Here is an 82,306-nt window from a genome sequence, read left to right on the forward strand (position 1 = left end):
GGGAGGACGCAGAAAACCCAGGAGCGCCCTCCGGGGGGGCGGGGGCCGGCGCCCCCCTCCTCTTTGGTCGCCTTGCCCGGAAAAGTCCCGGTCAGCCGGGCGCGCTCGGGGTCGACGACCCCGAGCGCGCCGTACCGCGCCGAGCACAGCTCGGCGGCCGAGTCCACGATGTGCTGGAGGGTGGCGCGCAGTTCCAGCTCGGAGCCGACGCTGAGGACGGCCTCCAGCAGCACCGGGAGGCTCGCCCCTTCCTCGTCCCCGTCGGGCTCCCCGTCGGGCTTTTCTCGGGATTCCCCTTCGGGTTCCGCGCCCGGCCTCCCGCCGGGACCTTCCTCGGGCTCCTGCCCGGAGCGCGTCATTCGGCCAGCGGGTTGAGGACCATGGGGGCGATCTTCCCTTCGAGCATCGCGCCGAGACCGAGTACGGCGCACACGTCCGGCCGTTCCGCGATGGCGACGGGCATTCCGGTGGCGTCCCGCAGCATCTGGTCCAGGCCCGGCAGCAGGGCGCTGCCGCCCACCATCATGATCCCCCGGTCCGTCAGGTCCGCGACCAGGTCCGGCGGGCAGTCCCGCAGCACCTTGCCGATGCCGTCGAGCACGGCGGTCAGCGGCGTGTGGATGGCGTCCCGTACGGCCGCGGTGTCCACGTGGACGGAGCGGGCCAGTCCGGTGGCCACGTCGCGGCCGTGGATGAGGGTGGAGGCGGGTCCCTCGGCGGTGATGCCGTTGCCGTGCAGGGCCAGTTGGAGCGGCCGGACGGCCTGGCTGGGCAGCATCAGCTCGTGCGCGTGCCGCAGGTGCTGGACGACCGCGTGGTCGATGGCCTCGCCGCCGACCGGGATCCGCTCGGCGGTCACGATCGAGCCGAGGGAGAGGACGGCGACCTGGGTGGCTGCGGCCCCGCACACCATGATCATCGTCGCGGTCGGCTGCTCCACGGGCAGTCCGCAGCCGACGGCCGCCGCGATCAGGGTGTCGACCAGTTCGACGCGGCGGGCGCCGAGCCCGACGAGGGTCTCCACGGTGGCCCGCTGGGCCAGCGGGTCCGCGTCGTGCGGGGTGCAGGCGGCGGCCCGCAGCCGGGGCTTGCGGCGCAGGGCGCGCCGCAGCTTCTCGCCGAGGAGGTGACGCAGCATCCGCTGGGCCATCTCGATGTCGACGACGGTGCCGCCGGAGACGGGGCGCACGACCCGGATGTAGTCGGGCGTGCGGCCGGTCATCCGCTCGGCGAAGGTTCCGACGGCGATGAGTGCGCCGGTGCGCGTGTTGACCGCGGCGACGCTGGGCTCGTCGACCACGAGGCCGGCGCCCTTGACGTACACGCGGGTCCTTGCCGCCCCCAGGTCGACGGCGACGTGGCAGCGGCGCAACTGCTCAAGACTGACGGTCACGGCAGATCCTCCGAGAGCGCTGACGCAAGAGGACCGGCGGAAATGCCGGTCACTTTTCATATCATCTCGGACATTTGGGTCTAACCGCCCGTTGGGCTGCTCCGGCCGGGGGTGTGCCGCGCCTGCATGGGGGTGGATTTCTGTACCGACAGGCAGCACCATGCCCGCACCGCACGCGCTACTCACGCGTAACAAGGTAAAGGGGACTCGATGCTGACGGCCCGACAGAGATTGCTGGCACTCCTGACGCTCTGCCTGGCCCTGCTGGCGTCCTTCCCGGCCCATGCCGCCGACCGGGTCCCGGCCTCCGCCTCTGACCGGGCGTCATCGCGCAATCCGGTGATCTTCGTGCACGGCTACAACGCCGATCCGGGCGTCTGGGGAGCCCTGCGCGGGGACCTGCGCGCCGCCGGGTACGCCGACTCCGAGCTCTTCTCCTGGGGCTACGACACCCACCAGTCCGTCAACGAGGTCCTCGCCGGCCGGCTCGGCGCGTACGTCGACCAGGTCCGCCGGGACACCGGGGCCGCCCGCGTCGACGTCGTCGCACACTCCTTCGGCTCGCTCGTGAGCCGCTGGTACGTGAAGTTCGGCGGCGGCACCGCCACCGTGGACCACTGGGTCTCGCTGGCCGGCCCCAACCGGGGCACCTCCACCGCGTGGGCCTGCGCCCTGTGGGACCAGGCCTGCAGGGACATGGCCCCCGGGTCGTACGTGGTGAAGAACCTGAACGGCGGGGACGAGACCCCGGGCACGGTGAGGTACGCGACCTTCTGGTCCCACTGCGACGAAGTGGTCAACCCGGACGACAGCGTTCCGCTGACCGGAGCCGCCAACACCACGGTCGGCTGCCTCAAGCACAACGACCTGCTCGGCGACGACGGCACCTCGGCGGGCGTCCGCGCCTTCCTCGCCTCCTAGGTCCCGTCCGGGCCTACGCGCCGTCCACCGCGACCCGCTGGAGCAGGCCGTACGTGAACTCGGCCACGCACGGCCTGCCCCGCGCGGCGAAGGCGAGGCGCCAGCGGGTCGGGGCGGTGCCCTCCATCGGCCGGACCGGGGCGAAGGCCCGCGCCACCTCGTCCACCGTCGCCGACCAGGGCAGCAGGTCGTCGGCCGACTCCAGTACGGGGCCCCGCGCGCCCGGGGCACGTACCAGCCACTCGTTCCACACCGCCCCGTCCGGCGCGGCCAGCACCTCGAAGCGCAGGTCGGGCCAGAGCGCCAGCGGCCACAGCAGGGCCTCGCACTCCAGATCGCCGATCGTGCGGCGCTCGGCGGTCTCCGGCGGGCCGAGCACCGAGCGGTACCGGGCCAGGGCGCCGCGGGAGCGGGACGACCTGACCATCGCCTGCCAGTGCTTGTTGGCCTCCCGCTGGTCCGCGAGCGAGGCGCCGAGCCGGCGGCGGGCCTCGTCGGCGAGTTCCGGCTGGAAATCCGACATTTGCTGCAACAGCACCAACTGGAAGGCGGTGGGACCGAAGGAAGTCATGGAAGGAACGATTCCACACAGGATCCTTACGTTCTCGGGATACGGATGTTGCCGCCGACCACGTAGCCTGCGGGCGCCATGAACTACTGCCACGCATGCCGGAGGCACCTCAACGGCGCACTTGCGTGCGCCGGATGCGGAACCCCCGCCGAGTACCTGGTACCCGCCGCGCCCGTAGCCGTGCCCGCCCCCGCGGCGCCGGCCCCGGAGCCGCCGCCGGTCCTTGCCGACGTGTTCGCGGACTCGCTGGTCGTGCTGTCCGCCCCGAACGAGCGCAGGCAGGGCGCGCGCCGCCGGGTCACGCACCGCAGACGCCGCCGCACCGTGCTGACCATCGGGCTCAGCCTGGCGATCGCGCTCGGCGGCTCGCTGATGGTGGCCCACCTCGCCACCGACGGGCAGCGCACCGACCGGGCCGCCACCGTGGTGCTGACCGACGACGGCCCGCAGCAGCCCGCGCCCCTGCCGGAAGGCCCGACGGCCGGGGCGCCCACGGGGCCCGGGAAGGCCACCGCCAAGGCCCCCGCGGGCACGAAGAAGTCCGGGTCCGGAGCCCCCTCCGGGGGCGCCGCCCAGCCGGGTCCGAGCTCGTCCGCCCCCGAGCCCGCGCCCGTGACGTCGGGGCCGCCCACCGGCACCCCCGGCCCGGTGGGATCCGTACGGCCCACCGCGTCGGGCAAGCCCTCCCAGAGCATCACCGGCTCCGCGCAGACGCCGACCCCGACCCCGCCGACGCCCAGCCCCACGCCGCCCAAGGACTGCGGCTTCCTCGGCATCCTCTGCTGGGGCGACTGACCGGGGAGCGCCTCGCCGGTCAGGCCGGGCTCGCCGGCCCGGCCGACACGCCGGCCCCTACCCGCCCCCTACCCGCCGAGCATCCGCTTCAGCAGGTCCCGCAGCACCGCCCGCTCCGCCGGCGACAGCCCGGCCAGCGGTTCGCGGGCGAAGTCCAGCGACTCCCGCAGCCGCTCCGCGGTCTGCAGTCCCTCCTCGGTGGGGGCGGCCAGCTTGACCCGGCGGTCGGCCGGGTCCGGGCGCCGCTCGACCAGGCCTCGGGTCTCCAGCCGGTCGACTATCCCGGTCACGTTCGAGGGCTCGCACCTCAGCTTCTGCGCGATGCGGCGCATCGGCGTCGGCTCCAGGGAGAGCATGTTGAGCACCCTGGCCTGCGCACCGGTCAGCTGGTGGCTGGCGGCCGCGTGCTCGTACTCCATGTGGTAGCGGGCCACGACGTCGCCGATGAGTTCGACGACCTCGACGGTCACTGGGTCTACGCGACGACTGGGCATGGATCCAGCTTACCCATTTACTTGACAACATGAAATATCCAGGCGCATGGTTGTTTCACCTAGTGAACCAATTTCGTTCTTACCAGGAGCGCCCCATGTCTGAGATCCCCGCCGTGAGCCGCGAGTGGCACCTCGTCCGTCGCCCGCAGGGCTGGCCCGTAGCCGAGGACTTCGCCCTGCGCGAGGTCCCCGTGTCCGCCGAGCCCGCCGCCGGCCGGATCCTCGTGCGCAACCTCCACATGTCCGTGGACCCCTACATGCGCGGCCGGATGAACGACGTGAAGTCCTACGTCCCGCCCTTCCAGCTGGACGAGCCGATGCAGGGCGGCGCGGTCGGCGAGGTCGTCGCCTCCGCCGCCGAGGGCTTCGCCGTCGGTGACCACGTGCTGCACCACCTGGGCTGGCGCGAGTACGCCGAGCTCGACGCGAAGTTCGCCACCAAGGTGGACGCCTCGCTCGCCCCGCTCTCCGCCTACCTCGGCGTGCTCGGCATGCCGGGCCTGACCGCCTACGCCGGCCTCTTCGAGGTCGCCTCCTTCAAGGAGGGCGACGCGGTCTTCGTCTCCGGCGCCGCCGGTGCCGTCGGCAGCCTCGTGGGCCAGTTCGCCAAGATCAAGGGCGCCTCCCGGGTCGTCGGCTCAGCCGGCTCGGACGACAAGGTGACGCTGCTCACGGAGAAGTACGGCTTCGACGCCGCCTTCAACTACAAGAACGGCCCCGTCGCCGAGCAGCTGCCGGCCGCGGCCCCCGAGGGCATCGACGTCTACTTCGACAACGTCGGCGGTGACCACCTGGAGGCCGCCATCTCCTCCATGAAGCTGAACGGCCGCGCCACCCTGTGCGGAGCGATCGCCGGCTACAACGACACCGAGGCCGCCCCGGGCCCGCGCAACCTCATGCAGGTCATCGGCAAGCGGCTGCGCCTGCAGGGCATCCTCGTCAACGACCACGCCGGACTGCAGCAGCAGTTCGTCCAGGACGTCGCCGGATGGCTGCGCTCCGGTGAGCTCCGGTACGACGAGACGGTCGTCGAGGGCGTCGAGAACGCGACGTCCGCCTTCCTCGGCATGCTGCGCGGCGAGAACACCGGAAAGATGATCGTTTCCTTCACCGGTTAGGCTCACTGCACACCGTCGTGACCGTGGGCGCGAGTCGCGGCGATTACCAGGAGGATTTCCTTACATGTCCATCCAGCAGTCCGACGTCGCGTACACCGCCGTAGCCACCGCCGAGAACGGCCGTGACGGTCGCGTCGCCACCCACGACGGCCAGCTCGACGTCGTCGTGAACCCGCCGAAGGAGCTCGGCGGCAGCGGCGCCGGCACCAACCCGGAGCAGCTGTTCGCCGCCGGCTACAGCGCCTGCTTCCAGGGCGCCCTGGGTGTCGTCGCCAAGAACGTGAACGCCGACATCTCCGGCTCCACGGTCACCGCCGAGGTCGGCATCGGCAAGAACGACGAGGGCTTCGGTCTGATCGTCAAGATCTCCGCCGTGATCCCGAACGTGGACGCCGCCACCGCCAAGGACCTCATCGAGAAGGCCCACGAGGTCTGCCCGTACTCCAAGGCGACCCGCGGCAACATCACCGTCGAGCTCGCCGTCTGATCCGGCACCGCTCAGCGAAGGCCGCCCCCCGGTCCGGGGGCGGCCTTCGCCGTGGACGGCAGCCTTAAACTGGTCCCATGCGTGATCTTGCGGGGGGTTTCCGGTATCTGCTGGCCGGCCAGCGATGGGTGTTCCGGCACGGACGGTGGCTGGGCTTCGGGCTGCTGCCCGGGCTCGTCTCACTGGTCCTCTACGCCGGCGCGCTGATCGGCCTCGGCTACGGGGCCGACGACCTGACCGCCTGGGCCACCCCCTTCGCCGACGACTGGTCCACGCCGTGGACCGGGCTCCTGCGCGGCTTCCTGACCGCGCTGGTCTTCGGCCTCGGGCTCTTCCTCGCGGTGATCACCTTCACCGCCGTGACCCTGCTGATCGGCCAGCCCTTCTACGAGTCCCTCTCGGAGCAGGTCGACCGCAGCGAGGGCGGCGAGGTCCCGCAGTCCGGGCTCCCGCTCTGGCGGGAGCTGTGGATCTCGGCCCGAGACAGCGTGAAGGTGCTCGGACGGGTCCTGCTGTACGGGATCCTGCTCTTCGCCCTCGGCTTCGTCCCGGTGGTCGGGCAGACCGTGGTCCCCGCGCTCGGGTTCTGCGTCTCCGGGTACTTCCTGACCCAGGAGCTCACCGCCGTGGCCCTGCAGCGGCGCAAGGTGGACCTGACCGAGCGGCTGGCGCTGCTGCGCTCGCGGCGGATGCTGGTGCTCGGCTTCGGCGTGCCGCTCGTGCTGGCGTTCCTGGTGCCGCTGGTCGCGGTGTTCCTGATGCCGGGCGCGGTGGCCGGGGCCACGCTGATGGCGCGCGACCTCATGGCCGTCGACGAGGCCCCGTCCGCCGAGGCCGCGCCGGGTGGCCCGGCCGCACCGCAGGACCCGTCCGCCCCGGCCGGCTTCGGACCGCCGCCGCCCGCGTACTCGTGACCGCGCCGCCCGCCCCGCTACCGCTTCAGCAGCAGGAGGGCCCCGACGGTGTCCTCCCCGCCGTGGGCGGCCGGGTCCGCGGCCAGCCGGCGCCGCAGCAGGTCCACGTACGGGGAGACCAGCTCGGTGCTGACGCCCTGCTCATCGGCGGTCCGCAGCATGGTGCCGCTGCCCGCGACCTGCATGGCCAGGTTGGACACCACCCCCGAGGTGAAGTCCCGCGAGGTCAGCCGCTCGGCGGCGTTGCCGACGAAGAAGCCCATCGCGCCGAGCCACTCGGACAGCAGCGGAGCCAGGTCCTTCGGGGCGATGTCCTCGCCCTCGATCAGGGCGTAGGCGTGCGAGATGCCGGCGAACATCCCCCACATCGCGCTGAGCAGGGCCACGTCGTGCAGGGCGGCGTGACCGGCGTCCTCACCGACGAAGCGGGCCCCGGCCGGGACCTCCAGGACCGCCCGGTGGGTGTCGAAGAGGGCGCGCGAGCCGCTGTAGAAGACGTACCCGCCGGCCTCGGGCACGCCGATCATCGTCGGCGTGGCCATGATCCCGCCGTCGACGAACCGGGCCCCGCGCTCCTCGGCCCAGGCGGCCCGCGCCCGGCCCTCGGCCGGGGTGCCGGTGGTCAGGTTCACCACGTCCTTGCCGGTCAGGTCGATGCCGTCCAGGGCGGATCCGACGGAGGCGTCGTCCAGCAGGCAGACCACGACGAGCCCGTTCGCGGCGACGGCCTCGGCGGGGCTCGCCGCGACGAGGGCCCCTTCGGCGGCCAGTGGTCCGGCCTTGGCGGCGGTGCGGTTCCAGACGGTGAGGCGGTGCCCGGCGGCGAGCCAGGTCCGGGCGAGGGCGGTGCCCATGTCGCCGAGTCCGAGCAGGGTGAGCGAGTGCTGAGGTGTGTTGTCAGTCATGGCGTTTAGCCTGCTGGCAGGCTGTGAGGCGCTCAAGTACGCACTTTGGAGTGGGTGGTTACCCCAAGGTGAGCGAACAGGTGGGGAGGGGTGCGCGATGGCGGTGACACGAAGGCCCGGTGCCGATCACTGCGGGATCGCCGCGGCGATGTCGGTGATCGACGGCAAATGGAAGGTGTCGCTCCTGTGGGAGCTGGAGCGGAGCCCGCGACGCCGATTCGGTGAACTGCGCCGGCTCGTCCCCGGCGTCTCCGAGAAGGTGCTCGCCGCGCAGCTGCGCGAGCTGGAGCAGGACGGCATCGTCCACCGCGAGGTCCACGAGGAGGTCCCGCCGCGCGTCGAGTACTCCCTGACCCCGCTGGGACAGGGACTGAACGAGGCACTGGAGTCCCTGGGGGAGTGGGGTGCAAAACATCTGCTTGCGGACTCCGCGTAGCCGACTCGTGATCGGCCGGCGGCCTCCGGCACCCCCCGGTGGGCCCGTAGTATGCAGGGCGGCAGCACGTGCCGAGGCCGTCTCTCACTGCCTTTGAGTCCGCCCTCGCCGGGCCCCGGGAGAACCCCGGAGCCGGGCAGCGGCTTGCCGAGCCACGACCGGCCGCCGGGCCGAGGACCGACCAGCAGTAGGGACACAGCAGTGACAGTCAGTACCGAGGGCACGGTCGCCGTGCTGCCCCCGGGCGGACCGGCCGCGCCCGCCCGCCCGATACCCGCCGTCCGGCGCGGTCTCGGTTCGCGCGGCACGCTGCTGCTCCTCGAAGCCGTCGTCGCGTTCGGCGCGGCGCTCGTGCTCCCGCTGCTGGCCGTCCGCTTCAAACTCGACCCGCTGGACCGGATCGCGCAGGTCAGCGGCCTCGCCGCGATCCAGCTGCGGTTCGCGCTCGTCGGTCTGCTCTTCATCGCCGCGGTGGCGCTGGCCATGCGGCTGCGGGGAGGCCGGCACTTCGACCTGGCCGCCCGGATCGCCGCCGCCGCCCTCGCGGGCCTGGCCAGCGGCTTCGTCGCCGCCGGCGCGGTCGTCGCCCTCCACGGGACGCCCTGGCCGATGTTCGGCCTCAACGGCGACAGCGGCCGCATCGTCGAGTGGGCCCACGCGGTGGCCAACGGCCGCCCCTCGGGCTCGCCGGTCTACCCGCCGGCCCCCCTCTACACCCTCGGGTACTACGCCGAATGGTTCCGCGGCGGCAACACCGCGTACGCGTTCAAGGACCTCCAGATCCTCGGCGCCGCCGCGTTCGGACCGCTGGTCTACCTCTGCTGGCGCATGCTGCTCGGCCCGGTCCGCGCCCTCGCCTTCGGCGTGGCCCCGGCCTTCGCGCTGATCGACGCGTACAAGCCGTACAGCCAGACCGTGCTCGTGGTCCTCGTACCGGTCCTCGTGGCGATGGTGGTGTCGCTCAGCCGCACCGGCACGCGGGCCTGGCGGCCGCTCCTGCTCAAGGGCGCCGGATTCGGCGCGCTGCTCGGCGTGCTGTTCCTCACCTACTCGGGCTGGTTCCTGTGGAGCGCGGCGGGCGTGCTGTTCGCCGCGCTGCTGTACTTCCCGTGGCGGACCGGCCGGCTCGGCCGGCTCAAGGGCGCGGCCTTCCTCGGCGCGTCCCTGGCGGCCTTCCTCGTGGTCGCCGGGCGCTACCTCGTGGTCATGCTGACCGAGGGGCAGACCACCAAGGACTACAACTTCCGGTTCGACAACTTCACCGACCCGGCGTACTACCTCATGTGGCGCACGGACATGCCGGGCAAGGTCGGCGAGTGGCCGCCGCCCGGCGAGTACGGCGGGGTCGGCCTGTTCGCCCTGGTCACCTTCGTCTGCCTGGGCGCCGCGATCTGGCTGGGCATCCGCAGGCCGATGGTGGTCACCGTCGCCGCGATGTTCATCAGCGCGTGGGTGATGCGCATGTACATCGCCTCGCACATGTACGAGACGCAGACCGTGCAGCTCTACACCCGCACGAACAACCAGCTCCTCTACTGCGGGCTGCTGCTGTGCGCACTGGTCGTCCACCTGGTCTCGCAGCGCATGGCCGCGCGCCGGGCCGAGTCAGCGAGCACCACGGAGGGCACCGGCTTCCCGGCCCGCGAAGGCGCGGTGATCGGGACCCTGTGCGCCCTGCTGCTGCTCCTCGGCACCGTCTCCTCCTCGATGGCCGACCGCTACATGCCGGCCAAGGAGAACACCTACCGGATCCTGCCGTGGGTCTCGCACACCATCACGGAGCAGGACGGCAGCTGCCCGAAGTACGCGCCCGGCGGTACCTGTTCCAAAGACGGCGACCAGAGCTGGCTGAGCTTCATCCGATGACCCGGGGGAACCGATGATCTCCGCACTGACGCGGCTGGCCGACTGGTCCGCCGGCACACCCAGGCGGCTCTGGCTGATCTCGTTCGCGCTGTTCTTCGCGCTCGCGGGTTCCTGGTCCGCCGCCAGCCCCATCGGCGGCTCTCCCGACGAGCACGCGCACTTCGTCCGCGCCGCGGCCGCCGCCCGGGGCCAGATCAGCGGCCCCCTGGTGATGGTCCCGCACCGGGTGGCGGGCATCGACGGACAGTTCGCCGAGGCCGGGATGCAGCTCCCGGAGTGGTACGGCAACCTCGCCGCGGTGCACGAGTGCTACGCGTGGCGCCAGTCCCAGCCCGCGTCCTGCGCGCCCTCGCTCGGCGACTCCGAGAAGATCGTCCAGGTGCCCACGGCGGCCGGCCGCTACCACCCGGCCTACTACCTGGCGACCGGCTGGCCGAGCCTGCTGGTCGACGGCCCCAAGGGGCTGTACCTCATGCGTTTCGTGTCGGCGCTGCTCTGCTCGGCCCTGCTGGCGAGCGCGGTGGTCACGGCCGGCGAGTGGCGTCGGCGCTCACTGGCGGTGCTCGGCGTGCTCGCCGCGGCCACGCCGATGACGCTCTACATGTCCGGCATGCTCAACCCCAGCGGCGGCGAGATCGCCGCCGGGATCCTGGTGTGGACGGCCCTGCTGTCGATCGTCCTGTCACCCGACCCGGTGCTGCTGAACCGCCGGCTGGCCCGACTGGGCGTAGGCGGCCTGGTGCTGATCAACATCCGGCCGCTCGGACTGATCTGGTTCGGCGGCGCGGTGGTCTTCTGCCTGCTGCTGACGCAGCGGAGCGGAGTGCTGGGACAGGCGCTGCGCCGCAAGGCCCTGTGGCTCTGGACGGCCCTGCTGGGCCTGGCGACGGCCGGTGCGCTGCTCTGGGCGGCCAAGCACCCGGACCGTTCGCAGATAGACATCCCCGACTCGCTCACCGCGGCCGTGGCCGCCAAGCGCACCCTCGGCAACACCGACTGGTACATCAAGCAGATGGTCGGCTTCTTCGGCTGGCTGGACACCCCGGGCCCGGCCCTGCTGTACCTGGTGTGGATGGGGGTGCTCGCGACGCTCGTCGCGCTGGCGCTGGTCTACGGCCGGCGGCGCGACGTGGTGGCGGTGGCCGGCATGCTGGTGGCCATCGTGATGGTGCCGGTGGCCGCGCAGGCCTCGGAGGCGGAGCGGATCGGCATGGTGTGGCAGGGCCGCTACCTGCTGCCCTTCGCCGTCGGCCTGCCGCTGATGGCGGTGCTGATCTGCGCCACCCGCGTTCCCGAGCGCGGTTTCCCCCTGCGGCGGCTGGTCGGCCTCTCCGCCGGCGGCTTCGCGGTGGCCAACGTGGCGGCCTTCTACTGGACGCTGCGCCGGTTCGCCGTCGGCAACAAGGCCTCGTGGGTGCCGACCTCGGCGCACTGGGCCCCGCCCGGCGGCTGGGTCTTCTGGACCGGCGTGTACACGCTGGCGGCGCTCGTCATCGTGGTGCCCGCCCTGGTCTCGGACCGCAAGGCCGCCGCGCCGCGGCTCCCGGACCTCGACACCCCGCAGGCGGACCGGCCCGTGCGGGTGCCCGAGCCCGCCTGACGCACCACCTCAGAGGGACGGGCCGATCTCGGCGGTCACCACCGACGGCGTACGGTCGTCCGCCTCGGCGAGCAGGGTGCCGCCCGGGGCCCACACGGCCGCCCCGCCGCAGCCGGTCCACGGGCCCGCCGGGCCGACGTGGTTGGCGAGGACGACGTACAGGCCGTGGTCCTTCGCGATGCCCGGGTACACGGCGGCGCGCTCGCCGATCCCGTCGCCCGTCCCGTACAGGGAGCTCGCCAGGTGCACCCGGCAGCCGTCGGCGGCGGCCCGGCCGGGCGGTCCGGGGAAGTGGTTGTCGTAGCAGACGCCCAAGGAGAAGCGGATCCCGCCGAGTTCGAAGCGCCCGTCGCCCGTGCCGGGTGCGAAGAGGTCCTGCTCGTGCCGGAAGAGGTGCTGCTTCGCGTACGTCGTCACGTGCGCGCCGTCCGCGTCGTGGACCAGCGTCGCGATGGCGGGGCGCGGACCGGCGGTGGGCAGGGCGACGTTGACGGCGGTGGCGATCCCGGCGGAGCGCAGCGGGTCCAGGCGCGGGTCGTCGGCGGCGGTCCACAGGCCGGGATCGGCCGCGAGGGCGTCCAGTTCGTAACCGGTGAGCGTGAACTCGGGGAACACCACCAGCCCGGCGCCCTGTTCGCGGGCCGCGGCGGCGAGCGCGGCGGCCCGCTCGACGTTGGCATGGACATCGGCGGGGAGGCAGGTCATCTGGGCTGCGGCGATCTTCACTTGGCCGAGGATGCCGGACCCGGTGGAGTCCGGGGCCTCCGGGGGGTCGACGGACCGGCGGGACTGCTGTGGCTGATGTGGGACGAGGGGCCACCGTGGGCGGTGCCGGCCGTCATCACGGTCTCCCTGGTGGCCGCGGTGGTCAACACCGTCGCCGCGGCCCGGACCGCCCTCGAACGCGTCGAGCGCGTGGACACCGCCCGCTTCCGCGAGCTCGTGGAGCACGTGGCGAGCTCCGACGGGCCCCAGGTCCTGGGCGTGTGCGTGACCTACACCGGTGCGCTGGTCCTCACCGCCTTCGGCAGCGACGCCCGGCCGGAGGGCCGGCAGTTCCACCTGCCGCCGGGCCCCGACTGCCCGTTCTGCCTGGTGGAGGATCAGGTACGGGGGTTCCTCGGGGAGATGGACCCGCTGCTGGGCGAGTACCGCAGGCACTGCGGGCGGGCAGCAGCCGCCACCTCCTCGTCAGACGGTCGTCCACCACGCAGCCCTGGACGGGCCGGCTCCGCGACCGGGCGTACTACCGGCTGCCCCGCCGGCGGCCCTCCTGCCCGGTCCACGACCCGCTGCTCGGCACGCCGTAGCCGGCCTAGGGCTGCGCGGGGCCCCGTAGCAGGGTCAGGAAGGAGCGGAAGGCGGCGGGCATGTCCACCGACTCCGGGGCGAGCAGCCACTGGTACTGGAGGCCGTCCATGACGGCCGTCAGCAGGGGGGCCGCCTGTTCCGGGGTGAGGCCCGAGGGCAGGCGGTCGCCGAACTCGGCGCGGAGCACCGCCGCCATCTCCGCGCGGACCTGGGCGTAGCGCTCGGTGAAGAACTCCCGCGCGGGGTGCCCGTCGGTGACGCTCTCGCCCAGCAGCGCCGAGAAGGTCTGCACGATGCCCGGGCGCATCGCGTTGTACTCCACCAGCGAGGCCAGCAGGTCCAGGCGCCAGGTCTCGGCCGAGGCGCGCGAGCCGCCGCCGGTGTCCCAGCGGTCGCGCTCCTCCAGCACCGCGACCAGCAGCGCCTCCTTGGTCGGGAAGTAGTGCAGCAGCCCCTGCTGGGTCAGGCCCACGCGTTCGGCGACCGTGCCCAGGGACGCGCCCCGGTAGCCGCGCTCCGCGATCACCTCGACGGCCGCGCGCACGATCTCCCCGCGGCGTTCCTCGCTCCTCGCCCTGACCATCGCCGTGCGCCCCTTCCCGTCCGACTCCTGCCAGCAGGACCGTACGGCATCCTGAGATTACGAACAGATTACGAACCCTACCGCTCACCAGGTAACAGGTCCACGATGAGGACACCGCACCGCACCGCACTCAATGAGGAGGCACGGCCGTGACCGATGCCGAGCAGGTCCGCACCAGCGTCGTCGAGGTGGCCCTCGGGAAGCTCGATCTCGACACCAAGACCCGACTGCTGGCCGGGCAGGACATGTGGTCGCTGCCCGCGATCCCCGAGATCGGGCTGCAGTCCCTGGTCATGTCCGACGGCCCCGTCGGGGTCCGCGGCGTGCGCTGGACCGCCGACGACCCGTCCATCGCCCTGCCCTCCCCGACCGCGCTCGCCGCCGCCTGGGACCCCGGGCTCGCCCGCCGCGCCGGCCGGCTCCTCGCCCAGGAGGCCCGCCGCAAGGGCGTCCACGTCCTCCTCGCGCCCACCGTCAACCTGCACCGCTCCCCGCTCGGCGGCCGGCACTTCGAGTGCTACTCCGAGGACCCGTACCTCACCGGCGTCATCGGCAGCGGCTACGTGAACGGCGTCCAGGACGGCGGGGTCGGCACCACCGTCAAGCACTTCGTCGGCAACGACGCCGAGACCGAACGCTTCACCGTCGACTCCGTCATCGCCCCGCGCCCGCTGCGCGAGCTGTACCTGGCGCCCTTCGAGGCCATCGTCGCGAGCGCCCGCCCGTGGGGCATCATGACCGCCTACAACCAGGTCAACGGCACGACGATGACCGAGCACCGGTACCTGGTGAACGAGGTCCTGCGCGGCGAATGGGGCTTCGACGGCTGCAACGTCTCCGACTGGATGGCCGCCCGCTCCACCGCCGGCGACATCGAGGGCGGCATGGACGTGGCCATGCCCGGCCCCACCACCGTCTACGGGCCCGCCCTCGCCGAGGCCGTCCGCGCGGGTGAGGTCCCCGAGGCCGCCGTCGACGACGCCGTGCGCAACGTCCTGCGCCTCGCCGCCCGCGTCGGCGCCCTGGAGGGCGCCCCCGCCGTCGTCGAGACCGCCCCGGACCCCGTCGACGGCCAGGCGCTGGCCCGCGAGCTCGCCGCCCGCGGCTTCGTCCTCGCGCGCAACGAGGCCGGGCCCGACGGAAAGGCGGTCCTGCCCCTCGACGCCTCCGCCGGCCGCACCGTCGCCCTCTCCGGCGCCGCGGCCCGCGACGCCCGCGTCCTCGGCGGCGGCAGCGCCACCGTCTTCCCCGAGCGGATCGTCTCCCCGCTCGACGGCCTCACCGCCGCCCTCCCGGAAGGGGCCCTGACCTTCACCCTCGGCGCCGACCCCTCCGACGAACTGGTCCCCGCCGACAAGGGCTTCGAGCTCCGCGCGGTCTGCCGCGACGCCTCCGGCGCCGTCATCGGCGACGGCAGCCTGCCGACCGGCCAGGTCCAGTGGATCGGCGACGACCTGCCCGCCGGCGCCACGTACGAGACCATGGCGAGCATCGAGGTCCGCGGCACGTTCCTCCCGCGGGAGAGCGGCGAGCACGCCTTCGGCACCCGGGGGCTGGGCGCCTTCAGCCTCGCGGTCGACGGGCGGACCCTGTGGGAGGGCGTCCAGGAGATGGGCAACGAGGCCGACCCCTTCGAGGCCTTCTTCGGCGCCCCCAACGAGCGCGCCCGCGTCGCCGTCACCGAGGGCCGGCCCGTCGAGGTGTCGCTGACCTACCAGGTCCCCGACGTGACCGCGCTGCCGCTCAAGGCGATCATGTTCTCGCTGCTCCACCTCGGCCCGCGGCGCGACGCCGACGAGCTGATCGCCGAGGCCGTGGCGGCCGCCCGCGCCGCCGACACCGCCGTCGTGGTCGTCGCCACCACCGAGCGCGTGGAGTCCGAGGGCTTCGACCGGCAGGACCTCGCCCTCCCGGGCCGCCAGGACGACCTGGTGCGGGCCGTCGCCGCCGTCAACCCGAACACCGTGGTCGTCGTCAACGCCGGCTCCCCGGTGGAGCTCCCGTGGCGCGAGGAGGTCGCCGCCGTGCTGCTGGCCTGGTTCCCCGGGCAGGAGGGCGGGGCCGCGCTGGCCGACGTGCTCCTCGGCGACGCGGAGCCCGGCGGGCGGCTGCCCACCACGTGGCCCGCCCGGTTCGCGGACGCGCCCGTCACCGAGGTGGTCCCCACCGAGGGGCGCCTGGAGTACGGCGAGGGGCTGTTCATCGGCTACCGGGCCTACGAGAAGCACGGCGTGGCCCCGGCGTTCCCCTTCGGGCACGGCCTCGGCTACACCGACTGGACGTACGAGTCCCTGGAGGCCACCCCCGACACGGTCCGGGTCCGCCTCACCAACACCGGTGCCCGGCCCGGCCGCGAGGTCGTCCAGGTCTACCTCGCCCCCCTCGGCGACGACACCGTCGAGCGCCCGGCGAGCTGGCTGGCGGCCTTCACGGGCGTCACGGCCGGCCCCGGCGAGACCGTCGAGGCCGTGATCGCCCTGCCCGCCCGGGCCTTCGAGATCTGGGACCAGGAGACCTCCGGCTGGCAGCGGATCGGCGGCGCCTACGAGGTCCGCGCGAGCCACGCGCACGGTGACGCGCGGCTGACGGCCACGCTCGACATCGCGTAACACACCGTAACCATCGGAAATGGCCGGAAATCACCCCTGAAACACCCCTGAAAGCCGGTCCGGGGGCGAGACCTGACTCTCGCCCCCGGACCCTCCGTGCACACCGGCGTCAACGCGGCGGTTCGGCGGCCGTCACCTGGCGGTGCGCCAGTTCCGCCAGCCGTGCCTGCCCGTCCTTGCCCGGATGGAACCAGTCCCAGCGGCTCAACTGGTCCGCCGCGAAGGGGTACTGGAACACCGCCCCGCCGTCGTAGCGGCACAGGTCGTCCTTCGCGCAGACCTCGCGCAGCACCTCGTTGTACTCGACCACCCGCGCCCGCACCTGCTCGCGCCGGGCCGTCGCCCCCGTCGCCGCCGACAGCGGATCGGCGAGCATCGACTGGCAGATCCCCAGCTTCCAGACCTGCCGCACCATCGGGAGGTCCTTGCCCTGTTCCCACAGCCGTTGGAGGTCCGGCACGCTGGAGACGTACACCTGGGAGGTGGGGGACGCGGCTCGGAGCCCCGCGAGGGCCTTCTCGAATCCGTCCCGGAACTCCGCCACCGGCGTCATCGACGAAGCCGTGGGCCGGCAGGCGTCGTTCGAGCCCACCATGACCGTGACCAGGCCGGGCTTGTGCGCGGCGGCCCCCGCCAGCTGCCCCGGCAGGTCCGCCATCCGGGCTCCGGTCACCGCGTAGTTCCAGCTGCGGGTGGGCACCTCGGCGTCCCCGAGCAGCCGGGCGGCGAGGGAGCGGACCGCGGGGTCGTTCCCGGTGGCCCAGGACACCTCGGGGCAGTCGGCCAGCACCGAACAGGCGTCGAAACCACGTGTGATGGAGTCGCCCACGGCCGCGACCGAGGCCGGTGCCGTGTTCCAGCGGGGAGCGGCCTGCCCGCCGCGCTCGCCCTCGTCGCCCGACCCGCCCGAACTGCACCCCGTCGCCGCGCCGGCCAGCAGCACGGTCGCCGCGCCCGCCCCGGCGAGGATCCGGCGCGCGCGGGGGCGCGGAACGGTGGTGCGCATGGGAAGGGCTCCTCCTTGTCGTCCCCGCGTCGTTCGGGGGGTCCTGCTGAGTGAAAGCTCTGTGTTTACGGGTCTCGGAGCGACCGTACGTCACACCATGACCCCCGGCGCACGGTAGCTTTTTCCCGTGGCGTTTCGGCCGCAGGTCCCGTTGCGCAATGTCAAATAATTTCCGTTACATTACATCACGTCACATACTGTCCGTTTTCTGGAGTTTATTCCCGACCTCGTCCACCACTGGAGGTCCCGGTGACGACACGTGGAGTTCTGTACGTGCATTCCGCACCGCGCGCGCTCTGCCCGCATGTGGAATGGGCTGTTGCGGGCGTGCTCGGGGTGCGGGTGAACCTCGACTGGATCAGGCAGCCCGCCTCCCCGGGCACCTGGAGAGCCGAGTTCTCCTGGCAGGCCGAAGCGGGCACCGCCTCGAAACTCGCCTCCGCGCTGCGCGGCTGGCGCCTGCTGCGCTTCGAGGTGACCGCGGAGCCCTGTCCGAACGCCGAGGGCGAGCGCTACAGCTCCACCCCGGAGCTCGGCATCTTCCACGCCGTCACCGGCATCCACGGCGACATCCTGATCCCGGAGGACCGGCTGCGCGCCGCCCTCGCCCGGTCCGCGCGCGGTGAGACCGACCTGGAAGCGGAGATCGCCAAACTGCTCGGCAAGCCCTGGGACGACGAACTGGAGCCCTTCCGCTACGCCGGCGAGGGCGCACCCGTCCGCTGGCTCCACCAGGTGGTCTGAGCCCCCTTTTGCGCCTCAACCGGCGCCGCTCTCGCGGAGCCGGCTGCTCGCCGTCGGGGTTCCTCAATTGATGGTTGCGGTGTTCGTGGGTTCGGACACCGCAACCGATACGCGGAAGGCCCACCCGGAGCCGGGTGGGCCTTCCGCGCGGAGCGGGGATCAGACAGAGCGGAACGCGAGCGTCACGTTGTGGCCGCCGAAGCCGAAGGAGTTGTTGATCGCGGAGATCGGGCCGTCGGCCGGCAGCTTGCGGGGCTCGCCGCGCACGATGTCCGCGTCGATGTCCTCGTCGAGCTCGTCGACGTTGATCGTCGGCGGGGCCAGCCGGTTGTAGAGCGCCAGCACGGTCGCGACGGTCTCGATGCCGCCCGCGCCACCCAGCAGGTGACCGGTCATCGACTTCGTCGCGGAGATCGCGATGTGGTCGAGGTCGTCGCCCAGCACCTTGCGCAGGGCCTTCAGCTCGGCCGTGTCGCCCTGCGGGGTCGACGTGGCGTGCGCGTTCAGGTGGACCAGCTCGGCCGGGTCGAGACCCGTGTTGTCGAGCAGGTTCTGCACCGCGGCCGCGACACCGCGGCCGGTCGGCTCCGGCTGCGCGATGTGGTGGCTGTCCGCGGACAGACCCTGGCCCAGCACCTCGCAGTAGACCCGGGCGCCGCGCGCGGCGGCGTGCTCGGCGGACTCCAGGATGACGACGCCCGCGCCCTCGCCCAGTACGAAGCCGTCGCGGCCCTTGTCGTACGGACGGGAGGCCTGCTCGGGGTTCTCGTTGTTCTTGGACATCGCCATCATGTTGGCGAACGCGGCGATCGGCAGCGGGTGGATCGCCGCCTCGGTGCCGCCCGCGACGACCACGTCGGCCCGGCCGGTACGGATCATCTCGACGGCGTAGCCGATGGCCTCGGCCCCGGAGGCGCAGGCGCTGACCGGAGTGTGCACGCCCGCCTGGGCGTTGACCTCCAGGCCGACGTTGGCCGACGGGCCGTTCGGCATGAGCATGGGGACGGTGTGCGGGGAGACCCGGCGCACACCCCTTTCCTTCAGTACGTCGTACTGGTCGAGCAGCGTGGTGACACCGCCGATACCGGAGGCGATCACGGTGCCCAGGCGCTCGGGCGCGATCTGGGCGTCGTCGCCGGCCGGGGCGGTGTAGCCGGCGTCGGCCCACGCCTCGCGCGCCGCGATGACGGCGAACTGCGCCGAGCGGTCGAGCTTGCGGGCCAGCGGCCGGGGCAGGACCTCGCTCGGGTCCACGGCGGCACGGGCGGCGATGCGTACCGGGAGTTCGGCGAAGCGCTCGCCCTCCAGGGGCGTCACGCCGGAACGGCCGGCAAGCAGACCTTCCCAGGTCGAAGCGCTGTCGCCACCCAGCGGAGTGGTTGCGCCGATACCGGTGACGACCACGGTGCGATTGGTCGGGCTCACAGGAATTCTTTCTCCACGTCTCAGGGGGTGCTGAATTGTCACGGCGCCACCGCCAGGTGGCGACAAACGCTCGTCAGGCTCAGGCCTGGTTCTTCAGGATGTAGCTCGCGGCGTCGCCGACGGTCTTGAGGTTCTTGACGTCCTCGTCCGGGATCTTGACCTCGAAGCGCTCTTCGGCGGCGACGACGACCTCGACCATGGACAGCGAGTCGACGTCCAGGTCGTCGGTGAAGGACTTGTCGATCTCGACGTCCTCGACCGGGATGCCCGCGATCTCGTTGACGATCTCCGCGAGACCCGCGACGATCTCTTCCTGCGTGGCGGCCATGTGGCGCTCCTTCTCTGGGTAACCGGGTAAAAACAGACCGGGATGTGGATCCCGGCCCTAGGGGAGGGTAACGACCGTCGCGGCGTAGACGAGTCCCGCCCCGAAGCCGATGACGAGCGCGGTGTCGCCGCTCTTCGCCGCTCCGGTCGCCAGGAGCCGCTCCATAGCGAGCGGAATCGAGGCGGCCGAGGTGTTGCCGGTGGTCTCCACGTCACGGGCGACCGTGACGTGCTCCGGCAGCTTCAGAGTCTTCACCATCGAGTCGATGATCCGCATGTTCGCCTGGTGCGGAATGAAGACGTCCAGGTCGTCGGCGGTGATCCCGGCGGCGTCGAGCGCCTGCTGGGCCACCTTGGCCATCTCGAAGACGGCCCAGCGGAAGACCGCCTGACCCTCCTGCGTGATGGCCGGGAACTTCTCGGCGGTGTCCTTGGTGCGGAACTCGTCCCACGGCACGGTCTGCTTGATCGTTTCGGACTTGTCGCCCTCCGAACCCCACACCGTGGGGCCGATGGCCGGCTCGGCCGAGGGGCCGACGACCACGGCGCCGGCGCCGTCGCCGAACAGGAAGGCCGTCGCGCGGTCCTCCAGGTCCGTCAGGTCCGAGAGCCGCTCCACGCCGATGACGAGGACGTACTCCGCCGACCCCTCCACCACCATGCCCTTGGCCAGGGTCAGGCCGTAGCCGAAACCGGCACAGCCCGCGGAGATGTCGAAGGCGGCGGGCTTGACCGCGCCGATCCGGTGCGCGATCTCGGTCGCGACGGCCGGAGTCTGCTTGAAGTGCGAGACCGTCGAGACGATCACGGCACCGATCTGCTCGGGGGCGACACCGGCATCGGCCAGCGCCTTCCCCGAGGCCTCCACCGACATCGCGGCGACCGTCTCCTCGGGCGAGGCCCAGTGGCGGGTCGCGATGCCCGAGCGGGAGCGGATCCACTCGTCGGAGGAGTCGATGGTCTCGAGGATGACCTCGTTGGGCACCACGCGGATCGGGCGGTAGCCGCCGACCCCGAGGATGCGGGCGTACGGGGAGCCCTTGGCCGGCTTGATCTTGGACATGCTGTGTGGGCTCCTTCTCTCAGGCCGTCAGGTCGGCGACGAGCGCCGCGGCCTTGTCGAGATCGTCCGGGGTCTTCAGCGCCACGCTGGGTACGCCCTTCAGCGCGCGCTTGGCCAGACCCGTCAGGGTGCCACCGGGGCAGAGCTCGATGATCCCCGTGACGCCCAGTTCGGCGAACGTCTCCATGCACAGGTCCCAGCGGACCGGGTTCGCGACCTGGCCGACCAGGCGGGCGACGACGTCGGCGCCCGTGGTGACGACAAGGCCGTCCTTGTTCGAGACGTACTTCAGCACCGGGTCAGCCGGGGAGAGGGCCTCGGCGGCCTTCTCCAGCGTGGCCACCGCGGGGGCCATGTGGTGCGTGTGGAAGGCGCCCGCGACCTTGAGGGCGACGACCTTCATGGAGCCTTCGGGCTTCTCGGCCTGCAGGGCTTCGATCTGCTCCATCGTGCCGGCGGCCACGATCTGGCCCGCACCGTTGATGTTGGCCGGGGTCAGACCCAGCTTCTCCAGGTGCGCGACGACCACGTCGAGCTCACCGCCGAGGACGGCGGCCATGCCGGTCTCGGTGACGGCGGCGGCCTCGGCCATGCCGAGACCGCGGGTCCGGACGAACGACAGCGCGTCGGCCTCGGACAGGACGCCGGCGTAGGCGGCGGCGGTGATCTCACCGACGCTGTGGCCCGCGACGGCACCGAAGGTCAGGGAAGCGGGCAGCGCCGAGGCGGACAGCAGGCCCGCGGCGACCAGCAGGGGCTGGGCCACGGCCGTGTCGCGGATCTCTTCGGCGTCAGCGTTCGTGCCGTAGTGGGCAAGGTCCAGCCCGATGGCGTCCGACCAGGCGGCGACGCGGTCAGCGGCACCGGGGAGGTCGAGCCAGGGAGTCAGGAAGCCGGGCGTCTGAGCGCCTTGGCCGGGAGCGACGAGTACGAGCACCCTCACACTCTCTCTTGTGGATGGTCCCTGCCGCCCGTGGGGACAGGGACGAAGAACCGTCGGGGTAATTGTTGATGTCCGACAAAAGTCTAGGACTGGAGATCGCCGTCGGCCAGACGCCCCAGAATCAGGGCGATTCGCAGGGTGAACGCGGAGCGGACATCCGAAGGCGACCACCCGGTGACGTCGGTCACACGTCGCAGCCGGTAGCGCACCGTATTGGGGTGCACGAACAGCATCCGCGCCGCCCCTTCGAGGCTGCTCGCCTGCTCCAGGTAGACGCTCAGCGTCTCCAGCAGCGCCGACCCGGCCTCCTCCAGCGGTCTGTAGATCTCCTCCACCAGCTGTTCCCTGGCAGCGGGATCGGAGGCGATCGCGCGTTCCGGCAGGAGATCGTCCGCCAGGACCGGCCGCGGAGCATCCTGCCACGCCGTACAGGCCTTCAGCCCGGCCGCCGCGGCCTGCGCCGACTTCGTCGCGTTCAGCAGGTCGGACACCACGGGGCCGGCCACCACCGGACCGGCCGCGAACGGCCCGATCAGCGACTTCGCCACCTGCATCGGGTTGTCGCTGCCGCCCGCGATGACGACCAGCCGGTCACCGAGCACCCCGGTGAGGACCTGCAGCTTGTGGTGGCGGGCCGCGCGACGGATCGCCTCCACCGTCAGCTCGCTGTCCCCCTCCGGCGCGGTGCCGAGCACCACGCACACGTGCTCGGGGGAGTTCCAGCCCAGCGCCGCGGCCCGGGACAGCGCACCCTCGTCGGCCTCGCCGGACAGCACCGCGTTGACGACCAGGGACTCCAGCCGGGCGTCCCACGCCCCCCGCGCCTCGGCGGCCTGCGCGTACACCTGGGCCGTCGCGAAGGCGATCTCCCGGGCGTACACGAGCAGCGCCTCGCGCAGGATCTGCTCGTCGCCCGGCGCCGCCACCTCCTCGATCGCGGTCTCCATGACCTCGATCGTGGTGCGGACCATCTCGACGGTCTGGCGCAGGGTGATCGCCCGGGTCAGCTCGCGCGGAGCCGTCCCGAACACGTCGGTCGAGATCGCCTGTGGGGTCTCCGGGTGCCGGAACCACTCGGTGAACGCGGCGATGCCGGCCTGCGCGACCAGGCCGATCCACGACCGGTTCTCGGGTGGCATCGCCCGGTACCACGGCAGGGTCTCGTCCATGCGCGCGATCGCGTTGGCGGCGAGCCGGCCGGAGGACTTCTCCAGCCGGCGCAGCGTCGCGGTGTGCGGATGGGCGGGAGCGGGATGCGCGGCGTGTGTGGCGGGCGAATGCTCACGTTCGGGTTGAGGCACGTGACAAGACTGCCTTATCGGGACGGGTGCGCGGAGTCCGGTCCCGTCCCGTGGCCACGGCCCCGCCCGTGATCGGGTCTACCGTGGCCCCCATGATTGATGTACGCCGCGGCGCCGACCGGTACGAGGGCGGGGACCCGGCCGCCGGGATCACCACCCGACACGCCTTCTCCTTCGGCTCGTTCTACGACCCGGACAACCTGCGCTTCGGCCCCGTCCTGGCCTGCAACGAGGAGGTCCTCGCGGCGGGCGCCGGATTCGACGAGCACCCGCACAGTCACACCGAGATCGTGACCTGGGTCGTCGAGGGCGAGCTCACCCACCAGGACAGCACCGGCGAGAAGGGCCTGGTCCGGGCCGGGGACGTACAGCGGCTCAGCGCCGGATCCGGCGCGCGGCACGTGGAGCGCAACGACGGCGACGGGCGGCTGCGCTTCGTGCAGATGTGGCTCGCCCCCCTCGCCGCGGGCGGCGAACCCTCGTACGAGGTGGTCCGCGGCATCGCCGACGGGACGCCCTACGAGGTCCCCGCGGCCGGCGCCGTACTGCACGTGCGGCGGCCCGGCGCGGGCGAGCGGGTGGCCGTACCGGCGGCGGAACGGGTGTACCTGCACGTGGTGCGCGGGGACCTGCGCCTGGACGGGGAGGAGCTGGGCCCCGGGGACTCGGTGCGGATCACCGCCGAGCGGGACCTGGAGATCACCGCCGGGTCCCCGGGGGAACTGCTGATCTGGGAACTGCCCTAGTTCGAGCGCAGTTCGGCCAGGACCGCGTCCGTGAACGGGGTCCAGGCGGCCACGGCCCACGGGCCGAAGGCGCGGTCCGCCAGCGCCACGCACGCGGCGCGCGCGTCCGGGTCCACCCACAGGAAGGTGCCGGCCTGACCGAAATGGCCGAACGTGCGGGGCGAGGAGGTCAGGCCCGTCCAGTGCGGGGACTTGCTGTCGCGGATCTCCATGCCGAGGCCCCAGTCGTTGGGGGACTGGTGTCCGTAACCCGGCAGGACGCCCTTGAGCCCGGGGTGCACGACGGAGGTGGCCGCGGCGACCGTACGCACGTCGAGCAGCCGGGGCGCCTGCAGCTCGGCGGCGAAGCGCACCAGGTCGGACACGGTGGAGACGCCGTCCTTGGCCGGCGAGCCCTCCAGGGTGGTCCGCGTCATGCCCAGCGGCTCGAAGACCGCCTGGTGCACGTACTCCGCGAAGGGGATGCCGGTGGCCTTGGCGATGTGGTCGCCGAGCACCTCGAAACCGGCGTTGGAGTACAGCCGGCGCTCGCCGGGCGGGGCCGACACCCGGTGCTCGTCGAAGGCCAGGCCGCTGGTGTGCGCGAGCAGGTGACGGACCGTCGACCCCTCGGGGCCGGCCGGCTCGTCCAGCTCGATCGCGCCCTCCTCGTGCGCGACGAGGGCGGCGTACGCGGCGAGCGGTTTGGTCACGGAGGCCAGCGCGAAACGGTGGTCGACGGGCCCGTGGGCGCCGGCGAGGCTCCCGTCGGCGCGTACGACGGCCGCCGCGGCCGTGTCCACCGGCCAGGTGTCGATGATCCGCAGGCTTTCCATGCCGTTGACGGCCTCCATGCTCTCCATGCGGCCGAGCCTACTTGCTTGGAGTGCACTCCAGGGTTTTAGCGTGGAGCCATGAGCCAGAGCCTGACGCAGACGCGGTACACGATCAGCGAGGTCGAGGCGCGGACCGGTCTGACCCAGCACACCCTGCGCTGGTACGAGCGGATCGGCCTCATGCCGCACGTGGACCGCTCCCACTCGGGACAGCGGCGCTTCACCGACAAGGACCTCGACTGGCTGGCCTTCGTGGGCAAGCTGCGGACCACGGGGATGTCGGTGGCGGACATGGTCCGGTACGCCGAACTGGTCCGCGAGGGCGGGCACACCGTCGGGGAGCGCCGCGAGCTGCTGGAGCGGACCCGGCACGAGGTGCGGGCACGCATCTCGGAGCTCACGGACGCGCTGGCCGTACTGGACTACAAGATCGGCATCTACTCGGGGAAGGCACAGCCATGACGGAAGCCACGAAGATCGACCAGGCCGAGCTCGGCAAGGGCGGCCCGCTGGTCGGCGTCCAGGGCCTCGGCTGCATGGGCATGAGCGAGTTCTACGGGGACACCGACGAGGTGGCCGCCCGCGAGACCCTCGACGCGGCGCTGGCCGCCGGGGTCACCCTCTTCGACACCGCGGACGTGTACGGGCGGGGGCGCAACGAGGAGTTCCTCGCCCCGTTCGTGGCCGCGCACCGCGAGGAGATCACCCTGGCGACGAAGTTCGCCATAGAGCGCACCGACGACCCCGCCTACCGGGGCGTGCGCAACGACCGCGCGTACATCCGCCGGGCCGTCGAGGACAGCCTGCGCCGCCTCGGCACGGACGTCATCGACCTCTACTACATGCACCGGCGCGACCCCGCCGTGCCGTTCGCCGAGTCGGTCGGCGCCATGGCGGAGCTGGTGCGGGAGGGGAAGGTGCGCCACCTCGGGCTCAGCGAGGTCACCGGCGCCGAACTGCGCGAGGCGCACGCCGTGCACCCGGTCACGGCGCTCCAGTCGGAGTGGTCGCTGTTCAGCCGGGGCGTGGAGCGCAGTGCGGTGGGCGCGGCGGCGGAGCTGGGTGTGGCGCTGGTGCCGTACTCCCCGCTGGGCCGGGGCTTCCTGACCGGGTCCTTCGCGGACGCCACCGCGGAGCTGTCGCAGGACGACTTCCGCCGCCACCAGCCGCGGTTCACCGGCGAGAACGCGAAGACGAACGCGGCGCTGCTGGCCCCGGTCCGGGAGATCGCCGAGGAGCTGGGGGCGACCCCGGCGCAGATCGCCCTGGCCTGGGTGCAGCAGCGGGCGGCGGTGCACGCGTTGACCGTGGTCCCCATCCCGGGCACCCGCAAGCCGGGCCGCCTGCGCGAGAACACCGCCGCCACCCGGATCACGCTCACGCCGGCGCAGCTGGCCCGCCTGGAGCCCATCGCCGCCCAGGTCGCGGGCGACCGCTACCCGGACATGAGCGCGACCTCGGAAGCCCGCGAGGCCTAGCCGCCCCCGGCCGCCGCCCGCGGTCAGCGGTGCCGGGTGCGCAGGACAGCGAAGGCGGCCCAGAGGGCGAGGGCGGCCAGGACCAGGACCACCGCCGACCACCGGCGTGGCGGGGGTGCGCACGGGCAGTCCCCGCTGTCCGGCGCGTTGGAGCGGCAGGTTCCTACGCCCGGAAGCGGTCCAGCAGGGCCACGTACTCGGCGTCCGTGAGGAGTCCGGCGCTGTGCAGTTCGTCCAGGTGCCGCAGGCGCTCGCCGCCGGTGCGCGCCGCCGGGACGGAGCTCACGGCGGCGACCCGGGCGCGGCCGCGCACCGCGGCCAGGACGGCGGCCGCGAACGGCAGCGACTCGTGCACCGCCCCGTAGCCCACGCCGAAGACGACCGCCGTCAGGTCGTGGTCCGGGCGCGGATCGCAGGGCGTGTCCCGTACGAGGAGCCGCAGGTGGCCGCCCGGACCCTCCGGGGAGCACCACTCGACGCCGGTGAGGGAGGACAGCGGGACGTGCTGGTCGCCCGCCTTCCACTTGGTGCTGGTGGCACCCGTGCGGGACCAGTGGAAGGTGACCGCCGAGCCGTCGAAGCCCACCCGGGCGTCGAACGCCTTCAGATGGACCGGCGGCGGCGGTACGTCGACCAGGAAGCGGTCGGCCGGCTCGCCGGCGTCCGGCCCCAGGCGGGAGCGCAGGGCCTCCGCGAACGCGGCAGCGTGCGGCGCCCGGTCGCCCGGCAGCACCAGCCGGTACGGGTCGCAGTTCTCCTTCAGCTGCCCGGCTGCGGCCTCCATCAGCGGATCCGCGCCCGGCCGCGGCACGGCGCGCAGCACCACCGTGTCCCGCTTCCCGGCGCTCACGGTCACCTCGGAGACCGCTTCGAGGGGGATCCGGCGCGCGCCGAGGGCGTGCAGGAGTCTCGGCACTCTCGGCGTTCTGATCCCCCGTGCGAAGCGGATGAGCACCGAGTCCGAGTCGAACTCCCAGACGGCATGATTTCCGGCCAGTACGTCACCCATGCGGCACATCGTAAAGGGCGGCGCCCCCGCGCGTCCCCCCTCGGTGCGGAGCCCGTTTTCCGCCCCTCTACGCGCGTCAGTCCGTCTCTGTCCCGGAAATTCCACGCCTGCAGGCGTCGTCCCCGCTCGCGCAGACAACGGAACCGAACGCGCCGGTTCCGATCTTGGCGAAGTTCTCCACCGAGTCCGTTCCTGGCGCGAAATAGCCGGTGTGGGTCTTGGCCCGCGCCGAGGACAGCAGTCGCGCCCCGAACTCCGGGGACACCGGATCGGCGCCGTGACCCACCCCGCCCACCTCCAGGTGCGGCACGTCCGCGATCCAGTCGCCCTCGTCCCGCGTCGCCCAGACCCGCGCCGAGGTGCGCAGCCCCTCGACGTTTTCCGCGCGCATCCCGGGGCTGCCCGCCACCACCACGTCCGTCACCCGCTCCGGCAGCTCGTGCGCGGCGACCCCGCACACCACCGATCCGTAGCTGTGGCAGAACAGCGCCACGCCCGAGTCCCCGGGCAGGGAGGTGGTCAGCGCCTTCAGCCGGACCGCGCCGTCGACGGCCATGCGGCCCGTCGCGGCGTCCATGCCGACCCCGGTGGGCGCGGTGTAGCCGGCCCAGGCGATGACCGCCGTCCGGCCGCCCGGCGCGGCCGCGCGCTGGCTCGCGTACAGGGACTCGGCCATGCCGACGGGGGAGGTCAGGCGGCGCTGGGTGCGCTCGAAGGTGAGGGCGTCGGTGTCCACACCGGGCACGATCACCGAGACCCGGCGGGCCCGGTCGAGGTCACCGAAGACCTCGGCCACGCGCCCGCCGCCGCTGGGATCGAAGGTGAGGATCTGCCGGCCGGGGCCGGCGAGCGAGGCGAAGCGGTGGGAGCGGCGGCCGGCCTCCGCCCGGTCGGCCGGGGTCAGGGCCACGTCGCGGCTGCGGGCCTCCTCGACCCGGCGGGCCTGCTCCAGGCCGTGCAGGTTCGCCCGGTAGCGGGTGGCGGCGGGGGCCCCGTCGAGATTGCCCACGACGAAGGGGTAGCCGTCGGCGAGCCGGGCCCGCTGGGCCCCGTCCAGGCCGGCGAAGAAGCGGGCCACCGTCCGCACGGGGGCGTCGGCGGGCGGCACCGGACGGCCGTCGATCCTGGCCTTGGCCCAGGCCTGGAGCGCGGCGGCCCGCAGCGGGGTGCCCCCCTCCGGCCGGTGAACGGCTGTCCAGCCGGTGGTCGCCAGCATGATGAAGACCACCGCCAGCGCGAGCAGGGCGCGCAGGGCGGCAGGGCGCGGGTCGGCGCCGGGAACGGGGGAGTGGGCGAGGCCGGACAGATTCACTGGGACCAGCGTAGGAGACCCCCACCGGCCGTGGCGCCCCGGGTGACAGGACTCACGGCCAAGCGTGGGACCCCTTACGGAACGCGGGTGATCCGCTACAACTCCCCGGAGTGTCCTGCCGATCAGGCCTCCGCCGTGTGCATGCGCCAGCTCGCCGCCAGGGACGGGCCGATGCGGTCGAGGTAGGTCTCCGTCAGCCGCCGGATCGCGGCCACGCTGGTGTCCTCGCCCTGCCCCCAGAGCCGTCCGGTGACCCGCAGCACACCGCAGAACGCAGCGACGGCCACCCGCGGCCGCGGATCGGCGTCCACGTCCAGGCCCTCGCGGGCGGCGATCAGCCGGGAGATCCGTTCCTCCAGCTCGGTGGAGCGCCGCAGGTGCACGGCGAGCAGGGCCGGGGTGCACTCGATCAGCCGATAACTGCGCATGTAGAGGTCGACGGGGACCACGTCGGCAAGGGCCTCCTCGACGGTGTCCCAGGCGGCGAGCGCCGCGCCGCGCATGGCCTCGAGGGGGCCCTCGGCGGCCGGCCGGGCGTGCAGGGAGGCGACGAAGTGCGCCTCCGTCAGATCCTGGACGGCGAAGACGACCTCTTCCTTGTTGGCGAAGTAGCGGAAGAAGGTGCGCTGGGACACGTTCACGGCGTCGGTGATCTCGTCGACGGTGGTGCGCTCGTACCCCTGCGAGAGGAAGAGCAGGAGCGCGGCGCGCAGCAGGGCGTCCCGGGTGCGGCGCTTCTTGCGCTCGCGCAGTCCGGGCACCGGCGCGGCCGGCGCCGACCGCTCGTCGATCATCACTCCGGGGCTCCCTTCCGACGCCGAGTGGGCGGTCAGAGTACCTGTGACGGGCGGGGCGGCGGCCGTCGCGTTAAGCCGTTTGCGAAGGGCCTGCCGCCCTCCCGGGCCGGGCTGCGCGAGCGGCCGCGCATGACACGTTCGGGTCGGCCGCCGCCGGGGTGCCCGACCGCGCAGAGGCGGGCGCGGGCCCGCGCCGACGGCCTCCGGAAGTGTCAACTCCGTACGTACGAAGGCCCCACCGGACGGTTCCGGCGAGGCCGTCGCCTATCCGGGTGGACCCGCCCGCGGCCCCTTCCGCCCGCCCGTCACCGCAGGTCAGCGTGGTGTCGTCGAGGCCCCGGAAACGGTCCGGGCGCCCGCCGTCAACAAGGAGTTGACCCGTCATGCGTACGTGTGGAACCACGCGCGTCACCACCGTCCTCGCCGCGACCGTCCTGGCCCTGACCGCCCTCATCCCGAGTACGGCCACCACGGCCCAGGCCGCGGGCCCGCCGGCCCTCGGGGCCTGCGCGACGGGGCAGCTGTGCCTGTGGGCGAAACCGGAGTTCAAGGGCACCAAGCGGACCCACGAGCTGAGCACCCTGGACGTCAACAGCTGCACCGCGCTGCCCGCCGGCACCAGCGCCCAGTCGCTCACCAACCGCACCGGGCGGCCGGTGACCACGTACCAGTCGGCGGAGTGCGCGGAGACCGGCGAGTTCCAGACCTACCCGGGCGACGGGGTCTGGCTGCCCCAGTCGCCTTACCAGGTGCGGGCGTTCAAGGTGTGGGAGAGGTAGCTTCCCGCGGCGCCGGGGCGTTCGGCAGGCCGGGGCCGGGGCCGGGGCCGGGGCCGGGGCCAGGTCCGGGTCAGGGCGCGGGTGCGGCTGCGGCTGCGTCCTCGGGTGCGGCCGCGTGCGCGGGCAGGGCCGTGTCCCCGGCCGCGACCCCGCTCGCGGCCGCCGCGCCGCCCAGCCGGGCGACCTCGCCGCGCAGCGCCCGTACCTCCTCGCGCAGTTCCCGCAGGGCCGCCAGCTGCAGCCGCTCCGCCTGGTCGTCGCGCTCGAAACGGGAGATGAACCAGGCGGCGATGTTGGCGGTCACCACACCGAGCAGGGCGATCCCCGACAGCATCAGGCCCACGGCCAGGACCCGGCCCAGGCCGGTGGTGGGCGAGTGGTCCCCGTACCCGACCGTCGTCATCGTGGTGAAGGACCACCACACGGCGTCGCCCAGGTTCTTGATGTTCCCGTCCGGGGCGTCCCGCTCCACGCTCAGCACCGCGAGCGAGCCGAACATCAGCAGCCCCACGACCGCCCCGGCCACGTACGTCGTCAGCTGGATCTGCGGGGCCATCCGGGCCCGCCGGCCCACCAGCATCAACGTGGCGACCAGCCGCAGCAGCCGCAGCGGCTGTACGAGCGGCAGCACCACCGCGGCCAGGTCCAGCCAGTGCGTCCGGACGAAGTGCCGCCGGGACGCCGAGAGGCCCAGCCGCACCACGTAGTCCAGGGCGAAGGCGCCCCACACCAGCCACTCCACGGAGGTGCAGGCCCGGTGCACCTCCGCGGTCGCGTCGGGGGCCACGATCGGCACGGCGTACGCCACGGCGAAGGCCAGGGCGAGCACGAGCAGCGGGGTCTGGCTCCGCCGCTCCCACACCTGCTGACGGGAGGGTTCCTTCATACGGAGCATCGTAGGCAACGCATAAAGAAGCGCGGGCCCCAGTCGGGGCCGGGACCCGCGCCGATCCGCACGCTGTGCGCAGGAGGCGGGGCGGACCGGGCACAGCCCGCCCGCCCTCACCCCGCCGAGCCCGCCGCGGGCGTCAGGCGTCCCCGCCCGCCGCGCCCGGGTCGGCCGCCGCCACGTCCAGCAGCTGGTACCGGTCCACGGCCTGCTTCAGCACCGAACGGTCGACCTGACCGGTCTTCGCGAGCTCGGTGAGCGTCGCCAGGACCACCGACTGCGCGTCGATGTGGAAGAAGCGCCGGGCCGCACCGCGCGTGTCCGCGAAGCCGAAACCGTCAGCGCCCAGCGAGGTGTACGGGCCGGGCACCCACCGCGAGATCTGGTCCGGGACCGACCGCATCCAGTCCGAGACCGCCACGAACGGCCCCTCCGCACCCGACAGCTTCCGCGTCACGTACGGAACGCGCTGCTCCTCCTCCGGGTGGAGCAGATTGTGCTCCTCCACCTCGACGGCCTCGCGGCGCAGCTCGTTCCAGGAGGTCGCCGACCAGACGTCCGCCCGGACGTTCCACTCCGCGGCCAGGATCCGCTGCGCCTCCAGCGCCCACGGCACCGCCACGCCCGAGGCCATGAGCTGCGCCCCGACGATGCCCGACGTGCCCCGGGACACCCGGTGGATGCCCTTGAGGATGCCGTCCACGTCGACGTCCGCCGGCTCGGCCGGGTGCTGGATCGGCTCGTTGTAGACGGTCAGGTAGTAGAAGACGTCCTCCGCCTCCGGCCCGTACATGCGCCGCAGACCGTCCTTGACGATGTGCGCGATCTCGTAGCCGTACGCCGGGTCGTACGCCACGCAGCCCGGGTTCGTCGAGGCCAGCAGCTGGGAGTGGCCGTCGGCGTGCTGGAGGCCCTCACCCGTCAGAGTGGTCCGTCCGGCGGTCGCGCCGAGGACGAAACCGCGCGCCAGCTGGTCGGCCATCTGCCAGAACTGGTCACCGGTGCGCTGGAAACCGAACATCGAGTAGAAGACGTAGACCGGGATCAGCGGCTCGCCGTGCGTCGCGTACGCCGAACCCGCGGCGATCAGCGAGGCCGTGCAGCCCGCCTCCGAGATGCCGTCGTGCAGCATCTGCCCGGTCGGCGACTCCTTGTAAGCGAGCAGCAGGTCGCGGTCGACCGCCTCGTACTGCTGGCCCAGCGGGTTGTAGATCTTGGCGCTCGGGAAGAAGGCGTCCATGCCGAAGGTGCGGTACTCGTCGGGCGCGATCAGCACGAACCGCTTGCCGATCTCCTTGTCCCGCATCAGGTCCTTCAGGATGCGGACGAACGCCATCGTGGTCGCGATCGACTGCTGGCCCGAACCCTTCCTGGCGGCCGCGTACGTCGCGTCGCCCGGCAGCTGCAGCGGCTTGGCGCGCACCACACGGGTCGGCACGTAGCCGCCCAGCGAGCTGCGCTGGTCGTGCATGTACTGGATCTCGGGGGAGTTGCGGCCCGGGTGGTAGTACGGCGGCGCCCCGCCCTCCAGCTGCTGGTCGGTGATCGGGATGCGCAGGCGGTCGCGGAAGCGCTTGAGGTCGTCGACCGTCAGCTTCTTCATCTGGTGCGTCGCGTTGCGGCCCTCGAAGTTCGGACCGAGCGTCCAGCCCTTGACCGTCTGCGCCAGGATCACCGTCGGCTGGCCCTTGTGCGCCTTGGCCGCCGCGTACGCCGCGTACACCTTCTTGTGGTCGTGCCCACCGCGGCCCAGGTGCTGGATCTGATAATCGGTCATGTTCTCGACCATCGCGCGCAGCCGCTGGTCGCCGCCGAAGAAATGCTCGCGGATGTACGCGCCCGACTCCGTGGCGTACGTCTGGAACTGCCCGTCCGGCGTCGAGTTCATCTTGTTGACCAGGATGCCGTCGCGGTCCTGGGCCAGCAGCGGGTCCCAGGAACGGTCCCAGATCAGCTTGATGACGTTCCAGCCGGCCCCGCGGAACTGCGACTCCAGCTCCTGGATGATCTTGCCGTTGCCGCGCACCGGGCCGTCGAGCCGCTGCAGGTTGCAGTTGACGACGAACGTCAGGTTGTCCAGGCCCTCGCGGGCGGCGATCGACAGCTGGCCGAGCGACTCCGGCTCGTCCATCTCGCCGTCGCCGAGATACGCCCAAACGTGGGACTTGGAGGTGTCCGCGATCCCGCGCGCCTCCATGTACCGGTTCATGCGGGCCTGGTAGATCGCACCGAGCGGGCCGAGGCCCATCGAGACGGTCGGGAACTCCCAGAAGTCCGGCATCAGCCGCGGGTGCGGGTAGCTGGACAGGCCGTACGGTGCCTTCGACTTCTCCTGCCGGAACGCGTCGAGCTGCTGCTCGGAGAGCCGGTCCAGGAGGTAGGCGCGGGCGTAGATGCCGGGGGAGGCGTGCCCCTGGAAGAAGATCTGGTCGCCGCCGTCACCCTCGTCCTTGCCCCGGAAGAAGTGGTTGAAGCCCACGTCGTAGAGGGAGGCGGAAGAGGCGAAGGTGGCGATGTGGCCGCCCACACCGATCCCGGGACGCTGGGCGCGCGAGACCATCACGGCCGCGTTCCACCGGGTGGCGTTGAGGACCTTGCGCTCGATCTCCTCGTTGCCGGGGAAGAACGGCTCGTCCTTGGTGGCGATCGTGTTGACGTAGTCCGTGCTGCGCATCTCGGGCACGGCCACGCGCTTCTCGCGGGCTCGCTCGATCAGCCGCAGCATCAGGTAGCGGGCACGCTCACGGCCCCGCTCGTCGACCGCTGCGTCCAGGGAGTCGAGCCACTCCTGCGTCTCCTCCGGATCGAAGTCCGGGACCTGACTCGGCAGGCCGCCAATGATGATCGGATTGCGATCGGATGCGGAAGCCACGCTGTTCCTTCGCTGTCGGGGGAGTCGTGCTGAAGCCGTATCTGGGGGGCGCCGCCTCCCATGGTCTTACGCTCGACCGAAATCGTCATCTTTACCACCGGGTAATGGCCGGAAGATCGGTCGCGGGTCCGGACAAACCGCGATCTTACGCCCGAGCCGGGCACGCGCTTCGTGTGGCCGTCCGTCGCTCAAACAGGTAGGAAAGCCGTCGAGGGCCGCCGATGATGCCGAATGAGCTGGAATGGTGTGGGATGAATCACCAGAGGTGCACACGGGAAGGCTGAAAGTTGCGGCGAGACGGCCGTAATCGTCACCGTTTCGACGGTCTCGGCGGCCGGGTACTTGCGCGATCCGCCGCGCCCGTGTGGACTACGCCCAATGCTGCGCGTACGCGCGCCGCCGAAGACATTCACCGAACATGAGCAGGAGGCACCCCGTGAGCGCGACCGCGGACCACGCGGAGAGCCTGGCCGCCCGGCTGGGTTTCCAGTCCGAACAGGTGGTCCAGGAGATCGGCTACGACGACGACGTCGATCAGGAATTCCGTGAGTCCATTCAGGACCACATCAGCAACGACCTCGTCGACGAGGAGTACGACGACGTTGCCGATGCGGTGCTGCTGTGGTTCCGGGAGGAAGACGGCGATCTGACCGACACGCTGGTCGACGCCACAGAGCTGGTCGAGGACGGCGCACTGATCCTGCTGCTGACCCCCAAGACGGGCCGCCCCGGCTACGTCGAGGCCAGCGACATCAGCGAGGCCGCCGAGACCGCCGGCCTTTCGCAGACCAGGAGCATCAGTGTCGGTAAGGAGTGGGCCGCCACCAAGCTGGTGACGCCCAAGACCGCCGCCAAGTCCAAGCGCTGAGCCGCGCCCGCTGCCGAGCGGACACGCTTCCACACCCCGCCCACCAGGTGACCCCGGTCGGCGGGGTGTGTGCGTTCACGGCCCGGGGCCACCGGAGGCCCTAGGCTTTGCCTCACCCGAACAGCCCAATGCAGGGATGCGGGAACGAAGGGATGCGAGAGATGGCGATCGAGGTCGGCGACAAGGCCCCGGACTTCGAGCTCAAGGACAACCACGGCGCCACCGTGCGGCTTTCCGACTTCCGCGGGGAGAAGGCCGTGGTGCTGCTCTTCTACCCGTTCGCCTTCACCGGCGTCTGCACCGGCGAGCTCTGCGAGCTGCGCGACCAGCTGCCGCGCTTCCAGAACGACGACGTCCAGCTCCTCGCCGTCTCCAACGACTCCGTGCCGACCCTGCGGGTCTTCGGGGAGCAGGAGGGCCTGGAGTACCCGCTGCTGTCGGACTTCTGGCCGCACGGGGAAACCTCCCGCGCGTACGGCGTCTTCGACGAGGCGAAGGGCTGCGCGGTCCGCGGCACCTTCGTCATCGACAAGGACGGCGTGGTGCGCTGGAGCGTGGTCAACGGACTGCCCGACGCGCGTGACCTGAACGAGTACATCAAGGCGCTCGACAGCCTCTGAGCGAGTCTGCCAGGGCCGTATGCGCAGTTCCCTGCGAAAACCGCTTACGGGCGGGAACCCGTCACTAGGATCGAAACGTTGATCCGGTAGCAACCGCACGACGGGGCACCGCCCCACACAGAACCCAATGGAGGACCCGTGGGAGTCAGCCTCAGCAAGGGCGGCAACGTCTCGCTGACCAAGGCCGCGCCTAACCTGACGGCGGTCATCGTCGGTCTGGGCTGGGATGCTCGCACCACCACCGGTGTCGACTTCGACCTCGACGCCAGCGCGATCCTGACCAGCGACCAGGGCAAGGTCACCAGCGACGCGAACTTCGTCTTCTTCAACAACCTGAAGAGCCCCGACGGCTCGGTGGAGCACACCGGTGACAACACCACCGGTGAGGGCGAAGGCGACGACGAGGCGATCAAGGTCAACCTCGCCGGCGTCCCGGCCGACGTGGCCAAGATCGTCTTCCCGGTCTCGATCTACGAGGCCGAGAGCCGCCAGCAGAGCTTCGGCCAGGTCCGCAACGCGTACATCCGCGTCGTGAACCAGGCCGACAACACCGAGCTCGCCCGCTACGACCTCTCCGAGGACGCCTCGACCGAGACCGCCATGGTCTTCGGCGAGCTCTACCGCAACGGCGCGGAGTGGAAGTTCCGTGCCATCGGCCAGGGTTACGCCTCCGGCCTGCGCGGCATCGCGCAGGACTTCGGCGTCAACGTCTGACCCCGAGCAGTTCATCCGTCCGGCGCCGTGCACTGTGTGTACGGCGCCGGACGCGGTTCACCGCACCACCGCACATCGCACCACCGCCGCATCGCACCACCGCACCGCCGCCACATCGCAGCACCGCTTCACCGCCGCATCGCACGGCCGCTTCACCACACCGGCACACCGCCACACCGTCGTCCGGGGAGGACCACAACATGGGCGTCACACTCGCCAAGGGGGGCAATGTCTCCCTGTCCAAGGCCGCACCGAACCTCACCAGGGTGCTGATCGGTCTCGGATGGGACGCGCGCTCGACCACGGGAGCCGACTTCGACCTCGACGCCAGCGCGCTGCTGTGCAACAGCGGCCGGGTGTTGGGGGACGAGTACTTCGTCTTCTACAACAACCTGACGAGCCCCGACGGCTCCGTCGAACACACGGGCGACAATCTCACCGGCGAGGGTGACGGTGACGACGAGTCGATCCTCATCGACCTCACCAAGGTGCCGGCCCAGGTGGACAAGATCGTCTTCCCGGTCTCCATCCACGACGCGGACAGCCGCCGACAGAGCTTCGGCCAGGTCAGCAACGCCTTCATCCGCGTGGTGAACCAGGCCGACGGACAGGAACTGGCCCGCTACGACCTCTCCGAGGACGCCTCCAGCGAAACCGCGATGATCTTCGGTGAGGTCTACCGGTACGGGGGCGAATGGAAGTTCCGTGCGGTGGGGCAGGGGTACGCGTCGGGGCTCAGGGGCATCGCTCTAGACTTCGGGGTCAACGTTTCGTAAAGCCGTACAAGACGATGGGGTGCCAGTGGTTCTCAAAACCTTCGGCTGGTCGTTCGCAATCACTGCGCTCGGTCTGGTCGCAGCGGTGTTCTACGGGGGGTGGCAAGCCTTCGGGATCGTGGCGATCCTGTCGGTCCTCGAGATCTCGCTGTCTTTCGACAACGCGGTGGTCAACGCCGGAATCCTGAAGAAGATGAATGCCTTCTGGCAGAAGATCTTCCTCACCATCGGCGTACTCATCGCGGTCTTCGGCATGCGACTGGTCTTCCCCGTTGTGATCGTCGCGATCAGCGCCAAGATCGGGCCCATCGAGGCCGTGGAACTGGCCCTCAACGACAAGGAGATGTACGAGCAGCTCGTCACGGACGCTCACCCGTCCATCGCCGCGTTCGGTGGCATGTTCCTGCTGATGATCTTCCTCGACTTCATCTTCGAGGACCGTGACATCAAGTGGCTCGCCTGGCTGGAGCGTCCGCTCGCCAAGCTCGGCAAGGTCGACATGCTGTCCGCCTGCATCGCGCTGATCGTCCTGGTCGTCGCCTCGATGACCGTCGGGGCCAACGCCCACCAGCACGGTGGCATCCATGTGGACAAGGCGCAGACCGTCCTGATCTCCGGCATCCTCGGCCTGATCACCTACATGGTGGTTGGTGGCCTCTCCGGCTACTTCGAGAACAAACTGGAGGAAGAGGAGGAGGCCGAGCACGAGGCGGAGGAAGAGGCCAAGCGGACCGGCAAGCCCGTCTCGGCCGTCGCCATGGCCGGCAAGGCCGCCTTCTTCATGTTCCTCTACCTCGAGGTCCTCGACGCCTCCTTCTCCTTCGACGGGGTCATCGGCGCCTTCGCCATCACCAACGACATCGTGCTCATGGCCCTCGGCCTCGGCATCGGTGCCATGTACGTCCGTTCGCTGACGGTCTACCTGGTCCGCCAGGGCACCCTCGACGACTACGTCTACCTGGAGCACGGCGCGCACTACGCCATCGGCGCCCTCGCCGTGATCCTGCTCGTCACCATCCAGTACGAGATCAACGAGATCATCACCGGTCTCGTCGGCGTGCTGCTCATCGGATGGTCCTTCTGGTCCTCGGTGCGCCGCAACAAGCGCCTGGAACTGGAGGGTTCCACCGCCGAGGCATGACCGCGGCGGTAATGCGGAACGCTCAACTGCGGGGCGGTCCACCGGGTCCACGGACCCGGCGGGCCGCCCCGCTTGCGCACGCGCACAGGGATCAGGGGACCAGGGGATCAGGGGGGTAGGGGATGGGCTTCTTCGACGGCATCATGGGCAGCCGCGCCGTGCAGTTCCAGTCGGGCAGCGCCTCGTCGAACGCGATCGAGCTGACCAAGCGGCATCCGACGGTGTCGCTCACCAAGCAGGGGGCCGTGCACGGCAATCTGCGCGTCAATCTGTCCTGGCGCATGCGCACCTCGGACATCGGCGGCCGCTCGGGCCAGAGCGGCCAGCTCTTCCGGCACCCGTTCAAGCTGTTCAAGCCGGACATGGTGCAGGCGCACACCCAGGGCATGGTCAACGTCGACCTCGACATGGGCTGCCTGTACGAGCTGACCGACGGCACCCGCGGCGCCGTACAGCCGCTGGGGAACCTGCTGGGCGACCTCAACGACCCGCCGTACGTCAAGCTCAGCGGGGACGACCGGTTCGGTTCGGCGTCGGGGGAGACCCTCTACGTCAATCTCGACCACGCCGACGAGATCAAGCGGCTGCTGGTCTTCGTCTACATCTACGACCAGACCCCGGCCTTCGACCGGACGCACGCCATGGTGACCCTCTTCCCCGTGACGGGGCCGCGGATCGAGATCCCGCTGGACGAGCGGCACCCGCAGGCCCGCTCCTGCGCGGTGGTCTCCCTGGAGAAGGTCAAGGGCGAGCTGGTCGTACGGCGCGAGGTGAAGTTCGTGTACGGGTTCCAGGCCGAGCTGGACCGGCTGTACGGCTGGGGGCTCCAGTGGGGGCGGGGCTACAAGAGCACCAAGAGCTGACCGGAGCCCCGGCGGCGTCACCGCCGGGGCGGTACCGGCTCAGCGCCGGATGAACTGCGGGCCCTGCACCGGCAGCCGGAAGGACGGATCGCCGCCCGGCCCCGGCACCGGGGACACCGGCTGCGGGTACCCGTAGGCGGGCTGGGCGGCCGGCGGGGCCTGGGTGAGCGGGGCCGGCGGGGCCATCGCCGTCGTCTGCTCGGAGGTGGGGCCGGCCGTCGGGCTCGCGGCGGGCTCGGCGGCGTTCTCGTCGACCGAGATCCCGTGGTCGGTGGCCAGGCCCACCAGCCCGTCGGAGTAGCCCTCGCCCAGCGCGCGGAACTTCCACCCCTCGCCCCGGCGGTACAGCTCCCCGCAGATCAGCGCCGTCTCGGCGCCGGTCTCGGGCCGTACGTCGAAGTAGGCCAGCGGTTCGGAGCCGCCGGTCGCGGTGGCGTCGTAGAGGAGGATCCGCAGGTCGTGGACCCGCTCGAAGGGGACGTCCTCGGCGGAGGCGACCACCAGGATCCGGTCCACCGTCGGAGTCACCGTCCGCAGGTCCGCCTGGACGGCGTCGGTGATCGCGTCGCCGAGCTGCTTCTTGCCCAGCCGCCACACGGCCCCCGAGGGGTGCCGGGGCTGGTTGTAGAAGACGAAGTCCTCATCCGAACGCACCCGGCCGTCCGGGCCCACGAGCAGCGCGGAGGCGTCCACGTCCGGCACCTCGGGGCCGCTGGTCCAGCGCAGCACCGCCCGGACCGCCACGGCGGCCACCGGGATGTTCGAGCCCTTCTGCATCGCGTGCGTCATGCACGTCATCCTGCCCTCCCGGAGTGGAGCGGGACAATGCGGCCCCCCGTAGGGCCTTGTCTCGAACGCGAGACCTGGGCATGGTGCAAGAGGGTTACCTGAACTTCATGTGCTTGAGGAACTCTTGACTCACGTTCGTACGTACTATTACCGGCCATGCCAGTTGGGCCGCCGAGGCAGTACGGGGGAAGCACATGCGTCACTTTGGGCACATATCGCCCACCGTCCGTAAGGACCTCTTCCACCAGGAACCGGCTGAATTCACCGGAGCCTCGCCCTCCCGTGTCCTCGCCGCCGCGCTCGGAGCCACGCTCTACAGCCCGGCCACCCGCCCCGCACTCGCCGCGGACATCCGCAAGCAGGCCGGCCGCGGAGTCGTCTCCATGGTCCTCTGCCTGGAGGATTCCATCAGCGACGCCGACGTCTGCGAAGCCGAGGAGAACCTCGTCCGGCAGTTCGCCGAGCTCGACGCCGACGAAGCGGAGCTCCCGCTCCTCTTCATCCGCGTCCGCACGCCCGAGCAGATACCCGACCTGGTGCGCCGCCTGGGCGGCTCCGTACGCCGCCTGGCCGGATTCGTACTCCCCAAGTTCGACGAGAGCCGGGGCATCGCCTTCCTCGAAGCCGTGGCCCAGGCGGAGGCCGCCGGCGGAGCGCCCCGCCTGTATGCCATGCCCGTCCTGGAGACCCCGGACCTCCTGCACCTGGAAACCCGCGTCGAAGCCCTCGCCGGCATCTCCCGCACGGTCAACAGCCACCGCGAGCGGGTCCTGGCGCTGCGGCTCGGCGTGACCGACTTCTGCTCGGCCTACGGCCTGCGCCGCACCCCCGACATGACCGCTTACGACGTCCAGATCGTCGCCGGCGTGATCGCGGACGTCGTGAACGTCCTCAGCCGCGCCGACGGCACCGGCTTCACCGTCACCGGCCCCGTCTGGGAGTACTTCCGCAGCCAGCAGCGCCTCTTCAAGCCCCAGCTGCGCCGCAGCCCCTTCCTGGAGGAGGGCGTGGAGGAACTGCGCACCGCCCTCATCGAGCACGACCTGGACGGGCTGCTGCGCGAGATCGAACTCGACCGGGCCAACGGACTGCTCGGCAAGACCTGCATCCACCCCGCCCACGTCACCCCCGTGCACGCACTGTCCGTGGTCTCGCACGAGGAGTTCTGCGACGCACAGGACATCCTGCGCCCGGAGCGCGGCGGCGGCGGAGTCATGCGTTCCACCTACACGAACAAGATGAACGAGGTGAAGCCCCACCGGGCCTGGGCCGAGCGCACCATGCTGCGCGCCGAGGTCTTCGGCGTGGCGAAGGAGGAGGTCGGCTTCGTCGACCTCCTCACGGCCGGACTCCAGGTGTGAGCAGGCCCTTGGAACGGCGGAACCGGACAGAGAGGGACGCGCGGCCGCCGACGGACGCGCGGACGACGAGGAAAGGCAAGACGATAGAAGCAGTGTGGTCGGGTACCTGGGTCGCGGAGCGGCTGGGCGTCAGCCTGGAGGACTCCGAAGGCGGTCCGCGGCTGACGGAGCTGCTCGGACTGGCCCTGCGCCGCAACCCCAAGCGGGCGCACCTGCTGGTCTCGCAGGTGCTGGGCAAGCACGTCCCGCAGTCCCCGCGGACGGTGTACGCCGCCGGGTACGGGCTCGGCGAACGCGTCCGGGCCCTGCTCGGCGAGGACGGGGCCGCCGCGGCCGTGGTCCTCGGCTACGCCGAGACCGCCACCGGGCTCGGCCACTGCGTGGCCGACGGCCTGGGCAGCGCCCCCTACCTGCACTCCACCCGCCGGCCCGTGCCGGGCGTGGAACCCGCGGGCGGCTTCGAGGAGGCGCACTCGCACGCCACCTCGCACCTGCTGCTGCCCGAGGACCCGGAGCTGCTCGCGGGCAACGGCCCCCTCGTCCTCGTCGACGACGAGTTCTCCACCGGCAACACGGTCCTGAACACCATCCGCGACCTGCACGCCCGCCATCCCCGCCCGCACTACGTGGTCGTCGCCCTCGTCGACATGCGCTCCCCGGCCGACCGCGACCGGCTCACCGCCTTCGCCGCCGAGCTGGGCGCGCGGGTGGACCTCATGGCCCTCGCCTCGGGCACGGTCTCCCTCCCGGCCGACGTCCTGGCCAAGGGCCGGGCCCTGGTCGAGGAGTACGAGGCGGCCGGGCGCAATCAGCCCGCGCCCCCGGCAAAACCGGAGCCCGCACCTCCGGGCGTGGACGTCCCCGCAACCGGGCACATCCAGCCCCACCGGCGTGTGCGGAGCGGAGTCAGGGCCGGAGCCCCGGCAGACGGCCCGCGGCCCGTCACGCGCGTCGAGCTGAACTGGCCCTCCGGGCTCCCCGACGGCGGCCGCCACGGCTTCACCCCCACGCACCGCGCCCGCCTGGAAACCGCCCTGCCGGACATCGCCGCCCGGCTCAGCGCAGCGCTCGGCACCGAACCCGGCCGGATCCTCGTACTCGGCAACGAAGAGCTGATGTACGCGCCGCTGCGCCTCGCGAAGGCCCTGGAGGAGGCGGGCGCGGCCCGCGAGGTCCGCTTCTCCACCACCACCCGCTCGCCGGTGCTCGCCGTGGACGACCCCGGCTACGCCATCCGCACCAGGCTGGTCTTCCCGGCCCACGACGCCCCCGCCGACGGCCCGGGCGACCGCTACGCCTACAACGTCGCGGGCGCCGGCTTCGACGCCGTCGTCGCCGTCGTCGACTCGGCCGGCGACACCCCCGAACTCCACGCCGGGCTGCTCGCGGCCCTCGCCCCGCACACCGGCCGCGTCGTGCTGGCCGTCGTCCCCTCGTACGCACCCGACTCGCACGTACCCGACTCGCACGTACCCGACTCGCACGTACCCGATGCACCGGACACACCCCACCGGCAGGAGCCGATCATGCCCGAGCCCCTGCGCGGCCCCGCCTTCTCCTCGTACGCCCCCGAGGACGTCGGCTGGCTGCTCCAGGACTTCTCCGACGTCGAGCTGGAGGCCCCGACCGAGGAGCGCGAGGAGGCCATCCAGGCCGGCGGCGCCCACTACGCCGAATCCCTGCCCGTCGAGTACCAGCCGTCCCCCCAGTACCAGGAGCTCTACCAGAGCGCCCTCACGGCCTCCGCCGCCCGCATCGCCCGCGCCGTCGGCACCGTCACCGAGACCGTCCTCGCCGAGCGCTCCCCCTCCCCGGTCCTGGTCTCCCTGGCCCGCGCCGGCACCCCCGTGGGCGTACTGATGCGCCGCTGGGCCCAGACCCGGCACGGCCTCGACCTGCCGCACTACGCCGTCTCCATCGTCCGCGGCCGCGGCATCGACGCCAACGCCCTGCGCTGGCTCGCCGCCCACCACGACCCCGCCGACATCGTCTTCGTCGACGGCTGGACGGGCAAGGGCGCCATCACCCGCGAGCTGCGCGACGCCCTCGCCGAGTACGAGGGCTTCAACCCGGAGATCGTCGTCCTCGCCGACCCGGGCTCCTGCGTGGACACGTACGGCACCCGCGAGGACTTCCTGATCCCCTCCGCCTGTCTCAATTCCACCGTCTCCGGTCTCATCTCGCGTACGGTTCTGAGGTCCGACCTGGTCGGTCCCGCGGACTTCCACGGCGCGAAGTACTACCGCGAGCTCGCCGGAGCCGACGTCTCCGTCGCCTTCGTCGACACCGTCGCCGCCCACTTCGACGAGGTGGCCGACGCCGTCGACGAGGAGGTCAAGGAGCTGCTCGCGGCCGACCGCACCCCCACCTGGGAAGGCTGGGCGGCGGTCGAGCGGATCAGCGAGGAGTACGGCATCCACGACGTGAACCTCGTCAAGCCCGGCGTCGGCGAGACCACCCGCGTGCTCCTGCGCCGGGTCCCGTGGAAGATCCTGGCGCAGCGCGGCGCCGGGCCCGACCTGGACCACGTACGGCTGCTCGCAGAGCAGCGCGGGGTCCCGGTGGAAGAGGTCGACGGGCTGCCCTACACGTGCGTAGGACTCATCCACCCCCGATTCACGCGCGGCGCCACCGGCGCCGACGGAAAGGCTGTGGCCTCGAAGTGACTGTCCTCGTAGCCAGTGATCTCGACCGTACGCTCATCTACTCGACGGCCGCCCTCGGCCTGACCATGCCCGACCCGGTGGCCCCGCGGCTGCTGTGCGTCGAGGTCCACGAGAGCAAGCCGCTGTCCTACATGACGGAGACGGCGGCGGGACTGCTGACGGAGCTGACGGCCGACCCTTCGGTGGTCTTCGTGCCGACGACGACGCGCACCCGCAAGCAGTACCAGCGCATCCGCTTCCCCGGCCGCCCGGCCGCCTACGCGATCTGCGCCAACGGCGGACAGCTGCTCGTCGACGGGGTGCCGGACCGCGACTGGCGCCGGCAGGTCGCGGCGCGCCTGGCACGCGAGTGCGCCCCGCTGGAGGAGGTCCACCAGCACCTGCTGGCCACGGCCGACCCGGCATGGCTGCGCAAGACGCGCGTGGCGGAGGACCTCTTCGCGTACCTCGTCGTCGAGCGGGCCCTGGTCCCGGACGAGTGGGTGAAGGCCCTGTCGGAGTGGGCCGACGCGCGCGGCTGGTCGGTCTCCCTCCAGGGCCGGAAGATCTACGCCGTCCCGCGCCCGCTCACGAAGAGCGCCGCGATGCACGAGGTCGCCCGCCGGACCGGAGCCACCACCACCCTCGCCGCCGGCGACTCGCTGCTCGACGCGGACCTGCTGCTCGCGGCGGACGCGGGCTGGCGCCCGGGCCACGGCGAACTGGCCGACGCGGCCTGGACGGCTCCGTCGGTGACGGCCCTGACCACGGTGGGCGTCCAGGCCGGTGAGGAAATACTGCGCGCGTTCACCCGTGAGGCGGGCCGGCTCGGCAGACTGGGCGCATGACCAAGGGCAACAGCACAAAGATCACGGACGAGCTCTACCAGTACGTGCTCCGCCACAACCCCCCGCTGGACGCCGTCCAGCGGGGGCTGGTGGCGACGACCTACGCGAAGTTCCCCGACGTCGCCGGCATGCAGTCGGCGGAGGAGCAGGGGCCGCTGCTGGCCTTCCTCGTCCGGCTGACGGGCGCCCGCCACATCGTCGAGGTCGGCACCTTCACCGGCTTCTCGGCCCTGTCGATGGCCCAGGCACTGCCCGCCGACGGCCGCCTCATCGCCTGCGACGTCTCCGAGGAGTGGACGGCGTACGGCAGGGAGGCCTGGGAGGAGGCGGGCGTCGCGGACCGCATCGAGCTGCGGATCGCACCCGCGCTGGAGACCCTGCGGGCCATGCCCACCGAACCCCACATCGACATGGCCTACGTGGACGCGGACAAGGAGAGCCAGATCGACTACTGGGAGGAACTGGTGCCGCGGCTGCGCCCGGGCGGCCTGATCGTCACGGACAACACGCTCTACCACGGCACGGTCCTCGACGAGTCGGCCAGCGGCGCGGCCGCGGGCGTCCGCGCCTACAACGAGCACGTCGCGGCCGACCCGCGCATGGAGTCCGTCCTGCTGGCGATCTCGGACGGCCTCACGCTCTCGCGCAAGCGCTGACGCTCCTGCGGTTGCGCACGCTCCTGCGGTTGCGCACGCCCCTGACGCTGCGGACGCTCCCGGCTGGGGGCTCAGCCGCAGCCGCCGCCACCGCAGCAGCCTCCGCCGCCCGCCGCCCGGGCGGGCGCGGGGGCACTGCTCGTCCCGCCGACGGCGACGGCCGACAGCAGCTTGACGGTGTCGGCGTGCCCGGCCGGGCAGTCGGCGGGCGCGGAGGACTCCGCCATGGGCCGGCTGACCTCAAAGGTGTCGTCGCAGGTCCGGCAGCGGTATTCGTATCGAGGCATGCGCACAGGCTAAGCGCGCCCGGCGCCCGGGCGCTACGTACGGCGCGGCGGCGTACCGCACCGCCGCGTAGCACCGCCCCGTACCGCGCCGCTCAGGCCACGGCTACGGGCAGCGGCCGTGCACCACGGGGGCCCGTCCCCGTCCCCGCCCCTGAACCTGCCGCGCCCGGTCCTCCCGCGCCGCCTGCTCGGGGTGGCGGGCACGCCAGTACGGATTGTCGTGCGGCAGCGCGCCGCCCACCCGCCCGTACATCCCGAACCACATCAGCATCACGCCGACGACGAAGCTGAACAGCACGTTCTGGATCCGGAAGGCCAGGAAGTTCAGCCCCGTGTCGAGCAGCGCCAGATTCACGAACCCGCTCGCGATGAACAGCACGCCCAGCACGATGTTCAGGGTCGAGGCGAAGGTGCCGCCCACCACCATCCCGAAGCACAGCAGCGCACCGATGCAGATCGACAGGACGCTCAGCGCCCCGTTGGTGTTGAGCGCGAGCACCGTGTCCCCGCCGGTGTCGAAGAACCCGATCTGATCGATCAGCCCCAGGATCCCGAACACCACCAGGAGCAGTCCCGTCAGCCCCGCCCCGACCCGGTACACCTGGCTCAGCTTGTGGTCCGTGGGGAGATGATCGTCGAGCCGCGCGTTGACCGGATGCAGCGCGCGCCCCACGTGCCGGGACAGCCTGTCGGCGACGTGCGGTGGAGCGGGGGCATCAGGATCGGGCTCGTGGGCCACGTAGGGCGCGTAGTGCTCATGCGGCTCGGTGCACCCGTACGCCGCGTGAGCGACGTACGGCCCCGGCTCCTCGGTCACCGCCGCAGGAGGCTTGCGAAAGGTGCGGGCAGCCATGGTGCCCTCCTCTGGTCCGTTCCCGGCACCTCCCAGCATCCGCCGCCGCACGCCACGAAACAAACGGGACCGGCTCCGGCACCGCCCGCGGTCTCTTTCGCAGACCTGGCCTACCCCTGCCCGAGCTCCGCCCGGATCCCGCTCACCACCCGGTTCACGGCGGTCCGTACGTCCTCCATCTCGTGGAGGAACGCCCAGTAGTCGGGGTGCCGGCCCTCCAGCCCCTCCACCGCCCGGCCGACCCGTGCCACCGCATCGTCCAGCGGCCCCGCATGCCGGGGATCCGGCACGCTGCGGCCCGCCATCGCCAGCCGCTGCGCGTCCCGGATCGCGAACCGCGTCCGATCCACCTCCGCCTGCGGATCCCGCGCCACCGCCTCCAACCGCGTCAACCGGTCCTGCGCCGCCGACACCGCCTCGTCCGTCGCGTCCAGCGAGCCGCGGACCGCCTCGATCAGCGCCCCCACGTCCGCCCAGCGCTGCTCGTCCCGCGCCCGGCCGGCCTCCTTCAGCCGGTCCTCCGCCTCCGCGACGTCCCGTACCGCCTGATCCGGCACGTGCTGCAGGTCCTGCCAGCACGCGGCACTGAACCGCCGGCGCAACTCGCTCAGCACCGGATCCACCCGGTCCGCCCGGTTGCGCAGGGCCTGCGCCCGCGTCCGCAGGCTCACCAGCCGCCGGTCGATCTCCGCCGCCCGCTCCGGCAGCCGCGCCACCTCGGCCCGTATCGCCTCCGCGTCACGCAGGATCCGGTCCGCGCGCTGCACCGTCTCCTGCACCCCGTGCTGCGCCGCGCCCTGGTTCAGCTTGGTCAGCTCCGGTCCGAGCGCAGCCAGCCGCGCCGCCAGATCATCGGCCCGCATGCCCTTGGCCCGTACGGCGTCCAGCGCGTCGCTCGCCCCGATCAGCGCGGCCCGGGCCCGCTCCCGCGCCGGCGCGACCCGCGCGAGCTGCGTCTCGGCCTTGTCCAGCAGCGGCTGCAACCCCTGCGCGAACCGCTCCAGCTCGCCCTTGACCCGTACCAGCTCGTCGCGCGCCCGCGTCAGCTCCTCCCGGGCCCGCGTCGCCACGGAACCCTCCAGCTCGGGCCGGTCCAGGTCGTGCGCGTCGACCGCCTCGATGTAGACATGACTGACCTGGTCGATCCGCTGCCCGAGCGCGGCGAAGCCCTCGGTCGCCTGCCGCGCGGCGGGCGACCCGTCCGCCGCGGCGATCGTCTCGATCGAGATCCGCAGATCCCGCTGTGCCGTATCCAGCTCGTAGAACGCGGCGGCGGCGGCATCCTTCGCCGCCTGCGCATCCGCCCGCCGACTCTCGTCCCGCCCACCGAACCACCGCCGGGATGCCGTCGTCACAATCCCTCTCCCGTACCGCGTCCGCCATGCCCCGATCCATTCTCCCCCACGGCAACGGGTTTGCGTGGGGGGCGTGCACGCCATGTAGGCTGTCCACTCATCCACGGGTGCGTAGCTCAGGGGTAGAGCGCTGCTCTTACAAAGCAGATGTCGGCGGTTCGAAACCGTCCGCGCCCACCAGCAAAAAGGCCCCCGACCAGCAATGGTCGGGGGCCTTTTGCATCCACCTCTGACATCAACGGGAGCGGTCAGGCACGGCCGGGGCGCTGCCTCAGCAGCCGGTCCATATGCCCGATCGCCTCGCGCTGCGTGTCCTGCACGACGTGCGCGTAGACGTTCATCGTCACGGCGATCTGCGAGTGCCCGAGGATCTCCATCACGACCCGGGGCGGCACGCCGGCGGCGGTCAACAACGTGGCCGTCCCATGCCGCGCGTCGTGCAGGCGAATCACCCTCAGCCCGGCGTCCTTGGCCACGCGGGTGAAGGACCGGTAGACGTTCCGCGGCTCGATGGGCCGCCCGGTCCGGGTGGTGAACACGTACCCGGTGTCCTGCCAGGTGTCCCCGGCCTTGGCCCGCGCCTCGGCCTGCTTCATCCGCTGCCACCGCAGGGGAGCGACGCAGATTCCGGGCAGGGGGAGGGTCTGCCGACGGCGCTTGCCCTTGGGTCCGTCTTCGTAGGCTTCACCGCCGACGCGCTGCCGCTGTGTCCGTACCCGGATCTCCCGCCTCTCCAGGTCCACGTTCTCCCACCGCAGGCCGACGATTTCACCCCGCCGGAAGCCGAGCGCGATGGCCAGCACGAAGGCGGCGAAGAGCGGATCCTTGCGGCCGGCGGCGAGGAAATCCAACGTCTCCTGGAGGGTCCACGGCGTCAGTTCCCGATCCTCAACCTTCGGAGGCTCCACCAGCGTCGCCACGTTCCGAGTGACCAGCTCCTCCCGAACGGCCGCGGCGAGAGCGGTCCGCAGCACCCGATGAGACTCCTTGGCGGTCGCGGCGCTGGTCTTCTTCTGGAGCTGCACGAGGACCCGCCGAACGTCGCCCACGCTCAGAGATTCGAGTCGCTTCGACCCGAGCAGGGGCACGAGGTAGAGGCGGACGTGCACCTCGTACTTGGCGTGGGTCGTCCGCTTGCGGTGGGGCTTGACGATGTTGTCGAGCCAGTACGGCAGCCACTCGGAGAGCTTGGCGGACCGCGTCGGCACGGGCACGCCCTGGTCGACCTTGGCGAGCAGGTCCCGACGCTTCACGTCGCACTCAGCCCAGGTCTTGCCGTAGGCGAACTTCCGGGCCCGGGTCCCGTCAGGCTGGAGGACGTACACGGCAGCCTGAAAACGGCCGTCCTTGCGCTGGGTGATGGTGCCCGCGCCGTTCGGATTGCGCTTGCGCTGGCTGGCCATCAGGCAGCCTCTCCGATCTCGTGGTCGATGAACTCGCGGACGGCGTCGGCCGGGATGCGCCGAGCCCGGCCGATGGTGATGGAGACGAGCCGCCGGGACCGGATGAGGTCGTAGACGGTCGAGCGCCCGAGCTTGAGCCGCTCCATGACCTCAGGCACGGTAAGCAGTTCGGCGCTGGCGGTGGTCATGACGCGGTTCCTTCCTGGGCGAGTTGGTCGTACAGGGCTTCGCGGGCGGTCTGGCGGTTGAGCTTGATGTCGCGGGCGATGGTGGCGGCGAGGACGGATTCGCCGGGGGTGTGGCCGTGGCCGGCGTACTGCCAGGAGGTGAGTACGAGCACGGTGTCCGGTTCGGTGTCGGTGAGGCCGCGGGCTTCGCGTTCCTGGGCGGCGCGGTAGTCGGCGCGGGTCTGGCGGAGGGCGCCGAGGGTGGTGGAGTACTGGCGGGACTTGGTGGAGAAGTGGCCGCGGAAGCCGAGCATGTGAGACCAGGCGGCGAGGCGTCGGTCGGAATAGAGCGGGTCGAGGTCGAGGCATGCCCCGATCAGGCGGGCGGTGTGGTCGGGTACGTCGAGGAGGACCAGGGCTTCGCGGTTGCCGATGCGGTGGTCGAGGGTGCCGGTGTTCTCGGCCGCCTTGGTGGCGTACTTGGCGACGTAGGAGGCGACGGCCTGCTCGGTGATGTCGGAGCCGTCGCCGAAGGCCTTGATAGGGCGTACGTCAAGCTGGGTACCCCAGCGGAAGGTTCGGGCGGGCTGGTCGCCGGCGGGCGGGAGGCTGACCGAGGAGTACGAGTGCGCGACGGCCGCCCGGATGGCTTCGGTGAGCAGGAGGGTGGTGGCCCAGGCGGGTGGCGGGCTGTCGGGGCCGTCTGGTCCGTCGAGGCGGATGACGGCGTGGAAGTGGATGGCTCCGCGTTTCTGGAATTCGGCGACCTTGCCGAAGGAGACGCGGCACAGGTCGGCGAGTTCGCGGCGGGGGAGTCCGGCCCTGATGGCGATCTCTCGGCGGAGGCGGTTGGTGAAGCGGGACCAGAGCTGTCCGGCGAGGTTGTTGAAGAGGACGGCGCCCGCGTAGTCGTAGGTGGCGGGGTCGAGGGCGGTGCCGAGTTCGGTGGCGTCTTCCTGGTGGTGCGTGCCGCAGCGGCAGGCTCGTCCGGCGGGGCGGTTGTGGACCGGGCCGAAGGAGGGTGCGGTGAGGGTGGCGAAGACGCGGGGGTGTTCGCGGACGGTGGCGGGGATGTCGCGGCGGTCATCTCCGGCGAGCCCGGCCCGGATGAGGTGGTAGGTGTCTCCGGCGTAGGTCCAGGCACAGGCCGGGCAGCGGGAGGCGCGGCGGTTGCCGCAGGCGATGCGGAGGCGGGCTCCGGGCTCGTTCTCGGTGGAGTATCGGTGGAGGATCTCGCCCGAGGTCTTGTCCTTGGCGACGGTCCAGCCGGTGATGTGGATCGGGTCGGAGCAACCGCCCGTGCGGCGGATCTGGTCTTCCCAGCGGGCGTAACCGGGAGCCCCGGCCACCTTCAGCATGTCGCCGAGGAGGCCGGGGTCCAGGTCCGCGAGGGTCGCGGAGTCGCTCACCAGCGCCGCCGCGGTCGAGGGGTGTTGGCCGTGTCGCAGGACGGGCCGGAGGTCGGCTGTCCGCTCTTGGTCGGCCGGGCGGTCTCCTTCTCGTTGTGGAACTCGCGCACTCGGCGGTAGTGGGCAGCGTCTTCCTTGATCTGGTCCCAGACCTCGCCCTCGTCGCGCGCGAAGCGGTCATCTTCGTTGCTCTTGCGGCTGAAGAGGCCCATCAGACCTGCACCTCCAACGTGGTGGTCTGCGGCCGGCGGGTGCCGGTGCCGTGGCAGGTCGGGCAGTGGGCGGTGATGGTGCGCCGGGCGCCGGTGCGGTCGCGGCCGCCGAGGGTGACGGCGACGGAGGCGTGGCCGTCGCAGTTCGGGCAGACCTGCCGCGGGGTGTGGGTGGGCTGGGCCATGATGGTGCTTCCTTCCGGGTCGTTTGGTTCGGGCAGGAGCGCGGCGCCGGGACGGCGACTTCTTGGCGGTTGACGACCGTCCCGGGGCCGGTTAGCGGTGGTTCTGGTTGAGCAGGGAGCGCAGGACAACGGCGCAGACCGCGACGGAGACGCCGGTGATGGCGACGGCCAGGAGCATGGAGACCAGGACCGCGCCGACGACGAGGACGAGTCCGGCGCCACCGGCGACGACGGCGACGAGGCCTGTCGGGGTGAGGCGGACAGCCGGGATCTGGACGCGGGGCTGAGCCGGGGCCGGGGTGTGGTCGCAGCCGCAGGCCGGGGCCGTGCCGTGGTGGGGCTTAACCGTGGTGTTGGTGGTCGGCTGGTCGAGGGGGATGAGGAGGCCGGTCGGGAGCGGGTTGACCGGGATCTTGGGGCGGATCATCAGCGGTTCTCCTTCCTGGGCGGGTTACTTGGTGATGGCGGTGTCGATGACGGGGGCGAGGAGGCTGTCCGCGAGGAGGTAGCCGCCGAGGAGGATCACGGCGACGAGCCACCAGGGCGGGCGGATGAGCTTGATGCCGAGGGCGCCGACGACGATCAGGGCGAGCCAGAGCGGGACGTCCATGACAGGTGGCCTTTCGGGGTCAGCTGATGCGGCAGCGGTGGGAGCGGGCGGCGAGCTGGGCGGCGGTGCTGGTCGTGTAGTTCGTAACGGACCAGCCGCATCCGTCCGTGGTGCAGACCGCGGCGTGCTTGGTGCGTCCGTAGCGGTCGCGGTAGGTGCCGATTTGGACGGGCCCTATCTGCATGAGCGAGTGGAAGCGGTCCAGGGCGGGCATACGGGGTCTCCTGTCAGGCGAGTTGAGCGGTGATGGCAGCGGCCATGGCGGCCGGGACGCCTAGGCGGGCGCGCAGGGTGTCGGTGTCGAGCGGGGTGCCGGTGCGGGCCAGGTGATCGGCGGCGAGCTTGCGGGCGTGCTCGACCAGCGGGGCCGGAACGGGCACCGACTCAGGCACGGGTGGGGGGAGGGCAGGTACCGGCTCCAGCTCCGGCTCGGCGACAGGCTCAGGTGCGGTGTCGCGCTCGATGACTGCGCGTTCGATCTCTTCCACAGGCGCGGGATCGAGGACTGGGCCGGGGTCGGAGGCCGGGGCGGGGTGGACGAGGAGGGTTCCGCCGAGGAAGGCCAGGGCGGGCCATCCGGCGACCAGGATCCGCAGCCAGTCGGGGACGTGGCCGAGGTCGAGGAGTCCCGCGGTGGCGACGTTCGCCCCGAGCGAGGCGGCGAGGGCCACGGTGAACCAGGTCCAGGCCGAGCGGACCGGTTCCCCGGCATCACGCAGGAGCCGGAGGCGGCGCCAGGCGGCGACGAGGAGCAGGTCCACCGAGACCGGGTAGGCCCACGCCTTCCAACCGTCCTGGCCCGCTGCTTCGGCGAGGTCGTGGAGGTGGGCGAAGGACAGGGCCCCAGCGATCACGGCCTGTACGAGAACGGCGTCCGGGCGGGCTTTGGGGAGCATCGGGGTTCCTCCTTCCTTGGGGTTGGAGCCAGGGCCGGGCGGGGTGTTTGGCCGGCCGCCCGGTCCCGGCCGATCAGGTGGTCGGGACTTCGCCGGTGCCGAAGCAGGTCAGGCACAGGGCGGCCTGTCGGTCGGCGGTCTCGCGGATCTTGCGGCTCCCGACCCGGACGCTCTCGGCGGTCTCGCCCTTGCCGTCGCACTCGGCGCACTTCTTCGGCTTGCGGGCGGTGGTCTTCCTCGCGGCGGCCATGAGGTTCACTCCTGGTTCGTGGCATGGGAGGGGTAGGGACCTGGCGTGATGCGGTCACGCCGACCGATGGAGCAAGGAGGGGTTTAGACGCTTGCCGCGGTGGGCTTCGGCATGACGTTGCCAGCCAGCGCAGGCGCCGGGAGCACGGGCCGGAAGGGGGCGAGTTCGCCGATGTCCGGGGTGCGGTGGGCGTTCGCATTGCAGACGTTGACGGCCTGGCGGAGCGAGGTGTGAGGGGTGCGGATGCGGACCCAGCCGCCGGAGGAGTCGCCGAGCACGGCGGTGCCAGGGCGGTCGGTGGGAATCTGGACCGTGGCCAGGACGGCGTCGGGGGAGATGTCCCCGAAGGCCATGTTCGCCGAGGTCTCATCGTTGACACGGTGGGCGGTACGGCCGGTGAGCTGGGCACGGAGCATGGTGATCCCTTTACCAAGCTCAGAGCCGAAGCGCTGCCCGCAGATCTCCAGATAGATCCCGGCGGCCCGGCCAAGCTGGGCGAGACGTACCAGGTCGGTGATGATCTGGTCGCGGCGCTGTTCCTCAGCCTTGGTGACGTAGAGGGCGAGTTCGGCCACCTCGTCGACCAGGAGCACGACCGGGACCGGGCGCAAGTGCTTGGGCAGGTCCCAGATATTCGCCGTGATCTCCGCATCCGGGATGTCGGCGCTGATGCGCTGCTCGCGCCGGATGATCTCGTAGACGCGGGCCATGTAGCGGACGAGTGCGGCCAGCAGATCAGCCGCGGTGTCGGGGTTGTCGGCGAGCGCGGTGAACCGGCGGGCCAGTGGGGCGAGTTCCACGCCGTTCTTGCAGTCGATCCCGGCAAGGGCGACATGCTCGGTGGCGAGGCCGGCCACCAGGTTGCGGAGGTAGACGGACTTCCCGGACTGGGTGGCCCCCACGTTCAGGGCATGCGGGACCTGGAGATAGTCCCGGCGGAACACCTCGCCGTCCTCCCGCAGCGCGACCGGGATGGCCATGGGTTCGCGGTCGTCGCGGGCGGGCATCTGCACGCGCTTGAGGACGTCGTAGCCGGTCATCCGCAGCTCGATCACCGAGGACTTGATCTCGCGGGCACTCACGTTGTGGAGGGCGAACGAGTGCCGCAGGCGATCGGTGGCGGCGGCGACGTCGTAGGCGTCCTGTCCGGGTCGGAGCTTGAGCCTCAGGACCAGACCCGTCCGGGTCGGGCGGATTCGCAAGATCCGAGGGGCCCGGGATTCGGGGACCGGGCGGTCGGACCAGCGAGCCAGGGCCAGGCGCCACCGCGAGGGCGGGACGGTGAGCCCACAGGCTTCCATCACCGACCGGTAGCGCAGCAGGACCCGCAGCGCGGCGAAGGTGACCCCGAAGGTCAGCCAGTACCAGGCCGGGCGCCGCCACCGAAGCAGGAGCGCGACGGCAGCGACCAGCAGCAGTGTGACCGTTAACCAGTTCACGGTCAGGCCGCCTTGGCCTTGGGCGCGTCCCCGGCCAGCGAAGTGACCGCGACGGCGCGGAAGCTGATCCCGTGACGCTTCTGACCGTTGAACTCGTTCTCCCACGGACGGGCGACCAGACCGGTCAGCGCCACCGGCGTACCCATCACCAGCTCACCCGAGATACCAGGCCCGGGGACGACCACCGACAGGACCTCGGCCTCGCCGTACGCGGCGAACAGGACGTCCACGCTCATCATCTGGGCCCCGGTCTCCGGGTCGGTCGCGATCTCACCGGTACGCCGGTCCTTGACCTTCGGGGCCGGGGGCTGGGCCACCATCACCATGGCGGCGGAGGTGTCGACAGGAATCTGACGCATGGTCTCTTCTCCTCTGAGGAGCGGGATTTGCTGTTCAATCCGACACTTAGAGGAAACCGCGAAGGGTCATGGACGCATCACGGCCGGTATGGACGTTTAGGGACGTCTGAGGTACCGTCAAAACGTCCCGGCGTCCGATTGAAGGGCTGCGTCATGGCGAACGAGCGTCTCCGCGCATCGATTTCCGCACACGGCGAGACCATCCAGTCAGTGGCATCCCACGTGGGAGTAGACCCCAAGACAGTGGAACGGTGGATCACGCTGGACCGCACGCCGCACCGAGGGCACCGGTGGAAGACGGCAGCGTTCCTCGGAGCGGATGAGGTCTATCTCTGGCCGACCGTTGCGCAGCAGGCCGAGACGGCGAGCACGTCCGAGCTGATCACGTACTACCCTCACCGCGGCGCGGTCCCCGCACACCTCTGGTCCTCGCTGATCGACAAGGCCAACAGCCACGTCGAGATCCTCGTCTACGCGGGCTTGTTCCTCTTCGACGGGCACCCGGACTTGGCAGAACAGCTATCCCAGAAGGCAAAGGCCGGCGCTCAGGTGCGAGTCCTGCTTGGCGATCCGGACTCGGAGATGGTTCGCCAAAGGGGGGACGAGGAGGGTATCGGCGGCGACCTGGCTGCCCGAGCCCGCATCACTCGGCGATACCTCGAACCCGCGCTGGCGACCCCCGGCGTCGAGCTCCGGCTGCACGACACGATCCTCTACAACTCGATCTACCGCTTTGACGACGACGTGCTCGTGAACCCTCACGTGCTCGGAGCGCCCGCGGGCCAGAACCCCGTGATGCACTTCCGGTACATCCCAGGAGCCCGGACGTTCCGTCACTACATGAAGAGCTTCGACTATGCATGGGAGCGGGGCTCGACCAGCTAGATCCGTCGCAGGACGTGCGACTCTGGACACATGGCCCGAGTCGACTACTTCAACGATCCAAACGCACCGGCAGCAAACAGCATCGTCCCGTCCGTGACTGTGGTCGCGGTCAACGAGGCCGGCGCTGTCCTGCTGATCCACAAGACGGATAACGACCTGTGGGCGCTGCCCGGCGGTGGCGTAGACGTCGGCGAATCAGTGGCCGACGCAGCTGTGCGGGAGACGAAGGAAGAGACAGGGTTCGACGTCGAGGTCGCGGGTCTGATCGGGCTCTACACGAACCCGCATCACGTCATGGCTTACGACGATGGCGAGGTCCGACAGCAGTTCTCGATCTGTTTCTCGGCACGCATCGTCGGCGGCGAGCTCCGGACGAGCAGCGAGAGCAAGGAAGTCTCCTTCATTGCCCCCGAGCAGCTCGACGATGTGAACATCCACCCGTCTATGAGGATGAGGATCGATCACGGGCTGAGCAGCAGAAGCCACCCCTACATCGGCTGATCACTCAAGCGCTCAAGGGTCCGCTGGACAGCACCGGCCAGGTAGGGCCGCGCGGTGCTGATCGCCGTGTGGACTTCGCTGCCGTGTTCATAGCGAACGAGGATCTCGTCGATGCGACGATCGAACGCGAACCGTTGGCCCGCGGGACCTGTCGTCATGTCCGAGTAGATCAGCGCGTCCAGCAGCGCGGAGTCCTCACGGTCGTACGCCGAGAGCTCTGCCGACAGCCCTCGTTGTTCCGCCTCGTAGACGGCTCCCGAATGGTGCGCGACCAGGCGCACCAGACGGGAGGACGCACCAAGCCTCTCCAGATGTCGAGCGCCGTCAAGCGGATGAAATCCGGTGTCGCGGAGCTCAGGCGCATAGCCGATGTCATGGAGCCATGCAGCTGAGACGAGAAGGTCCCTCTCCGCCTCGGGAACTGCCGGCGCTGCCTCCCTCGCACGCTCCGCTACTGCCTGCGTGTGAAGCCAGCGGTTACCGAGCGGCGGCAACAGCGACTCGGCCAGCTTGGCGGCACCTTCGGGAGTCTCCAGTGAGGGTGAGGACATAGCTGGCACCGTAACCCAGCAGAAGGATGGCCGACACCTCCGAACCGAACCCAGGGTGATCTCATGGCTGCTGGACCTTTGCATTCCGTGTCGGTAGCCGGAGCGGTGGTGCGCGACGATGGCCGACTGCTGGCGATCTGCCGGGCCGACAACGGGGCTTGGGAGCTTCCGGGTGGGGTGCTGGAGCTTTCCGAGTCACCTCAGCACGGTGTCCAGCGTGAGGTACTGGAGGAAACCGGGATCCACGTCGAGGTGGACGAGCTCACGGGGGTCTACAAGAACACGACGCGAGGCATCGTCGCCCTGGTCTTCCGATGCAAGCCATCCGGCGGGACCGAGCGCACATCGGAGGAGTCGACCGCGGTTGCCTGGCTCACGCCCGAGGAGGTGTCGGAACGGATGACCGAGGTCTTTGCGGTGCGTCTGCTGGATGCCTTGGACGGGATGGGTCCTCACATCCGGAGCCACGATGGACGCCAGTTGATCTGAGCCCGGCGGGGTGGGGTCAAAGTTTCACTACTTCATCAAGGCTCGCTTCGCTCGCGGTAGGCCGCTCATCCAGCACGGAAGCGCAACACACACTCTGACGACACGGGTCGTCATCATTCCCGGCCTCCTGAACTGCAAGAGCAGTCTGAAGCTGCGCTCAGAGGTGCCGCGCAAGCGCGGCGGCGCCGGTCGGGCGCCGGCCGCGCTGCCCCTCCTTGTCTCCGCCACCGGGGCCGCACGTCCGTCACCCGCCCGCGTCCACAAAGGGGGCGAAAACCAGGCCGAGGTGGGGGAGAGGTCAGCTCCAAAGCTCCATCGACCCACCGGCCCGACGCGAGCAGCGAACGCAACCTGATCGGTTGGCTATACGCCAAGGCTTATGCCTCCGGCGGGGGCGCTCCGACTCCGGGATGCACGGGGCCCGTCTTGCGACTGCCGGCCGGTTCGTGGTTCAGGTGGGGAGCTGTCATCCCGTCTGCCGTCGACCCAGGCAAGCCATAGCAGACCAGGCTTCTGGGGCCCAGGTCGTTCGTCCAGTGGGGCGCTCCACCTGGGCCCCAGAAGCCTGCCCCGCTATCACTCCGTGTGGGTCGACGGCAGACGGGATGACAGCGGGGCGGCGCTTATGCTGCGGGCCGTTCAGGCCTCTCGCCCTCTTTCCACAAGAGACAGAGTCAGCCCGGCCCCACTCACCAACAGGCCGACCACTCCGGCAACGCCTGAAGAGAGAGTAAGACTGGTCACCACCAAACCACCCTCTTTACCTACATCCACCCCGAGCCCAACTGTGGCCGTGACCAAAATCGTCATCAGCATTACTGCGGTAGAAAGCAGAATTTTGCTAATGCCTGTCCGAGCCTCAGCCAGATCTGTCTCACGCCGGCGGTCCTCTGGACTTTGCGTCACACGTCGACCGAAGGCAGCCAGGATAGCTACGGCGGCCAAGGTGAACCCCAAAAGGCCGCTAGACGACCCCGTCAGCGACGTGTAAATCTCTTTCCTCTTGTCTGTAGATACAGCTTCCAAGAGAAACGCGCTCGACATGCAAACGTGCACAACTATAAGCGCCGCCTCCAGCAAGACGAAGACGAGCATCGGAATTACCCATAGATGTTTGTCCAGCCACCTAAAAAGCACCATAGCTCCCCCCGAGCTTGCAGCACTCAACCACCACGCATCTTCTCTCCGCGCACCGCAGAGGCAATCTTCCCGTCCCGAAGGAATCCCTTATAGGCCTGATCAAGCTCTAGGAACACATCGGACGGTTCCGGCATGGACGAGACCGCGGCACTCTGGCGGACCTCAACAGGGACCTGAAGCCTCTCTTGGAGGAGGTTGATCGACTCCACTTGCCCAGTAACCCGACTTCGACCTCGGATGATCATGTTGCTGACGAAGTCATCTGCCTGCTCCGCCAGCGAGAAGATCTGCTCCTCGGTCTCGCCATCAAGATAACGATCTCGGGGGCCATACCTTCCCATTCCGAGAGTGAAACGAACAGAGGGAGCCTTCTCGCCAAAACTTGCCGGGATCAGGGTTCCGAAAGTTCCACCGCCCGAAGCGACGCCCCCACGCCTGGTCATCGCAACCTCAACGGAGCGCATCTGCCCTTCCATCGCCTTGAGCTTCTCCAGCATGTCTTCCCTGTAGAGGGCATCAAACTTCACATGCGAGTTGAGCTTGCGGCGCAAAAATACGGAGAGGCGTGAAATTCGAGGCACATTCTTCGCGTAGTCGTGTGCGCATGTTCCATCCGGCCAGATTGAAACATGGCTAACGTCTGCGGGATATTCGCTATCCCCCAGAGAAATTGGACTAACGCTACCCTGGCTGTCCCATTTGAAGGGTCGATCGTCCGCACCGCGGAGCGCGAAAATCCTCAGGTTTGTGGGTTCGGAGCCAACTCCGATATTCATGACTTCGACCGCAGTAACAGCGTCTCCCGTGTCCAGGATCGCAAAATCACTGTCAGTCGAGATCGCAGCCACCAAGGAAGCGGCAACTTGGCTCGGAACAAAATCCGGCTTGCCCGCGAGGGAACCCCAGCGGTGGAATATCAGACTACGCTTCAACATGGCGTCATGCTAGCCCCCCGGTGATCTCGCGACTACCGACTGTTGGACCTACCAGCCCCTGTCCAACCTCCAGTATGGGCTGGGGGTATGACAATGGATCGTTCACTGCCAGCTGGTCCGCGTGGATGCGGGGACGCGATCTTCCTAACTTGCGGCGTAGGCCGGGGCGGGGACCGGATGGTAGCGAGACTGTTCAGCTGCGCAACGGTTCGTGGTGGTGCCAGACAAGGTAGCGATCTTCCCGCCGTAGCTCAGCGGATCCCCATTCGAGCCTCATGACGCCCCGGTCCATCGAGCAGGCATAGGCGACGAGGACGAGACCGGCCTCCGGAGGTAGTTGCCCTAAATCGCGGTGGACGTCTGGCTCGCCCTCTTCGAGGCCCAGGTCAAGTTCCTGCTGGCGAGGTTCGGGACCGTGGCGGCGGATGAGCTCAGCTCGCAAGCCAACCGCCTTCTTGAGGCGCGCTGCAGTGACGGGCACGTCCTGCTTGGCGTATCGGATGGGGTAGATCACCTGGTCGGCGACGATCATCACGGTGCGCGCCTGAAGTCGCACCGCGGTTGAGTCGGGCAGCGCCGAGAGGCCGGCCGCTAGCTCCTCGTATTGAACTGCGTGGAGCCCGTGTCCATAGGCTTCAAGTGTCTGGGTGTGCACGCCCTGATGGCCGTTCCTCGCGCGGTCGTGAGCACGGGCGAGACATGCCGGGATGATCTCAGCCAGCGGCTCGGCCGCATCTCCGAACGTCGCCCGCGCCCAAGGTGTTTGCGCCCCCACCACGTACCGCCCTTCCCCCAGGTGGCGCCGAGGCGCCGAGCAGCAACTTTCCCAAAAGGTGGCTGTCGCAAGTGAGTTCTGCAAGGGCGCACAGGGGGCGCGATCAGCGCACCGCGGCTCGGGCATGGCAGAACGTCCCACGCAGATGCTCCAACATCGAGATCGGATAAACGATTTCGGCATCCGATTCTGATCTGGCATCCTCAGTAGCACCCCCGTTGAGGGGGTCTTGTCAAAGGAGGCTCGTGAACGAGATGGCTACGCCGGCCGCGCAGTGGACGCTCAAGCCCGGCGACACGATCAAGCGCCAGGAGCTGCACAGCATCTTCGGGGGACGGACGCAGGGCGGCATCGGCCCCTCCGCGAAGACCCCCAACGTGTTCGTCTTCACCGACCCCGTCGCTGGCGAGAAGCACGGCTACTACGACGACTGGATGCCAGACGGCCGCTTCCACTACAGCGGAGAAGGCCAGTACGGAGACCAGCGCATGCTCTCCGGCAACGCCAGCATCCTCAACCACCACGCCGAGGGACGTGCGCTGCGCGTGTTCCAGGGCGCCCGCGGAACCGTCACCTACCGCGGCGAGTTCGTCGTCGACCAGGAGAACCCCTGGTACGAGGCTGACGCGCCCGAGACCAACGACGGCCCGCTCCGCAAGGTCATCATCTTCCGCCTCAAGCCGGTCGACACCGAGCCGAAGAACCCCGCCACCAAGCTGGGACGCCTCCTCAGCGACGACCCGAGCAAGGTGGACGAGCTCCCGCTGGAGCGCAATGAGACGGAGAAGTCGTTCGTCAACCCGAACGGTGAAACCTACGAGGCGGAGCGCCGGGAAGCCAAGCTGGTCAAGGCCTTCGCCGACTACCTCACCGACAAGGGCCACGAGTCCTGCCGGCACAGGATGCTGCCCCCGGGTGAGAGCCGCCCGCTGTTCACCGACCTGTACTCCAAGCAGCTCGGGCTCCTCGTGGAGGCCAAGGGCAGTGTCACCCGCGAGAATGTCCGCATGGCCATCGGCCAGCTCGCGGACTACAGCAGGTTCGTGGACCACTCCGCCCGCGCCATCCTCCTGCCCTCCCAGCCCCGCAAGGACCTGATCGACCTCGCCCAGAGCCAGGGATGTGTCGTGATCTGGCCCGAGGGCAAGAGCTACGGCGGCACCGAGCCGGACCTCATCCCGTAAGCGCTCCCTCAGATCGCCGGTCCGCGGCCTATTCGTGGACCGGCGAGAGATCCGCCGGAGTCTGTAACGCGCTGACCTGGTGAAATGGGTGAGACGCGCGGGGTCACCGGAGCCGTGTGCGCTGGGCGGCATGATGGCTTCATGACCTCTGATTCCAGCAACGCCCCCGTTGAGAGCACCCGACTTACGGCCGTGACCGATGGTGTCGCGCAAGTCTTCACTTGGGAGGCGGACGCGCGGATCGAGGTGCGGGGCATAGGGGGAGAGATCGTGATCGAGGCGAACGCCGCAGGTCTCAGGACGCTCGCTGGACATTTGCTGGTGCTTGCCGCGGAGGGTGTTCCCGATGGGAGTCACCTGCACCTCGAAGACAGCAACGGGCTGGAGGAGGGTTCCCTCAGCCTGGTCCTGGAACGGTGCGATGAGGAGTGAGGACGGCCGGCGGTCGTAGCGCAGCTGGGGGCGGAGCTGACATCCACAGCTGACATCAACGATGGCGGATAGCAGTAGTCGTCTGCGCCTCCCCAGGGGGTGGCTGGCCGTGGGAACTCAGGGCAGGGTGAGTGTCCGGGCGAGCTTACAAAGCAGATGTCGGCGGTTCGAAACCGTCCGCGCCCACCAGCGAAAGGGCCCCCAGCCGCATGCGGCTGGGGGCCTTCTGCATCCCGATCCGACGGCAACGAGGGCATGCAGGGTGGCCGGGTGCGGCGGTCTTGGGCGCGGTGGTTACGGTCCCGGCGTGTCGGCTCGTTTTCCCGAGATCACCTCCGTCGAGGAGTTCATACGCCTGCGCCTCAGCGAGGATCATGCGGAGCGCGACCGTTCGGCGGGGGCGAGTATGCCGCTGAGCGTGTGGTGGCAACTGGTGCAGGGGCATCCGGAGATGCGGTTCTGGGCGGCCCGCAACCGTGATCCTGATGTGCACCGGGAGCTATCCGAGGGGGCTGTTCGAATTCCTGATGGGCCTGGTGCGGTGGACGGCGCGTGCTCGTGGTACATGTCCCTGATGACCGACAAGTACCCGCCGTTCCGGCTGGACATGGGAGGAAGCGAGCCCGTGGCAGGAGTCGTGGAGCCGGCCGGCAGCGGATAACCGTTCGCGCTCACGTGTGCGGAGCCTCCCACCGCTTTCGCGGTCGGGGGCTCTCGTCGTGCCTGCCGTGCGGGGCTGTCGCGGGGCGCTGAGCGTGTGCGTGTGCTCCTCCTCGTGGCTGGTCGATGGCTGTTTCGAGGGCGCAGCTGGGTGCCGGCGGCGCCAGGGAACGGGCCGGGCGAGGGCGGCCACGTCGGCCATGACGGTGGCGGCTGCGCCGAGCGACTGTGCAGGGCCCCGCTGCCGCACGCCGGCTGCCGGGTACCGGTGGTCGACGGTGATGGTCGATGGTGGCCCGAGCCCGAGCCCATCACAGGGGAAGGCCCCCGACCATGAGTGGTCGGGGCCTTCGCCTGGGTAGCCGGTACTAGTGCAGGACCTCGGCCGGTCCCATGCCCGTGTCCGTGGCGGGAGGAGTATGCGTGTCAGGCGGAGTCTCCGTGCCGGGGGCCGGAGGGGTTTCCGTGCCTGGAGCCGGCGGGGTTTCCGTTCCCGGTGCGGGCGGAGTCTCCGTGCCGGGGGCGGGCGGGGTTTCCGTTCCCGGGGCCGGTGGAGTCTCGGTGCCGTGGGTCGGCGGGGTGCCCGGGGCCGGGTTGGGTTCCGGGGCCGGGTTGGGCTCGGGCTTGTGCTCGCAGTACACCTTGTTCTTGAAGAACTTGCAGCCCGGCATGTTCTCCACGTCGCGGGGCCTGTTGCCCTTGCCCTTGTTCTTCTTTTTCCCTTGCTTGTTCTTGCCCTTGCCTTTGCCGCCGTGGTCACCCTTTGCGTAGTCGACATGGCTGGCCACGGCGCTGGTCGCCTCGGTGGTGTGCGCTGCCGGGGCGGCGAATGCGCTGGTGGGCAGCAGGGCGCCTCCTCCGACGAGCGCGGCCGAAACGGCGAGAATAGTGAGACGGTGCTTTCGAGAAGTGCGGATCATGAGAGTGCTCCTTCGGTGAGAAAGGTCGAGCGGGGAAATTCCAGTAGGGCCGCTGAGCACGTGGTACGTCATGTCACCGGATTTCGGGACTTGACAGGCCCCCGATGGCCCTCGCGGCTCGTGTGGCGCGGCTGTCATGGTGTGGTGGCGGTCTTGGTGACCTTGGAAGACCGCCACGCCGGCCTGAGCGGGCGCGGGCCCGTACGTGCGAAGACCCCCGGCCGGTGCTGGTCGGGGGTCTTTCGGTCGAGCGGTTTCAGGCGTTGGGGCGCTTGCCGTGATTGGCCTTCTTCTTCTTGCGGGCCCGACGCTTGTTCCCTCGTTTGGCCATGGTGCGAGTCTCCCTCAATTGGTGACTTTTCATGACTTCGTCAGTCTAGATTCGGCCCCGAACCTCCGCATCAGCTCTGCCCCATCCGGGGTCGAGCTGCCCCGACAGCGGGATAGTGGATGTATGTGCCGTTCCATTAAGACCCTGCGCCCGCCCGCCATCCCCGACAAGGCCACCGAGGAGGAGATCCGGGCCGCCGCCCTGCAGTACGTACGGAAGGTGTCCGGCTTCCGGGTGCCGGCCGCGCACAACCGCGAGGTGTTCGAGGCGGCCGTGGACGCCGTCGCCGAGGCGACAGCGGCGCTGCTCGACGGTGTGCACGTACGGGGACAGGCCGCCGCCCCGGCGTAAGCCGGACCGGCCATGCCCGCCTTCCCGGCCTATGTCGTCTACGCGGCCCCGGTGCCCGCGGCGCGGCGGCGCAGCACCCAGATCCCGGCGCCGAGCGCGCCCGCGGCGAGCGCGCCTCCGACGGCGATCTGCCCCGGGCTCATCGAGCCGATGCTGCCGCCCGTACCGCCGCGGGCCGCGCCCGAGGCGACCTGCAGCGAGACGGTGACGCGCTCGCCGCCGGGGCCGCCGCACTCGAAGGTGACGCGGTGCGTGCCCGGGTTGGCGTCGCGGAAGACGGTGGCGCTGCCGTAGAGGTTGGTGGCCTCCAGATTGCCGGGGGTCAGTCGGACCTCGCTGAACGCGGTCGACGTGGCCCGGCCGGTCCTGGTCCCGCAGCCGTCGACATTGAGGGCGACCCGGCCGCCCGGGGCGACGGTGGTGGGGGAGACGCCGGCGGAGGGAGCGGCGTACGCGAACGTGGCGGGAGCGGCGGCGGCGATGAGGGTCGCGGCCGCGATGGCCATCAGGCGTCGGGATGTGACGGGTGACGTGGCAGGCTGCTTGGCGGGCATGGAGAGAACTCCTCGGCTCCTCGAAACGGCGCGGCCAGGGCACGGATGTGACGCGGATTCGGTTGCGCACCGTGCTGTGGACGCTAGGAGCCCGGGCCGGGGGCGGCGATCGGGGCCGGGTGAACGGGTGAGCCACTGCTCCGCCCGGGGGAGCAGACAGACGCCTGCCTGGGGGTGGCGTGGCCGCGGACGGCGGGCTGCCGGGCGTGCTGCGTGCGGACGCCATGCTGCCGGAGGCGTGTCCGCCGACGTACCGCCCGCGGACGTCCTGCTGCCTGGCGTCGCTTCCGTCGGCGGCCAGGCCGAGGAGTGTGCCCTACGCCGCCGGAGCCGCCGTCGTGGGCGGGCGGCGGACGAGGAAGGCCGCCAAGGCGCCCGCGGCGAAGAGGGCGACGACCGAGAGCGCGGTGCCGAGCCACTGGGTGCCCAGCCACTGGGTGCCGAAGTAGCCGAGGGCGACGCTGTAGCCGGCCCAGGCCATGCCCGCCAGGACCGACCAGGGCAGGAACTCCGCCACCTTGCGCTGCGTCTTGCCCGCGCCCAGGGACACCACGGAACGCCCGGCCGGCGCGAACCGCGCGATCACCACCAGGGCGCCGCCACCGCGCGCCAGGGCCGTGCCGAGGCGCTCGTGGGCCCGGGTCAGCCGGCGGGAGCGGGCGATGGCCCGGTCCAGGCGGGCTCCGCCGCGCTGGCCCAGCCGGAACGCGGCCATGTCACCCAGCACCGAGGCCGTCGTCGCGATGACGAGCAGCGCAAGGATGTCCGGGACCTGCGCGGGCACCGGCACCGGTCCCGCCGCACCGGCGGCCGCCGCGGCCGCCGCAGCGGTGATCACCAGCACCCCGCTCGGCAGCACCGGAAGGAAGACGTCGAGCACGACGGACACCGCCACCAGGGCGTAGATCCATGGGCTCGCGGTCAGCGACCCCAGCGTCTCAAGCAAAACGGGACTCCCCAGTCCGGTTGACGTGCTGCGGCATGAAGCGCCGCGACGTCGCGGGGGAGCGGCAGGAGCGGCTTGACAGCCATACAGCGTACGCCCGGCCCCCGTACCCCGGGAGCCCGGGGCGGCAGCCACACCGCCGCCGCGTCAACTCCGCCACCATCGGGGCCCGCTGCCCGAGCAGCCCCCATCGTCCTGGGCCCGCAGGCGCCCGCGATCCGCCGCCTCCGACGCTCGGGCACCACCGGGTCCCCCGATCAGGCAGAGTCCCCCGATCCCGCAGGGTCCCCCGATCCCGCAGGGTCGCCTACTCCGCCGCCGTGAGGTCCCGGTCCAGGACCGTCACCAGCCGGGCCCCCTCGCGCTTCTTCCGCGCCTGCTCCAGCCGCAGCCGTGCCGACCGACCCGACAGCGCCAGCGTCATCAGCTGGTTCCCGAACCACGGCCCGTCCGTACGCCGCCAGTTCAGCGGCGGCCGGCCCGTCCGCCCGTGCAGCGAGAAGCCGCGCCCCAGCCACCGGCCCGTCCGCGACCAGCCCAGCCGGAAGCCCCACTTCACCGCCGTATGGATGGAATTGTGAACCGGCGAGCACGTCAGCTGGAACACCCGCGCGGTACTCGGTATTCGGGGCTCGGCCACATACGCGTGATGCACGTCCCCCGAGAGCACGCAGACCGTCGCCGGCGCCCGCGGCCCGGTGCCCACCTCCTCGATCAGATCGGTCAGCGCCGCGAACGAGGCAGGGAACGCCGCCCAGTGCTCCAGATCGCTGCGCCGGCGCAGATCCTCCCCGATGCGCGCCCACCGCGGCCCCCGCTCCCCACGGCACAGCGCGGCATTCCACGTCTCGGCATCATGGATCAGCGGCGGCATCAGCCAGGGCAGCGAGGACCCGATCAGCAGATGGTCATAACCCCCGTGCCCGGCGAGGGCGTTCTCCCGGAGCCACTGCTGCTCCGTCGGGTCGAGCATCGCCCGCCCGTCCTCGGCCAGCACCCGCGCGGCCCGCGTGTCCACCATCAGCAGCCGGGTCCGGCCGAAGTCGCGCCGGTAGCTCCAGCGCACCGTGGCCGGATCGGCGTCCGCCGCGGACGCGAAGGCCCGTAGCACGTCCGTACCGTCGGGAGTGTCCAGGACCGCCGCGTACACCTCGTCCGCCGCCAGCTCGGCCGGCGAGAGGTTCCCCAGGTGCTGGTACACCCAGTACGACATCAGCCCGCTGAGCACGCGCTCGCGCCACCACGGCGTCGCCCGCATCTCCGCCAGCCACGCCGCGCTCGTGTTCCAGTCGTCGATCACGTCGTGGTCGTCGAATATGTGCAGGCTCGGCACGGTCGACAACAGCCAGCGGATCTCCGGATCGAGCCACGACTCGTAGTAAAGCCGCGTGTACTCCTCATAGTCCGCGACCTGGGCGCCCGGCGCCTCCCGCAGATCCCGCCGGGCCGCGAGCCACTGCCGGGTCTCCTTCGACAACGCATCGGCGTACACCTGGTCGCCGAGGAGCAGCAACACGTCCGGACGCACCGCCTCCGGGTCCGCCGCCAGCCGCGCCGCGAGGGTGTCGAGCGCGTCCGCGCCGTGCGGCCCGTGCCGGCCGGCGGGCGGCGCGGCCTGCCGGCATGAGCCGAACGTGACGCGCAGCCCGGGGGCGGGACGGCCCGGTCCCGCCACGGTGGGAGTCGTGATCGCGCTCGGCGGGAAGCCGCTGTCGACCAGGGGCCAGACCGGCCGGTCGTCCAGGAGCACCTCGTACGCCGTGGTCGTGCCCGGGGCCAGACCGGTCACCGGCACCAGCGCGTAGTGGTGACCGGCTATCTGGAAGGTGCGGGCACTGCCGCCCGCCCCGTCGGCGCACCGCACCTCGGCCGTGCACGGGCGGTCCGCCTCGACCCATATCGTGGCCGATCCGCCCGTGTCCCAGTCGACGTGGCGCAGCAGCGGCCCCAGACGCAGTCCGGCCATGCAACTCCCCCTCCTCCGTAGCCCCTTCGATCACGGTACGACGGGGAGGGGGAGCCACGCCTCCCCCTGACGGGGGAAAGATCGGCGGACTCGGGTCAGCAGCCGTTGAGGATGTTGACCAGGGCCGTCTTCTCACCCGAGTCCATGCTCAGGCCCCAGTACTGCTTCACCTGGACCCACATCCGTGCGTACGTACAACGGTAGGCCGTCCGCGGCGGCAGCCACTTGCCGGGGTCGAGGTCGCCCTTGGCCTGGTTGACGTTGTCGGTGACCGCGATGAGCTGCGGGCGGGTGCGGTCGTTGGCGAACTGCTGGCGCGTGCTGGTGGTCCAGGAATGGGCACCGGAACGCCAGGCCTCGGCGAGCGGGACGACGTGGTCGATGTCGAGGTCGGAGGCGGCGGTCCAGGTGGCGCCGTCGTACTCGGAGTACCAGCTTCCGCTCACCGCGGCGCAGGCCGAGTCCTGGACGACGTTCACGCCGTCCCGCTTGAGGACGGTCTCGCGGGTGTTGCAGGTGCCGGAGACGGTGCTCCAGTGCGGGAAGAGGTCGCGGCTGTAGCCGCTGGTGGACCCCTCGGCCTTCGGCGTGACCGTGGCCAGGTACGCGCGGGCGGCCGAGGCGCTGATGGGGGTGGGCGGGGCGGCCTGGGCGGTCGGCGCGTTGAGGAGGGAGGTGAGCGCGGCAAGTGCCGCCGCTGACGCGAGCACGCCAATTCGACGCGCGTAGACGCTGGGTATGAGTGCCATGAGGGGCTCCCTGGATGCGGGGGGTGTGGCCGTACGGCCCCGGCGGGGCGTGGCCATGCTGACGGCGCCGGGTTTCGAGGGGATGGGCGCCAGGTGACAGCGTGGCGACATGAGCACGTCACATCAAGTCGGGCAAGGGTCCTGATTTAAATGGAAGTTGAGATTCCGCACTCTGGGAGGGGCGGGCGTGGCGGGTGAGGCGGGCCGGTGTGGGGCAAAGCGGTGTGGGGCAGGACGGTGTGGAGCAGCGCGGGGCGGGGCGGGGTAGGTCCGGTGTGGGGCAGGGCGGGACCAAAGGCCCATTCCGGCCGGCCGCGGGCGTCGCGTAGTCTGTTCGGAGCAGAAGGGGAGTAGCTCTTCGCCGGACCGTCGACATACTGCTGGGTCACCCCAGCCGGCGCCCGGAGGCAGGCCACGTACAGCGGCCGGCCAGCGAGACCTTCGGCCGCAGTGTCCTGTCCACGCGTGGGCGCGTTTCGTACGCGCATACGCACACCAGGGTGCCGCCGAGCCGAAGCGACCCCTGAAACACCCCAGGTCTCTCGGTACCGATGGCGTCCTGCCCGACCGATTGAGGTTCCACCCCCGTGTTCAGCTTCAGCATCACGGCGATCGCCTTCGGCGTCGTCTTCCTTGCCGAACTCCCCGACAAGACGGCCCTCGCCGGCCTGATGCTCGGCACGCGCTACCGCGCCTCCTACGTCTTCGCAGGCGTCGCCGCCGCCTTCGCCGTACACGTCGCCCTCGCGATCGCCGCCGGCAGCGTGCTCACCCTCCTCCCGCACCGCCTCGTCCAGGCCGTCGTCGGCATCCTCTTCCTCCTGGGCGCGGCCATGCTGCTCCTGAAGAAGGACGACGGGGAGGAGGAGGTCAAGCCGCCCGCCGACCAGTCCTTCTGGAAGGTCTCGGGGGCCGGCTTCATGCTGATCCTGGTGGCGGAATTCGGTGACCTGACCCAGATCATGACCGCCAACCTCGCCGCGCGGTACGACGACCCCGTCTCCGTCGGCATCGGCGCCGTACTGGCCCTGTGGGCGGTCGCGGGCATCGGCATCCTGGGCGGGCGCACCCTGATGAAGTACGTGCCGCTGCGACTCATCACCAAGATCGCGGCCGCGGTGATGGCGGCGCTGGCCGTCTTTTCGCTGTACGAGGCGATCGCGGGCTGACGGGGGGCGGGGGTTGGCGGGGTCCGGCCCGGAGGCCGGCGGAGGCTGGCGGGGTCCGGCGGGGTCCGGTGGGGGCGGGTCGCAGGTGGGGATATCCCGTTGCGGGAAGTGCGTGTACAGGTCACGCTCGTGCGCGTGACCGACACCACCGCCCCCGCGGGGCCCTCCAGCCCCACAGGCTCCTCCAGCCGACCCGCGCCCCCGGCTGGATCCGTCCCCTCCTCCGACCGCCGGTTCGGCTGGTCCAACATGTTCGTCCACCCCGACGAGGACATCCGGACCGACGGTGGGTTCCAGGGCGAACGGGCCGTGCTCGCCGGCTACCTGCGCGATCAGCGGCTGACGCTGGAGCTCAAGTGCGCGGGCCTCGACGCGGAGGCCCTCGCGCGCCGCTCGGTGGAACCGTCCAACCTGTCCCTGCTCGGTCTCGTACGCCACCTCGCGGGCGTTGAGCAGTACTGGTTCCGGCAGGTCATGGCGGGCCAGGACGTACGCCGCCACTACCGCTCGGAGGACGAACCCGCGGGCGAGTTCACCGGCGCGGTGGCCGACCCGGCGGTGGTCGCGGACGCGTGGGCGCGCTGGCGGGCCGAAGTCGCCTTCGCGGAACAACTCGTCGCGCAGGCCCCCAGCCTGGGCGTCACGGGCGTCACGGGCGTCACGGGCGTTACGGGCGTCACGGGCGTTACGGGCGTCCCGGGCGTCACGGGCGTGACGGGCGGCACAGGCGACGCGGGAGGTGTTGGGGGTGCAGGAGGCGCGGGCGACGAGCCGATGGAACTCCGCGAGGTCCTGGTCCACATGATCGAGGAATACGCCCGCCACAACGGCCACGCGGACTTCCTACGGGAACGCATCGACGGGCGAGTGGGCCAGTAGGGCGGGGCTTCGGGGGAGCGGGATCAGAGAAGCGCGGGTGGGGGTTTCCCGTCAGTCTCATCGTCCTTCCGTGGCGGGCCGGCCCCTCAAGGGCGCTCCTTCGTCGCGTCGCTACGCGATGGCCTTCGGCCACCCTTGACCGACCGACCCGCCACGGAAACCCGAAGACAGCCGAGAAACCCCAAAAAGAACGAGCCGGGCGATCGGAACAGGGGCGGCCCCGTCGGTGGTTTCCGGGCGGGCGTTCCGGTGCGCACCCGATCGCTACGCGCTTCGCACGTCTCAGCGTCTGCCGGCCGTCCTGGGCTGGACAAAAGCCGCCACCGATCGCTACGCGCTTCGCCGGTCCCGGCGACTGCCGGCCGTCTGGGGTTGCTTGGTTAGTTCAATTCCGACACGTCATTGAACATGCTGTTTCGCCAGGAATTCACTATTTCCAGAAAGCTGAATTCTGTGCTGTTGTCGTGATCGTCGATCTTGGGGGCCGGTTCTTTTTCGGATATGACGATCGTGGGGGCGGTGCATGCGCCGGAGGATAGTGCGACGCCGCCCACGGCCAGCGCGGTCACGGTGGTGAACAGGGCGAGACGCGGGGTGCGGGTCATGGGGATCCTCCTCCATGAGGAAGCGGCGGACGGCAGGTGAAGGGCGAGGTGGGCGGGCTAGCCCGTGACTCAATTGAGCTTGATCGGGCGGACGGCGTCATGTCGCTGAATCTCGTGGCTTGACAGCCGCCATGCGGGCATCTTCGGCTGCCTGCAGCTGGTGTCTGATGGCGAGCGGCGGTGTCAGCGTGCGCGACTAGGGTTGCTGATCATCTACTCAAGGGGGCCCCGCCATGGGCATTCATCCTGACGTGGCCATATTGCTCGATCTTGTGCCGGCGGACTTGGCCGGTGGCGAGCGGATCGACTGGGATGCGGCCGAGGCTGCGCTGGGCACCAGGCTGCCGAGTGACTACAAGGCTCTACTGGACACGTACGGCGTGGGCGATCTCGGAGAGCTCGTCATCCTGCCGCCGCTCCCGAGTGACGTGCGCGGGTACGAAAGCTGTCACATCGGAAGCACGACAGCCGGCCTGCGCGGGCTCTGGGAGGACGACTCAGGTGTCCCGGGTGTGGCGCTCGGCGCGGATGCCGTTCTTCCCTGGGGCTCTGGGATGAACGCCAACGAGATGGGCTGGCTCATGAACGGCCCTGACCCGGACAAGTGGCCTGTCGTGGCCTGGCGTCGGCACCACTCGTGGGGCGAGTCGCCTTGGGCTCTGTTCGACTGCGGCATGGTCCGGTTCATGACCCGCATGATGCTGGGCCAGTTCGACGCCTGCCCACTCGGCGACGCTTCCCTCTGGAAGCGGACGGACACCTTCGTCAGCTGGCGCGAGCAACGTCGACGGCATCTGGCCGGGCTGGACCCGTACACCGGCGAGCCCGATCCCTACGCCCACATGTACCCCGCCATTGACGACTAGATATTGATTCCAAGGTCAGTGGTCATAGGCGGTCTGCGAGCGGATGACCGGTCCGCCGGTCTTGTGGTTGTGCCAGATCGCGGCGGTCAGGGCGAGGAGTCGTTGCAGGACGCGGACGGTGACCCCGGCGGGCGTGCGGCCGCCGTGCCGTTCGAGGTCGAGCTGTCCCTTGAGGGTCTGGTTGACCGACTCGATCAGCTGTCGCAGCGGCCTGAACAGCTCGGCTCCGGCCCGTTGGGGTTCGCCCCTGCGGGCCGGCCGCAGCAGACGGACGCCCAAGTCGGCGAGGTCGCGCTCGGCGACGAGGTCTATCTGGACTCACCATGCTGGCCTGCCGTAGTCGCCGCAGCAGCCCGGTTGGCCCAGGTGCTGGTGTCCAACGATCACTCGCGTTGAGCGAGCTGCATGACGCCGGCCATCGCTGGCCGCTCGGTACCGAGACGGTTCCGCCCGGGACGGAAGCCCAGCACGTCGATTCATGAGCGCAGTCGATCCCTTGGAACACCATGATTCTTCCGAAAGATCGTGACCCCCGCTTCATCACCATCCGCCGTGGAGGGACGCTTACGGATTCCGACCATCGGCTGCTGGCTTTGTGGGCTGCCGCGTGCGCGGAGCACGTTCTGCACCTCTTCGAGTCGGTGGAGCCCTCGGACCCACGGCCCCGTGAGGCGATCGAGCAGATTCGGGCATGGGCGTGCGGCGAGATCAGGATGTCTCAGTCCCGAGCGGCGGGTGGTCACGCGATGGCTGCGGCAAGAGTGTTGAGCGGAGCCGCTCGGCACGCCGCCTTCGCTGCCGGCCAGGCGGCTGTCGTGGCGCATGTCGCCGCACACGAACTCGGCGCCGCGGCCTACGCGATCAAGGCCGTGCGTGCGACCGCTCCCGGACGGGAGGGCGAGAGCGCCGGTAGGCTCGAGTGCCTTTGGCAGCGCGAACAGCTACCCGATGAGATTCGTGAACTCGTCTTGGATGACCAGCGGTTGCGAAACGGGATCTGCTGGTCGGTCTTCGACTGTTGACGGGGACGGGTGAACGAGTCAGGTGCCATGCCGGAGCCGGCCTGGTTGATAGCCGCGAACGTCGTGGCTTGGCGTCGGTGAGGACTACGCAGAGACCGCCTCCCCGACGCTGGAGCGGTATGCGCGCCAGTACCGGGCGGAGATCGCGAGATCCAATCCCCACCCTGACCGATGCCTGTGCCACGCCTGTCTCACCGGCGAGTCCGCCCAGCCGGAACGTGTCTCGGCGATGTGGACCGAATCGAGCCCCTGATACCGGCCGCCCCGCGCGTGCTCGCCCCTCAGGTCCCGAGCCAGATCGCGACGGCTGCCACCATCGTGCCTGTGTCCGACCCCAGACGGCCGGCAGCCGCCGGGACCGGCGAAGCGCGTAGCGATCTGTGGCGGCTTATGTCCAGCCCAGGACGGCCGGCAGACGCTGAGACGTGCGAAGCGCGTAGCGATCGGGTGCGCACCGGAACGCCCGCCCGGAAACCACCGACGGGGCCGCCCCTGCTCCGATCGCCCGGCCCGTTCTTTTGGGGGTTTCTCGGCTGTCTTCGGGTTTCCGTGGCGGGTCGGTCGGTCAAGGGTGGCCGAAGGCCATCGCGTAGCGACGCGACGAAGGAGCGCCCTTGAGGGGCCGGCCCGACACGGAAGGACGATGAGACTGACGGGAAACCCCCACCCCGCCTTCTCTGATTCCGCCCGGCCCAGATCCCGCCCCCGAAGCCGGGCCTCAGGCCGTCGCAGCCACCGTGAGCTGGATCGAGCCGTTCTCGGTGCTCGTCACCGTGAGGGTCGTCAGGTCCGCGACGTGGGTCGTCGGGGCGTGGGCGGCTGCGCGGGGGCCCACGCCGATCACGCGCATGCCTGCCGCGCGGCCGGCGGCGATGCCCGCGGCCGAGTCCTCGAACACGATGCAGTCGGCCGGGTCCACGCCCAGTGCGGCGGCGCCCTTGAGGAAGCCCTCGGGGTCGGGCTTGCTGGCCTGGACGGACTCGGCCGTGACCCGTACCGCGGGCATCGGAAGGGCGGCGGCCGTCATCCGGGCCGTGGCCAGGGCGGCGTCGGCGGAGGTGACCAGGGCGTGCGGCAGGGCGGCTATCGCCGCCATGAACGCCGGGGCGCCCGCGACCGGGACCACACCGTCGGTGTCGGCGGTCTCGCGGGCCAGCATCACGGCGTTCTCGGCGTGGTTGATCTCCATCGGACGGTCCGGCAGGAGGACGGCCATGGTGGCGTAGCCCTGGCGGCCGTGCACCACCTTCAGGGCTTCCTCCGGGTCCAGACCGTGGGACAGCGCCCAGTCACGCCAGCACCGCTCGACCACCGCGTCGGAGTTGACGATCGTGCCGTCCATGTCCAGGAGCAGCGCTTTGGCGGTGAGGACGACGGGTGCGGTGGTGGTGCTGGCCGGCATCGGCGGGGCTCCAGACGGGGCGGGAAAAGAGAACAAGTGGTTCCGTCCACCGGTCAGGGAATGAGGACGGAACCACTTTGTTCCCACACGATACAAAACGAAGGGCGGTGTTCGCCACCGGCGGGGGTGTGACCCCTGTCCCTACGGTGTGTCCCCACGCTCGGGGCCCGGCACGCTGTGCCCCCGCGACATGGGCTGTCCCACGGCACGGTGTGTCCCCACGCCACGGTGTCCCCACGTAGCCGCTCCCGGCAGCGGCTACCCCTCCAGCGCCTTGCGGGTCACCGGACCGTAGATGCCCCACTCCTGGTCGTCGATGCCGCGGGAGTACTGGAACTCCGACAGCGCGTCCTCGACCCGCCAGTCGAACTTCCCGTGGAACTTGCCCCGGTACAGGCCCTGCGCCGACAGCAGCCGCTGCAGCTTCTCCACCTCCGGACCCGAGTCGCCGTAACGCAGGATCGGGGCCTGCGAGGGCGGCGGGGTGGACGAGCGGCTCGCGCTGGGCGACGGGCTCGCGGACGGGGGCGCGGACGTACGGGACGCGCTCGGTGACGGGGACGGCGACGCCGACTTCGAGGCGCTCGGCGACGGGGAGGCCGAAGCGGACGGGCCGCCCGAGGCCTGGGTGGGGGTCGGGGACGGTGCGGCCGGGGCTGCGCTCACCGCGGGCGACGGCGCCTTCGCGTCGAGCAGGGTGACCTCGTTCCCCGAGTCGCTCGGAAGCACCCAGACCGCCATGGCCGTCCCGCTGAGGGCGACCACCGCCGCGGCACCGAGGAGCAGCGCCAGCGGGCGGCGAGAACCGGAGCCGTTTCGCTTCTCCGGGCCCCCGCCCCCGCCCCCACCCCCTCCCTCGCCCGTTCCGCCTCTGCCGCCGTCTATGCCGCCGCCTGTGCCCATGCCTGCGCCTGCGGGCGGGTGGTCCGGATCCGGGATGGCCCAGAGGCGGGTCGTGTCGGCCAGGTGCGGGGCGTGCACCGGTGGACCGTCCTGCCACGGGACCGTCGGCGGCGCGACAGGTATCCCGTACGCCGGGGTGTCGTCCTGCGCCGGCTCCGGGCGCGGGTTCGGGGTGACCACGCCGGATATCGGCGGCGGGGACACCTCGTCCGGCTCGCCCGGGTTGGACAGCGTCACGTACGGACGGATGCGCAAGGGGTTGAAACCCACACCCGGCGCACACCCGCAGCCGGCGCCGACAGCGCCGCAATCTGGACAGTGCTCACCGCTCACTGGACTCCTTCCCTGGCCGTTGCCTGCGATTATGCAGACCCGCCGGAGTGCTCCTCACCAGCCCGAGAGGCCATAACCGGACACACCGCTCAGGATGGAGATGTTGATCCGGCCTGAGGAGGAATGATGGCTCAGGATGTGACCACGGATGCCGTGGGCCCCGGTCGCGGCCCGCGGAAGCCCGGCCCCGTCTCCGAACACACCTCCCGCGAGGTCCTCGTCTCCATCGGCGCCCTGCTGCTGGGCCTGCTGATCGCCGCGCTCGACCAGACCATCGTCTCCACCGCCCTGCCGACCATCGTCAGCGAACTCGGCGGCATGGCCCACCTCTCCTGGGTCGTCACCGCCTACATGCTCGCCTCCACCGCGGCCACCCCCCTGTGGGGGAAGCTCGGCGACCAGTACGGACGCAAGAAGCTCTTCCAGTACGCCATCGTCATCTTCCTGATCGGGTCGGCGCTCTGCGGGCTCGCCCAGGACATGCCCCAGCTCATCGGCTTCCGCGCCCTCCAGGGCCTGGGCGGCGGCGGACTGATCGTGCTGTCGATGGCGATCGTCGGCGACATCGTCCCGCCCCGCGAACGCGGCAAATACCAGGGCCTCTTCGGCGCCGTCTTCGGCGCGACCAGCGTGCTGGGCCCACTGCTGGGCGGCCTCTTCGTGGACCACCTGTCCTGGCGCTGGGTCTTCTACATCAACCTCCCCATCGGTCTCGTCGCGCTCGTCGTCATCGCCGCCGTCCTGCACATCCCGGCCCGCTCCTCCAAGCACACCATCGATTACATCGGCACCTTCCTCATCGCCTGCGTCGCCACCTGCCTCGTCCTCGTCGCCTCCCTCGGCGGCACCTGGGGCTGGGGCTCCGCCCGGATCATCGGCCTCGCCGTCCTCGGCGCCGCGCTGCTCGCCGTCTTCGTCTTCGTGGAACGCAAGGCCGCCGAACCCGTCCTCCCACTGGGCCTGTTCCACATCCGCACCTTCACCCTCTGCTCGGCGATCAGCTTCGTCGTCGGCTTCGCGATGTTCGGTGCGATGGTCTACCTGCCGACCTTCCTCCAGGTCGTCCAAGGCGTCTCACCGACCATGTCGGGCGTCCACATGCTGCCGATGGTGCTCGGCATGCTGATCTCCTCCACCGCCTCCGGCCAGATCGTCAGCCGCACCGGCCGCTGGAAGGTCTTCCCGATCGCCGGCACCGGCGTCACCGCCATCGGCCTGCTCCTCCTGCACCAGCTGCACCGCACCAGCTCCACCTGGGAGATGAGCATCTACTTCTTCGTCTTCGGTGCCGGTCTCGGCCTGGTCATGCAGGTACTCGTCCTGGTCGTGCAGAACGCCGTCAGCTACGCCGACCTCGGCGTCGCCACCTCCGGTGCCACCTTCTTCCGCTCCATCGGCGCCTCCTTCGGCGTCGCGATCTTCGGCACGGTCTTCACCAACGGGCTCGAGAACAAGCTCGCCGCCTCCCTCGCGGATGTCCAGCTGCCCGCCGGAGCCGGCGTCGCGCAGCTGGAGGCCGACCCGCGGGCCATCACCACGCTCCCGGCCGGCATTCGTCCCCGCGTGCTCGACGCCTACGCCGAAGCCATCACCGACGTCTTCCTCTACGCCGTGCCGATCGTCCTGGTCGCCTTCGTGATCGCCTGCTTCCTGAAGGAGGACAAGCTCCGCACCTCGGTCACCGCACCCGATGTGACCGAGACCCTGGCCTCCAACCCGGTCCACCGCTCCTCCCGTGACGAGGTCGCCCGCGCACTGTCGGTCCTCGGCACCCGCGAGGGCCGCCGCCACGTCTACGAGAAGATCACCGCGAAGGCGGGCTACGACCTGCTGCCCGCCGCCAGCTGGCTGCTGCTGCGGATCAAGAAGTACGGCTCCACCGAGCCCGCGCTGCTCGCCGAGCGAACCAACGTGCCACTGAAGGCCGTCACGGAAGCCGCCCGCCAGGTCGAGGGGCGCGGGCTCGCCACCCGCGACGGACTGGCGTTGATCCTGACCGACAAGGGGCGCGAGACCGCCGAGAGGCTCGCCGAGGCCCGGCAGGAGTCCCTCGCCGAACTGCTCGGCGACTGGTGGGGCCCGGACCGCCCGACCGACCTGATCAAGCTGGTCGAGGAGATCAATACGGAGCTGTGCGGATCCGACGCCGAGGAGCCCTACGACGCCGCGCCGCGACGGGACCACGCCGCGCACTAGACCCGTGCCGTGCGGTGGGCCCCTGCGGGGTCAGACCGGGGGTCAGACCGGGGGGCAGGTCACGGGTCAGACCAGGCGCTTCTCGAACCAGTGCTCCGCGTACGGGCCCGAGCTGTACGCGGGTATCTCCGCGTACCCGTGACGCGCGTACAACGCGCGGGCCTCGACGAGATCCGACCGGGTGTCCAGCCGGACCCGCTCCGCGCCCAGCGCACGGGCCTGCGCCTCCAGCACCCCGAGCAGCGCCGCCCCGCCGCCGGTACCGCGGGCGCGCGGGTCGACATACACCTTGGTGAGCTCGGCGGTGGCGGGGTCGAGCAGGCGCAGGCCGCCGCACGCGAGGGGCTCGCCTGCGCGCCGGCCCACGACGAACTGGCCCGTCGGCGGGAGCAGCCCGTCGTCCGGGAAGTCCAGCAGCCCCTGGTCGATCTCGGCTTCGGTGACCTGCCGTTTCCAGTACCGGCCGGCGACCTCGGCGTAGTACGCGCGGCGCAGGAGCGTGGCGTCGGGGGAGGTGACGGGTTCGGGGACGGCGGTCCACGACGCGGAGGCCGCGAGAGGTGCGGTGGCCGTGCGGCGCTCGCCGCCGAGCCGGCCGCCGCCGAGCCGGCCGCCGCCGAGCGGGTCGCCGTGCCTGCCGCGCTGGTCACTGGGTGTGTTGATCGTGTTCATGGAGTCATTGTGGAGTTCGCGGCGGAAGTCCCGCGTGGAATATCCACAACGCCGGGCCGATGATAGGTAAAGGACATTTCGCGCGACCCGGAGGGTGTGAAACGCCATGTCAGAGCATCCCGACTGTGCCTTGGTCCGCCGCGGCTACGAGGCCTTCGGCAAGGGCGACCTGGAGACGATGGGCACGCTGCTGACGGCTGACGTGATCCACCACGTGCCCGGCAGCAACCCCATGTCCGGGCACCACAAGGGCCGCGAGAACGTGCTCGACTTCTACCGCCGGCTCGGCGAGGAGACGAAGGGCACCTTCCAGGTCCACCTGGAATCGGTGCTGGCGGACGGGCGGGGGCACGTGATGAGTTTCCACACGGCGCGCGGTGACCGCGGCGACCGCGGCATCGAGATCCGCGAAGGGCTCTTCTTCACGATCGTCGGCCACAAGATCACCGACATCGACCAGTGCACCGCGGACATCGACGAGGAAGACGCCTTCTGGAGCTGACGCACGCCCCCGACGCACATCCCTCAGGGGTGCGGAGTGGGGGGGGGGGGGGGGGGGGGGGGGGGGGGCGTGCCCCCCCCCCCCCCCCCCCCCCCCCCCGCACCCCGCACCCCTGACGGGTCAGGCCTTCTTCGGCGCCGCCTGCTGCACGACCTCGAACGACCACACCGTCGACGCCGAAGCCGCCGGCCTCGGCCGCTCGCCGCCGCCCTCGCCGCCCTCGGAACCCGCGCCGCCGCCCTGGTGAGCGGCCTTCATCGGCCCCTCCATCCACGCCTGGAAGTCCTCCTCCGAACGCCAGCGCGTGTAGACGAGGTACTGGTCGGTGCCCTCCACCGGGCGCAGCAGCTCGAACCATTCGAACCCGTCCGAACCCTCCACCGTCCCGGCCCGAGAGGCGAAGCGCCGCTCCAGAACTTCCCGCTGCTCGGCGGGAACCGTCAGTGCGTTGATCTTCACGATGCTCATGGGAGCCATCCTAGGTATCCCGCGGGAGATATCGTCGTGCGGGTAATGGAGCGCGGCAGCCAGGCGAAGTCAGGGTTGCGGTCAACAGGGCGGGAGGCCGGCGAGGCGTGGCTAACGCGGCAGAGCACAGTGGTGCGAACGGACATGCCGGGGTCATAGGCGATAGCGGCAGGCTCGGGGCGGCACGCCTCCTCCTGTGGGCGCTGGCGGGCGCCCTCGCCGTCAGACAGGCGGCCGCGGTGCTGCGGGTGCCACCCGGCGAGTGGCTCAGCGGCCTGCACCTTCCCGCCGCCCTCCCCGGCTCGCTCTACGACTCCGGCCAGTTCGCCGGCACCCCCTTCGCCGGGCTGGTCCTGAAGCCGCTCGTCGGCTTCGCCGCCCCCTCCCTGGAGGTGGCCTGGACCTGCGTGACGCTGCTGTGCGTCGCCGCGATCGGGCTCGTCGCCGCGCGCGGCCTGCCCGACCCCGTGCCGCGGCGCACCGCGCTGCTCGCCGCGCCCGTGCTGACCGCGCTGATGATGGTCTCGCTGCCCGTCCGCGAGGCCGCCTCACCGGGCCAGACCGCCGTCCTGCCGGTGCTGCTGGTGCTCCTGGCGGTCTTCCGCGTGCCCGGAGACCGGCCCGCGGGCTTCCTCGTCGGCCTCGCGGCCGCGCTCCAGCCGGCGCTGCTGCTGTTCGCCCCGCTGCTGTGGCTGTCCGGGCGCCGCCCCGCAGCCCGCACCGCCGCCGTGACCTTCGCCGGAGCCACCGCGCTGTCCTGGGCGGCCATGCCGCGCGACTCCTGGACGTACTGGGCCCAGCACCTGGCCGGCACCGGCCTCGGCGGCGCCCCCGACAGCCTCGCCAACCAGTCCGTGCACGGTGCGCTGCTGCGCCTGGGCCTGAGCGGCCCCGCCGAGATCCTGCTCTACGCGGTCCTCGCGGGCGCCGTCGTCTGGTGCGGCCTGCGCCGTGCGGTCCGCTACGCCCGTGACGGTCAGCTGCTGCTCGCCGTCGCCGTCACCGGCTGTGTGGCCGTCGCCGTGGCCCCGACCGGCTGGCGCCACCAGCTGCTGTGGGTGCTGCTCGCCGTCGCCGGCAAGGTGGGCCGGCGCGCCGCCGACCGGCCCGTGTGGCCGGTGGCCGTGGTCCTCGCCATGACCCTGCCGAGCTCCGTGCTGCTGCCGAACCTGGCCGCACTGGCCCCCGTACGGGACAACGTGCTGCTGCTCGCCGCGCTCGCCGCGGCCTGCGCGGTGCCGTTCCTGCCGCGCTCGTCGCCGTACTGGCGCGAGCCCGTACCGACCGCCTACGGGCAGCCGGCCGCCGCCCGCTGGCAGCGGGTGCCGCTGCTGCCGTTCTGGCGGCGCGTGCTGTTCCGCCCGAACCTACTGCTGGAACTCCTGCTGATACGGGTCGGCTACTCGCTCTACTCGCACATCCGGGCCGCCGCGCCCACCAGCCGCACCCTCGCCGAGGGCAACGGCAGCCAGATCCACGGCATCGAGAAGGCGCTCGGCATCGACATCGAGCACGCCGTGAACCACGCCGTCGTGAACACGCCCTGGCTGGAGGCGTTCTTCAACTTCTACTACACCTCCTTCCACTTCGTGGTCCCGCTGACGATCCTGGCGGTCCTGTACTGGCGGCGCCCCGGCGACTACCGCTGGGCCCGCGCCTCCCTGGGCCTGGCCACCGTCCTCGCGCTCGTCGGCTTCTGGCTGTACCCGCTCGCGCCGCCGCGCCTGATGCCCGGCCTCGACTTCATCGACACCGTCCACGGACCGCAGGACCTCGCCAACCCCTCGTACGGGGCGATGACCGCGATCTCCAACCAGTACGCGGCGATGCCCTCGCTGCACTTCGGCTGGTCGCTGTGGTGCGGGATCGTGATCGTCGTGCTCGCGCCGAAGGGCTGGCAGAAGCTGCTCGGGGCGCTGCACCCGCTGATCACGGTGTGCGCGATCGTCGCCACCGCCAACCACTGGGTGCTGGACGCGGTGGGCGGCGCGGTCGTCGTGACCGCCGGCTTCGGGCTCGTGTACGTGCTGTCCGGGCCGCGGAGGCTGCAGGTGAGCCTCCCGGGGCAGCGCCGCAGCGACGAGGAGCAGCCGGTGGGGGCCGGGGCGCGGAGTTCGTAGGCGCCCCTCGGGGGTGTGCGCGGCCTTCAGGGTGCCGGCGGGATGTTCTGGTTGAGGCGGAAGAGGTTGCCGGGGTCGTAGCGGCGTTTCAGCTCGCGCAGCCGCCGGTACTTCCGCGCCCCGTACGCCTGCTCCACGCGCTCCTCGCCCTCCTCCATCAGGAAGTTCGAGTACACCCCGGTGTGGTGGGGGGCGAGGGCCGACCACAGGCCGCGCGCCCACGTCCGCTCGGCCTCGAAGCCGTCGGCGCCCTCCGTCGTCCCGTTGATGTTGAACGTGTGCCCGGCGCCGCGCCCGCCGAAGGCCGTCTCGTCCTCCCCGACGCGGGCGATGGCCCCGCCGAGCTGGAAGATCGGGAAGGCGGTGAGCGGCGAGACGATCCGGGCCGCGTGCTCGGCCGTACGGTCGATGACCTCGTCGGTGAGCCGGTCGACGTCGCAGGACTTGAAGTAGTACCAGCGGCCGTGCGGGAACGACGGGTCGAACATCGCCTGGTGCTCGGTGAACGGCTTCGGCGCGCACAGGTCCAGCACGGGCGCGGAGCCGGTGCCGGACTCGCGCAGCGGCCGCAGCACCTCCTGCCCGTCCTCGACGGGCCCCGCGTAGCAGCAGACCACCATCACGACGGGCTGTCCGCGCAGTTCGGCCGGCACGTAGTCGACGGCGGGCGCCTTGCGGTGGACGATCGCCGTGGTCAGCTCGTCCGGCACGTCGGTGATCCACTCGCGGTAGAAGCGCAGCAGCCGCGCCGACTCGGCCATCGGCCAGACGACGGGCCCGGCCAGCACCACCGGCCCCAGCGGATTGAGGCGGAACTCGAACTCGGTGACGATCCCGAAGTTCCCGCCGCCACCGCGCACCCCCCAGAACAGATCGGGGTTCTCGTCCGCGCTCGCCTTCAGGAACGTTCCGTCGGCGGTCACCAGGTCCACGGACAGCAGCTGGTCGATGGTGAGCCCGTACTTGCGCATCAGCCAGCCGATGCCGCCGCCGAGGGTGAGCCCGGCCAGGCCGGTGTGCGTGACGATCCCGGCCGGGACGGCCAGCCCGAAGGCCTGCGTCTCCCGGTCCAGCTCGCCGAGCAGCACCCCCGCCTGCGCCCTGACCGTACGGGCCTCGGGGTCCACGCGGATCCCGCGCATCGGGGAGAGGTCGATGACGATGCCGTCGTCGCACACCGACTGGCCGGGGAAGCTGTGGCCGCCGGAGCGCACGGCGAGGGGGAGCCCGGAGGCGGCCGCGAAGCGGACGGCGTCGATGACGTCGGCGACGCCCGTGCAGTAGGCGATGAGGGCGGGGGAGCGGTCGACGGAGCCGTTCCAGATCCGACGGTCCTCGTCGTAGGAGGGGTCTCCGGGCCGCACCTGCCGCCCCCGGAAGGACTGGCTGAGCATGGCCATGTGTTCAGTCTGGCACTGGGGGATCGGCGTCGCTCGTGGGTCCGGCCCTGCCCGCCGCGGGCCGAAGGGGGGGCGGGGGAAACCCGGCCCCCGCGCCCCCCCCGCTGGAGCCCCACCGTTCTTCCGGGGTGACCCGTTTCGGTCCGTCCCCCCCCCCGGCGGGGAGCGGTCCCCGTCCCCCCCAC

Annotated in this window: 88 protein-coding genes, 1 tRNA gene and 2 pseudogenes; 39 read left to right on the forward strand and 52 right to left on the reverse strand. The window is 71.0% G+C overall.

The genetic code is table 11. From position 1 onward, the window contains the following. Both ACZ4VT_RS29915 and ACZ4VT_RS29920 read right to left on the reverse strand, forming a co-directional pair. Window positions 1-359 (reverse strand): annotated as a pseudogene (locus ACZ4VT_RS29915) (hypothetical protein); the annotation flags it as partial. Continuing rightward, complete coding sequence (locus ACZ4VT_RS29920) at window positions 356-1,393, reverse strand: rod shape-determining protein (RefSeq protein ID WP_030711274.1); 1,038 nt, start codon at window positions 1,391-1,393, stop codon at window positions 356-358. The pseudogene ACZ4VT_RS29915 and the gene ACZ4VT_RS29920, both read right to left, overlap by 4 nt. A gap of 210 nt (window positions 1,394-1,603) precedes the next feature. Here ACZ4VT_RS29920 and ACZ4VT_RS29925 point away from each other — a divergent pair, with 210 nt between their 5' ends. Further along, window positions 1,604-2,314 (forward strand): esterase/lipase family protein, encoded by a 711-nt coding sequence (locus tag ACZ4VT_RS29925; RefSeq protein ID WP_467954327.1) that lies wholly within the window; start codon window positions 1,604-1,606, stop codon window positions 2,312-2,314. Window positions 2,315-2,327: 13 nt separating this feature from the next. On the opposite strand, the gene ACZ4VT_RS29930 is transcribed toward ACZ4VT_RS29925, so the two are convergent. After that, the gene (locus ACZ4VT_RS29930; RefSeq protein ID WP_467954329.1) at window positions 2,328-2,885 is read right to left on the reverse strand and encodes a hypothetical protein; all 558 of its coding nucleotides are present in this window, start codon (window positions 2,883-2,885) and stop codon (window positions 2,328-2,330) included. 78 nt (window positions 2,886-2,963) lie between these two features. Between ACZ4VT_RS29930 and ACZ4VT_RS29935 the strand changes: the two genes are divergently transcribed. After that, on the forward strand, window positions 2,964-3,680 hold the full coding sequence (locus ACZ4VT_RS29935; RefSeq protein WP_467954331.1) for an SCO2400 family protein: 717 nt from the start codon (window positions 2,964-2,966) through the stop codon (window positions 3,678-3,680). Between the two features lie 68 nt (window positions 3,681-3,748). Here the strand turns inward: ACZ4VT_RS29935 and ACZ4VT_RS29940 are convergent, their stop codons facing one another. Beyond that, window positions 3,749-4,174, reverse strand: coding sequence for a MarR family winged helix-turn-helix transcriptional regulator (locus ACZ4VT_RS29940; RefSeq protein WP_030711285.1), 426 nt, complete (start codon window positions 4,172-4,174; stop codon window positions 3,749-3,751). A 95-nt stretch (window positions 4,175-4,269) separates the two neighbouring features. On the opposite strand from ACZ4VT_RS29940, the gene ACZ4VT_RS29945 reads away from it, so the two are divergent. From ACZ4VT_RS29945 to ACZ4VT_RS29955, 3 genes are all read left to right on the forward strand, one after another. After that, window positions 4,270-5,292, forward strand: coding sequence for an NADP-dependent oxidoreductase (locus tag ACZ4VT_RS29945; RefSeq protein ID WP_467954333.1), 1,023 nt, complete (start codon window positions 4,270-4,272; stop codon window positions 5,290-5,292). Between the two features lie 64 nt (window positions 5,293-5,356). After that, complete coding sequence (locus ACZ4VT_RS29950; protein WP_327413801.1) at window positions 5,357-5,779, forward strand: organic hydroperoxide resistance protein; 423 nt, start codon at window positions 5,357-5,359, stop codon at window positions 5,777-5,779. A gap of 77 nt (window positions 5,780-5,856) precedes the next feature. After that, a complete protein-coding gene (locus ACZ4VT_RS29955; protein ID WP_467954335.1) occupies window positions 5,857-6,693 on the forward strand; it encodes an EI24 domain-containing protein in 837 nt (278 codons plus the stop codon). A gap of 17 nt (window positions 6,694-6,710) precedes the next feature. Here ACZ4VT_RS29955 and ACZ4VT_RS29960 read toward each other — a convergent pair whose 3' ends face one another. Beyond that, window positions 6,711-7,598: an NAD(P)-dependent oxidoreductase gene (locus tag ACZ4VT_RS29960; RefSeq protein ID WP_467954337.1), complete on the reverse strand. Its 888-nt coding sequence runs from the start codon at window positions 7,596-7,598 to the stop codon at window positions 6,711-6,713. A gap of 97 nt (window positions 7,599-7,695) precedes the next feature. Here ACZ4VT_RS29960 and ACZ4VT_RS29965 point away from each other — a divergent pair, with 97 nt between their 5' ends. The 3 genes from ACZ4VT_RS29965 (at window position 7,696) to ACZ4VT_RS29975 (ending at window position 11,500) form a co-directional block, all read left to right on the forward strand. Next, a complete protein-coding gene (locus ACZ4VT_RS29965) occupies window positions 7,696-8,034 on the forward strand; it encodes a winged helix-turn-helix transcriptional regulator (RefSeq protein ID WP_467954339.1) in 339 nt (112 codons plus the stop codon). Window positions 8,035-8,235: 201 nt separating this feature from the next. Continuing rightward, on the forward strand, window positions 8,236-9,900 hold the full coding sequence (locus tag ACZ4VT_RS29970; RefSeq protein ID WP_467954341.1) for a hypothetical protein: 1,665 nt from the start codon (window positions 8,236-8,238) through the stop codon (window positions 9,898-9,900). 13 nt (window positions 9,901-9,913) lie between these two features. Then, window positions 9,914-11,500, forward strand: coding sequence for a DUF2142 domain-containing protein (locus ACZ4VT_RS29975; protein ID WP_467954343.1), 1,587 nt, complete (start codon window positions 9,914-9,916; stop codon window positions 11,498-11,500). 9 nt (window positions 11,501-11,509) lie between these two features. Here the strand turns inward: ACZ4VT_RS29975 and ACZ4VT_RS29980 are convergent, their stop codons facing one another. After that, the gene (locus ACZ4VT_RS29980) at window positions 11,510-12,226 is read right to left on the reverse strand and encodes a carbon-nitrogen hydrolase family protein (protein WP_467954344.1); all 717 of its coding nucleotides are present in this window, start codon (window positions 12,224-12,226) and stop codon (window positions 11,510-11,512) included. A 589-nt stretch (window positions 12,227-12,815) separates the two neighbouring features. Then, the gene (locus ACZ4VT_RS29985; RefSeq protein WP_362806059.1) at window positions 12,816-13,394 is read right to left on the reverse strand and encodes a TetR/AcrR family transcriptional regulator; all 579 of its coding nucleotides are present in this window, start codon (window positions 13,392-13,394) and stop codon (window positions 12,816-12,818) included. 149 nt (window positions 13,395-13,543) lie between these two features. On the opposite strand from ACZ4VT_RS29985, the gene ACZ4VT_RS29990 reads away from it, so the two are divergent. Beyond that, entirely contained in the window at window positions 13,544-16,003 is a 2,460-nt protein-coding gene (locus tag ACZ4VT_RS29990; RefSeq protein WP_467954347.1) for a beta-glucosidase, read from the forward strand. A 109-nt stretch (window positions 16,004-16,112) separates the two neighbouring features. Here ACZ4VT_RS29990 and ACZ4VT_RS29995 read toward each other — a convergent pair whose 3' ends face one another. Further along, window positions 16,113-17,009 carry an SGNH/GDSL hydrolase family protein gene (locus ACZ4VT_RS29995; protein ID WP_467954349.1) on the reverse strand — a complete coding sequence of 299 codons (897 nt, stop codon included), beginning with the start codon at window positions 17,007-17,009 and terminating at the stop codon, window positions 16,113-16,115. A 249-nt stretch (window positions 17,010-17,258) separates the two neighbouring features. On the opposite strand from ACZ4VT_RS29995, the gene ACZ4VT_RS30000 reads away from it, so the two are divergent. Then, window positions 17,259-17,753 carry a DUF3145 domain-containing protein gene (locus ACZ4VT_RS30000; RefSeq protein WP_467954351.1) on the forward strand — a complete coding sequence of 165 codons (495 nt, stop codon included), beginning with the start codon at window positions 17,259-17,261 and terminating at the stop codon, window positions 17,751-17,753. 159 nt (window positions 17,754-17,912) lie between these two features. Here ACZ4VT_RS30000 and fabF read toward each other — a convergent pair whose 3' ends face one another. The 5 genes from fabF to ACZ4VT_RS30025 all read right to left on the reverse strand — a co-directional run bounded on the left by fabF (window position 17,913) and on the right by ACZ4VT_RS30025 (window position 22,812). Continuing rightward, window positions 17,913-19,178: a beta-ketoacyl-ACP synthase II gene (fabF, locus tag ACZ4VT_RS30005; RefSeq protein WP_467954353.1), complete on the reverse strand. Its 1,266-nt coding sequence runs from the start codon at window positions 19,176-19,178 to the stop codon at window positions 17,913-17,915. A 79-nt stretch (window positions 19,179-19,257) separates the two neighbouring features. Further along, complete coding sequence (locus tag ACZ4VT_RS30010; RefSeq protein WP_362806066.1) at window positions 19,258-19,506, reverse strand: acyl carrier protein; 249 nt, start codon at window positions 19,504-19,506, stop codon at window positions 19,258-19,260. Window positions 19,507-19,563: 57 nt separating this feature from the next. After that, on the reverse strand, window positions 19,564-20,568 hold the full coding sequence (locus ACZ4VT_RS30015) for a beta-ketoacyl-ACP synthase 3 (protein WP_467954356.1): 1,005 nt from the start codon (window positions 20,566-20,568) through the stop codon (window positions 19,564-19,566). A 19-nt stretch (window positions 20,569-20,587) separates the two neighbouring features. Beyond that, complete coding sequence (locus ACZ4VT_RS30020; RefSeq protein WP_362806068.1) at window positions 20,588-21,505, reverse strand: ACP S-malonyltransferase; 918 nt, start codon at window positions 21,503-21,505, stop codon at window positions 20,588-20,590. Between the two features lie 89 nt (window positions 21,506-21,594). Beyond that, complete coding sequence (locus tag ACZ4VT_RS30025) at window positions 21,595-22,812, reverse strand: PucR family transcriptional regulator (protein ID WP_327413786.1); 1,218 nt, start codon at window positions 22,810-22,812, stop codon at window positions 21,595-21,597. 92 nt (window positions 22,813-22,904) lie between these two features. Here ACZ4VT_RS30025 and ACZ4VT_RS30030 point away from each other — a divergent pair, with 92 nt between their 5' ends. Further along, entirely contained in the window at window positions 22,905-23,558 is a 654-nt protein-coding gene (locus tag ACZ4VT_RS30030) for a pirin family protein (RefSeq protein ID WP_467954359.1), read from the forward strand. On the opposite strand, the gene ACZ4VT_RS30035 is transcribed toward ACZ4VT_RS30030, so the two are convergent. Further along, entirely contained in the window at window positions 23,555-24,373 is an 819-nt protein-coding gene (locus ACZ4VT_RS30035) for a serine hydrolase domain-containing protein (RefSeq protein WP_467954451.1), read from the reverse strand. The genes ACZ4VT_RS30030 and ACZ4VT_RS30035 overlap by 4 nt on opposite strands. A gap of 78 nt (window positions 24,374-24,451) precedes the next feature. On the opposite strand from ACZ4VT_RS30035, the gene ACZ4VT_RS30040 reads away from it, so the two are divergent. Both ACZ4VT_RS30040 and ACZ4VT_RS30045 read left to right on the forward strand, forming a co-directional pair. Continuing rightward, the gene (locus tag ACZ4VT_RS30040; protein ID WP_467954361.1) at window positions 24,452-24,835 is read left to right on the forward strand and encodes a MerR family transcriptional regulator; all 384 of its coding nucleotides are present in this window, start codon (window positions 24,452-24,454) and stop codon (window positions 24,833-24,835) included. After that, window positions 24,832-25,851 (forward strand): aldo/keto reductase, encoded by a 1,020-nt coding sequence (locus ACZ4VT_RS30045; RefSeq protein ID WP_467954363.1) that lies wholly within the window; start codon window positions 24,832-24,834, stop codon window positions 25,849-25,851. The genes ACZ4VT_RS30040 and ACZ4VT_RS30045 overlap by 4 nt, the downstream gene beginning before the upstream one ends. A 163-nt stretch (window positions 25,852-26,014) precedes the next feature. Here the strand turns inward: ACZ4VT_RS30045 and ACZ4VT_RS30050 are convergent, their stop codons facing one another. The 3 genes from ACZ4VT_RS30050 to ACZ4VT_RS30060 form a co-directional block, all read right to left on the reverse strand. Further along, on the reverse strand, window positions 26,015-26,860 hold the full coding sequence (locus ACZ4VT_RS30050) for a DUF4429 domain-containing protein (RefSeq protein ID WP_467954365.1): 846 nt from the start codon (window positions 26,858-26,860) through the stop codon (window positions 26,015-26,017). A 76-nt stretch (window positions 26,861-26,936) separates the two neighbouring features. Next, window positions 26,937-28,076 carry an alpha/beta hydrolase gene (locus ACZ4VT_RS30055; protein ID WP_467954453.1) on the reverse strand — a complete coding sequence of 380 codons (1,140 nt, stop codon included), beginning with the start codon at window positions 28,074-28,076 and terminating at the stop codon, window positions 26,937-26,939. A 218-nt stretch (window positions 28,077-28,294) separates the two neighbouring features. Beyond that, on the reverse strand, window positions 28,295-28,966 hold the full coding sequence (locus ACZ4VT_RS30060; protein WP_467954367.1) for a TetR/AcrR family transcriptional regulator: 672 nt from the start codon (window positions 28,964-28,966) through the stop codon (window positions 28,295-28,297). A gap of 386 nt (window positions 28,967-29,352) precedes the next feature. On the opposite strand from ACZ4VT_RS30060, the gene ACZ4VT_RS30065 reads away from it, so the two are divergent. Continuing rightward, window positions 29,353-29,748, forward strand: a complete 396-nt coding sequence (locus ACZ4VT_RS30065) for a peptidase inhibitor family I36 protein (protein WP_362806084.1) — start codon at window positions 29,353-29,355, stop codon at window positions 29,746-29,748. Between the two features lie 70 nt (window positions 29,749-29,818). Here ACZ4VT_RS30065 and ACZ4VT_RS30070 read toward each other — a convergent pair whose 3' ends face one another. Together ACZ4VT_RS30070 and aceE are read right to left on the reverse strand one after the other, a co-directional pair. Then, on the reverse strand, window positions 29,819-30,634 hold the full coding sequence (locus ACZ4VT_RS30070) for a potassium channel family protein (RefSeq protein WP_467954369.1): 816 nt from the start codon (window positions 30,632-30,634) through the stop codon (window positions 29,819-29,821). A 142-nt stretch (window positions 30,635-30,776) separates the two neighbouring features. Continuing rightward, window positions 30,777-33,509: a pyruvate dehydrogenase (acetyl-transferring), homodimeric type gene (aceE, locus tag ACZ4VT_RS30075; protein WP_362806088.1), complete on the reverse strand. Its 2,733-nt coding sequence runs from the start codon at window positions 33,507-33,509 to the stop codon at window positions 30,777-30,779. A 436-nt stretch (window positions 33,510-33,945) separates the two neighbouring features. Here aceE and ACZ4VT_RS30080 point away from each other — a divergent pair, with 436 nt between their 5' ends. The 6 genes from ACZ4VT_RS30080 to ACZ4VT_RS30105 all read left to right on the forward strand — a co-directional run bounded on the left by ACZ4VT_RS30080 (window position 33,946) and on the right by ACZ4VT_RS30105 (window position 38,491). Continuing rightward, the gene (locus tag ACZ4VT_RS30080) at window positions 33,946-34,377 is read left to right on the forward strand and encodes a DUF3052 domain-containing protein (protein ID WP_030711344.1); all 432 of its coding nucleotides are present in this window, start codon (window positions 33,946-33,948) and stop codon (window positions 34,375-34,377) included. Between the two features lie 161 nt (window positions 34,378-34,538). Further along, complete coding sequence (locus tag ACZ4VT_RS30085) at window positions 34,539-34,997, forward strand: peroxiredoxin (RefSeq protein WP_351587012.1); 459 nt, start codon at window positions 34,539-34,541, stop codon at window positions 34,995-34,997. 138 nt (window positions 34,998-35,135) lie between these two features. Next, window positions 35,136-35,711 (forward strand): TerD family protein, encoded by a 576-nt coding sequence (locus ACZ4VT_RS30090; RefSeq protein WP_030009302.1) that lies wholly within the window; start codon window positions 35,136-35,138, stop codon window positions 35,709-35,711. 200 nt (window positions 35,712-35,911) lie between these two features. Then, complete coding sequence (locus tag ACZ4VT_RS30095) at window positions 35,912-36,487, forward strand: TerD family protein (RefSeq protein ID WP_351291143.1); 576 nt, start codon at window positions 35,912-35,914, stop codon at window positions 36,485-36,487. 25 nt (window positions 36,488-36,512) lie between these two features. After that, window positions 36,513-37,628 carry a DUF475 domain-containing protein gene (locus ACZ4VT_RS30100; protein WP_362806093.1) on the forward strand — a complete coding sequence of 372 codons (1,116 nt, stop codon included), beginning with the start codon at window positions 36,513-36,515 and terminating at the stop codon, window positions 37,626-37,628. Window positions 37,629-37,750: 122 nt separating this feature from the next. Beyond that, window positions 37,751-38,491: a TerD family protein gene (locus tag ACZ4VT_RS30105; protein ID WP_362806095.1), complete on the forward strand. Its 741-nt coding sequence runs from the start codon at window positions 37,751-37,753 to the stop codon at window positions 38,489-38,491. Between the two features lie 39 nt (window positions 38,492-38,530). Here the strand turns inward: ACZ4VT_RS30105 and ACZ4VT_RS30110 are convergent, their stop codons facing one another. Next, a complete protein-coding gene (locus ACZ4VT_RS30110) occupies window positions 38,531-39,280 on the reverse strand; it encodes a TerD family protein (protein ID WP_467954372.1) in 750 nt (249 codons plus the stop codon). 194 nt (window positions 39,281-39,474) lie between these two features. On the opposite strand from ACZ4VT_RS30110, the gene ACZ4VT_RS30115 reads away from it, so the two are divergent. The 4 genes from ACZ4VT_RS30115 (at window position 39,475) to ACZ4VT_RS30130 (ending at window position 44,790) form a co-directional block, all read left to right on the forward strand. Next, on the forward strand, window positions 39,475-40,641 hold the full coding sequence (locus tag ACZ4VT_RS30115; protein ID WP_467954374.1) for an HpcH/HpaI aldolase/citrate lyase family protein: 1,167 nt from the start codon (window positions 39,475-39,477) through the stop codon (window positions 40,639-40,641). 83 nt (window positions 40,642-40,724) lie between these two features. After that, complete coding sequence (locus ACZ4VT_RS30120) at window positions 40,725-43,307, forward strand: phosphoribosyltransferase (protein WP_467954455.1); 2,583 nt, start codon at window positions 40,725-40,727, stop codon at window positions 43,305-43,307. After that, window positions 43,304-44,134 (forward strand): HAD family hydrolase, encoded by an 831-nt coding sequence (locus ACZ4VT_RS30125; RefSeq protein ID WP_467954376.1) that lies wholly within the window; start codon window positions 43,304-43,306, stop codon window positions 44,132-44,134. The genes ACZ4VT_RS30120 and ACZ4VT_RS30125 overlap by 4 nt, the downstream gene beginning before the upstream one ends. Then, window positions 44,131-44,790, forward strand: a complete 660-nt coding sequence (locus ACZ4VT_RS30130; RefSeq protein WP_467954378.1) for an O-methyltransferase — start codon at window positions 44,131-44,133, stop codon at window positions 44,788-44,790. The genes ACZ4VT_RS30125 and ACZ4VT_RS30130 overlap by 4 nt, the downstream gene beginning before the upstream one ends. Window positions 44,791-44,861: 71 nt before the next feature. Here the strand turns inward: ACZ4VT_RS30130 and ACZ4VT_RS30135 are convergent, their stop codons facing one another. The 3 genes from ACZ4VT_RS30135 to ACZ4VT_RS30145 form a co-directional block, all read right to left on the reverse strand. Beyond that, on the reverse strand, window positions 44,862-45,077 hold the full coding sequence (locus ACZ4VT_RS30135; protein WP_362806105.1) for an FmdB family zinc ribbon protein: 216 nt from the start codon (window positions 45,075-45,077) through the stop codon (window positions 44,862-44,864). Between the two features lie 103 nt (window positions 45,078-45,180). Beyond that, entirely contained in the window at window positions 45,181-45,930 is a 750-nt protein-coding gene (locus ACZ4VT_RS30140; protein WP_467954380.1) for a DUF4383 domain-containing protein, read from the reverse strand. A 110-nt stretch (window positions 45,931-46,040) separates the two neighbouring features. After that, window positions 46,041-47,285, reverse strand: coding sequence for a hypothetical protein (locus ACZ4VT_RS30145; protein WP_467954382.1), 1,245 nt, complete (start codon window positions 47,283-47,285; stop codon window positions 46,041-46,043). 105 nt (window positions 47,286-47,390) lie between these two features. On the opposite strand from ACZ4VT_RS30145, the gene ACZ4VT_RS30150 reads away from it, so the two are divergent. Continuing rightward, window positions 47,391-47,465 (forward strand) — tRNA-Val (locus tag ACZ4VT_RS30150). A 68-nt stretch (window positions 47,466-47,533) separates the two neighbouring features. On the opposite strand, the gene ACZ4VT_RS30155 is transcribed toward ACZ4VT_RS30150, so the two are convergent. From ACZ4VT_RS30155 to ACZ4VT_RS30210, 12 genes are all read right to left on the reverse strand, one after another. Continuing rightward, window positions 47,534-48,688 (reverse strand): tyrosine-type recombinase/integrase, encoded by a 1,155-nt coding sequence (locus ACZ4VT_RS30155; protein ID WP_467954384.1) that lies wholly within the window; start codon window positions 48,686-48,688, stop codon window positions 47,534-47,536. After that, on the reverse strand, window positions 48,688-48,876 hold the full coding sequence (locus tag ACZ4VT_RS30160; protein ID WP_467954386.1) for a helix-turn-helix domain-containing protein: 189 nt from the start codon (window positions 48,874-48,876) through the stop codon (window positions 48,688-48,690). The genes ACZ4VT_RS30155 and ACZ4VT_RS30160 overlap by 1 nt, the downstream gene beginning before the upstream one ends. Then, entirely contained in the window at window positions 48,873-50,264 is a 1,392-nt protein-coding gene (repSA, locus tag ACZ4VT_RS30165) for a replication initiator protein RepSA (RefSeq protein ID WP_467954388.1), read from the reverse strand. Before repSA ends, ACZ4VT_RS30160 begins: the two co-directional genes overlap by 4 nt. Beyond that, window positions 50,261-50,476: a hypothetical protein gene (locus ACZ4VT_RS30170; RefSeq protein WP_467954390.1), complete on the reverse strand. Its 216-nt coding sequence runs from the start codon at window positions 50,474-50,476 to the stop codon at window positions 50,261-50,263. Before ACZ4VT_RS30170 ends, repSA begins: the two co-directional genes overlap by 4 nt. Then, window positions 50,476-50,661 carry a hypothetical protein gene (locus ACZ4VT_RS30175; RefSeq protein WP_467954392.1) on the reverse strand — a complete coding sequence of 62 codons (186 nt, stop codon included), beginning with the start codon at window positions 50,659-50,661 and terminating at the stop codon, window positions 50,476-50,478. The genes ACZ4VT_RS30170 and ACZ4VT_RS30175 overlap by 1 nt, the downstream gene beginning before the upstream one ends. Window positions 50,662-50,752: 91 nt before the next feature. Next, window positions 50,753-51,088 carry a SpdD-like protein gene (locus ACZ4VT_RS30180; protein WP_467954394.1) on the reverse strand — a complete coding sequence of 112 codons (336 nt, stop codon included), beginning with the start codon at window positions 51,086-51,088 and terminating at the stop codon, window positions 50,753-50,755. A 24-nt stretch (window positions 51,089-51,112) separates the two neighbouring features. Beyond that, a complete protein-coding gene (locus ACZ4VT_RS30185) occupies window positions 51,113-51,271 on the reverse strand; it encodes a hypothetical protein (protein WP_328298446.1) in 159 nt (52 codons plus the stop codon). A 19-nt stretch (window positions 51,272-51,290) separates the two neighbouring features. After that, complete coding sequence (locus tag ACZ4VT_RS30190) at window positions 51,291-51,485, reverse strand: mobile element transfer protein (RefSeq protein ID WP_467954396.1); 195 nt, start codon at window positions 51,483-51,485, stop codon at window positions 51,291-51,293. Window positions 51,486-51,498: 13 nt separating this feature from the next. Continuing rightward, the gene (locus tag ACZ4VT_RS30195) at window positions 51,499-52,167 is read right to left on the reverse strand and encodes a DUF2637 domain-containing protein (RefSeq protein WP_467954398.1); all 669 of its coding nucleotides are present in this window, start codon (window positions 52,165-52,167) and stop codon (window positions 51,499-51,501) included. 73 nt (window positions 52,168-52,240) lie between these two features. Further along, window positions 52,241-52,417 carry a hypothetical protein gene (locus ACZ4VT_RS30200; RefSeq protein ID WP_467954400.1) on the reverse strand — a complete coding sequence of 59 codons (177 nt, stop codon included), beginning with the start codon at window positions 52,415-52,417 and terminating at the stop codon, window positions 52,241-52,243. Between the two features lie 83 nt (window positions 52,418-52,500). Further along, the gene (locus ACZ4VT_RS30205) at window positions 52,501-53,856 is read right to left on the reverse strand and encodes an FtsK/SpoIIIE domain-containing protein (RefSeq protein ID WP_467954402.1); all 1,356 of its coding nucleotides are present in this window, start codon (window positions 53,854-53,856) and stop codon (window positions 52,501-52,503) included. 2 nt (window positions 53,857-53,858) lie between these two features. After that, on the reverse strand, window positions 53,859-54,215 hold the full coding sequence (locus ACZ4VT_RS30210; RefSeq protein WP_467954404.1) for an SCO3933 family regulatory protein: 357 nt from the start codon (window positions 54,213-54,215) through the stop codon (window positions 53,859-53,861). 153 nt (window positions 54,216-54,368) lie between these two features. Here ACZ4VT_RS30210 and ACZ4VT_RS30215 point away from each other — a divergent pair, with 153 nt between their 5' ends. Together ACZ4VT_RS30215 and ACZ4VT_RS30220 are read left to right on the forward strand one after the other, a co-directional pair. Continuing rightward, complete coding sequence (locus ACZ4VT_RS30215) at window positions 54,369-55,100, forward strand: XRE family transcriptional regulator (RefSeq protein WP_467954406.1); 732 nt, start codon at window positions 54,369-54,371, stop codon at window positions 55,098-55,100. 30 nt (window positions 55,101-55,130) lie between these two features. Next, window positions 55,131-55,601: an NUDIX hydrolase gene (locus ACZ4VT_RS30220; RefSeq protein ID WP_467954408.1), complete on the forward strand. Its 471-nt coding sequence runs from the start codon at window positions 55,131-55,133 to the stop codon at window positions 55,599-55,601. Here ACZ4VT_RS30220 and ACZ4VT_RS30225 read toward each other — a convergent pair. Beyond that, on the reverse strand, window positions 55,589-56,152 hold the full coding sequence (locus ACZ4VT_RS30225; protein ID WP_467954410.1) for an HD domain-containing protein: 564 nt from the start codon (window positions 56,150-56,152) through the stop codon (window positions 55,589-55,591). The genes ACZ4VT_RS30220 and ACZ4VT_RS30225 overlap by 13 nt on opposite strands. A 63-nt stretch (window positions 56,153-56,215) precedes the next feature. Between ACZ4VT_RS30225 and ACZ4VT_RS30230 the strand changes: the two genes are divergently transcribed. Further along, window positions 56,216-56,641 carry an NUDIX domain-containing protein gene (locus ACZ4VT_RS30230; protein WP_467954412.1) on the forward strand — a complete coding sequence of 142 codons (426 nt, stop codon included), beginning with the start codon at window positions 56,216-56,218 and terminating at the stop codon, window positions 56,639-56,641. A 639-nt stretch (window positions 56,642-57,280) separates the two neighbouring features. Here the strand turns inward: ACZ4VT_RS30230 and ACZ4VT_RS30235 are convergent. The 3 genes from ACZ4VT_RS30235 to ACZ4VT_RS30245 form a co-directional block, all read right to left on the reverse strand. Further along, the gene (locus ACZ4VT_RS30235) at window positions 57,281-57,736 is read right to left on the reverse strand and encodes a hypothetical protein (protein WP_467954413.1); all 456 of its coding nucleotides are present in this window, start codon (window positions 57,734-57,736) and stop codon (window positions 57,281-57,283) included. A gap of 68 nt (window positions 57,737-57,804) precedes the next feature. Next, entirely contained in the window at window positions 57,805-58,716 is a 912-nt protein-coding gene (locus ACZ4VT_RS30240) for a hypothetical protein (protein ID WP_467954415.1), read from the reverse strand. Between the two features lie 193 nt (window positions 58,717-58,909). Continuing rightward, complete coding sequence (locus ACZ4VT_RS30245; protein ID WP_467954457.1) at window positions 58,910-59,491, reverse strand: hypothetical protein; 582 nt, start codon at window positions 59,489-59,491, stop codon at window positions 58,910-58,912. Window positions 59,492-59,745: 254 nt separating this feature from the next. On the opposite strand from ACZ4VT_RS30245, the gene ACZ4VT_RS30250 reads away from it, so the two are divergent. The 3 genes from ACZ4VT_RS30250 to ACZ4VT_RS30260 all read left to right on the forward strand — a co-directional run bounded on the left by ACZ4VT_RS30250 (window position 59,746) and on the right by ACZ4VT_RS30260 (window position 61,768). Beyond that, window positions 59,746-60,675, forward strand: coding sequence for an SRA domain-containing endonuclease (locus ACZ4VT_RS30250; RefSeq protein WP_467954459.1), 930 nt, complete (start codon window positions 59,746-59,748; stop codon window positions 60,673-60,675). A 141-nt stretch (window positions 60,676-60,816) separates the two neighbouring features. Continuing rightward, window positions 60,817-61,107, forward strand: a complete 291-nt coding sequence (locus ACZ4VT_RS30255) for an Imm32 family immunity protein (protein ID WP_467954417.1) — start codon at window positions 60,817-60,819, stop codon at window positions 61,105-61,107. A 307-nt stretch (window positions 61,108-61,414) separates the two neighbouring features. Continuing rightward, window positions 61,415-61,768: a hypothetical protein gene (locus ACZ4VT_RS30260; protein ID WP_467954419.1), complete on the forward strand. Its 354-nt coding sequence runs from the start codon at window positions 61,415-61,417 to the stop codon at window positions 61,766-61,768. Window positions 61,769-62,135: 367 nt separating this feature from the next. Here the strand turns inward: ACZ4VT_RS30260 and ACZ4VT_RS30265 are convergent, their stop codons facing one another. Both ACZ4VT_RS30265 and ACZ4VT_RS30270 read right to left on the reverse strand, forming a co-directional pair. Beyond that, the gene (locus ACZ4VT_RS30265) at window positions 62,136-62,687 is read right to left on the reverse strand and encodes a hypothetical protein (protein WP_467954421.1); all 552 of its coding nucleotides are present in this window, start codon (window positions 62,685-62,687) and stop codon (window positions 62,136-62,138) included. Window positions 62,688-62,943: 256 nt separating this feature from the next. Continuing rightward, window positions 62,944-63,018: a 50S ribosomal protein bL37 gene (locus tag ACZ4VT_RS30270; RefSeq protein ID WP_100661309.1), complete on the reverse strand. Its 75-nt coding sequence runs from the start codon at window positions 63,016-63,018 to the stop codon at window positions 62,944-62,946. Between the two features lie 123 nt (window positions 63,019-63,141). On the opposite strand from ACZ4VT_RS30270, the gene ACZ4VT_RS30275 reads away from it, so the two are divergent. Further along, entirely contained in the window at window positions 63,142-63,369 is a 228-nt protein-coding gene (locus ACZ4VT_RS30275) for a DUF2277 domain-containing protein (protein WP_467954423.1), read from the forward strand. A gap of 38 nt (window positions 63,370-63,407) precedes the next feature. Here ACZ4VT_RS30275 and ACZ4VT_RS30280 read toward each other — a convergent pair whose 3' ends face one another. From ACZ4VT_RS30280 to ACZ4VT_RS30295, 4 genes are all read right to left on the reverse strand, one after another. Beyond that, window positions 63,408-63,923: a hypothetical protein gene (locus ACZ4VT_RS30280; RefSeq protein ID WP_467954425.1), complete on the reverse strand. Its 516-nt coding sequence runs from the start codon at window positions 63,921-63,923 to the stop codon at window positions 63,408-63,410. A 316-nt stretch (window positions 63,924-64,239) separates the two neighbouring features. Continuing rightward, window positions 64,240-64,869 carry a DedA family protein gene (locus ACZ4VT_RS30285; protein ID WP_467954427.1) on the reverse strand — a complete coding sequence of 210 codons (630 nt, stop codon included), beginning with the start codon at window positions 64,867-64,869 and terminating at the stop codon, window positions 64,240-64,242. Between the two features lie 307 nt (window positions 64,870-65,176). Next, window positions 65,177-66,835 (reverse strand): alkaline phosphatase D family protein, encoded by a 1,659-nt coding sequence (locus tag ACZ4VT_RS30290; RefSeq protein ID WP_467954429.1) that lies wholly within the window; start codon window positions 66,833-66,835, stop codon window positions 65,177-65,179. A gap of 95 nt (window positions 66,836-66,930) precedes the next feature. After that, entirely contained in the window at window positions 66,931-67,575 is a 645-nt protein-coding gene (locus ACZ4VT_RS30295) for an HNH endonuclease family protein (protein WP_467954461.1), read from the reverse strand. A gap of 596 nt (window positions 67,576-68,171) precedes the next feature. Here ACZ4VT_RS30295 and ACZ4VT_RS30300 point away from each other — a divergent pair. Beyond that, window positions 68,172-68,753: a TMEM165/GDT1 family protein gene (locus ACZ4VT_RS30300; protein ID WP_030711384.1), complete on the forward strand. Its 582-nt coding sequence runs from the start codon at window positions 68,172-68,174 to the stop codon at window positions 68,751-68,753. 249 nt (window positions 68,754-69,002) lie between these two features. Further along, window positions 69,003-69,632 carry a DinB family protein gene (locus tag ACZ4VT_RS30305; protein WP_467954463.1) on the forward strand — a complete coding sequence of 210 codons (630 nt, stop codon included), beginning with the start codon at window positions 69,003-69,005 and terminating at the stop codon, window positions 69,630-69,632. Between the two features lie 380 nt (window positions 69,633-70,012). Here the strand turns inward: ACZ4VT_RS30305 and ACZ4VT_RS30310 are convergent, their stop codons facing one another. Beyond that, on the reverse strand, window positions 70,013-70,237 hold the full coding sequence (locus ACZ4VT_RS30310; RefSeq protein WP_467954431.1) for a hypothetical protein: 225 nt from the start codon (window positions 70,235-70,237) through the stop codon (window positions 70,013-70,015). A 233-nt stretch (window positions 70,238-70,470) separates the two neighbouring features. On the opposite strand from ACZ4VT_RS30310, the gene ACZ4VT_RS30315 reads away from it, so the two are divergent. Continuing rightward, complete coding sequence (locus ACZ4VT_RS30315) at window positions 70,471-71,103, forward strand: SMI1/KNR4 family protein (RefSeq protein ID WP_467954433.1); 633 nt, start codon at window positions 70,471-70,473, stop codon at window positions 71,101-71,103. A 15-nt stretch (window positions 71,104-71,118) separates the two neighbouring features. On the opposite strand, the pseudogene ACZ4VT_RS30320 reads toward ACZ4VT_RS30315, so the two are convergent. After that, window positions 71,119-71,400 (reverse strand): annotated as a pseudogene (locus ACZ4VT_RS30320) (IS982 family transposase); the annotation flags it as partial. Between the two features lie 209 nt (window positions 71,401-71,609). Between ACZ4VT_RS30320 and ACZ4VT_RS30325 the strand changes: the two are divergent. After that, the gene (locus ACZ4VT_RS30325) at window positions 71,610-72,125 is read left to right on the forward strand and encodes a putative immunity protein (protein ID WP_467954435.1); all 516 of its coding nucleotides are present in this window, start codon (window positions 71,610-71,612) and stop codon (window positions 72,123-72,125) included. 718 nt (window positions 72,126-72,843) lie between these two features. Here ACZ4VT_RS30325 and ACZ4VT_RS30330 read toward each other — a convergent pair. Further along, the gene (locus ACZ4VT_RS30330; protein ID WP_467954437.1) at window positions 72,844-73,527 is read right to left on the reverse strand and encodes an HAD-IA family hydrolase; all 684 of its coding nucleotides are present in this window, start codon (window positions 73,525-73,527) and stop codon (window positions 72,844-72,846) included. 258 nt (window positions 73,528-73,785) lie between these two features. Next, window positions 73,786-74,685, reverse strand: a complete 900-nt coding sequence (locus tag ACZ4VT_RS30335; RefSeq protein ID WP_467954439.1) for a peptidoglycan-binding domain-containing protein — start codon at window positions 74,683-74,685, stop codon at window positions 73,786-73,788. Between the two features lie 204 nt (window positions 74,686-74,889). On the opposite strand from ACZ4VT_RS30335, the gene ACZ4VT_RS30340 reads away from it, so the two are divergent. Then, the gene (locus ACZ4VT_RS30340; protein WP_467954441.1) at window positions 74,890-76,959 is read left to right on the forward strand and encodes a DHA2 family efflux MFS transporter permease subunit; all 2,070 of its coding nucleotides are present in this window, start codon (window positions 74,890-74,892) and stop codon (window positions 76,957-76,959) included. Window positions 76,960-77,025: 66 nt separating this feature from the next. Here the strand turns inward: ACZ4VT_RS30340 and ACZ4VT_RS30345 are convergent, their stop codons facing one another. Beyond that, window positions 77,026-77,454, reverse strand: coding sequence for a GNAT family N-acetyltransferase (locus tag ACZ4VT_RS30345; RefSeq protein ID WP_467954465.1), 429 nt, complete (start codon window positions 77,452-77,454; stop codon window positions 77,026-77,028). A gap of 283 nt (window positions 77,455-77,737) precedes the next feature. Between ACZ4VT_RS30345 and ACZ4VT_RS30350 the strand changes: the two genes are divergently transcribed. Then, entirely contained in the window at window positions 77,738-78,133 is a 396-nt protein-coding gene (locus ACZ4VT_RS30350; protein WP_467954443.1) for a nuclear transport factor 2 family protein, read from the forward strand. A gap of 120 nt (window positions 78,134-78,253) precedes the next feature. Here the strand turns inward: ACZ4VT_RS30350 and ACZ4VT_RS30355 are convergent, their stop codons facing one another. After that, window positions 78,254-78,601 carry an antibiotic biosynthesis monooxygenase family protein gene (locus ACZ4VT_RS30355; protein WP_467954445.1) on the reverse strand — a complete coding sequence of 116 codons (348 nt, stop codon included), beginning with the start codon at window positions 78,599-78,601 and terminating at the stop codon, window positions 78,254-78,256. Window positions 78,602-78,708: 107 nt separating this feature from the next. Between ACZ4VT_RS30355 and ACZ4VT_RS30360 the strand changes: the two genes are divergently transcribed. Further along, the gene (locus tag ACZ4VT_RS30360; RefSeq protein ID WP_467954447.1) at window positions 78,709-80,721 is read left to right on the forward strand and encodes a bifunctional glycosyltransferase 87/phosphatase PAP2 family protein; all 2,013 of its coding nucleotides are present in this window, start codon (window positions 78,709-78,711) and stop codon (window positions 80,719-80,721) included. 26 nt (window positions 80,722-80,747) lie between these two features. Here the strand turns inward: ACZ4VT_RS30360 and ACZ4VT_RS30365 are convergent, their stop codons facing one another. Continuing rightward, window positions 80,748-82,121 carry an FAD-binding oxidoreductase gene (locus ACZ4VT_RS30365; protein WP_467954449.1) on the reverse strand — a complete coding sequence of 458 codons (1,374 nt, stop codon included), beginning with the start codon at window positions 82,119-82,121 and terminating at the stop codon, window positions 80,748-80,750. Window positions 82,122-82,306 lie beyond the last annotated feature (185 nt).

The sequence above is a fragment of the Streptomyces sp. NPDC029164 genome (genome assembly GCF_055563995.1).

Bases quoted from the DNA above. Each gene is read 5' to 3' on its own strand.
- ACZ4VT_RS29925 (WP_467954327.1), top strand. From the start codon at position 1,604: ATGCTGACGGCCCGACAGAGATTGCTGGCACTCCTGACGCTCTGCCTG.
- ACZ4VT_RS29930 (WP_467954329.1), bottom strand. From the start codon at position 2,885: ATGACTTCCTTCGGTCCCACCGCCTTCCAGTTGGTGCTGTTGCAGCAA.
- ACZ4VT_RS29935 (WP_467954331.1), top strand. From the start codon at position 2,964: ATGAACTACTGCCACGCATGCCGGAGGCACCTCAACGGCGCACTTGCG.
- ACZ4VT_RS29940 (WP_030711285.1), bottom strand. From the start codon at position 4,174: ATGCCCAGTCGTCGCGTAGACCCAGTGACCGTCGAGGTCGTCGAACTC.
- ACZ4VT_RS29945 (WP_467954333.1), top strand. From the start codon at position 4,270: ATGTCTGAGATCCCCGCCGTGAGCCGCGAGTGGCACCTCGTCCGTCGC.
- ACZ4VT_RS29950 (WP_327413801.1), top strand. From the start codon at position 5,357: ATGTCCATCCAGCAGTCCGACGTCGCGTACACCGCCGTAGCCACCGCC.
- ACZ4VT_RS29955 (WP_467954335.1), top strand. From the start codon at position 5,857: ATGCGTGATCTTGCGGGGGGTTTCCGGTATCTGCTGGCCGGCCAGCGA.
- ACZ4VT_RS29960 (WP_467954337.1), bottom strand. From the start codon at position 7,598: ATGACTGACAACACACCTCAGCACTCGCTCACCCTGCTCGGACTCGGC.
- ACZ4VT_RS29965 (WP_467954339.1), top strand. From the start codon at position 7,696: ATGGCGGTGACACGAAGGCCCGGTGCCGATCACTGCGGGATCGCCGCG.
- ACZ4VT_RS29975 (WP_467954343.1), top strand. From the start codon at position 9,914: ATGATCTCCGCACTGACGCGGCTGGCCGACTGGTCCGCCGGCACACCC.
- ACZ4VT_RS29985 (WP_362806059.1), bottom strand. From the start codon at position 13,394: ATGGTCAGGGCGAGGAGCGAGGAACGCCGCGGGGAGATCGTGCGCGCG.
- ACZ4VT_RS29995 (WP_467954349.1), bottom strand. From the start codon at position 17,009: ATGCGCACCACCGTTCCGCGCCCCCGCGCGCGCCGGATCCTCGCCGGG.
- ACZ4VT_RS30010 (WP_362806066.1), bottom strand. From the start codon at position 19,506: ATGGCCGCCACGCAGGAAGAGATCGTCGCGGGTCTCGCGGAGATCGTC.
- ACZ4VT_RS30015 (WP_467954356.1), bottom strand. From the start codon at position 20,568: ATGTCCAAGATCAAGCCGGCCAAGGGCTCCCCGTACGCCCGCATCCTC.
- ACZ4VT_RS30030 (WP_467954359.1), top strand. From the start codon at position 22,905: ATGATTGATGTACGCCGCGGCGCCGACCGGTACGAGGGCGGGGACCCG.
- ACZ4VT_RS30035 (WP_467954451.1), bottom strand. From the start codon at position 24,373: ATGGAAAGCCTGCGGATCATCGACACCTGGCCGGTGGACACGGCCGCG.
- ACZ4VT_RS30040 (WP_467954361.1), top strand. From the start codon at position 24,452: ATGAGCCAGAGCCTGACGCAGACGCGGTACACGATCAGCGAGGTCGAG.
- ACZ4VT_RS30045 (WP_467954363.1), top strand. From the start codon at position 24,832: ATGACGGAAGCCACGAAGATCGACCAGGCCGAGCTCGGCAAGGGCGGC.
- ACZ4VT_RS30050 (WP_467954365.1), bottom strand. From the start codon at position 26,860: ATGGGTGACGTACTGGCCGGAAATCATGCCGTCTGGGAGTTCGACTCG.
- ACZ4VT_RS30055 (WP_467954453.1), bottom strand. From the start codon at position 28,076: ATGCTGGCGACCACCGGCTGGACAGCCGTTCACCGGCCGGAGGGGGGC.
- ACZ4VT_RS30060 (WP_467954367.1), bottom strand. From the start codon at position 28,966: ATGATCGACGAGCGGTCGGCGCCGGCCGCGCCGGTGCCCGGACTGCGC.
- ACZ4VT_RS30065 (WP_362806084.1), top strand. From the start codon at position 29,353: ATGCGTACGTGTGGAACCACGCGCGTCACCACCGTCCTCGCCGCGACC.
- ACZ4VT_RS30070 (WP_467954369.1), bottom strand. From the start codon at position 30,634: ATGAAGGAACCCTCCCGTCAGCAGGTGTGGGAGCGGCGGAGCCAGACC.
- ACZ4VT_RS30085 (WP_351587012.1), top strand. From the start codon at position 34,539: ATGGCGATCGAGGTCGGCGACAAGGCCCCGGACTTCGAGCTCAAGGAC.
- ACZ4VT_RS30095 (WP_351291143.1), top strand. From the start codon at position 35,912: ATGGGCGTCACACTCGCCAAGGGGGGCAATGTCTCCCTGTCCAAGGCC.
- ACZ4VT_RS30105 (WP_362806095.1), top strand. From the start codon at position 37,751: ATGGGCTTCTTCGACGGCATCATGGGCAGCCGCGCCGTGCAGTTCCAG.
- ACZ4VT_RS30110 (WP_467954372.1), bottom strand. From the start codon at position 39,280: ATGACGCACGCGATGCAGAAGGGCTCGAACATCCCGGTGGCCGCCGTG.
- ACZ4VT_RS30115 (WP_467954374.1), top strand. From the start codon at position 39,475: ATGCGTCACTTTGGGCACATATCGCCCACCGTCCGTAAGGACCTCTTC.
- ACZ4VT_RS30130 (WP_467954378.1), top strand. From the start codon at position 44,131: ATGACCAAGGGCAACAGCACAAAGATCACGGACGAGCTCTACCAGTAC.
- ACZ4VT_RS30135 (WP_362806105.1), bottom strand. From the start codon at position 45,077: ATGCCTCGATACGAATACCGCTGCCGGACCTGCGACGACACCTTTGAG.
- ACZ4VT_RS30140 (WP_467954380.1), bottom strand. From the start codon at position 45,930: ATGGCTGCCCGCACCTTTCGCAAGCCTCCTGCGGCGGTGACCGAGGAG.
- ACZ4VT_RS30155 (WP_467954384.1), bottom strand. From the start codon at position 48,688: ATGGCCAGCCAGCGCAAGCGCAATCCGAACGGCGCGGGCACCATCACC.
- ACZ4VT_RS30160 (WP_467954386.1), bottom strand. From the start codon at position 48,876: ATGACCACCGCCAGCGCCGAACTGCTTACCGTGCCTGAGGTCATGGAG.
- ACZ4VT_RS30170 (WP_467954390.1), bottom strand. From the start codon at position 50,476: ATGGGCCTCTTCAGCCGCAAGAGCAACGAAGATGACCGCTTCGCGCGC.
- ACZ4VT_RS30175 (WP_467954392.1), bottom strand. From the start codon at position 50,661: ATGGCCCAGCCCACCCACACCCCGCGGCAGGTCTGCCCGAACTGCGAC.
- ACZ4VT_RS30180 (WP_467954394.1), bottom strand. From the start codon at position 51,088: ATGATCCGCCCCAAGATCCCGGTCAACCCGCTCCCGACCGGCCTCCTC.
- ACZ4VT_RS30185 (WP_328298446.1), bottom strand. From the start codon at position 51,271: ATGGACGTCCCGCTCTGGCTCGCCCTGATCGTCGTCGGCGCCCTCGGC.
- ACZ4VT_RS30190 (WP_467954396.1), bottom strand. From the start codon at position 51,485: ATGCCCGCCCTGGACCGCTTCCACTCGCTCATGCAGATAGGGCCCGTC.
- ACZ4VT_RS30195 (WP_467954398.1), bottom strand. From the start codon at position 52,167: ATGCTCCCCAAAGCCCGCCCGGACGCCGTTCTCGTACAGGCCGTGATC.
- ACZ4VT_RS30200 (WP_467954400.1), bottom strand. From the start codon at position 52,417: ATGGCCGCCGCGAGGAAGACCACCGCCCGCAAGCCGAAGAAGTGCGCC.
- ACZ4VT_RS30210 (WP_467954404.1), bottom strand. From the start codon at position 54,215: ATGCGTCAGATTCCTGTCGACACCTCCGCCGCCATGGTGATGGTGGCC.
- ACZ4VT_RS30215 (WP_467954406.1), top strand. From the start codon at position 54,369: ATGGCGAACGAGCGTCTCCGCGCATCGATTTCCGCACACGGCGAGACC.
- ACZ4VT_RS30220 (WP_467954408.1), top strand. From the start codon at position 55,131: ATGGCCCGAGTCGACTACTTCAACGATCCAAACGCACCGGCAGCAAAC.
- ACZ4VT_RS30225 (WP_467954410.1), bottom strand. From the start codon at position 56,152: ATGTCCTCACCCTCACTGGAGACTCCCGAAGGTGCCGCCAAGCTGGCC.
- ACZ4VT_RS30230 (WP_467954412.1), top strand. From the start codon at position 56,216: ATGGCTGCTGGACCTTTGCATTCCGTGTCGGTAGCCGGAGCGGTGGTG.
- ACZ4VT_RS30235 (WP_467954413.1), bottom strand. From the start codon at position 57,736: ATGCTCGTCTTCGTCTTGCTGGAGGCGGCGCTTATAGTTGTGCACGTT.
- ACZ4VT_RS30240 (WP_467954415.1), bottom strand. From the start codon at position 58,716: ATGTTGAAGCGTAGTCTGATATTCCACCGCTGGGGTTCCCTCGCGGGC.
- ACZ4VT_RS30250 (WP_467954459.1), top strand. From the start codon at position 59,746: ATGGCTACGCCGGCCGCGCAGTGGACGCTCAAGCCCGGCGACACGATC.
- ACZ4VT_RS30255 (WP_467954417.1), top strand. From the start codon at position 60,817: ATGACCTCTGATTCCAGCAACGCCCCCGTTGAGAGCACCCGACTTACG.
- ACZ4VT_RS30265 (WP_467954421.1), bottom strand. From the start codon at position 62,687: ATGATCCGCACTTCTCGAAAGCACCGTCTCACTATTCTCGCCGTTTCG.
- ACZ4VT_RS30275 (WP_467954423.1), top strand. From the start codon at position 63,142: ATGTGCCGTTCCATTAAGACCCTGCGCCCGCCCGCCATCCCCGACAAG.
- ACZ4VT_RS30280 (WP_467954425.1), bottom strand. From the start codon at position 63,923: ATGCCCGCCAAGCAGCCTGCCACGTCACCCGTCACATCCCGACGCCTG.
- ACZ4VT_RS30290 (WP_467954429.1), bottom strand. From the start codon at position 66,835: ATGGCCGGACTGCGTCTGGGGCCGCTGCTGCGCCACGTCGACTGGGAC.
- ACZ4VT_RS30305 (WP_467954463.1), top strand. From the start codon at position 69,003: ATGTTCGTCCACCCCGACGAGGACATCCGGACCGACGGTGGGTTCCAG.
- ACZ4VT_RS30310 (WP_467954431.1), bottom strand. From the start codon at position 70,237: ATGACCCGCACCCCGCGTCTCGCCCTGTTCACCACCGTGACCGCGCTG.
- ACZ4VT_RS30315 (WP_467954433.1), top strand. From the start codon at position 70,471: ATGGGCATTCATCCTGACGTGGCCATATTGCTCGATCTTGTGCCGGCG.
- ACZ4VT_RS30325 (WP_467954435.1), top strand. From the start codon at position 71,610: ATGATTCTTCCGAAAGATCGTGACCCCCGCTTCATCACCATCCGCCGT.
- ACZ4VT_RS30330 (WP_467954437.1), bottom strand. From the start codon at position 73,527: ATGCCGGCCAGCACCACCACCGCACCCGTCGTCCTCACCGCCAAAGCG.
- ACZ4VT_RS30340 (WP_467954441.1), top strand. From the start codon at position 74,890: ATGGCTCAGGATGTGACCACGGATGCCGTGGGCCCCGGTCGCGGCCCG.
- ACZ4VT_RS30350 (WP_467954443.1), top strand. From the start codon at position 77,738: ATGTCAGAGCATCCCGACTGTGCCTTGGTCCGCCGCGGCTACGAGGCC.
- ACZ4VT_RS30355 (WP_467954445.1), bottom strand. From the start codon at position 78,601: ATGAGCATCGTGAAGATCAACGCACTGACGGTTCCCGCCGAGCAGCGG.
- ACZ4VT_RS30365 (WP_467954449.1), bottom strand. From the start codon at position 82,121: ATGGCCATGCTCAGCCAGTCCTTCCGGGGGCGGCAGGTGCGGCCCGGA.